This is a genomic window from Microvirga terricola (assembly GCF_011777495.1).
GTDB classification, from domain to species: domain Bacteria; phylum Pseudomonadota; class Alphaproteobacteria; order Rhizobiales; family Beijerinckiaceae; genus Microvirga; species Microvirga terricola.
In genome coordinates this window covers 788916-903659 of the sequence record NZ_JAATJS010000001.1, presented here as the reverse complement: position 1 = coordinate 903659, position 114744 = coordinate 788916, and the positions used below count along the sequence as shown (strand labels likewise).

The 114744-nt window shown below is 63.6% G+C and carries 102 protein-coding genes, 1 tRNA gene and 1 pseudogene (1 of these 104 cut by a window edge); 40 read left to right on the top strand and 64 right to left on the bottom strand.

Annotation, left to right across the window (positions count from 1 at the left end; genetic code table 11):
- A protein-coding gene (gene ugpB / locus HB375_RS04285) for a sn-glycerol-3-phosphate ABC transporter substrate-binding protein UgpB (protein ID WP_167671680.1) crosses the window boundary here: on the bottom strand, positions 1-1230 show its 5' portion. It extends 78 nt beyond the left edge of the window; the window shows 1230 of its 1308 coding nt (coding positions 1-1230); its start codon is at positions 1228-1230; its stop codon lies beyond the left edge, outside the window.
- A 141-nt stretch (positions 1231-1371) separates the two neighbouring features.
- Here ugpB and HB375_RS04280 point away from each other — a divergent pair, with 141 nt between their 5' ends.
- Positions 1372-1938, top strand: a complete 567-nt coding sequence (locus HB375_RS04280; RefSeq protein WP_167671679.1) for a hypothetical protein — start codon at positions 1372-1374, stop codon at positions 1936-1938.
- Here HB375_RS04280 and HB375_RS04275 read toward each other — a convergent pair.
- Positions 1935-3143 (bottom strand): NAD(P)/FAD-dependent oxidoreductase, encoded by a 1209-nt coding sequence (locus HB375_RS04275; protein ID WP_167671678.1) that lies wholly within the window; start codon positions 3141-3143, stop codon positions 1935-1937. The genes HB375_RS04280 and HB375_RS04275 overlap by 4 nt on opposite strands.
- Positions 3140-3568 (bottom strand): Lrp/AsnC family transcriptional regulator, encoded by a 429-nt coding sequence (locus HB375_RS04270; RefSeq protein ID WP_167671677.1) that lies wholly within the window; start codon positions 3566-3568, stop codon positions 3140-3142. Before HB375_RS04270 ends, HB375_RS04275 begins: the two co-directional genes overlap by 4 nt.
- A gap of 117 nt (positions 3569-3685) precedes the next feature.
- Here HB375_RS04270 and HB375_RS04265 point away from each other — a divergent pair, with 117 nt between their 5' ends.
- From HB375_RS04265 to HB375_RS04255, 3 genes are all read left to right on the top strand, one after another.
- Entirely contained in the window at positions 3686-4801 is a 1116-nt protein-coding gene (locus tag HB375_RS04265) for a saccharopine dehydrogenase family protein (RefSeq protein ID WP_167671676.1), read from the top strand.
- Between the two features lie 216 nt (positions 4802-5017).
- Entirely contained in the window at positions 5018-6565 is a 1548-nt protein-coding gene (gene amaB / locus HB375_RS04260) for an L-piperidine-6-carboxylate dehydrogenase (protein WP_167671675.1), read from the top strand.
- 79 nt (positions 6566-6644) lie between these two features.
- Positions 6645-8324: a thiamine pyrophosphate-binding protein gene (locus HB375_RS04255; protein ID WP_167671674.1), complete on the top strand. Its 1680-nt coding sequence runs from the start codon at positions 6645-6647 to the stop codon at positions 8322-8324.
- A 168-nt stretch (positions 8325-8492) separates the two neighbouring features.
- Here the strand turns inward: HB375_RS04255 and HB375_RS04250 are convergent.
- The 3 genes and pseudogenes from HB375_RS04250 to HB375_RS04240 form a co-directional block, all read right to left on the bottom strand.
- Positions 8493-9042 (bottom strand): annotated as a pseudogene (locus tag HB375_RS04250) (cysteine hydrolase family protein).
- Between the two features lie 7 nt (positions 9043-9049).
- Positions 9050-10021, bottom strand: a complete 972-nt coding sequence (gene tal / locus HB375_RS04245) for a transaldolase (RefSeq protein ID WP_167671673.1) — start codon at positions 10019-10021, stop codon at positions 9050-9052.
- Positions 10022-10113: 92 nt separating this feature from the next.
- Positions 10114-11004, bottom strand: a complete 891-nt coding sequence (locus HB375_RS04240; RefSeq protein WP_167671672.1) for a LysR family transcriptional regulator — start codon at positions 11002-11004, stop codon at positions 10114-10116.
- A 115-nt stretch (positions 11005-11119) separates the two neighbouring features.
- Between HB375_RS04240 and HB375_RS04235 the strand changes: the two genes are divergently transcribed.
- The 5 genes from HB375_RS04235 (at position 11120) to HB375_RS04215 (ending at position 17369) form a co-directional block, all read left to right on the top strand.
- Positions 11120-12616 carry a CoA-acylating methylmalonate-semialdehyde dehydrogenase gene (locus HB375_RS04235; RefSeq protein ID WP_167671671.1) on the top strand — a complete coding sequence of 499 codons (1497 nt, stop codon included), beginning with the start codon at positions 11120-11122 and terminating at the stop codon, positions 12614-12616.
- A gap of 100 nt (positions 12617-12716) precedes the next feature.
- Complete coding sequence (locus HB375_RS04230; RefSeq protein WP_167671670.1) at positions 12717-13868, top strand: isobutyryl-CoA dehydrogenase; 1152 nt, start codon at positions 12717-12719, stop codon at positions 13866-13868.
- A 52-nt stretch (positions 13869-13920) separates the two neighbouring features.
- Positions 13921-14805 carry a 3-hydroxyisobutyrate dehydrogenase gene (mmsB, locus tag HB375_RS04225; RefSeq protein ID WP_167671669.1) on the top strand — a complete coding sequence of 295 codons (885 nt, stop codon included), beginning with the start codon at positions 13921-13923 and terminating at the stop codon, positions 14803-14805.
- Positions 14806-14906: 101 nt separating this feature from the next.
- Positions 14907-16103 (top strand): peptide ABC transporter permease, encoded by a 1197-nt coding sequence (locus HB375_RS04220; protein ID WP_167671668.1) that lies wholly within the window; start codon positions 14907-14909, stop codon positions 16101-16103.
- A 96-nt stretch (positions 16104-16199) separates the two neighbouring features.
- The gene (locus HB375_RS04215) at positions 16200-17369 is read left to right on the top strand and encodes a M20 aminoacylase family protein (protein ID WP_167671667.1); all 1170 of its coding nucleotides are present in this window, start codon (positions 16200-16202) and stop codon (positions 17367-17369) included.
- Between the two features lie 68 nt (positions 17370-17437).
- Here the strand turns inward: HB375_RS04215 and HB375_RS04210 are convergent, their stop codons facing one another.
- Together HB375_RS04210 and ribA are read right to left on the bottom strand one after the other, a co-directional pair.
- On the bottom strand, positions 17438-19129 hold the full coding sequence (locus HB375_RS04210; RefSeq protein ID WP_167671666.1) for an L-lactate permease: 1692 nt from the start codon (positions 19127-19129) through the stop codon (positions 17438-17440).
- 136 nt (positions 19130-19265) lie between these two features.
- Positions 19266-20378, bottom strand: coding sequence for a GTP cyclohydrolase II RibA (gene ribA, locus HB375_RS04205; RefSeq protein WP_167671762.1), 1113 nt, complete (start codon positions 20376-20378; stop codon positions 19266-19268).
- An 80-nt stretch (positions 20379-20458) separates the two neighbouring features.
- Between ribA and HB375_RS04200 the strand changes: the two genes are divergently transcribed.
- The gene (locus HB375_RS04200) at positions 20459-21553 is read left to right on the top strand and encodes a hypothetical protein (RefSeq protein WP_246728314.1); all 1095 of its coding nucleotides are present in this window, start codon (positions 20459-20461) and stop codon (positions 21551-21553) included.
- Here HB375_RS04200 and HB375_RS04195 read toward each other — a convergent pair.
- From HB375_RS04195 to HB375_RS04185, 3 genes are all read right to left on the bottom strand, one after another.
- Entirely contained in the window at positions 21516-22475 is a 960-nt protein-coding gene (locus HB375_RS04195) for a DMT family transporter (RefSeq protein WP_246728313.1), read from the bottom strand. The two genes, HB375_RS04200 and HB375_RS04195, sit on opposite strands and share 38 nt — an antisense overlap.
- A gap of 95 nt (positions 22476-22570) precedes the next feature.
- A complete protein-coding gene (locus HB375_RS04190; RefSeq protein ID WP_167671665.1) occupies positions 22571-23032 on the bottom strand; it encodes a hypothetical protein in 462 nt (153 codons plus the stop codon).
- A 106-nt stretch (positions 23033-23138) separates the two neighbouring features.
- The gene (locus tag HB375_RS04185) at positions 23139-23321 is read right to left on the bottom strand and encodes a hypothetical protein (RefSeq protein ID WP_167671664.1); all 183 of its coding nucleotides are present in this window, start codon (positions 23319-23321) and stop codon (positions 23139-23141) included.
- A 208-nt stretch (positions 23322-23529) separates the two neighbouring features.
- Between HB375_RS04185 and HB375_RS04180 the strand changes: the two genes are divergently transcribed.
- A complete protein-coding gene (locus HB375_RS04180; RefSeq protein WP_167671663.1) occupies positions 23530-23829 on the top strand; it encodes a hypothetical protein in 300 nt (99 codons plus the stop codon).
- A gap of 140 nt (positions 23830-23969) precedes the next feature.
- Here the strand turns inward: HB375_RS04180 and HB375_RS04175 are convergent, their stop codons facing one another.
- Complete coding sequence (locus tag HB375_RS04175; protein ID WP_246728312.1) at positions 23970-24434, bottom strand: CAP domain-containing protein; 465 nt, start codon at positions 24432-24434, stop codon at positions 23970-23972.
- Positions 24435-24589: 155 nt separating this feature from the next.
- Here HB375_RS04175 and HB375_RS04170 point away from each other — a divergent pair, with 155 nt between their 5' ends.
- Entirely contained in the window at positions 24590-25861 is a 1272-nt protein-coding gene (locus HB375_RS04170) for a BaiN/RdsA family NAD(P)/FAD-dependent oxidoreductase (RefSeq protein ID WP_167671661.1), read from the top strand.
- On the top strand, positions 25858-27660 hold the full coding sequence (recQ, locus tag HB375_RS04165) for a DNA helicase RecQ (RefSeq protein ID WP_167671660.1): 1803 nt from the start codon (positions 25858-25860) through the stop codon (positions 27658-27660). Before HB375_RS04170 ends, recQ begins: the two co-directional genes overlap by 4 nt.
- A 59-nt stretch (positions 27661-27719) precedes the next feature.
- Here the strand turns inward: recQ and trxA are convergent, their stop codons facing one another.
- The 7 genes from trxA to ahcY all read right to left on the bottom strand — a co-directional run bounded on the left by trxA (position 27720) and on the right by ahcY (position 41587).
- Positions 27720-28040 (bottom strand): thioredoxin, encoded by a 321-nt coding sequence (trxA, locus tag HB375_RS04160; RefSeq protein WP_167671659.1) that lies wholly within the window; start codon positions 28038-28040, stop codon positions 27720-27722.
- Positions 28041-28151: 111 nt separating this feature from the next.
- Positions 28152-31583, bottom strand: coding sequence for a double-strand break repair helicase AddA (gene addA, locus HB375_RS04155; RefSeq protein ID WP_167671658.1), 3432 nt, complete (start codon positions 31581-31583; stop codon positions 28152-28154).
- The gene (gene addB, locus HB375_RS04150) at positions 31580-34720 is read right to left on the bottom strand and encodes a double-strand break repair protein AddB (RefSeq protein ID WP_167671657.1); all 3141 of its coding nucleotides are present in this window, start codon (positions 34718-34720) and stop codon (positions 31580-31582) included. The genes addA and addB overlap by 4 nt, the downstream gene beginning before the upstream one ends.
- A 2-nt stretch (positions 34721-34722) precedes the next feature.
- The gene (locus HB375_RS04145; protein WP_167671656.1) at positions 34723-35469 is read right to left on the bottom strand and encodes a nucleotidyltransferase family protein; all 747 of its coding nucleotides are present in this window, start codon (positions 35467-35469) and stop codon (positions 34723-34725) included.
- Positions 35470-35478: 9 nt separating this feature from the next.
- Positions 35479-37056 carry a tRNA (adenosine(37)-N6)-threonylcarbamoyltransferase complex ATPase subunit type 1 TsaE gene (tsaE, locus tag HB375_RS04140; protein WP_167671655.1) on the bottom strand — a complete coding sequence of 526 codons (1578 nt, stop codon included), beginning with the start codon at positions 37054-37056 and terminating at the stop codon, positions 35479-35481.
- Between the two features lie 8 nt (positions 37057-37064).
- Positions 37065-39653 carry a sensor histidine kinase gene (locus HB375_RS04135; protein WP_246728311.1) on the bottom strand — a complete coding sequence of 863 codons (2589 nt, stop codon included), beginning with the start codon at positions 39651-39653 and terminating at the stop codon, positions 37065-37067.
- Positions 39654-40186: 533 nt separating this feature from the next.
- Positions 40187-41587: an adenosylhomocysteinase gene (gene ahcY, locus HB375_RS04130; RefSeq protein WP_167671654.1), complete on the bottom strand. Its 1401-nt coding sequence runs from the start codon at positions 41585-41587 to the stop codon at positions 40187-40189.
- A gap of 161 nt (positions 41588-41748) precedes the next feature.
- Here ahcY and HB375_RS04125 point away from each other — a divergent pair, with 161 nt between their 5' ends.
- The gene (locus tag HB375_RS04125; RefSeq protein WP_167671653.1) at positions 41749-42348 is read left to right on the top strand and encodes a DUF4337 family protein; all 600 of its coding nucleotides are present in this window, start codon (positions 41749-41751) and stop codon (positions 42346-42348) included.
- 3 nt (positions 42349-42351) lie between these two features.
- Here the strand turns inward: HB375_RS04125 and HB375_RS04120 are convergent, their stop codons facing one another.
- The 5 genes from HB375_RS04120 to HB375_RS04100 form a co-directional block, all read right to left on the bottom strand.
- A complete protein-coding gene (locus tag HB375_RS04120; RefSeq protein ID WP_167671652.1) occupies positions 42352-42672 on the bottom strand; it encodes an HPr family phosphocarrier protein in 321 nt (106 codons plus the stop codon).
- 5 nt (positions 42673-42677) lie between these two features.
- Complete coding sequence (locus HB375_RS04115; protein ID WP_167671651.1) at positions 42678-43079, bottom strand: PTS sugar transporter subunit IIA; 402 nt, start codon at positions 43077-43079, stop codon at positions 42678-42680.
- A gap of 89 nt (positions 43080-43168) precedes the next feature.
- On the bottom strand, positions 43169-43624 hold the full coding sequence (locus HB375_RS04110; RefSeq protein WP_167671650.1) for a serine/threonine protein kinase: 456 nt from the start codon (positions 43622-43624) through the stop codon (positions 43169-43171).
- Positions 43611-45419, bottom strand: coding sequence for a sensor histidine kinase (locus HB375_RS04105; protein ID WP_167671649.1), 1809 nt, complete (start codon positions 45417-45419; stop codon positions 43611-43613). Before HB375_RS04105 ends, HB375_RS04110 begins: the two co-directional genes overlap by 14 nt.
- Before the next feature lie 23 nt (positions 45420-45442).
- Complete coding sequence (locus HB375_RS04100; protein ID WP_167671648.1) at positions 45443-46141, bottom strand: response regulator transcription factor; 699 nt, start codon at positions 46139-46141, stop codon at positions 45443-45445.
- A gap of 502 nt (positions 46142-46643) precedes the next feature.
- On the opposite strand from HB375_RS04100, the gene HB375_RS04095 reads away from it, so the two are divergent.
- Both HB375_RS04095 and HB375_RS04090 read left to right on the top strand, forming a co-directional pair.
- Positions 46644-48254, top strand: a complete 1611-nt coding sequence (locus HB375_RS04095) for a phosphoenolpyruvate carboxykinase (protein ID WP_167671647.1) — start codon at positions 46644-46646, stop codon at positions 48252-48254.
- Positions 48255-48319: 65 nt separating this feature from the next.
- Positions 48320-49414: an NAD(P)/FAD-dependent oxidoreductase gene (locus HB375_RS04090; RefSeq protein WP_167671646.1), complete on the top strand. Its 1095-nt coding sequence runs from the start codon at positions 48320-48322 to the stop codon at positions 49412-49414.
- Positions 49415-49451: 37 nt separating this feature from the next.
- On the opposite strand, the gene HB375_RS04085 is transcribed toward HB375_RS04090, so the two are convergent.
- Entirely contained in the window at positions 49452-50855 is a 1404-nt protein-coding gene (locus HB375_RS04085; RefSeq protein WP_167671645.1) for a sodium:proton antiporter, read from the bottom strand.
- 169 nt (positions 50856-51024) lie between these two features.
- Between HB375_RS04085 and HB375_RS04080 the strand changes: the two genes are divergently transcribed.
- Both HB375_RS04080 and HB375_RS04075 read left to right on the top strand, forming a co-directional pair.
- Positions 51025-51816: a class II glutamine amidotransferase gene (locus HB375_RS04080; RefSeq protein WP_167671644.1), complete on the top strand. Its 792-nt coding sequence runs from the start codon at positions 51025-51027 to the stop codon at positions 51814-51816.
- A gap of 377 nt (positions 51817-52193) precedes the next feature.
- Positions 52194-53162 carry a cytochrome b/b6 domain-containing protein gene (locus tag HB375_RS04075; RefSeq protein ID WP_167671643.1) on the top strand — a complete coding sequence of 323 codons (969 nt, stop codon included), beginning with the start codon at positions 52194-52196 and terminating at the stop codon, positions 53160-53162.
- A 69-nt stretch (positions 53163-53231) separates the two neighbouring features.
- Here HB375_RS04075 and HB375_RS04070 read toward each other — a convergent pair whose 3' ends face one another.
- From HB375_RS04070 to HB375_RS04060, 3 genes are all read right to left on the bottom strand, one after another.
- Positions 53232-56741, bottom strand: a complete 3510-nt coding sequence (locus HB375_RS04070; RefSeq protein WP_167671642.1) for an endonuclease/exonuclease/phosphatase family protein — start codon at positions 56739-56741, stop codon at positions 53232-53234.
- Between the two features lie 158 nt (positions 56742-56899).
- A complete protein-coding gene (locus tag HB375_RS04065) occupies positions 56900-57622 on the bottom strand; it encodes a glutathione S-transferase (protein WP_167671641.1) in 723 nt (240 codons plus the stop codon).
- A gap of 73 nt (positions 57623-57695) precedes the next feature.
- Positions 57696-58136: a MarR family winged helix-turn-helix transcriptional regulator gene (locus HB375_RS04060; RefSeq protein ID WP_167671640.1), complete on the bottom strand. Its 441-nt coding sequence runs from the start codon at positions 58134-58136 to the stop codon at positions 57696-57698.
- 185 nt (positions 58137-58321) lie between these two features.
- Here HB375_RS04060 and HB375_RS04055 point away from each other — a divergent pair, with 185 nt between their 5' ends.
- Together HB375_RS04055 and HB375_RS04050 are read left to right on the top strand one after the other, a co-directional pair.
- Entirely contained in the window at positions 58322-58681 is a 360-nt protein-coding gene (locus HB375_RS04055) for an antibiotic biosynthesis monooxygenase family protein (RefSeq protein WP_246728310.1), read from the top strand.
- Positions 58682-58693: 12 nt separating this feature from the next.
- A complete protein-coding gene (locus HB375_RS04050; protein WP_167671639.1) occupies positions 58694-59230 on the top strand; it encodes a cytochrome b in 537 nt (178 codons plus the stop codon).
- Positions 59231-59234: 4 nt separating this feature from the next.
- Here the strand turns inward: HB375_RS04050 and HB375_RS04045 are convergent, their stop codons facing one another.
- From HB375_RS04045 to HB375_RS04030, 4 genes are all read right to left on the bottom strand, one after another.
- A complete protein-coding gene (locus HB375_RS04045) occupies positions 59235-59717 on the bottom strand; it encodes a GNAT family N-acetyltransferase (RefSeq protein ID WP_167671638.1) in 483 nt (160 codons plus the stop codon).
- A gap of 50 nt (positions 59718-59767) precedes the next feature.
- Positions 59768-60049, bottom strand: a complete 282-nt coding sequence (locus HB375_RS04040) for a hypothetical protein (RefSeq protein WP_167671637.1) — start codon at positions 60047-60049, stop codon at positions 59768-59770.
- Positions 60050-60145: 96 nt separating this feature from the next.
- Positions 60146-63145, bottom strand: a complete 3000-nt coding sequence (gene polA, locus HB375_RS04035) for a DNA polymerase I (protein ID WP_205800025.1) — start codon at positions 63143-63145, stop codon at positions 60146-60148.
- A gap of 73 nt (positions 63146-63218) precedes the next feature.
- Positions 63219-64427, bottom strand: a complete 1209-nt coding sequence (locus HB375_RS04030) for an ROK family transcriptional regulator (RefSeq protein ID WP_167671635.1) — start codon at positions 64425-64427, stop codon at positions 63219-63221.
- Positions 64428-64649: 222 nt separating this feature from the next.
- On the opposite strand from HB375_RS04030, the gene xylF reads away from it, so the two are divergent.
- The 4 genes from xylF to HB375_RS04010 all read left to right on the top strand — a co-directional run bounded on the left by xylF (position 64650) and on the right by HB375_RS04010 (position 68824).
- A complete protein-coding gene (gene xylF, locus HB375_RS04025) occupies positions 64650-65696 on the top strand; it encodes a D-xylose ABC transporter substrate-binding protein (RefSeq protein ID WP_167671634.1) in 1047 nt (348 codons plus the stop codon).
- A gap of 175 nt (positions 65697-65871) precedes the next feature.
- Positions 65872-67170 carry a sugar ABC transporter permease gene (locus HB375_RS04020; protein ID WP_167671633.1) on the top strand — a complete coding sequence of 433 codons (1299 nt, stop codon included), beginning with the start codon at positions 65872-65874 and terminating at the stop codon, positions 67168-67170.
- An 11-nt stretch (positions 67171-67181) separates the two neighbouring features.
- On the top strand, positions 67182-67961 hold the full coding sequence (locus HB375_RS04015) for an ATP-binding cassette domain-containing protein (RefSeq protein WP_167671632.1): 780 nt from the start codon (positions 67182-67184) through the stop codon (positions 67959-67961).
- A 110-nt stretch (positions 67962-68071) separates the two neighbouring features.
- Positions 68072-68824 carry an SDR family NAD(P)-dependent oxidoreductase gene (locus tag HB375_RS04010; RefSeq protein WP_167671631.1) on the top strand — a complete coding sequence of 251 codons (753 nt, stop codon included), beginning with the start codon at positions 68072-68074 and terminating at the stop codon, positions 68822-68824.
- Positions 68825-68842: 18 nt separating this feature from the next.
- On the opposite strand, the gene HB375_RS04005 is transcribed toward HB375_RS04010, so the two are convergent.
- On the bottom strand, positions 68843-69358 hold the full coding sequence (locus HB375_RS04005) for a DUF2059 domain-containing protein (protein ID WP_167671630.1): 516 nt from the start codon (positions 69356-69358) through the stop codon (positions 68843-68845).
- 84 nt (positions 69359-69442) lie between these two features.
- The gene (locus HB375_RS04000; protein ID WP_246728309.1) at positions 69443-70762 is read right to left on the bottom strand and encodes an AmpG family muropeptide MFS transporter; all 1320 of its coding nucleotides are present in this window, start codon (positions 70760-70762) and stop codon (positions 69443-69445) included.
- 248 nt (positions 70763-71010) lie between these two features.
- Between HB375_RS04000 and HB375_RS03995 the strand changes: the two genes are divergently transcribed.
- Complete coding sequence (locus tag HB375_RS03995; RefSeq protein WP_167671629.1) at positions 71011-71613, top strand: NUDIX domain-containing protein; 603 nt, start codon at positions 71011-71013, stop codon at positions 71611-71613.
- Here HB375_RS03995 and HB375_RS03990 read toward each other — a convergent pair.
- Both HB375_RS03990 and HB375_RS03985 read right to left on the bottom strand, forming a co-directional pair.
- A complete protein-coding gene (locus HB375_RS03990; RefSeq protein WP_167671628.1) occupies positions 71593-72471 on the bottom strand; it encodes a DUF533 domain-containing protein in 879 nt (292 codons plus the stop codon). The two genes, HB375_RS03995 and HB375_RS03990, sit on opposite strands and share 21 nt — an antisense overlap.
- An 86-nt stretch (positions 72472-72557) precedes the next feature.
- Positions 72558-73091 (bottom strand): hypothetical protein, encoded by a 534-nt coding sequence (locus HB375_RS03985; protein WP_167671627.1) that lies wholly within the window; start codon positions 73089-73091, stop codon positions 72558-72560.
- Positions 73092-73339: 248 nt separating this feature from the next.
- Here HB375_RS03985 and HB375_RS03980 point away from each other — a divergent pair, with 248 nt between their 5' ends.
- Entirely contained in the window at positions 73340-73993 is a 654-nt protein-coding gene (locus HB375_RS03980) for an MBL fold metallo-hydrolase (protein WP_343232341.1), read from the top strand.
- Between the two features lie 16 nt (positions 73994-74009).
- On the opposite strand, the gene HB375_RS03975 is transcribed toward HB375_RS03980, so the two are convergent.
- From HB375_RS03975 to HB375_RS03960, 4 genes are all read right to left on the bottom strand, one after another.
- Positions 74010-75149, bottom strand: coding sequence for a Gfo/Idh/MocA family protein (locus HB375_RS03975; RefSeq protein ID WP_167671625.1), 1140 nt, complete (start codon positions 75147-75149; stop codon positions 74010-74012).
- Positions 75146-75931 (bottom strand): ATP-binding cassette domain-containing protein, encoded by a 786-nt coding sequence (locus tag HB375_RS03970; protein WP_167671624.1) that lies wholly within the window; start codon positions 75929-75931, stop codon positions 75146-75148. The genes HB375_RS03975 and HB375_RS03970 overlap by 4 nt, the downstream gene beginning before the upstream one ends.
- Positions 75931-77070, bottom strand: a complete 1140-nt coding sequence (locus HB375_RS03965; protein WP_167671623.1) for an ABC transporter permease — start codon at positions 77068-77070, stop codon at positions 75931-75933. The genes HB375_RS03970 and HB375_RS03965 overlap by 1 nt, the downstream gene beginning before the upstream one ends.
- A 67-nt stretch (positions 77071-77137) precedes the next feature.
- On the bottom strand, positions 77138-78070 hold the full coding sequence (locus HB375_RS03960; protein WP_167671622.1) for a sugar ABC transporter substrate-binding protein: 933 nt from the start codon (positions 78068-78070) through the stop codon (positions 77138-77140).
- Between the two features lie 275 nt (positions 78071-78345).
- Between HB375_RS03960 and HB375_RS03955 the strand changes: the two genes are divergently transcribed.
- Positions 78346-79170: a MurR/RpiR family transcriptional regulator gene (locus HB375_RS03955; RefSeq protein ID WP_246728308.1), complete on the top strand. Its 825-nt coding sequence runs from the start codon at positions 78346-78348 to the stop codon at positions 79168-79170.
- 77 nt (positions 79171-79247) lie between these two features.
- On the opposite strand, the gene iolG is transcribed toward HB375_RS03955, so the two are convergent.
- Positions 79248-80237, bottom strand: coding sequence for an inositol 2-dehydrogenase (iolG, locus tag HB375_RS03950; RefSeq protein ID WP_167671621.1), 990 nt, complete (start codon positions 80235-80237; stop codon positions 79248-79250).
- A 151-nt stretch (positions 80238-80388) separates the two neighbouring features.
- Here iolG and HB375_RS03945 point away from each other — a divergent pair, with 151 nt between their 5' ends.
- The 8 genes from HB375_RS03945 (at position 80389) to HB375_RS03910 (ending at position 89239) form a co-directional block, all read left to right on the top strand.
- Positions 80389-82302, top strand: coding sequence for a bifunctional 5-dehydro-2-deoxygluconokinase/5-dehydro-2-deoxyphosphogluconate aldolase (locus tag HB375_RS03945; protein WP_167671620.1), 1914 nt, complete (start codon positions 80389-80391; stop codon positions 82300-82302).
- 12 nt (positions 82303-82314) lie between these two features.
- On the top strand, positions 82315-83433 hold the full coding sequence (locus HB375_RS03940; RefSeq protein ID WP_167671619.1) for a hypothetical protein: 1119 nt from the start codon (positions 82315-82317) through the stop codon (positions 83431-83433).
- Entirely contained in the window at positions 83430-85277 is a 1848-nt protein-coding gene (iolD, locus tag HB375_RS03935) for a 3D-(3,5/4)-trihydroxycyclohexane-1,2-dione acylhydrolase (decyclizing) (protein ID WP_167671618.1), read from the top strand. The genes HB375_RS03940 and iolD overlap by 4 nt, the downstream gene beginning before the upstream one ends.
- Positions 85278-85306: 29 nt before the next feature.
- Positions 85307-86191, top strand: a complete 885-nt coding sequence (iolE, locus tag HB375_RS03930) for a myo-inosose-2 dehydratase (RefSeq protein ID WP_167671617.1) — start codon at positions 85307-85309, stop codon at positions 86189-86191.
- A gap of 14 nt (positions 86192-86205) precedes the next feature.
- Positions 86206-87003 (top strand): 5-deoxy-glucuronate isomerase, encoded by a 798-nt coding sequence (iolB, locus tag HB375_RS03925; protein ID WP_167671755.1) that lies wholly within the window; start codon positions 86206-86208, stop codon positions 87001-87003.
- A 61-nt stretch (positions 87004-87064) separates the two neighbouring features.
- The gene (trhO, locus tag HB375_RS03920) at positions 87065-87832 is read left to right on the top strand and encodes an oxygen-dependent tRNA uridine(34) hydroxylase TrhO (protein ID WP_167671616.1); all 768 of its coding nucleotides are present in this window, start codon (positions 87065-87067) and stop codon (positions 87830-87832) included.
- Positions 87825-88046 (top strand): SlyX family protein, encoded by a 222-nt coding sequence (locus HB375_RS03915; protein ID WP_167671615.1) that lies wholly within the window; start codon positions 87825-87827, stop codon positions 88044-88046. Before trhO ends, HB375_RS03915 begins: the two co-directional genes overlap by 8 nt.
- A 116-nt stretch (positions 88047-88162) precedes the next feature.
- The gene (locus HB375_RS03910) at positions 88163-89239 is read left to right on the top strand and encodes an AI-2E family transporter (protein WP_246728307.1); all 1077 of its coding nucleotides are present in this window, start codon (positions 88163-88165) and stop codon (positions 89237-89239) included.
- Between the two features lie 92 nt (positions 89240-89331).
- Here the strand turns inward: HB375_RS03910 and HB375_RS03905 are convergent, their stop codons facing one another.
- Both HB375_RS03905 and HB375_RS03900 read right to left on the bottom strand, forming a co-directional pair.
- Positions 89332-89784, bottom strand: a complete 453-nt coding sequence (locus HB375_RS03905) for a hypothetical protein (protein WP_167671614.1) — start codon at positions 89782-89784, stop codon at positions 89332-89334.
- A gap of 439 nt (positions 89785-90223) precedes the next feature.
- Positions 90224-90300, bottom strand: a tRNA-Arg gene (locus tag HB375_RS03900).
- Positions 90301-90710: 410 nt separating this feature from the next.
- On the opposite strand from HB375_RS03900, the gene HB375_RS18055 reads away from it, so the two are divergent.
- Positions 90711-91046 carry a septal ring lytic transglycosylase RlpA family protein gene (locus tag HB375_RS18055; protein ID WP_343232350.1) on the top strand — a complete coding sequence of 112 codons (336 nt, stop codon included), beginning with the start codon at positions 90711-90713 and terminating at the stop codon, positions 91044-91046.
- Between the two features lie 64 nt (positions 91047-91110).
- On the opposite strand, the gene minE is transcribed toward HB375_RS18055, so the two are convergent.
- The 4 genes from minE to HB375_RS03875 all read right to left on the bottom strand — a co-directional run bounded on the left by minE (position 91111) and on the right by HB375_RS03875 (position 93966).
- Positions 91111-91374: a cell division topological specificity factor MinE gene (minE, locus tag HB375_RS03890; RefSeq protein ID WP_167671612.1), complete on the bottom strand. Its 264-nt coding sequence runs from the start codon at positions 91372-91374 to the stop codon at positions 91111-91113.
- Positions 91371-92186 (bottom strand): septum site-determining protein MinD, encoded by an 816-nt coding sequence (minD, locus tag HB375_RS03885; RefSeq protein ID WP_167671611.1) that lies wholly within the window; start codon positions 92184-92186, stop codon positions 91371-91373. The genes minE and minD overlap by 4 nt, the downstream gene beginning before the upstream one ends.
- Positions 92187-92207: 21 nt before the next feature.
- Entirely contained in the window at positions 92208-92927 is a 720-nt protein-coding gene (gene minC / locus HB375_RS03880) for a septum site-determining protein MinC (RefSeq protein ID WP_167671753.1), read from the bottom strand.
- Positions 92928-93042: 115 nt separating this feature from the next.
- Complete coding sequence (locus HB375_RS03875) at positions 93043-93966, bottom strand: DMT family transporter (RefSeq protein WP_167671610.1); 924 nt, start codon at positions 93964-93966, stop codon at positions 93043-93045.
- Between the two features lie 182 nt (positions 93967-94148).
- Here HB375_RS03875 and HB375_RS03870 point away from each other — a divergent pair, with 182 nt between their 5' ends.
- From HB375_RS03870 to HB375_RS03860, 3 genes are all read left to right on the top strand, one after another.
- On the top strand, positions 94149-95360 hold the full coding sequence (locus HB375_RS03870; RefSeq protein WP_167671609.1) for an MFS transporter: 1212 nt from the start codon (positions 94149-94151) through the stop codon (positions 95358-95360).
- A 110-nt stretch (positions 95361-95470) separates the two neighbouring features.
- Complete coding sequence (locus tag HB375_RS03865) at positions 95471-96238, top strand: sulfite exporter TauE/SafE family protein (RefSeq protein WP_167671608.1); 768 nt, start codon at positions 95471-95473, stop codon at positions 96236-96238.
- A 113-nt stretch (positions 96239-96351) separates the two neighbouring features.
- The gene (locus tag HB375_RS03860) at positions 96352-96789 is read left to right on the top strand and encodes a hypothetical protein (protein ID WP_167671607.1); all 438 of its coding nucleotides are present in this window, start codon (positions 96352-96354) and stop codon (positions 96787-96789) included.
- 6 nt (positions 96790-96795) lie between these two features.
- Here HB375_RS03860 and HB375_RS03855 read toward each other — a convergent pair whose 3' ends face one another.
- The 5 genes from HB375_RS03855 to HB375_RS03835 all read right to left on the bottom strand — a co-directional run bounded on the left by HB375_RS03855 (position 96796) and on the right by HB375_RS03835 (position 101804).
- A complete protein-coding gene (locus HB375_RS03855) occupies positions 96796-97827 on the bottom strand; it encodes a cysteine synthase A (protein ID WP_167671606.1) in 1032 nt (343 codons plus the stop codon).
- 36 nt (positions 97828-97863) lie between these two features.
- The gene (locus tag HB375_RS03850) at positions 97864-99201 is read right to left on the bottom strand and encodes an aspartate aminotransferase family protein (RefSeq protein ID WP_425515154.1); all 1338 of its coding nucleotides are present in this window, start codon (positions 99199-99201) and stop codon (positions 97864-97866) included.
- Positions 99202-99205: 4 nt separating this feature from the next.
- Complete coding sequence (locus HB375_RS03845) at positions 99206-100297, bottom strand: phosphotransferase (protein ID WP_205800022.1); 1092 nt, start codon at positions 100295-100297, stop codon at positions 99206-99208.
- Between the two features lie 88 nt (positions 100298-100385).
- On the bottom strand, positions 100386-100694 hold the full coding sequence (locus HB375_RS03840; RefSeq protein WP_167671605.1) for a BA14K family protein: 309 nt from the start codon (positions 100692-100694) through the stop codon (positions 100386-100388).
- A gap of 204 nt (positions 100695-100898) precedes the next feature.
- Entirely contained in the window at positions 100899-101804 is a 906-nt protein-coding gene (locus HB375_RS03835; RefSeq protein ID WP_167671604.1) for a hydrogen peroxide-inducible genes activator, read from the bottom strand.
- A 99-nt stretch (positions 101805-101903) separates the two neighbouring features.
- Between HB375_RS03835 and HB375_RS03830 the strand changes: the two genes are divergently transcribed.
- The gene (locus tag HB375_RS03830; RefSeq protein WP_167671603.1) at positions 101904-103370 is read left to right on the top strand and encodes a catalase; all 1467 of its coding nucleotides are present in this window, start codon (positions 101904-101906) and stop codon (positions 103368-103370) included.
- Between the two features lie 87 nt (positions 103371-103457).
- Here HB375_RS03830 and HB375_RS03825 read toward each other — a convergent pair whose 3' ends face one another.
- The 12 genes from HB375_RS03825 to HB375_RS03770 form a co-directional block, all read right to left on the bottom strand.
- The gene (locus tag HB375_RS03825) at positions 103458-104783 is read right to left on the bottom strand and encodes a bifunctional folylpolyglutamate synthase/dihydrofolate synthase (RefSeq protein WP_167671602.1); all 1326 of its coding nucleotides are present in this window, start codon (positions 104781-104783) and stop codon (positions 103458-103460) included.
- Positions 104784-104799: 16 nt separating this feature from the next.
- The gene (gene accD, locus HB375_RS03820; RefSeq protein ID WP_167671601.1) at positions 104800-105660 is read right to left on the bottom strand and encodes an acetyl-CoA carboxylase, carboxyltransferase subunit beta; all 861 of its coding nucleotides are present in this window, start codon (positions 105658-105660) and stop codon (positions 104800-104802) included.
- 129 nt (positions 105661-105789) lie between these two features.
- Positions 105790-106629, bottom strand: coding sequence for a tryptophan synthase subunit alpha (gene trpA / locus HB375_RS03815; RefSeq protein ID WP_167671600.1), 840 nt, complete (start codon positions 106627-106629; stop codon positions 105790-105792).
- Complete coding sequence (locus HB375_RS03810; RefSeq protein ID WP_167671599.1) at positions 106629-106967, bottom strand: hypothetical protein; 339 nt, start codon at positions 106965-106967, stop codon at positions 106629-106631. The genes trpA and HB375_RS03810 overlap by 1 nt, the downstream gene beginning before the upstream one ends.
- Positions 106964-108118: a tryptophan synthase subunit beta gene (gene trpB / locus HB375_RS03805; protein WP_167671750.1), complete on the bottom strand. Its 1155-nt coding sequence runs from the start codon at positions 108116-108118 to the stop codon at positions 106964-106966. The genes HB375_RS03810 and trpB overlap by 4 nt, the downstream gene beginning before the upstream one ends.
- Positions 108119-108193: 75 nt before the next feature.
- Positions 108194-108856: a phosphoribosylanthranilate isomerase gene (locus HB375_RS03800; protein WP_167671598.1), complete on the bottom strand. Its 663-nt coding sequence runs from the start codon at positions 108854-108856 to the stop codon at positions 108194-108196.
- Positions 108857-108969: 113 nt separating this feature from the next.
- A complete protein-coding gene (lhpI, locus tag HB375_RS03795) occupies positions 108970-109917 on the bottom strand; it encodes a bifunctional Delta(1)-pyrroline-2-carboxylate/Delta(1)-piperideine-2-carboxylate reductase (RefSeq protein ID WP_167671597.1) in 948 nt (315 codons plus the stop codon).
- Positions 109918-109950: 33 nt separating this feature from the next.
- The gene (locus HB375_RS03790; protein ID WP_167671596.1) at positions 109951-110295 is read right to left on the bottom strand and encodes a lipopolysaccharide assembly protein LapA domain-containing protein; all 345 of its coding nucleotides are present in this window, start codon (positions 110293-110295) and stop codon (positions 109951-109953) included.
- Between the two features lie 85 nt (positions 110296-110380).
- On the bottom strand, positions 110381-110692 hold the full coding sequence (ihfB, locus tag HB375_RS03785; RefSeq protein ID WP_167671595.1) for an integration host factor subunit beta: 312 nt from the start codon (positions 110690-110692) through the stop codon (positions 110381-110383).
- A gap of 26 nt (positions 110693-110718) precedes the next feature.
- Positions 110719-111684: a signal peptide peptidase SppA gene (gene sppA / locus HB375_RS03780; RefSeq protein ID WP_167671594.1), complete on the bottom strand. Its 966-nt coding sequence runs from the start codon at positions 111682-111684 to the stop codon at positions 110719-110721.
- Between the two features lie 151 nt (positions 111685-111835).
- Positions 111836-113533 (bottom strand): 30S ribosomal protein S1, encoded by a 1698-nt coding sequence (gene rpsA / locus HB375_RS03775; protein ID WP_167671593.1) that lies wholly within the window; start codon positions 113531-113533, stop codon positions 111836-111838.
- Positions 113534-113815: 282 nt separating this feature from the next.
- Entirely contained in the window at positions 113816-114739 is a 924-nt protein-coding gene (locus tag HB375_RS03770) for a transcriptional regulator GcvA (RefSeq protein WP_167671592.1), read from the bottom strand.
- Between the last annotated feature and the right edge of the window lie 5 nt (positions 114740-114744).

Genomic DNA, 114744 nt, shown 5'->3' with positions numbered 1-114744 from the left:
CTTCAGACCGGCCAGAGCCGCTTCAAGCTCTTCCGACCACACGTCGCGCATCTGCACCATGTTGCCGAGGCGCAGACCGCGGGAGTTCTCGGTCGGCTCCTTGTTGGTGAGCTCGATCAGCGGGACCTGGTTGGCCGGGTTCTTCTCATAGAACCCGGACGCCTTGGTCTTCTCGTAAGCCGCCTTGGTGATCGGCAGGTAGCCGGATTCCTGATGCAGCTTGGCCTGGCGGTCGGTGTCCGACAGGAAGGTGAAGAACTTGGCGACGCCCTTGTACTCGTCAGCCGACTTGCCGCCCATGACCCACAGCGAAGCACCGCCGATGATCGAGTTCTGCGGCGCGCCGGCGATGTCCGGATAGTACGGCATCGGAGCAGCCGCCCAGTCGAACTTCGCATTGGCCTTCACGTTGCCGAGGAAGCCCGAGGAGTTCATGAAGATCGCGCATTCACCCGAGGTGAAGCGGCCTTCGCTCGCGCTGGCGCGGCCGGAATAGTCGTAGGTCTTGTCCTTCTGCAGCTCGACGAGCGTCTGCAGGTGCTTCACGTGCACGGGCGAGTTGAACTTCAGTTCGGTGTCGAACCCGTCGAGGCCGTTCGCCTTGGTCGCCAGCGGCAGGTTGTGCCAAGCCGAGAACTGCTCGAGCATGGCCCACGTCGTCCAGGCGGAGCTGAAACCGCAGGTCTCATGTCCGGCAGCCTTCAACTTCTTGGCGGCAGCGAACACTTCCGGCCAGGTCTTCGGAATCTCGGCGACGCCGGCCTTCTTCAGCTCATCCCGGTTGACCCACATGACCATCGAGGAGGAGTTGAAGGGGAAGGAGAGCATTTCGCCCTTCGCCGTCGAATAATAGCCAGTGATGGTCGGCAGATAGGCCTTGGGGTCGAAAGCCTGGCCCGTTTCGGCCATCATCTGGTAGACCGGCTTGACCGCGCCCTTGGCGCCCATCATGGTCGCGGTACCGACCTCGAACACCTGCAGAATGTGCGGCGCATTGTTGGCGCGGAAAGCGGCGATGCCGGCATTCAAGGTGTCGGCGTACTGGCCCTTGTAGCTGACGACGACCTTGTAATCCTTCTGCGAGGCATTGAACTCGTCGGCCAGACGGTTGATGACGTCGTTGTTGGCACCGGTCATGGCGTGCCACCACTGGATTTCCGTCTGGGCGAAAGCCGACGTGCTCGTCGCAAGGCCCAGGGCCAAAGCGGCGAGGAAGGGCTTGTTCATCATCTCAGTTCTCCCTTGTCATCCCATTGGGGGACGTTCTTGTCGTTCATCACCCCTGCGCGAAGGCCGGATGACACTTGCATGACAATAGCATGACAATCATAGCCGGCTTCAAAATGGAAGCCCCTTCATGAAGAAGGCTTAATGTCTGGGGATGGAACGGGCCGCCCGGCTCCCCGTTGGAATGACCTGACGCAAGGGGAGTATCGCACCATGTCGCGGATGGTTTTGGCTCTGCTCAAGGAGCGGGTGCGGGCTCGCCAGGCCCTGATGGAAACGGGCATCGCGCGGGACCGGATTCTCGGCGTCGGCACGCGAGAGGATCGGGAAATCTCAGCAATATCAGGCTTCCGCGAGCTCGCCATCGGCGACAACGTGCTCGCCGCTTTGCGCACCATGGACTTGCCCGAAACGGAGATTCAACGCTTCGGAGAGGGATTGCGGCAGGGTCTGACGGCCATCGGCGCGCGCATCGACCCGGGCAAGGCCTCGGAGGCCATCCGCGTACTCCAGATGTTCGATCCTGTGGATTTGGATCGCGAGAGCCGCGACTGGCTCGCCGCCGCGCGCGTTACGAAGCCCGCGCCAGACATCCCAACAGGAATCACTGGTGAAGGCCTTTTGAGGACGCCCGCCCTCCCCGGCATAAAATCCATCGTGGATTCTGCCGAGGAAGTCGAGACCAATCAAGGGGACTTTCGCGTGCGTTAGATGACGTTGCGTTCCAGCAGCGGACGGTTCGCCACGACGCGCTCGTAACCGAGTTCGGAGAGATCGAGCGTTCGGTAGCCGCCATTCACGATCAGTTCTGACAGGCCGCGCCCGACGGCGGGCGCCTGCTGCAGCCCGTGACCGGAGAAGCCGTTGCAGAGGTAAAAATTCTGCGCCTCGCCTGCCTGGCCGATGATGGCGTTATGATCGAGCAGACACATGTCGTAGGGCCCGGCCCAGGCACGGCCGGGCCTGATCGCTTCGAACGCCGGCACGCGATGTGCAAGCGACGGCCAAATGAATTCCTCGAAGAACGAGAAGTCGATTTCCTGCGAGGCGGGATCCTCGTCGAACCAGTCGGGATCGCCTTCAGCCTCCGGCGACGCGCCGCAGATGAAATTGCCCTCGCCTTCCGGACGCACATAAGCGCCAGAGGTGTCGATGAGCAGCGGGCAATTCTCCACCGGCCCCTTGCAGGAGAACGTGAAGACATAGCGGCGCTTGGCCTGGACCGGAATCTCGAGCCCGGCCATCGCGGCGAGCCCTCGCCCGCCCGATCCGGCACAATTGACGAGAGCGCCGCAGGCGATACGTGTACCGTCCTTCAGACGCACCGCGACGATCTTAGCTCCGTCCTTCTCGATCTCCGCCACCTCGCCCTTCACGTATTCCGCGCCGAGCGAACGCGCCTTCTTGCGGAAAGCTTGCAGCAGGCCCCATCCGTCGAACCAGCCTTCGCCCGAGCGGCCCCAGGTGCCGACCGCGAGATCCTCGACATTGAGCCAGGGGAAGCGCGCCTTGAGCGCTGCCGGATCCATAAGCAGGATGTCCGCGCCTTCAGTGGTTTGCAGCGCGTGGTTCTCGGCGAGAATCGACGCACCGGCCTCCGTTGCGCAATAGAGATAACCGCCCTCTTTCAGATCGATCTCCGGCCTTTCGCCATCGACCGCAAGATGCTCGCCGAGCTTGCGCAGAAACTGGATGCCGTGGAGCGAGATGCGGATGTTCACTGCGCTCGAATATTGCTGGCGGATCGACGCCGCCGACAGGGCCGAGGCGGAGAGCTGATAGGTCGGGTCCTTCTCGATGACGATGACCCGCCCCTTGAAACCGGAGTCGGCCAGCAGGTGGTAGGCGGTGGAGGAGCCCATGACGGCCCCGCCGACGATCACGACATCGGCGCTTGCGGAGGCGGTGGAGGTCATCGTTCGAACTTCGTTGAAAGAATGATGGAGGACTGCGTGCGCTCGACTCCTTCGAGCGCGCCGATCTTGTCGATGGCGGCGTCGAGGGAGGGAACGTCCTCTGCCTCTACCACCGCCAAGAGATCGAAAACACCGGCGACCGAATGAAGCGCGCGCAATTCCGGCATGCGTTGCAGCGCCGCAGCGACCCCGGCGGAGGCCTTGGGCGCGACGACAATGGTGACATGCGCGCGCACCATCCGCCGGCTGATCTCTTCCGCAAGCCGGGCCGTATAGCCCACGATGACCCCGCGCCGCTCCAGGCTCTCGACCCGCGCTTGCACGGTGGTGCGCGAGAGCTTCAGCCGCCGCGCGGCCTCGGCATGGCCGACGCGGGCGTTTTCGCGCAGGAGGGCGATCAGGGCACGATCCGTGGCATCAAGCATCACTATGACCAATCAGGATGGCATTATGCCGAAAGGTACTCGGCTTTCCGTCAGCCTGTCTATGGCATTCTGCAGAGATTTGCCTTTTTCTCCCGCCAGCATCCAGGGAGGCCTTTCATGCATTCAATTCTCGTCATCGGCGCCGGCAAAATCGGCTCCACCATCGCCGACATGCTCCACGAGACCGGCGACTATGCCGTCACCGTCGCCGATTCCTCCGCCGCGGCACTTTCCGCCGTCGCCAAGGACGGCGTCAAAACCATCCAGCTCGATTTCAACGACGCCGTCGCCCTCCAGACCGCCCTCAAGGGCCATTATGCCGTGCTGAGCGCCGCGCCCTATCACCTGACCGCCCATGTGGCGCAGGCCGCGCGCCTGACCGGCGTGAACTATTTCGACCTGACCGAGGACGTCGCCACCACCCGCATGGTGAAGGAGCTGTCCGAGGGCGCTTCGACCGCCTTCATCCCGCAATGCGGCCTGGCCCCCGGTTTTATCTCCATCGTCGCCCACGACATTGCCAGCCGCTTCGACAAGCTCGACACCGTGCGCCTGCGCGTCGGCGCGCTGCCGCAATATCCCTCGAACGCCCTGTCCTATAACCTCACCTGGAGCACGGACGGCGTCATCAACGAGTATATCGAGCGTTGCGAGGCTGTCGTCGACGGCAAACTGCGCGAAGTGCCGGCCATGGAAGAACTGGAAGAGTTCTCCCTCGACGGCACGCGCTATGAGGCGTTCAACACCTCGGGTGGCCTCGGCACCCTGTGTGAGACGCTCGAAGGCAAAGTCCGCAGCCTCAACTACAAGACCATCCGCTATCCGGGCCATTGCAGCCTGATGCGCGTTCTTCTGAACGACCTGCAGCTGCGCAACCGCCGCGAAGTCCTGAAGGACATTCTCGAACAGGCCGTTCCCGCCACCATGCAGGACATGGTCATCGTCTTCGTGACGGTCACCGGCGAGCGCGGCGGCCGCCACGTGCAGGAAACCTACGCCCGCAGCATCTACGGCCAGAAGGTCGCGGGCAAGCTGCGTACGGCGATCCAGGTCACCACCGCCGCCGGCATCTGCGCCATGCTCGACCTGCTCGTTCAGGGCAAGATCGCGCAGAAGGGCTTCCGCCGCCAGGAAGAAATCGACCTCGACACCTTCCTCGCCAACCGCTTCGGCCGCGTTTATGCGGGCGAGCGCCTGGACGGCGACAAGATCAAGCTCGGCGCTGCCGCCTAATACCCGGAGCCGGCTCCGTTGCTCGCGCGACGGAGCCGGTTCCCCTTAAATATTCCGAATCAGCATGACCCTATTCGCAAAAGCGTTTCTCGCTTTTCGGGTTCATGCATTACAAGACGGGGCGAATGAGGCCGCCGTCGCCGCACCTCCCGCTTTAAAGCGAGGGCGGCGGGCCGGATGAAAGGCCCCGAACGCGTTCCCTGTGGGAGAAACATGATGTCAGCCCAACACGCCGTGCAGACCGCCGACGCTTCCCTCGCCGCGGAAGCCCGCGCCCTCCTCAAGCGCCTCGGCGTTCCGGACAGCGCCTTCGCAACGAGCGGCCGCCCGGCCCTCTCGCCGATCACCGGCGAGGTCATCGTCCATGTCCGCGAGCACAGCCCGGAGGAAGCCAAGGCCGCGATCACCCGCGCGCATGAGGCCTTCAAGGCCTGGCGCAAGCTGCCCGCGCCGAAGCGCGGCGAGTTCGTGCGCCTTCTCGGCGAGGAACTCCGCGCCGCCAAGGACGACCTTGGCCGTCTCGTGACCATCGAAGCGGGCAAGGTCACCTCCGAGGGCCTCGGCGAAGTGCAGGAGATGATCGACATCTGCGATTTCGCGGTCGGCCTCTCGCGCCAGCTTTACGGCCTGACCATCGCTACCGAGCGCGCCGACCATCGTATGATGGAAACCTGGCACCCGGTCGGCGTGTGCGGCGTGATTTCGGCCTTCAACTTCCCCGTCGCCGTGTGGTCGTGGAACGCGGCGCTGGCGCTCGTCTGCGGCGACTCGGTGGTGTGGAAGCCTTCCGAGAAGATGCTTCTGACCGCGCTCGCGACCCACGCCATCGCCATGCGCGCCGCCAAGCGCTTCGGCGGCGTGCCGGACGGCGTGCTCGAACTCATTCTCGGCGGCCGTGAGATCGGCGAAATTCTCGTCGACGATCACCGCGTGCCGGTTCTCTCCGCCACCGGCTCCACCGCCATGGGCCGTCAGGTCGGCCCGAAGCTCGCGGCGCGTTTCGCCCGTGCGATCCTGGAACTCGGCGGCAACAACGCCGCCATCGTCACGCCCACCGCCGATCTCGATCTCGCGCTGCGCGGCATCGCGTTCGCGGCGATGGGCACGGCAGGTCAGCGCTGCACCACGCTGCGTCGCCTCTTCGTGCATGACAGCGTCTACGACAAGCTCGTGCCGCGCCTGAAGAAGGTCTATTCCAGCGTGAAGATCGGCGATCCGCGCGCTGAGGGCACGCTCGTCGGCCCGCTGATCGACAAGGCCGCATTCGACGGCATGGAGCGCGCACTCGATGAAGCCCGCGCGGCGGGCGGCACCGTGCATGGCGGTGGCCGTCACACCGACGGCGTTGCGGGCGGCTACTATGCCAAGCCTGCTCTCGTCGAAATGACGGAACAGACCGGCCCCGTGCTGCGCGAAACCTTCGCGCCGATCCTCTACGTGATGCGCTATTCGGACTTCGATAAGGTGGTCGAGGCGCACAATGCGGTCGGCGCGGGCCTGTCCTCGTCGATCTTCACCCTCGACATGCGCGAGGCCGAAACCTTCATCTCGGTGACGGGTTCGGATTGCGGCATCGCCAACGTCAATATCGGCCCCTCGGGCGCCGAGATCGGCGGTGCATTCGGCGGCGAGAAGGAAACCGGCGGCGGCCGCGAGGCGGGCTCGGATTCATGGAAGGCCTACATGCGCCGCGCCACCAACACCATCAACTACGGCAAGACGCTTCCGCTCGCCCAGGGCGTGAAGTTCGACGTGGACGCGTAACGCGTCGTCATCCCATTGCGGAGGGCGGCTTTCGCCCTCCGCTTCTCCTCTTCCGGTTTCCTCACATCGCGAGCCTTCCATGAAAGCGCCCTCCCGCACCGGCGGCCAGATCCTTGTCGATCAGCTCACCCTTCACGGTGTCGATCACATTTTCTGCGTGCCGGGGGAGAGCTATCTCGCTGCCCTCGACGCGCTGCATGACGCGTCGATCAACGTCACCGTCTGCCGCCAGGAAGGCGGCGCGGCGATGATGGCGGAGGCTTATGGCAAGCTCACCGGCCGCCCCGGCATCTGCTTCGTCACCCGCGGCCCCGGCGCAACCAACGCCTCGCCCGGCATCCACATCGCGAAGCAGGACTCGACGCCGATGATCCTGTTCGTCGGGCAGATCGAGCGCGGCATGCGCGAGCGCGAAGCGTTTCAGGAACTCGACTACCGCGCCGCCTTCGGCCCGCTCGCCAAATGGGCGACGGAAGTGGACGATCCGGCCCGCTTCCCCGAAATCGTCTCCCGCGCGTTCCATGTGGCCACGAGCGGCCGCCCCGGCCCGGTCGTCATCGCGCTGCCGGAAGACGTGCTGACCGAAATGGCCGAGGTCGCCGACGCGCCGCGCTACAAGGCGATCGAAACCTTCCCCGCGCAAACGCAGATCGCGGAACTGCAGACGCTGCTGCAAAACGCCGAGCGCCCCATGGTGCTGCTCGGCGGCAGCCGCTGGTCCGACGAGGCGGTGAAGGACTTCGCACGCTTCGCGGAGAGCTTCCAGCTTCCCGTTGCCTGCACCTTCCGCCGCCAAATGCTCTTTCCCGCCGATCACGGATCTTACGCGGGCGATCTCGGGCTCGGCGTGAATCCGAAGCTTCTGGCGCGCATCAAGGACGCAGATCTTCTTCTGCTGATCGGCGGGCGCCTGTCGGAAATTCCGAGCCAGGGCTACAGCCTCATCGACATTCCGGCGCCGAAGCAGAAGCTGGTGCATGTGCACCCCGATCCGAGCGAACTCGGCCGCGTGTACAGCCCGCATCTCGCCATCAACGCCTCGCCCATTCCGTTCGCGGCGGAGCTTGCGAAGCTGAAGCCTTCCGCGCCCATGCGCTGGGCCGAAAGCACGAAGACGGCGCATGCCGATTATCTCACCTGGAGCGACCCGACCAAGATCCGCCATGCAGGTTCATTGCAGATGGGCGAGGTCATGGCGTTCCTGCGCAAGCGGCTGCCCTCCGACACGATCTTCTGCAACGGCGCTGGCAACTTCGCGACGTGGATTCACCGCTTCTGGCCCTTCCGCCATTACGGCACGCAGCTTGCGCCGACCTCCGGCTCCATGGGCTACGGCGTTCCCGCCGCCGTCGGCGCCAAGCGCATCCGTCCGCAGAGCCATGTGGTGGTGTTTGCGGGCGACGGCGACTTCCTGATGAACGGTCAGGAATTCGCGACCGCCGTGCAGTACGATCTGCCGATCCTCGTCGTCCTCATCGACAACGGCATGTACGGCACCATCCGCATGCACCAGGAGCGCGAATATCCCGGCCGCGTTTCGGCGACGCTGCTGAAGAACCCGGATTTCGCGGCCTACGCAAAAGCCTTCGGCGGCTATGGCGAGCGCGTGGAGACCACGGAAGAATTTTTCCCGGCGCTCGACCGTGCGCTGACTTCCGGCAAGCCCGCGATCTTGCACTGCATCCTCGACCCGGAAGCCATCACGCCCGCGATGTCGCTGACGCAGATCCGCGAGAAGGCGATCAGCGAAGGGCGCTGATCGCAAGGGCGAACGACGCCGCCAAACACTAACGCAGCCTCATCCTGAAGAGGGTTGCAAGGCCCGTCTCGAAGGACGAGGCGTCTCCAGCGCACACTGGATCATCCTTCGAGACGCCGCTTTCGCGGCTCCTCAGGATGAGGGCGGTGTTGGTCTTAGGCCACAGCGTTAAACGAACACAACATCCTTCGCGGGCTTCACGGAAATCGCTGCGATCCCCGCATCGAAGCCGTCAAGAAGCGCGTTGTGATGCGCCACGATCTGCTCGGCAGTCAGCGCGCCGCTGTCGTCCGTTGTGTGTGCATCAGCCACGAGCGTCACGTCGTAGCCGAGGCTGACGGCGCGTCGGCAAGTGGTGTCAGTATTGCGTCATAAGGCCGACAACGATCAGATGCTTCGCTTCATGCCGCGCTAGGACGTCCTGAAGATTCGTATCGTGGAAGGAGTCGCACGCGGTCTTGCGCACGACGGCATCGTCATCGGCGCGATTGAGATCGCCACAAATTTCCCAGCCGGGCGTGCCCACCTCCAGCCGATGACCTGGTCGACCATCATGCTGCACGAAGATCACCGGCGCATTGGCGCGTCGCGCCTCATCAACCAACTGCGCGATGCGGGCCCGCGCGGCGTCGAACCGCTCAAGCACAGCCGGGCGACGTTCGCCCGGCTTGTTCAGAATGCCGACCTGAACGTCGATGATGACGAGAGCTTTCGTCATAGCGCGCTTACGCCGCCTTCGCCGTGTCGAGGTGCTTGGCGACGAGCGTGCGCAAGGAGCGCAGATCCTTCACGAAAGCGCGGATGCCCTCGGAAAGTTTTTCCGTCGCCATCGCGTCTTCGTTCAACGCGAAACGGAACGCCTTCTCGTCGAGGCGCGGCTGCGGCGCGATCTTTGCGACGCCGTCAGACGACAGCTTGCGCGGCAACTCGCCTTGCGCATTCGCCAATTCGTCGGTGAGCGCAGGCGAGATGGTGAGCCGGTCGCAGCCGGCGAGCGCTTCGATCTCAGCCGTATTGCGGAAGGACGCGCCCATCACCACTGTCTTGATGCCTTGCGCCTTGTACGAGGCGTAGATGTTGCGCACGGACAGAACACCGGGATCAGTCTCGCCGGTGTAGGGTCCGCCGCCCGCCTTCACATGCCAGTCGAGAATGCGGCCGACGAAGGGCGAGATGAGAAACACGCCCGCCTCCGCGCAAGCCTGAGCCTGCACTTGTGCGAACAGAAGCGTAAGGTTGCAGTCGATGCCTTCCTTCTGGAGCACTTCCGCGGCGCGGATGCCCTCCCAGGTCGAGGCGATCTTGATGAGAATGCGCTCGCGGCCGATGCCGTGTTCCTCATAGGCTTTGATGATGACGCGCGCTTTGTCGAGCGTCGCTTGCGTGTCGAAGGAGAGATCGGCATCGACCTCGGTCGAGACGCGGCCCGGCACGATGCGGGCGAGTTCAGTGCCGAAGGCCACCGCCAGCCGGTCGCAGATCGCGGCCACCACGCCCTCGCGCGAACCGCCCTGCTTGCGGCCCCAGGCCAGCGCTTCTTCCACGATGGCAGCATAGGCCGGGTTCTCGACGGCTTTAAGCAGCAGCGTCGGGTTCGTGGTGCAATCCTGAGGCTTCAGGCGGCGCACCGCATCGAGATCGCCCGTGTCGGCGACGACGACGGTCATGGCGCGCAATTGGTCGAGCTTGGAGGGCATCGAAAACTCCGTTCCTATGTGATGGAAAGAGCCTTAAACCGTCCGGTCCGGAAGGTGAAGAGGCGCAGAAGCGCACTCTTCTTGGCCCTCCGTCATGCGAAAAGGCCACGGTTGGCCTTCACCCGCTCCAGCATGAAGGCGTGCACCTCGGCGATGCGGTGCAGGTTACGCACCTCGGCGTGGGTCACGATCCAGTAGGTGCGCAGGAAGGAGATGTCCGGCAGGACCACGCTCAGCTCCGGATATTGCCGCGCCGCGTAATCGTGCAGGATGCCGATGCCGACGCCCGCCCGCACGGCCTCAAGCTGGGCCACGACGCTGGCGCATTCGTAGCGGCGGGGGCCGTACTTCTCGAGGCCGGAAAAGTATTCCAGCGCAGGGCTGTAGATGAGGTCGGTCACGTAGGTGACGAGGAGGCGGCCTAACAGGTCCTCGGGGCGCTCTGGCCGCCCATGCCGGTCGAGATAATCCTTCGAGGCATAGAGCCGCAGGCGGTAGTCGGTGAGCTTGCGCGAGACCAGGCGGCCCTCCGTCGGCTGCTCGACCGTGACCGCGATGTCGGCCTCTCGCTTCGAGAGCGAAAAGGTGCGCGGCAGGGCGACCAGCTGGATCGTCAGGTCTGGGTGGCGCTCGGCGAGCGCCCCAAGCTCGGCGGCGAGGAAGTAAGTGCCCAACCCATCCGGCGCGCCGACGCGGACGGTGCCGCTGACCGCCAGATCCGCGCCGCCGATGTCGCTGGCCACCGCGAGCGCCTGGCTCTCCATGCTCTCCGCCTTGGCAAGCAACCGCTCGCCCTGCTCGGTCAGGGTGTAGCCTTGCGGGCTGCGCTCAAAAAGCTTGGCCTTGAGAGACGTTTCGAGAGCCGAGATGCGGCGGGAAACCGTGGTATGGTCGGCTTCCAGGCGGCGCGCGGCCACCGTCAGCCGGCCCGCCCGGGCCACGGCGAGGAAGAAGCGGAGATCGTCCCAATCGAAAGCGCTCATATTGGCATTTTCGCACAATGAGGCTTCGATTCCACCCATAGTCGTGCGATTTTCACAATGATAGAAAAGAGGCGCTCAAAGCCCGTAAACCAAGTTTCCAGGAGAGGAAGACGCCATGCGCACTATCGGACATTTCATCGGCGGCAAGCACGTTGCCGGCAAGTCGGGCCGCACCACCGACGTCTTTCAGCCGATGACCGGCGAAGTCATTGCCAAGGTTGCGCTGGCCACCAAGGACGAGCTCCGCGAGGCGGTGGCGAACGCCAAGGCCGCCCAACCCGCCTGGGCCGCCACCAACCCGCAGCGCCGCGCCCGCGTGATGATGAAGTTCCTCGAACTCATCGCCAAGGAAACCGACTCGCTCGCCGAGCTTCTAGCCCGCGAGCACGGCAAGACCATCGTCGATGCCAAGGGCGACATTCAGCGCGGCGTCGAAGTGGCCGAGTTCTGCACCGGCATTCCGCACCTCATCAAGGGCGAGTTCACGGAAGGCGCTGGCCCCGGGATCGACATGTATTCGATCCGCCAGCCACTCGGCGTCGTTGCCGGCATCACGCCGTTCAACTTCCCGGCTATGATCCCGCTCTGGAAGCTGTCGCCGGCCATCGCCTGCGGCAACGCCTTCATCCTGAAGCCTTCGGAGCGCGCGCCGGGCGTGCCGATGCGTTTGGCCGAACTGATGATGGAAGCGGGTCTTCCCGCCGGCATCCTCAACGTCGTCAACGGCGATAAGGAATCGGTCGACGCGATCCTCGACGATGCCGACATCAAGGCCGTCGGCTTCGTCGGCTCCTCCGCGATTGCCGAATATGTCTATTCCCGCGCCACGGCTACGGGTAAGCGCGCGCAGTGCTTCGGCGGCGCGAAGAACCACATGATCATCATGCCCGACGCCGATCTCGATCAGGCGGCGGATGCACTCATCGGCGCGGGTTACGGCTCGGCGGGCGAGCGCTGCATGGCGATCTCGGTTGCAGTCCCCGTCGGCAAGTCCACCGCCGACGCACTGATGCACAAGCTGATCCCGCGTGTGGAAAGCCTCAAAGTCGGCCCGTCGACCGACCCGTCCGCCGATTTCGGCCCGCTCGTCACCAAGGCTCACCTCGACAAGGTGCGCGGCTATGTGGACCAGGGCGTGAAGGAAGGCGCGAAGCTCGTGGTCGATGGCCGTAACTTCAAGATGCAGGGCTACGAGAACGGCTTCTACATGGGCGGCTGCCTCTTCGACGAGGTGAAGACGAACATGACGATCTATAAGGAAGAGATCTTCGGCCCCGTCCTCTCGGTCGTGCGTGCCAAGGATTATGAAGATGCGCTGCGCCTGCCGACCGATCACGAATACGGCAACGGGGTCGCCATCTACACCCGCGACGGGGATGCTGCCCGCGATTTCGCCTCCCGCGTGAATGTCGGCATGGTCGGCATCAACGTGCCGATCCCGGTTCCGCTGGCCTATTACACCTTCGGCGGCTGGAAGCGCTCCGGCTTCGGCGACCTCAACCAGCACGGCCCCGATGCGATCCGCTTCTACACCAAGACCAAGACGATCACCTCCCGCTGGCCGTCGGGCATCAAGGAAGGCGCGGAATTCGCCATTCCGACGATGAAGTAAAATCAAAAAGTGAACGGTCGGGACTCGCTCCCGGCCGTTTCCGCCTCTAGATCCAAAGTCGGGTTGCCCGAAACGGCAGTGTCATGACGATCTAGGATCTATGAATCAGTTCTCCCTTAACGACGATCAAATCGCGGTCCGCGACATGGCTTTGGCCTTCGCGGCGGACAATCTCGCTCCTCACGCTCTCGAATGGGATGAGAAGAAGCACTTTCCCGTCGATGTGATGCGCAAGGCCGCCGCTCTCGGCATGGCGGCGATCTATACAAGCGAGGATGTGGGTGGGTCCGGCATGGGCCGCCTCGACGCGGCGCTGATCTTCGAGGCGCTTGCCACCGGCTGCCCGGCAATCTCGGCGTATCTCTCCATCCACAACATGGTCTCGTGGATGATCGACCGTTATGGCTCGCCGGAACAGCGCCAGCGTTTCCTGCCGACGCTTTGCACCATGGAAAAGATCGGCAGCTATTGCCTGACGGAGCCGGGCTCCGGCTCCGATGCAGCCGCATTGAAGACGCGTGCGGTGCGCGACGGCGATCATTACATCGTCAACGGCGTAAAGCAGTTCATTTCTGGCGCGGGCGTCTCGGACATCTATGTCACCATGGTCCGCACCGGCGAGGAGGGACCTGCCGGCATCTCGACGCTTGTCATCGAGAAGGACACGCCCGGCGTTTCCTTCGGCGCGAATGAGAAGAAGATGGGCTGGAATGCACAGCCGACCGCTGCGGTGATTTTTGAAGATGCGCGCGTGCCCGTCGCCAACCGTCTTGCCGACGAGGGCATGGGCTTCAAGATCGCCATGTCCGGCCTCGACGGCGGGCGTCTCAACATCGGTGCCTGTTCGCTCGGTGGCGCGCAGGCCGCGCTCGACAAGGCGCTCGCCTACACGGCCGAGCGAAAAGCCTTCGGCAAGCGCATCGCGGATTTTCAGGCACTGCAATTCCGCCTCGCCGACATGGCGACCGAGCTGGAAGCGGCGCGCACGCTGTTGTGGCGCGCGGCCTGCGCGCTCGATGCCAAAGCGCCAGATGCGACGAAGCTCTGTGCCATGGCGAAACGTTTTGCGACGGATACGGGATTTGCCGTGGCGAACGAGGCGCTGCAACTCCACGGCGGCTATGGCTATCTCGCCGATTACGGCGTCGAAAAGATCGTGCGGGACTTACGCGTGCATCAGATTCTGGAAGGCACCAACGAGGTCATGCGACTCATCGTGGCGCGCGATCTCGTGGGACGAGGGAACCGTTAGAACACACCGCCAATTCCCTCCCCCTCGGGAGAGAGACAATGCCGGAGGAAACATGACCACCATCGCCTTCATCGGTCTCGGCCACATGGGCGGCCCCATGGCTGCCAATCTCGTGAAGGCCGGGCATCATGTGATCGGTTTCGATCTTGTGAGCGCCTCCTGCGATCAGGCGAAGGCGGATGGCGCGATCATCGCCGCGTCGGCCAGCGCGGCGGTGAAGGAGGCGGAAGTCGTCATCACCATGCTGCCCGCAGGCAAGCATGTGCTCTCCGTGTGGTCCGACATCCTACCCCAAATGGGGCCCGGCACGTTGGTCATCGACTGTTCAACCATCGACGTGGAGAGCGCGCAAAAGGCCCATGCCACGGCCCGCGAACGGAACCTGCCCTCGCTCGATGCCCCCGTCTCCGGCGGCGTCGGCGGTGCGAAGGCGGCAACCCTCACCTTCATGGCGGGCGGTTCCAAGGAGGCCTTTTCCCGAGCCGAGCCGATCCTTGAAAAGATGGGCAAGCGCATCGTTTACTGCGGCGAGGCAGGTGCGGGGCAGGCGGCCAAGATCTGCAACAACATGATTCTGGGAATCTCGATGATCGGGGTCGCGGAGGCCTTCGTCCTCGCCGAAAAACTCGGGCTCTCCCATCAGGCGTTGTTCGATGTCGCTTCCACCGCCTCGGGCCAATGCTGGTCGCTGACCACCTATTGCCCGGTGCCGGGACCGGTGCCGACCTCGCCCGCCAATAACGGCTACAAGCCGGGATTTGCGGCGGCCCTGATGCTGAAGGACTTGAGGCTGGCGCAGGAAGCCGCGCTCGCCTCCGGCGCTTCCACGCCCCTCGGGACCGAGGCGGCGCAGCTCTATGCCCTGTTCGACGGCACCGGGCATGGGGGTGACGACTTCTCCGGCATCATCAACTTTTTGCGCGGGGACAAGGGCTAAGCGGGAATTCTTAAAAGCTGAGGTGTTGCAGGACACCTACAGCTTTTCCCGGTCCGGTCCACTACGCTCGTAGTTCTGTTTCACCAATCGTCGGCCTCTCTATGGTTCGCCCCTCCGCCCTTCCGTCAGACCCCTCCGCTGACGCTGCCGCCATACTGCGGCGGTTGGGCTTTGCCATCCTCTTCTTCGGCATTCCGGTGGCGGCGCTTTTCACTCGCCGCGCCTTGGTGGTTCTCGCTCCGCTGGCGATCATCCTCTTAGGTCTGGCAGCGGCCCTCGATGGCGGTGCGAAGCATGTCGGCGACAAGCTTGTCGCGGTCTTCGCCTCCACGGCGGGCGTGGCAGGCGCGGTCCTGCTCTTGTGGACGGGCCTGTCGCTGATCTGGACGCCATTCCGGCCTGAGGCGGCTGAGAGGCTCTCCAACCTCATCGGCATGGCCCTGCTGGCGCTCGGCGGGTACCTCGCGATCCCGGATCGGATGCGCTCCGCCAATCTCTACATTCTGCCCGTCGGCGTCGGCTTCGCCGCGCTCGCCGGCATGGTGGCTGCGTTCGGCGAGGATGGCGACAGCCAGAACCTGGAACGCGGCATGATCATGCTCGTCCTGATGCTCTGGCCTGCGGTGACCTGGCTTCATTCGCGCGGACGCAATCTCGAAGCACTGCTCCTGGCGGTGCTGGTGGCGCTTGGCACGCTGGTCACCACCGATGGGGTCGCCTTGCAAGGGTTGGCGGTCGGCGCCGTGATCTTTGCCGTAACGGCCGCGAGCCCCGGTTTCGGTGCGCGCCTCACCGCCTGGTCCATGGCCGCGCTGCTGCTGCTCGCGCCGGCCCTGCCGTTCCTCATCAAGCCGCTCGCTATCGGTTTCTTCGGGCCGTCTTCGCCGACAGTCGCGAGCCTCGATGCCTGGGCCTCCGTCATCCTCGATGAGCCGCTGCGGCTCATTACCGGGCATGGGCTGGAGACAGCTTTGCGCGGCCGCTTCTTCGGCCTCGTTCCGGCCGCCTCGCCTTACACCTTCCTGTTCGAGATCTGGTACGAACTCGGCCTGATCGGCGCTGCGGCGGGAGCCGTGGTGCTCTACTGCTCGGCGGTCGGAGCGGGCGGGCACCGGCCTGTGCTCGGCCCCGGCATCATGGCGGCCTTCGCCACGGCCTACGCGCTCGGCTGCTTCGGCATCGGCACAGCGCAGCTCTGGTGGTTCTCGGCCCTCATCGTGGTGGTGTTGGATTTCGTCGCCATCGAGCGCGGGCAGTTCCGCACCAAGCGCCCAAAGGCCATTCTGCGCCGCGCCTGATTCGCCCGCAGCCCTGCCATCCGCCTACGAGGATTGACGGCCCGCATCCGGCTCTGCTTGGGTAAGCGCCGCTTTTTCGTTCGTTCAGGGACTCCCATGCCGATCATCAACCGCGTTGCCGACCTCGCCGATGAAATCATCGCCTGGCGCCGGGATTTTCATGAAAATCCGGAACTGCTGTTCGACGTTCACCGCACCGCCGGAATCGTTGCCGAAAAACTCAAGGCCTTCGGCTGCGACGAGGTGGTGACCGGTATCGGCAAGACCGGCGTCGTCGGCGTGATCCGCGGCAAGGCCAACGGTTCGGGTAAGGTCATCGGCTTGCGCGCCGACATGGACGCGCTGCCCATCGAGGAAGCGACCGACGTCGCTTACAAGTCGAAGGTGCCGGGCAAGATGCATGCCTGCGGCCATGACGGGCATACCTCCATGCTGCTCGGCGCAGCGAAGTATCTCGCCGAGACGCGCAATTTCGACGGCACCGCCATCATGATCTTCCAGCCTGCGGAAGAAGGCGGTGGCGGCGGCGCTGAGATGGTCAAGGACGGCCTCATGGAGCGCTTCGGCATCCAGGAGGTCTATGGCATGCACAACATGCCGGGCATTCCTGTCGGCCAGTTCGCGATCCGCCCCGGCCCGATCGCCGCGGCAGCGGATCGTTTCACTCTCACCATCGAAGGCAAGGGCGGCCACGCGGCGCAGCCGCACCTCTCGATCGACCCGATCCTTGTGGCGAGCCACGTCATTACCGCGCTGCAATCGGTCGTCGCGCGCAGCGTCGATCCGCTGGAATCCGCCGTCGTGTCGGTGTGCACGGTGAAAGCGGGCGAAGCGTTCAACGTCATTCCGCATCACGCGACACTGCTCGGCACCGTGCGCTCGCTCACGCCGGAAGTGCGCGATCTCAGCGAAGAGCGCGTGCGCACGATCATCGAGAATATCTGCGCCGCCTTCGGCGCCAAGGCGACGCTCGAATACCATCGCGGCTATCCGGTCACCGTCAACGACGCGAAAAAGACAGAGTTCATGGCACAGATCGCGCGCAATATCGTGGGCGATGCCGCCGTTGATACCTCCGTTGCGCCGATGATGGGCGCGGAGGATTTCTCCTACATGCTGGAGCAACGCCCCGGCGCCTACATCTTCCTCGGCAATGGCGACACGGCGAGCTGCCACCACCCGGCCTATGACTTCAATGACAGCGCGACGCCTTATGGCGTGACGCTGTGGGCCAAGATCATCGAAACCGGCATGCCCACACGATAAGAAGACAGACGCAAAAACGCCGCCGGAATGATCCGACGGCGTTTTTGTTTCTCAGCATCGATGTTCGATCAGTGCACCACCATCGCCGTGAAGGGATGCACATAGGCTTGCAGCATCACGAGCCCGCCGACGAGCGAGGCCAGCGCAATCGAGTGCCAGAACACGAAGCGCAAAATGTCGCCCTCATGCCCAAACCAGTTGGTGGCGGTCGAGGCGACGACGATGGATTGCGCATCGATCATCTTGCCCATGACGCCGCCGGTGGAGTTCGACGCGCACATCAGGATTTCCGACAGCCCGAGCTGGCCCGCCGTGATCTTCTGCAGGCCGCCGAAGAGCACGTTCGATGCGGTGTCGGAGCCCGTCAGCGCCACGCCGAGCCAACCGAGCAGCGCGGCGAAGAACGGATAGAGCCAGCCCGTCTGTGCGAAGGCAAGGCCGAGCGTGGCATCGACGCCGGAATAGCGCGTGAGCGTGCCGATGGCGAGCATCGCCGCGATGGTGATGAGCGAGTAGCGCACGACCCACAGCGTTTCGCCATAGGCCCTGATGATCCGCAGCGGCGAATACCGCATCACCGCCGCCGCGACGATGGCGGCGGCAAGAATGCCGGTGCCCGTCATGGTCAAAATGTTGAAGCCGAAGATCGCCGCTTCCGGTGTGGGCTTGGCGACGACGGGCGGCACCTTCTGCACGAGGTTGTGCAGCCCCTCAAACGTCCATTTCGGGAAATAGAGCGGATTGACGAGATCCTTGAAGGTCTGCGTGCCCCAGACGAACACGAAGGCGCAGAGAATGATCCAGGGTAGCCAGGCCCTGAAGACTTCACCGGAAGTATATTGCGGACGCTCCCCGATGTCTGACGGCGTCGCCGCACTCAACGACGCCGGGCGCGGCGTGATGGGAGAGGGTTCGCCGCCACTGCGCAGTATCGGACTCGTCCAGAGGATGGCGGGATGCCAGATCTTCAGGAACAGCACGAGACAGCCCATCGACACGAGCGAGGCGACCACATCGACGAGCCAGGGCCCGTGGAAGTTCGACACGAGGAATTGCGGCACCGCGAACGCGACGCCACACACCAGAATGGCGGGCCAGATCTGCCACATGCCGCGAAAGCCCGCGAAGGCCCAGATGAGCCAGAACGGCACCAGCAGCGAGAAGAACGGCAATTGCCGCCCCGCCATGGCACCAAGCGCGATCGGGTCGAGCCCCGTCACCGCGCCAAGCGTAACAATGGGCGTGCCGAGTGCGCCATAGGCCACCGGCGCGGTGTTCGCGATGAGCGACAGGCCTGAAGCCGCAAGCGGCGAGAAGCCGAGGCCGATCAGGATCGCGCCCGTGACGGCCACCGGCGTGCCGAAACCTGCCGCGCCCTCGAAGAACGCGCCGAAGGCGAAGGCGACGAGAAGAAGTTGCAAGCGCCGGTCGGCCGTGATGCCCGCAATCGAATCCTGCAAAATCTTGAACGAGCCGTTCTCCACCGTCAGCCGGTAGAGAAAGATGACGTTGAGAATGATCCAGCCGATGGGAAAAAGCCCCGTCATCGCACCGAGCCCCGCCGCCTCGAGCGCCATGGTGCTTGGCATTCCGAAGGCGACAATGGTGACGGCGAGTGTCAGGGCGAGTGTCGCCACCGCCGCCAGATGCGCCTGCATCCGCACGAAGGCGATCAGACCGAGAAGGCAAACGATGGGAAGGGCGGCGATGATGGTCGAGAGCACGGCGCTCCCGAAAGGATTGTAGACCTGGCTCCACATGGGCGCTTTTCCTCAAAACCTGCCGGTTGAAGCCGGCATTCGTGATTGAGGCGGTCACGCCGAAGCGGGCATCCCGCCGCAGATTCACCTAGGTCCGCGGGGGATGAGGGCAAGATTGAACTTAAGACGGTGGGGGTCAGTCCTTGATCGACGAGGCCAGCAGGCCCTCGATGTCGATATAATGCCCGGCACGGTCGCGCTTGGAGGCGAGGTAGCTGACATTCTCCGCCGTCGGACGGCCGAGCACCCGGTGATCGGAAATCACATCGAGCCCGGCCTTGGTGAGCGCATCGATCTTCGCCGGGTTGTTGGTGAGGATGCGCACCGCCGTGACGCCGAGCTGCTTGAGCATTCCAGCAGCGTATTCGAAATGCCGTTGGTCGGCATCGAAGCCCAACACCTCGTCGGCGTCGTAGGTGTCATAGCCCTGCGCCTGGAGCTTATAGGCGCGGATCTTATTGGCGATGCCGTTTCCGCGTCCTTCCTGGTCGAGATAGAGCAGGATGCCGCCCTCGTTCTGCGCCATGAAGCGCACGGTCTCACGCAGCTGGTCGCCGCAATCGCATTTCAGGCTGCCGAACAGATCGCCGGTGAGGCACGCCGAGTGGAGGCGCACCGTGACGGGCTTCGCAAGATCGGGCGAGCCGACGATGATGGCGACCTGATCGCGCAGGCCCTCGCCGCCGCGAAACACCACGAACTCGCTCGTCGGCGCGCCTTCGAGCGGCACCGGCGCGCGGCTGACGATTTTCAGATCCGCCGCCTTGGCGCGGCGATAGTCGCGGATCGCCGCGGTGGGCACACGGGTGAGCGACGGATCGACCTCGATCCCGCCGCCCAGCGGCACCACGATGACGGCGGGCAGAACCAGTGAGAGGCGGGCGAGCTCCAGCGCATCCTCATCGAACGCGCCAACGGCGCGGACCGGCGCATCGATGCGCGAATCGACCTTGAGGGCCAGCGTCTCGATTCGCGCCCGATCGACGACGGGCAGGGCCACGACGCCCGCCACCTGCCGGTCGAGCCCGAGCCGGCGCAGGCGGGCGGGCGGCAGCACGAGATGGGCATGCCCCCCGGCAATGGCCTCGAGCTTGGCGCTCATCGCCTCGTCGAGATCCTCAATGCCGATCACGAGCGCGCTTTCCGCGCCCTGGTCGATCACGACCGGACGGGCGCTGCGAAATTCCATGATCGCCCGCTCGACCTGCGTGGTCGCGGGATCATCGGAGAGGCTGAGGACAACACGCATCATCGAACAAGCTTCGAACCAACTTCAGGCACCCTATCACAAGCCGCAAGCCGACCCTAACCTCACATGGGATGGCTGCCATGCTCAGACAACCGGGCCGGTTTACGAAGCTTGGCCCATGGGTCGTCATGTCGGCTCGACGGGACCGCGCGGGCGGGGTATTGCTGCGCCGCACCGGCCCCAAAAGGCTGGTTGTTTCATGGTTTACGATGGTCCGCATGTTCCTGCCCCGCATTGCCTTTCTCGGCTTTCTCGGCCTCGCCGCCTCGGCCCACGCCGCCACCCTCGACGGCTTGGCCGTCAACGTGACGAATACGAGCGAGCCCGTGCTGTGCGCGGAAAAGGACAACGTCGCCATCAACTTCGCCTCGCCTGAAGTGCGCAATTTCCGGATCGAGGCTGCGCATCCGGCCTATATCGGCAACCTGCGTCAGGATCGCTGGCAGCCGGACTGGACCGCCTGCGAGGACATCTCCGCCGAAACCTCGGAACGCGGCCCGCCACCGAAAAAGATCACGTTCTACGAGAGCGTGGACATGTGGCTCACCGGCTTCTCCTTCGCGAATTTCTGGCGCCCCAGCGACGTGACCATGCGAATCGGCGACAAGGTCGAGCGCAATCTCCACATGGTGCAGCTCTGGGTGCGCCGGAACGAGCGGGTGGAGGAGGTTCTCGTGCTCTACCCTGCCGACGGCTATTGGCGCATCCGTCCACTGCCGCCCGCGCATCTGGGCTGGAGCGCCTATGGCTCGTCCTTCCTCGTCGGCCCGGTGGAGATGGACAAGCGCCCGGTCGTGAACCTGAAGGACGTCGCCTTCGAACCCAAGACCATGACGTTCACGCTCACCTTCGCCAATGGCGGAAAGGCGACGGTGTCGATCAAGGATCTGACGGACGAGCGCTTCACCCTCGACGTCAACTTCGATCAACCGATCAAAGACCAGCCCTTCGCCGCGCTGCGTTCCATGTACGTGACCGAGTTCAACGCCGATGTCGCGCGCATCGCCGCGCGCGAGGAAAAAGCTCCGTCATGGCGCGAGGAGCCGATCATGAACTTCAAGGGCGCGAAGGCGACCGATGTGTGGATGGGCCGCCTCGTCCCCTCACGTCACAACACCAGCGCGCCGGATATGATGTTCAACCGTTTCCGCGCGGGGCCGGGTTCTTCGCACTGAAGAACCTGCTCACGGCAAGGACGAGACGGCCGTCGATGAGAATGAGCCCCGCCGCGATCAGCGCCATGCCGGCGATCTGACGCGGCTCCAGCGATTCCCCTAAGAGCATCACGCCAAAGAGAATCGCGCTAACGGGGATGAGGAAGGTGACGAGCCCCACATTCGTCGCGCCCGCCCGCGCCAGCAGGCGGAAGTAGAGAATGTAGGCGAAAGCCGTCGAGACGAGGGCGAGGCTGACGAGCGAAACAATCGCGCTCGTGCTCGGCACTGCGAGCGTCCACGGATGATCCACCATCAGCGAGAGCGGCAGGAGAAGCGCGCTCGAAGCCGTCACCTGCCCCGCCGCCGTCACCATCGGCTGAATGCCCATCGCCTTGAAGCGCCGTCCGAACACTGCGGCAAAGGCATAAGACAAGGCCGCTCCCAGCACCGCAAGCTGCGCAAAAACATCCGCGTTGAGCGCCTTCATCGCGGCGCCGCCGATCATGATCGCGACGCCGATGAAGCCGACGATGACGCCTGCCAACCGCCGCCCGGTGAGGCGCTCATCCGCCGTCAGGTAGTGGGCAACGATAACGGTGAAGAGCGGCGTCGTGGCGTTGAGAATCGAAGCGAGACCGCTCGCGATATGGCTCTGTCCCCAGACGATCAACGTGAAGGGAATCGCGTTGTTGAGAATGCCCATGCCAAGAAAGGCGAGCCAGACGCTGCGCGCCTTCGGCAGCGCCACGCTCATGCCGCGCAGCACGACCTGCAAGGCTAGCGCCGCCATGACAACGCGAAGGGCCACGATGGTTAGCGGCGGAAGTTCCCTGACGGCCACGCCGACGAACAGGAACGAACCGCCCCAGACGATGGACAGAAGGATCAGCAGCGCCCAGTCGGACGCGGCCATGGTTCTTTGAATCGAAGCTTGGGTCATCGATTGGTCCCGAATGGTCGAGACCAATCATGCGATGAGGCGGGCCGGTTTGCGACCCGTTTTCTGTGATGATCCAACTCGGATTCCATGATGAATCAGAACAGCTCGTACCATTCGCCCTGATGCTGGCAGATGCCCATGCTGCCCGTGCGCATCGAGCTGCCCTTCCAGGCGCGCATGACAATCCGGCAGCGATACTCGCTGGATTCGGACTCGACGGATTGGATGCTCACCGTGCCGGAGGCCCCGGTGGCGGGATTCTTCCACGATGCGGTTTGGCCGTCCGCGCCATCGGCGATGGAGAGGATCGCACGCGCCTCGGCCGGGCGGTCCGCATCCAGCACCGTGCGGTCAGAGGCGATCTGAGCTTGAGCATTTTGTAACACACCCTTCGTGTAGGCGGTCGCCGCCTGCCGCTCGGTAGCTCGAATTCCTTCCCAGACCGCCGCCTGACCGAGGTCGGCCGCGGCACTCGTAGCTCCTAGGCCGCCGCCCGCGGCACTGCCCGCCATGCCGCGCATGAGCGACGCCATGCTCTTGATCTGATTCCTCTGCATACGAGCGTTGTCCCGGTCCATGGCGCTTGCGGCATCATCTGCAAAACGGGGGCGCGCCGTCCTGCCGGCAGCCACATCGCGCAGGCGGGGCAGGAAGCGGCTGAGGTCAGGCCCCGATCCGGTATCGACATCCGCATTGTTCGCCGCCGAGGCGGCTGCGGCGATGGCCGGAGTGGCCAGCCGGACCGCCGTTCCCGACAGGCCGGTCGAGGGACGTGCCGATCGCGAGGGCCGTGCCTGTCGCGCCGCCGTCTCCTACGCAGGCCGCCAGCCCGAGAGAAATTGCCATTGCGCCGATGAGATGGAAGCCTTGGTCATGAAATGCCCCCGTCAGAGCTGCGTTATTTCATAGCACTGATGGCACTGCGGGAGGAGAAAAGACATAACATTCCGGCATCGGCGGAGCGGGACAAGAATCCGGAAAGGATTGGTTTACGACGTTTGCGGGTTCGTCGGGCAATTTACCTCCCGTTCACGGCGGCAGGGCAGGTTGAGGCATGACACATTCCCTCGACGCCGTGACAGCCATGGGCCCGCAAATGCATTCCGAACATGCGTTCACCGCGAACAATGGCCGCGAGCACGGCGCTTCGCTGAAGAAGCAAGGTTTTCGCGTCATCCCCTCGTCTGCACGGTCATCGCGGACCAACAGCTTCATCTTCGGCCGGTCCGATTCGCGCATCCGCCCCCTGCTCAATCAGGAGGAGCGCGACCGTCTGCATTGCTGGGCGATGATCGTGGCGCTGGCCTCCTCGGCCGCCGGAACGACCCTCTTGATCACGGCAGCCCTGCGCTAGAGCATTTTCCGACCTGACAGTATCAGATCGGATGCTCTATCTTATTGTTCTTGCCGCATTTTCTTCGCAGAACCGGTGTCCACTTCGTCGGAAAATGCGCTAACAAAAAAGCCCGGAGAATTCCGGGCTTTTCGCTTTTCTCACTGTCCGAGCACTAGCGCCCAGTAATGGTTGTAGGCCCCGTTGGCATCGGCGCGGGCGAGGCCAATTTTCCTCGCCTGGGGCATCAGCAGGTTGTCGTTGTGCGGGGGAGAATTCTTCCAGCGCACCACCGCCGCATCGACCGTGGAGGAGCCCGCCGTCAGGTTCTCGGCGGCATAGCCCATGATGCCGAATTCCTTCATGCGACCGTTGAAATCGCCGTGGCTCAGGGCGCCCGCGGCAGCGACCGTCCGCGCCTGATGCTCCGCCGCCTTGTTGAGGGTGTGATCGACCGTGACGGGGCTCAAACCCTTCGACACCCGGTAAGCCGAAATGATCTTGGCCGCGGCCCCCGCGTCGGTCGTCGAGATGGACAGAACCGTATATTTCCCCGTCAGCGACGGCTGGACCGCGCAGCCGACAAGCGCCAGCGCCACAAGAGCGCAGAAGGCAACAATCCGCATTGAAATCCCCTTACGGGCGGCGTTCGAGCGCCGCTCCCCTTGAAAAAGAGACCTTTGGGGGTCATGCATGACCCCCAATCCGAGGCCTTTGCATGCCATGCCCGAGGCCGAGGGTCCAGAATCCTCACCCAAGCTTAGCCGCGTCAGCTGATCGCATGTCCTTAGCCCCGTCATCCCCCCGCGTCGCCATTATCGGCGGCGGACCCGCCGGCCTGATCGCGGCGGAAGTTTTGGGGCAATCCGGGGTCGGCGTGACGGTCTATGACCAGATGCCCTCGGTCGGACGCAAATTCCTCATGGCCGGTCGCGGCGGCCTGAACCTGACGCATTCGGAAGATTTTTTGCGCTTCGTGTCCCGCTATGCGGAGGCAGCGCCGACCTTGCGCCCCTTCCTCGAGGCATTCCGCCCAGAGGACCTGCGCGGTTGGTGCGAAGGGCTCGGCCAAGAAACTTTCGTGGGGTCGAGCGGCCGGGTTTTTCCCAAAACCTTCAAGGCCTCGCCGCTCCTGCGCGCCTGGCTGCGGCGGCTGGAAACCCTCGGTGTCCGCTTCGCCCTGCGCCATCGCTGGCGGGGCTGGGACGCGCAAGGCCATCTGATTTTCACCGATTCGGCCGGGAAAGCCATCACCGATGCGCCCGACGCCACCATCCTTGCGCTCGGCGGGGCAAGCTGGCCGCGTCTGGGCTCGGACGCCGCCTGGGAGCCCTGGCTGAAAGAGCACGGCATCGCGGTGACACCGATGCGCCCCTCCAACATGGGCTTCACGCTTCCCTGGTCCCATGTGATGCGGGAACGCTTTCAGGGCGAGCCCTTGAAACGTATCGCGCTGACCTTCGAGGGCCGCACCATGCGCGGCGAGGCCATCGTGACGACAGATGGAATCGAAGGCGGCGCGATCTATGCCCTCTCAGCGCCCTTGCGCGAGGCGATTGCGGAAAAAGGCAGCGCCACCCTCCATATCGACCTGCGGCCCGACCTGTCCGTGGAAGCTTTGGCGCAAAAGCTCTCGGCCCCGCGAAAAGGCCAATCCGCCTCCACCTTCCTGCGCAGGGCGGTTTCCCTCTCCCCGGTCATGATCGCTCTGCTGCGCGAAGCCTCGCACACCCTGCCGAGCGAACCCGCCGCGCTGGCGCAGCTCATCAAGGCCGTGCCGCTGACGCTGACCGGCGTAAAGCCCCTGGACCGGGCGATCTCGACCGCAGGCGGGGTGGCGCTCACCGAAATCGACGATCATCTCATGCTGCGCCGCCTGCCCGGTGTGTTCGTGGCGGGCGAAATGCTCGATTGGGAGGCCCCGACTGGCGGTTATCTTCTCCAGGCGGCCTTCGCCACCGGCGTTGCTGCGGCAAAGGGCGTGTTGGAAACCTTGAAGATTCCAGCATCCGCATTGACCGGAACCGCCGGCTCGGCCACACCGCACCCGTGACCAACCCGCGCCAGATTCTCCACGATGTCTTCGGCTTCTCCTCGTTCCGCGAGGGGCAGGAGGAGATCGTGCGCGCCGTCCTCAACGGCGAGGACGTGCTCGCCATCATGCCGACGGGTGCTGGCAAGTCGATGTGTTATCAGCTGCCGACGCTGGCGCGGAACGGCCTCACCCTCGTCGTGTCGCCGCTCATCGCATTGATGCGCGATCAGGTGGCAGCGTTGCGCCATTTTGGCATCGAGGCGGGGAGCCTCAACTCCGCCAACGACGCGGAAGAAAACCGCCGCGTGGCGGATGCCGTGCGCGAAGGGCGGATGCGCCTGCTCTACGCCTCGCCCGAACGCCTCGCTAATACCGGAACGACGGAATGGCTCGCGCGCTCCGGCGTCAATCTTCTCGCCATCGACGAGGCGCATTGCGTCTCGCAATGGGGACATGATTTCAGGCCCGAATATGCGTTGCTCGGCGAAGTGCGCCGCCGCCTCGGCGGCGTGCAGACCATCGCGCTCACCGCCACCGCCGATGTGGCAACGCGCGGCGACATCGTCGCGCGCCTGTTCGAAACAGAGCCGCGCCTCTTCATCCACGGTTTCGACCGGCCGAATTTGCGCCTCGCCATGCAGGCGAAGGAAAACACCAAGCGCCAGCTCTTCACGTTTCTCGACAAACACCGGCACGAGAGCGGCATCGTCTATTGCTCGTCACGTAACGCGACGGAAAAGCTCGCTGACGGCTTGAGTCAGGCAGGTTATCGCGCGCTTCCCTACCACGCCGGGATGGCGCAACAGGACCGCGCCAAGAACCAGGACATCTTTTTGCAGGAAGACGGCATCGTGATGGTGGCGACCGTCGCCTTCGGCATGGGCATCGACAAGCCCGACGTGCGCTTCGTCGCTCACGCCGCTTTGCCGAAATCCATCGAGGCCTACTACCAAGAGATCGGCCGCGCGGGCCGCGACGGCGCACCTGCCGACACGCTCACCCTCTACGGCCTCGACGACATGCGCCTGCGGCGTTCGCAGATCGAGGACGGCGACGCATCGGAAGAGCAGAAGCGCGTCGAGCGCCAGCGCCTCAACGCGCTCGTCGCGCTCTGCGAAGCACCACGTTGCCGCCGCCAGACGCTGCTCGCCTATTTCGGCGAAACGGCGGAGCCGTGCGGCAATTGCGATCTGTGCATCGACGGCATCATGTCCTTCGACGGCACCATCGAGGCGCAAAAACTCCTCTCTGCCATCGTGCGCACTGGCGAGCGCTTCGGCACGGAACATCTCATCAGCATTATTGTCGGCGAAGACACGGAATCGATCCGCCGCTTCGGCCACGACAAGCTGAAAACCTTTGGCGTCGGCGCCGACCGCTCCAAGACCGAATGGCGTTCGCTCTTACGCCAGATCTACGCCGCCGGCCTCGTTTCGCTCGAACTCTCCGAATACGGCCGCTGGACCATCACCGATCAGGGCATCGCCGTGCTCAAAGGCCAGGAGCGAATCGAACTGCGCGCCGACGTGCTGATGAAGCCGCGCGAGCGCCGCCGCAGACGCTCCGCGCTGGAAGCGCAGTCCGTGGTGCCGGGCGATGACCCGCTGCTTATGGACCTCAAAGCGTTACGCACGAAGCTCGCGAAGGAGGAGGGTGTGCCGGCCTATGTCATCTTCTCCGACCGCAGCCTCATCGACATGGCCGCCAAGCGCCCGACCTCCCCTAACGCCTTCGGTGAAATCCACGGTGTCGGCCAGGCCAAGCTCGACCGCTACTCGGAGGCGTTTCTTGATGTGCTGAGAGCGCACGCGGCCTGACGATACGCACGAAAAAGGGGCCCATTGGGCCCCTTTAAACAGTCAAGCTGAAACAGCCTTTAGGCCGAAGCCTGGATCCACTTGGACAGGTCGCCCTTGGGCGCCGCGCCGACTTTCTGGGCCACAACCTTGCCACCCTTGAACATCATCAGCGCCGGAATCGAGCGAATGCCGAACTGCGAGGCGATCTGCGGGTTCTCGTCCACGTTCACCTTCGCGATCTTCACCTTGCCGGCCATCTCGTTGGAAATCTCTTCCAGAGCCGGGCCGATCATGCGGCAGGGACCGCACCATTCTGCCCAGAAATCGACCACGACGGGCTCGGAGGAATTCAGGACGTCCTGCGAGAAGCTCGCGTCAGTCACCTTCATGGTCGCCATCACATCACCTTTGTTGGCTTAAATTTTAGCGCGACCCACATCGCGAGCCGCATCTTGATGGGTGCAACTTAAGAACCGCTTGATGCGGAATCAAGCGAGGGTGGCTCCGCCTCACGCTGCTTTGATAAGCGTGAGCGCCGTTTCAAGCTCCGGTTCCAGCACCTCGTGGATCACCGGCCCGGAGGTCCAGACCAGAAAAGCGCGAACCTTTTTCCCGGGATAGATATCCTTGAGCAGCGCCCGATAGAGGGCAAGCTGGGCCACATAAGCCTTGGGTGGCGGCGCGCCGGGGCGGGGCGAGCGCGCGGTGGTCTTGAAATCCGCAACCAGCACTTCGTCATCCCGCACCGCCAGCCGGTCGATCTGACCGGAGACCATGACGGGGCCTTCCGCCGTCTCGATTCGTCCGGCAATGGGCGCTTCCGCGCGGGAGCCCTCACCGAAGAGCGCCGCCAGCGCCTCGTGGCTCAAGACGTTCAGCGCATTGGCGATGACCGCCTCCCGCAGATCCTCGCGCAGGCGTGGGGCACGGGCTGTCACATAGGCGCGCGCCATGGCCTCGCGCCGCGCGGGCGGCAGGCCGGGAAGGCGCTCGAGCAGCGCATGGACCAGCGTGCCGCGCAGCCGCGCATCGGGCGCATAAGGCCCGTCGCCGGGACGCGCCATGCGTTCCGCCGCCCCAAGGGCGCTGGAGGGCCGAATCGGTGGCAGCGGCTCGGGCTCTGGGCGAACGGGACGGGTGAGCCAATCGGGCAGCTCGAGCGAATCGGTGGCGACCTCATCGGCCTTGGCCGCAGGCCGAACGAGCGGCGTGCCGTCGCGCCAGAGCGCGATGGGGCCGTAAGGCGCCTCCTCCTCTTCCAGCCCGCCCGCCTTGTCCGCCAGCGCGACGCGAATCATTTCGCCCCAGGCCTCCGGCGGCGGCGCCTCCTTGCGGCTCGTCAGAAACGGCGCGATCACTAGACGGTCCTTGGCGCGGGTCATGGCGACGTAGAGCAGGCGGTTGTGCTCCTCCAGCGCCTTGGCGTGCAGCGCATCACGCGCCTGCCCCATCGCGCCCGAATCAGCGTTCTTGCCGGAAGACCAGACGGGGATGGTTTCGCCGTTGCGGGAGGCAAGCGGCAGAAGCGCCGGGTCGCGCCCCAAAACCTCGCTGCCGTCGATGAGGATGACGATGGGCGCTTCAAGCCCCTTGGCGCCGTGCACCGTCATCACCCGCACCTCGTTATTCACCGAATCGAGATCGCGCTTGATGGTGTGCTGTGCCGATTCGAACCGGTTGAGGAAGATGGTGAGCGAGGGCGTTTCCGCCATCTCGGACTGATGCGCGAAGGTGAGAAAGGCATCGATCGCATCGCCCGCCTCGCTCCCCAGCCGCGCCACGAGACGCAAACGTCCCTGCATGGGGCCGAGCAGCGTCGCGAAAAAGCCGAAGGGGCCGTGCGTGGTCGCAAGCGCACGCCATTGCTGCAACGCGTCGAGCCCGCGCTGTGCAGCCGCACCGCCCATCTCGGCGTGCTTTTCCAGCGCCGCGAGCAACGACTCGTTCTCGCCACGCGGAGCCGCGATGCGAATGAGGTCGTCATCCGTGAGGCCGACGAGCGGCGACTTCAGCGCAGTCGCAAGCGTCAGGTCATCCTCGGGAAGAAGTGCCGCGCGGCCCGCCGCCACGAGGTCGAGCACGGCGATGTGCTCGCCGATATTGAGCCGGTCCGCGCCCGCCACCGGCACGCCCGCTTCCTTCAACGCGCGGATCACCGCTTCGAACGCCGCGCCGCGCTTGCGCACCAGCACCAGCACGTCGCCCGCATTCCACAGACGGCCCGTCTCGTCGCCGCGCGTCGTCCAATGCTTCACCGCGCGCGCGATACGCCGCGCGACGACGACGGGCGGCGCCTGCTGCTCCGGCTCGTCGATGGGCAGAACCCAGGCTTCTGGCTCTTCCTCTTCGGCGGGCGTTTCGAGCGGCCACAATTCTACGACGCCGGGTGTGTTGGGGCGCGCGCTTTCATGCACGGTGCCTACTGCCTTGTCCTCGAAGGACAGGCCTTTGAAATGCCGCTCGACGGCAAAAGTCGCATCCACCGCCGACAACACGGCCTTCGTGGAGCGGAACGACACGGTGAGGCGCACATCCTCGAAGGCGAGTTCGGCTTCGTTCACCTTGCGCGCCCAGACCTGACGACTCGATTCGAATTCCTGCGGCGCCGCGCCTTGGAAGCCGTAGATCGACTGCTTCGGATCGCCCACCGCAAACAGCGTGCGCACGCGCCCACCCTTCGCGCCAAAACCTGCGGTGAAATCCTCCGTGATGCGACGCAGGATGTCCCATTGCTCGGGGTTCGTGTCCTGCGCCTCGTCGACGAGCACATGGTCGATGCCGCGATCGAGCTTATAGAGCACCCACGCCGCATCGCCGCGCGAGAGCAGGTGCAAGGTCTTGTCGATGAGATCCTGGAAGTCGAGCGCGCCGCGCCGCGCCTTTTCCGCATCGACGTGACGGCCGATCTCTTTCGCCAGCGTGAACAGCGCCGCCGTGCGCTCTACCGCGCGCGCGGCCTTTCGTTTGTCGATGAGCGCAGCCACGCGGCTCTGTTCATTCAGAAGCCGCTCCTTCAACAAAGGATCGACCGCCTTCGTGACGAACCGCGATTCGGCGCGTAAGCCCCCAGTGTCGGTGAAGAACAGCGACAGGTAGTGCTCCAGCTGCTCTTCGCGCGTCTCAGCCTCGGCCGCGGCGAGCAGGCAAGCAGCGCGGTCCTGATCGGTCTTCTTGTCGGTGCGAAGCTCTTGCGCAATGGCACGCCATTCCTCCGGCGGCAGGCCATCCTCAAGGATCGCGCGTTCGACCGCTTCGAGCGTCTCGCCGTGAGCGAGGTTCAGAACCTTGCGTAGCTTCGCGATGCCATCCGCATCGTGCAAAAAGTCCTTGCAGCGCAGAGCGGTGTTGAGCGCACCCACCAGCGCATCGCCCGCCGCTTCGACGCTCACGATGTCGAATGAAGCCTTCAGGTGCAGAGAACTGCCGTTCGTCGCCTCCAGTACCTTCTTGGTTGCGTCAGCCAGAATCTCGTTCATCTGGTTTTCGTCGAGCACCGTGAAGCTTGCGGGCACGTTGGCCTCGAAGGGCACGAGGTGCAAAAGCCGTTCACAGAAGGCGTGGATGGTATCTATCTTCAAGCCGCCCGGCGTCTCGACCGCGCGGGCGAAGAGCGTGCGCGCCAGCCGCACCTGTTCGGGCGAGGGGCGTTCGCCTTCGAGCTGCGTGAGTTCCGCAATCAGGCTCTCATCATCGAGCGTCACCCATTTGCCCAGGCGCTCGAACACGCGGATCGCCATGTTGGCGGCGGCGGCCTTGGTGAAAGTTAGACAGAGAATGCGTCCCGGCGGCGAGCCGGAGAGGAGCAAACGCACCACGCGGTCGGTCAACACCTTCGTCTTGCCCGCACCCGCATTGGCGGACACCCAGGCCGAGGCGCGCGGATTCGCAGCGCGACGTTGCGCTTCGCTGGTGTGGCGCGGAACGACGAGATCGTTGCTCATTCGCCGCCCTCCCCGCCATTGGCCAGCGACCATTCCTTGACACGGGCGAGATGGTCATAGTCCGAAAAGCGCCGCGCATACTTTGCGAAAGGCCGCGAGACGTAAGCCGACTCGCCCTTCGCGAAGCGCGCGATCATGCCCTCGAAGCGGCGGCGATGTTCTTCCACGATCTCGGCGACGCTGCGCGTCTCGTCGCGTCCCGGCTTGATTTCACGCGGCTTCATCGGATCGCGCCCGCCGGTCGTGTGGAGATAGAGAAGATCCGGCGCTTCTTTCGCCGTCGGCATGTCCTTGAACGCGCCCTTCATCAGCATCATCGCTTCCAGCGTGAGCTGCGGCGAGAAGCCGGCATAGACTTCCTTCACGCCCGGCGGCTGGCCGGTCTTGAAGTCGATGATGGTGAACCCGCCGTCGCGCCGCTGTTCGATCCGGTCGGCACGGGCGCGCAGGGTGAAGAACGATCCATCCGCAAGCGGGATCGCAAGCTTGCCGGAACGCTCGGCGAAAACCTCTGCGAGATCGGGACGTCGCCCCTCTTCCCACATGATGAAAGCCGTGGCGAGCCGCTGGAAACGCGGCCACCACTCCGCATAGAGTTCCGGAAACGCCTTTTTGGTTCCGGCGAATGCGTCTTCACCGCGCTTGATCAACTCATCAAGAGCGGCCGCGGGCATCACCCTCGGATGCGCCTGCCCAAAGCCGCCGAGCACGTCATGAATAATCGTGCCACGATCCGCAGCACTCGGTGCGACCGCAACCGCATCGAGCGCATCGAGCTTGAGAATATGCCGCGCGAAGATCGCATAAGGATCGCGCACGAGCGTTTCGATTTCTGTCACACTGAGGCTGCGCGGAAACAGCTTTGGATCGGGCTTCGGACGCGGGCGCGGCAGCGGCGGCGTGGGCGCAGGCGTATCGAGGTGGCGCGCGAGGCGGCGATAGCGGTCGCCCGCCTTCACCCTCTCCGCCCAGATCGCCTCGCCGGTAAAAGCCTTTAGCCGTTGCAAGAACCGCGAAGGAACCATGGGTGAACCGTCGCGCTTCTGCGCGCGAGTGATGACCACATCATGCGTGCCGAGCGCCTGCACGAAGTCGTGCGCGGTCTGGCCGATGCGTCGCTCCGGCGGCGCAAGGCCCACGCGGGCGCGCATGGGGCGGTTGAGGAACGCATCCGTCACCGTGCGCGGCGGCCATACACCTTCATCCAACCCGCCGAGCACGACGCGATCCACCGAGAGAAGGCGCGCTTCGAGCAGGCCCAGAATCTTGAGGCGGCGATGGGTGGAACGTGGCGAGGGGCTCAAGCTCCGCTGCTTGGTGAGCACGGTAAAGAAGGCGGGATAATCGCTGAACCCGCCCGCGATGCCCTCAACCTGCGACAGCATGAGATCATCGAACAGACCCGCCAGCGCCTCGCCCGATCCGTCATCGCCCGCGAGCATCTCGCCCTCAGGCAAAGTGCACAACATCTCGACCGTGCGGCAATGCTCTTCCGGCAGCGCCATGAGATCGGTCGTATCCTCGCGAAGGGCCAAGAATCCCAGAAACGCCGCATCCAACCGTTCCAGCAGCTCATCCGCCAAATCCCAATCGGCGGGGGTGAGGCGCTTTTGCGGGCGCGGCGCGCGGAAATCAGGCTCGGCGCGGCGGGTGGCGAGTGCCTCGCGCAATCCGCCGATGCCTTCAGCCGGAGCAGGACCACGCAGGACGCCGATTTCGAGAATGCTCGCCGCCCGCTCCACGGTAGCGCGCGGCCAACCGAGGCGCACGAGGGGATGGGCGAGAAGACCCAGGAGCCCCACAAGGTCCAGATTGTCCGCCGCCGCCTCGGCCACCAGGCGCGCGAGACGTCCGGCGGGCGTGTCAGCGAGCATCATGCCGGCGGAATCTTCCACGCCGACATCCCAGCGCGCGAGTTCCGCCGTCACGCGTGCGGCAAGCGTCCGATCAGGCGTGATCAAAGCGGCCGTGCGATCCGGGTGGCTCAATGTTTCGCGCAGCGCAACGGCGATGGAAAAGGCCTCTTCACGCTCGTCCACGGCATCGATCACGGTCAGGCTCGCACAACCTGCATCGCTCAAGGCGATCCGGTCCTCGGATGAGAGAAGCGACCAGCGATCCGTGGTCGCGGCCGGGCGCAAAGCCTCCGAGAGCAGACGCGCGCGCGCCTTGCCTGCATCGCTCGCTTCACCGAGCACGGAGACAGCAGAGCGCGTGACGCGCAGATGTCTGTCGAGTAGACGGCGCAGCACGGCCTGCGGGTGGCTGTGCACCGGGTCCATCTCATCATCGCCCGTTCCGGCGATGGTGGTCCAGCTGTCCTCGTCGAGATCGGTGTCGAGACCGGGCAACACCACCGCGCCGTTCGGTAGGCGCGCGATGGCGGCCATGAGGTTTGCGGTCGCGGGCACGGAGCCGGTTGAGCCCGCGACGATGAGCGGCTTCGTGGGTCGCTCACGCGTGATGCGCTTCGCCTCCGCTTCGAGCAGCGCTTGGCGCCGCTGCGCGGGATCACTCGCCTGCCGCTCCTGCAGAATCATCGGCCAGTTTTCGCTGGCGATCTGCACAAACTGGCGGGTGAGTTCGAAATATTGCGAATAATCCGCATCGACTGCGAGATTGAGCGCGTGCCAATCGATGCCTTCCGTCGTGAAGGCATCCATCAGCGTTTCGAGATCGCCCGCGAGATTGACGGCGTCCGCAGGCGACGCCGGCACCAAGAAAGGCACGCCGGGACCAAGCTGCAGCAGCGCGCGGTCCACCTGTTTCGACCAGAGCTGCACCAGCCGCGTGAAGATGAGGCGGCGCTCCAGCTCCGGAATCGGCGGCTTCAGAGACGCAGCCCCTTCGAGCGGCGTGCCTTCCAGGCCGGTCAACTCGAATTCGGCCTGATCCGTTTCCCCCAAGGGGACGATGCGCGGCAGGAGTTGCGCTCGCCCATCGCCGCGTTCTGCCAGCAGTGCGATCAGCGCACGCGCCGCGCGGCGAGTGGGGACATAGATGGTGATGTCGGCGAGTGCCGCGGGATCGTCCGGCAGCGGGCCGACGAGACGGCCGTCGATGAGCGCATCCACCAGCACCGGCAGAAATTCGCAGCCGGAGGGAATGGAAAAGACGCGCGCCTCGCGTGACGCCATGCTTACGCCCGCATCAGATCGGGTGCGCGGCTGCGCGCCAGACACTCTTCTGCTTCCACAATCGCGTGCGGTTCGCCGACGTGAAGCCATTGGCCATCGAGAGGCATTCCGAACAAGCGGCTTTTGGCAATCGCGCGGTCATAAAAAAAGTTCGCGGAGAACGGCCCTTCCGGCGTATCCGCCACGAGGTCCGGCTTCACGATGGCGACGCCCGCATAGACGAAGGGCGCGCTCACATCTGTTCCACGACGACGCAACCGCCCATCCGCATCGCGGTGAAAATCGCCGTTGCCCTCATAGCCGACGCTCGTTTCGCGCGGGGCGACGAGCATGAGAATGTCCATCCGCTCCGGGTCCCAGGCCGCAACGAGGCGGGCGAGGTTCGGCTCCTCGCCTTCGATCCAGATCGAATCCGAATTGAACGTGATGAAGGGCTTTTGGCCTAAAATCGGCAGCGCCATTTTCACCCCGCCGCCGGTTTCCAGAACCTCGGCGCGTTCGTCCGAAATCACGATGCGCGGCGCGGTGCGGTGGCGCAGATGCGCTTCGAGCATGTCAGCGAAATGGTGTACGTTTACCACCACCGTTTCCATGCCGATTTCATCCAACCGGTCGAGGGCGAAGTCGATCAGCGTTTTGCCTGCGACGCGGACCAGGGGCTTAGGCATGGTCGCGGTGATGGGTAGCATGCGCTTGCCCAATCCTGCGGCGAGAACGATGGCGGTTTTGGGCGGGGATGAATGGGGCACGGGATCGGCTCAAGGCGCAGGGGGCGGATCGTCCGCGTGGGGGATGAGGCGAGGCAGGTAGCTCTCGTACCAGACCTTGAGCTTCGCCAAGGCCGGGTGGGCGAGATTGCGGATGAGGTAGTTTTCTATCCGAGGCAGATGCTTGAGGTAATGCGGCTTGCCATCGCGCCGGTCGAGGCGGGCGAAGATGCCCAAAATCTTCGTGGAGCGCTGCGCGCCCATGATCGCATAGGCCCGGGCGAATGCCGCCACGTCGAAATCGGGCTCCACCGCCTTGCGCTCGCGGGCATAGAGGCCGATCAGCCTCAGTTCGAGTTCGGGCGGCACGGTCACGCGCGCATCCTGCAACAGGGAGGCGACGTCATAAGCCGGCGATCCCAGCACCGCATCCTGAAAATCGATGAGGCCGACGCGCTGGAGGCCTTCGCGTTCAGGCAGCCAGATCAGGTTGGGCGAGTGATAGTCGCGCAAAGTCCAGGTGGTGGGCCCTGCCAGAATTTCTCCCAGCGCCTCGGTCCAGAGATTGACGAACTCCGCCCGCGCGGAGCCGGAAAGCTGCGTGCCGATGATGTGCGGCACATACCAATCCGCCAAAAGCTCCACCTCGATCAGAAGCGCTTCGAGATCGTAAGGCGGGATGGCGTGGTCGACGCCATCGGCAACAGGCAGAACCTGCGGCAGCGTCGTGCCGTGGAGTTTCACCAGAACGCGGGTCGCTTCCGCATAGCGGTCCGGAATCGGGCCGTTGTCATCGACGACCGACTCGCTGCCGAGATCCTCGATCACCAGAAGTCCGACATCGAGATCCTCGCCGTAGATCTGCGGCGCGCTCAAACCCAGCGCGCGCAGGCCCTTATCCATGGCGACGAAGGCGTGCACCGTCTCGGCGAGCTTCGCGATGGTCGTATAAGGCTTGCCTCGACGCACCGCGGGCCCCACCGGGCGCGGCGGCGAAATCATCAGAAGCGCCGTCTCGCCATCGGGCTTCACGAGACGCTCGTAGGAGCGGATCACAGACGCGTCGCTCGGCATCGGCAGGCGGGCAGCATCCTGCCAGCCGCTGCGCATGACAAGGGTCTGGAATGCTTTGAGCCGCACGAGGCGGGACGCGAAGCCGCCCATGCCGGTGAGCGTCGCAATGCGTCCTCCGCCCGGCGTGATGTCGAGATGAATGTCGAGCCGCTCGATTTTGAGCGCATCGTCCGCGCGCTCCGGCCATTCGACGAGCGTGACGGCATTTTCCGTCATCTCCTCCCAGCCCAGCTCGGTCAACTCATATCCGCCGGAGAGGCGATAGAAATCCGCGTGCACAATGGTATAGCGCGCGCTCTCATAAACCTGCATCAGCGTGAAGGTCGGGCTCGGCACCTCGAGTTCGGCATCGCCCGCGAGCGCACGCACCAGCGCGCGCGCAAAAGTCGTCTTGCCCGCGCCGAGGCCGCCGGAGAGCGTCACGAGATCGCCGGGGCGCACCTCCTCCGCGATGACGTGCGCGAGATGCTCGGTCGCATCCTGATCGGGCAGCGTCACGATCCAGAAGGGTTGCAAATTGTGGTCCCCAGACACGGGGGTCGATCCATTCACCATCGTTGTTTCTATTCGGCGGCCAGCGGGGGCGCCGCATTGCGCGCGGAACGCCCGTCGAAGGGCGTTTCCTGCCTCTCATTAGGGAAAATACAGGTCACCGTGGTTCCTTGCCCCGGTGCGGATGACAGTTCGACACGCCCGCCATGCAGTTCCACGAAGGAGCGCACGATGGCAAGCCCTAAGCCCACGCCGCGATGACGCGTGCCGAGCGTGTGGCTCTCGAAACGCTCAAAGACACGCGCCTTGATCTCAGGCGGCATGCCGCGCCCCTGATCCTGCACGTCAAAGATCACCTCGCCGCCGATCTTTTGGGCACGGACGCGGATCGTCTGCCCCGGCGCAGAGAAGCCCACGGCGTTGGACAAGAGGTTGAACAGGACCTGCCGCACGCGCTTGCCGTCGGCGACGAAGGAGCCGATGTCGTCGGGCGCATCGATGGTGACGAGAAGCGCGGATTCCGCGAGCCGGTCTTCCAGCCCGCGCATGGCGGCCTCAATCGTAGAGCGGATATCGACGATCTCCGGCACCAGCTCCAGCGAGCCGGTGTCGATGGAAGCGAGATCGAGAATGTCGTTGAGCATCGCGAGCAGGGCTGCCGCCGAGCGCGTGATGTGATCGGTATATTCGCGCTGGCGCGGATTGAGCGCGCCCATGGATTCATCACCCAGAAGCTGCGTGAAGCCGATGACATTGGTGAGCGGCGAGCGCAGCTCATAAGAAACATGGTGCACGAAATCGTCGCGCAGGCGCGAGGCGCGCTCCAGTGCCTCGTTGCGCTCGGTGAGCGCACGTTCCACATTGACACTTGCGGTTACGTCGATGAAGGTCAGGAGCGTCGCACCATCGGGCAGCGGCTGCGCGGTGCAGTCGAGCGCCGTGCCGTCGTTCCGCTCCATGCGGCAGCTCAAACCCATGCGCATATCGGCCAAGCCCGCCACTGCGCCGCGAATGTCGATCCACGCCTCTTCCTGCGGCGCCAGCAGGCGGCCCGCCTTGATGATGGCATCGATATGCGGATGCTCGGCGACGAGATCCGCCGACAGGTTCCACATCTCCGCGAAGGCGCGGTTGTGCAGCTTGAGGCGTCCGTCCGAGCCGAACACGGCGACGCCTTCCTTCAACGTGTCGAGCGTTTCGCTCTGCACTTGCGTCAGCGCGTTGACCTGCGATTCCAGCTCGAAGCGCTCGCTGACGTCGTCGAACAGATACGTCACGCCGCCTTGCGGGTTGGGATTAATGACGACGCGGATTGTGCGGCGATCCGGCAGGTGCCACCAGGTCTCGCTCTGCTCGACCGAATGATAGCCGTTGAGAAAATCCGCTTTCCACGCGCGGAAATCCGCCTGCTCTGGCAGCTTACGCGCGGTGCGCAGGCGGTCGAGCACTTCGCTGTCCGTTGGGCGCGAGGCGAGAAACGCGGCATCGAGCCCCCACAGGCGCTGATAGGCGGCATTGCTGAAGATCAGATGCTGCGACCCGTCGAAGATCGCGACCGCCGTGGGCAATTGGTCGAGCGTGCGCACATGCGCGTTCATCTGCCGCTGCAGATCGGTTCTCACCGATTCCAGTTCCGACACATCGACCGCGATGCCCGCGCTACCGCCTGCGGTCGGGCGCTCGACCACGTCGAGCACGGAGCGCTGCCCCGCCGTGACCGCGGTGACGCGAGCGGAATAAGGCGCGCCGGTCGTGCGCTGGCGGGTGGATTCGTTGCGCGTGTGCTGGTCCAGCAATTCGAGCGAGCGGGCGATGGCGTCGTCGATATCGGTTGCCTCCACCGCGCGCAGATAGGACTGGTTCGCCCACACAAGCTTGTCCTGCGCATCGCGGATCCACAGCGGATAGGCGACGGAGTCGAGCAGCATGGTCATGGAGCGAAGGTCGCTGCGCGCAGCGGCGAGATCGGCGCGGGCGTTCAGAAGCTCGGCGCGGTCGCCGGTGACATCGCGCAGCCGCAAAATCGCACGGCCGCCGATGGTGCGGCCCTCCACTGCGATAAAGCGCTGATCGAGGCTGCGCGCTGTCAGCCGAAAAGCCTCGCCGCGCTGTTTGAGCTGTTCCAACGCGGTGTCGATGGCACCGGCATCGCCGGCCGCAAGCCATGCGCCGAAGGCCAGCGCGCGCTTCGCCGTCGCGCCTTCCGCAACGATGGAGGGATCGCCTTCGAAACGCGGCTCGCTGTCCCGGCCCTGCCAGCTCACCAGCAATTGCCGCTCGGACCCCATGAGAAGAGCGGCGAGATCGTCCGCACCGCGCAAGGCGCTGAGTTCCGCCCGCAGCGCGCGCTCGCGCCGCGCGGACTGGCGTTTCTGGCGCAGCAGCAGCAGTGCAGCCGCCGTCGAAAAGGCCACGAGCCCCATGGAGAGGCCGAAATAGGAGGCGTTGTGCAGGTCGAGATTGCGCAGCGCGGCGAGGATATCCTCGGCCCTTTCGCGCAGAACGGGCAGCGACGGAAGGGACGGAAGGGTGAAGTCGGCGGCCAGCGCCGGCCGGGAGGTGCCGGCCAGCAGGGCGAGGGTCAGAGGCGCGCGGACCTTGGCGAGAAGGTCTCCCGCCCGGCGCTTTCCGCCATCGTGACACTGCCTATGCGGGGCCATGCCGCGCTGTCCTTCCCAATCTCTCGCTGCCCTCAAAAACGAGAGCCAAAATCGTCGAGCCCAACCGGTCGCTCACGACGCGGCGAAAGGCCTTTACTCAACACATGAACGGAATGCCGGCACCGCTTTACAAACTCAATCGACCGGCCGAATCGCGTTCACCATAGACTAGCGAAGACTCCGCCAGGAAGAGGGTTAAGGTCTCGTTAAGCGTTGTCTGGAGAACCTGTGCACAAGGTGTTGATACACCTTGCATAAGATGTGGCTTGAACTGGTGGCGCGCGTGTTCCCTCCCGCGTTCGGGGAAGGTCAGGGTTGGGGGTGGTTCGACTGAGTGATGCGGCATTTTTCAGATAAGCCCTGAGCCCCGTCCGCGCCTTCTTGTTCCTCTCAGCACTCCGACTTGCACCCCCTAGCCCCTCCCGACAAGGGAAAAGGGGACGGGAGGCGTCGCGCCCATTCGCTCGCCACGCCCCAAAAGAAAAAGCCCGGCGAGTGCCGGGCTTTCTCGTGATGGCGCGTGAAGCAGTCAATCAGTAGCGGTAGTGATCCGGCTTGAACGGGCCCTTTTCGCCCACGCCGATATAGGACGCCTGATCGGGGCGGAGCTTGGTGAGCTTCACGCCGATCTTTTCGAGGTGCAGCGAAGCGACCTTCTCGTCGAGGTGCTTCGGCAGCGTGTAGACCTTCTTCTCGTACTTGCCGGCGTTGTTCCAGAGCTCGATCTGGGCGAGCGTCTGGTTGGTGAAGGAAGCCGACATCACGAAGGACGGGTGGCCCATCGCATTGCCGAGGTTCACGAGGCGGCCTTCCGAAAGCAGGATGATGCGGTGGCCGTCGGGGAAGGTGATCTCGTCCACCTGCGGCTTGATGTTGTTCCACTTGAGGTTCTTCAGGCCAGCGACCTGAATCTCGTTGTCGAAGTGGCCGATGTTGCAGACGATGGCCCGATCCTTCATGGCGCGCATGTGGTCGAGGGTGATGACGTCCTTGTTGCCAGTGGCCGTGACGAAGATGTCGGCGCGAGGCGCGGCATCTTCCATCGTGGTCACTTCATAGCCTTCCATCGCGGCTTGGAGCGCGCAGATCGGATCGACCTCCGACACCAGCACGCGGCAGCCGGCCTGGCGGAGCGAAGCGGCCGAGCCCTTGCCCACGTCGCCAAAGCCCGCGACCATGGCGACCTTACCCGCCATCATCACGTCCGTGCCGCGACGGATGCCGTCGACGAGCGATTCACGGCAGCCATAGAGGTTGTCGAACTTCGACTTCGTGACCGAGTCGTTCACGTTGATGGCGGGGAAGAGCAGCTTGCCTTCCTTGGCCATGATGTAGAGACGGTGCACGCCCGTGGTCGTTTCTTCCGACACGCCCTTGATGGACTTGGCGATCTCGGCGAACCAACCCTTCGGCTTTTCCTTCAGCAGGCGCTTGATGAGCGCGAAGAGGACTTCCTCTTCTTCCGCGGCGGGCTTGTCGAGGAACGCCACGTCGCCCTGCTCGGCGCGCAGGCCGAGGTGGACGAGCATGGTGGCGTCGCCGCCGTCGTCCAGGATCATGTTCGGCACGCCGCCGCCATGCCAGTCGAACAGCTTGGCGGTGTAGTCCCAGTACTCCACGAGCGTCTCGCCCTTATAGGCGAAGACCGGGATGCCGGCGGCGGCAATGGCGGCGGCCGCGTGGTCCTGGGTCGAATAGATGTTGCACGATACCCAGCGGATGTCCGCACCGAGATGCTTCAAGGTCTCGATCAGCACGGCGGTCTGGATGGTCATGTGGAGCGAACCGGCGATGCGCGCGCCCTTCAGGGGCTGCTTTGGGCCGTATTCCTCGCGCACGGCCATGAGGCCCGGCATCTCGGTTTCGGCAATCGAGATTTCCTTGCGGCCGAAATCGGCGAGCGAGATGTCTTTGACGATATAATCCTGAGCCATGATGGCCTCTCCGTGCACCCGTGGGGTTTCGATTGGTGCTGTCTCTAGCAGAGAGAGGTCCAGGAGGCAATCAAGATATAAAGATGTCTTTATATGTTTCGCCAACCTTGCCTAACGGCAAAGGTTGAGAGCAAAAAGCCGCATTCACGGGAGGGGCATTGATGTCCGATTTGGCCGAGCAGATTCAGGAATTACAGGAAAAAAGCGAGCGACAGGACCGCTTCAACGGAACAATAGCAATCCTTGTTGCTCTGTTTTCGGCCTTCCTGGCTTTCTCCAAGATCAAGGACGACAATGTCGTCCAAGCAATCCAGAAAGCTCAGATCGACCAGGCGGATTCGTGGAACCAGTATCAGGCCAAGCGGCAGCGCCAGTTTCTGCTCCAGATGGAGGTGCCGCGTATGCAGGCAATGCTGGCTGACGGTGCATTGAAGGACAGCCCCGAGAATCGGGCCCTTCTGGATAGCTGGAAAAAGGAAATCGACCGCTACAGTGGCGAATTGCAGGACCTGACGCGCCAAGCCGCTAATCTCCGGGCCTCGCTTGAGGTTTACAACGACCAGGATGACCTGTTCGATTTTTCCGATGCGTTCCTGACCCTATCCCTTGTGCTTCTGGCGCTCGCCGCTCTCACACGGGTCAAGCCGCTTCTGGCCGGAGCCGTTGCCGTTGGCATGACCGGCGTGGCCTATGGCATTTCGGGCTTTCTGGATTTCACCGCCTTCAAGCCGGCCTGGCTTGGAGCGCTGTTCGGCGCTTAAGGCTTACTCGTCCTCGCCGAACCTGTTCGCGAGCAGATCGCCGATGGCCTGGAGGCAGTTCGGTGCGTCCGGTCCTTTGGCGGTCACGGTAATGGTCGTGCCTTGAGCGGCGGCGAGCGTCAGGAGGCCCATGATGGAGCGTCCACCCACCGTTTCCCCGCAACGGGTCACGGTGACGTCGGATTCGAAGCGCTCGACCGTCTGGACGAACTTGGCCGAGGCGCGGGCATGCAGGCCACGGCGGTTGATAATGGGCAGTTCGCGGACCTCCGCCCCCTCGGGGACAGGTGCCGGGGGACAATCCTGATCGAGGGGCTGATCCATTCTTCTTACTTCCCGGACAGAACGCGCGAGGCGACGTTGATGTACTTTCGCCCGGCTTCCTGAGCGTGGAAGACGGCATCGGTGAGGGATTCCTCATCCCTGACACTGGCGAGCTTGATGAGCATGGGCAGATTGATGCCCGCCACGACCTCGACCGATCCGCCGTTCATGCACGACAGGGCGAGGTTCGAGGGGGTGCCCCCGAACATATCGGTGAGGACCACGACGCCCTGCCCCGAATTGACCCGGCACACGGCGTCCATGATGTCCTTGCGCCGCGTTTCCATGTCGTCGTCGGGGCCGATCGTGATCGTTTCAAGTTGCTCTTGAGGACCCACCACATGCTCAAGCGCGGCTTTGAACTCCGTCGCGAGCAGCCCGTGGGTAACGAGCACCATTCCTATCATAATGTTCCAGGTCCGATCGCTCCGAAGAGCGGAGCCGCTATTTTGTGCACCGCGAAGCTAAGCGCAAGAGCATTGAGAGGAAAACTTCATCACAGTGTCACGACCGTGTCGCAAACACCACTCAAGCGGCCCAGCACGAGGTCCGTTAAGACTGCACCTCTTCGGGACAAAATGCGAGGGAGAACGACGCCACACAAGATGATGGTGGCGTCTTCGGGACCGGGATAGCGCGACGAATCTTCGCACAGGTCGACCACCAGGCGGATCACGGCGGTCTCTTCGAACGGCAGCTTGACGATGCCCGTACCGCGCGCCTCGATGCAGCCGGCAAGCGGCGCAACCGCCGAGGCGAGAAGGCGTCCATGATGGGCGGCAAGCCGCGTGCGGTCATCACTGACCAAACGGCAGAAGCGCCCCTCGCGTCCGGCATGTAACAACATCTCGCGCGCGAGCGTCGATTTTCCCGTTCCCGATTCGCCGCGGATCAGAAGCCCGGCTTCGCCGACAACGACGCAAGTTGCGTGGACGGTTTCAGCCACGCTCACGGCCCGTCACCCTTTGCCCATCCGCCGCCGGCAGGCGGATGATGAAGCGCGCGCCGAGCCGCGTGGGTTCGCCATACTCGTCCGGGGGCCCAAGCCGGTTCTCCGCCCGGATCGTGCCGCGATGGGCCTCGATGATCTGGCGGGAGATGGACAGGCCGAGGCCGGAATTCTGGCCAAAGCCCTGGTCCGGCCGGTCGGTGTAGAAGCGCTCGAAGATCCGGTCGAGCGCATCGGGGTCGATGCCCGGACCGCTGTCCTCGACCAAAACCTCGATCTCCGCCTTGCGACGCCGCAACGTCACCCGCACCGGCTGATCGGGGGGCGAGAAGGAGCGGGCGTTGTCGATCAGGTTGTTGAACACCTGACCGAGACGGTTGTCGTGTCCGCGGATGATGAAGGCATCGCGCGTTTTCGCCTGCCGCTCGATGGCAAGCGCAATGAGTGAATCGTTGGACCGGCGGCGTTCATTGGCCATCGACACCACCGCTTCGAGCAAGCGGACCATGTCCACCGGTTCCGCATCGGCACGGGCTAGCTCCGCATCGAGGCGCGAGGCGTCGGAAATATCGCTGATCAGGCGGTCGAGGCGCTTCACGTCATGCTGGATGATCGACATCAGCCGCTTCTGCGAATCCTCGCTGCGGGCGAGCGGCAAGGTTTCGACCGCACTGCGCAGCGAGGTCAACGGGTTCTTCAACTCGTGCGCCACGTCCGCCGCGAAGCTCTCGATGGCGTCGATGCGGTTGTAGAGCGCTTTGGTCATGTCGCGCAGCACGCCGGAGAGGTGGCCGATCTCGTCCGAGCGGTTGGTGAAATCGGGGATCTCCTGGCGGGACTTGGTACCCCAGCGCACCCGCTCCGCCGCCTCCGCCAGCCGCCGCACCGGGCCTGCAATGGCGCCAGCCAGCAACAGCGAGAGGACGATCATCACTGCCGCCGCTACAAGGAACACCTGGAGAAGCGCAAAGCGCTCGGAGGCGATGATGGCGTCGATGTCGCCTTCTTGCGTGGAGAGGAGCAGCACGCCCTGCACGCTGCGGAAACGCTGGATCGGCACCGCAACGGAGACGATGGTTTCGCCGCGCGCATTCACGCGCACCACATTGGCCTGCTTGCCGGCATAGGCTTGCTGGACCTCCGGCAAGGTCTTGCCGTTCGCGGGGCCGGGCTCCTCCAGCACAACCCGATTCTTGCGGCGGAAGAGGCCGCGGATCGCATTCCAGCCGCGCTCCATATAGCTCGTATCCTCCTCCGCGACGGGCGGCGGCAGGTCGAGGCGCAGGATGTCGCCACGGGAATAGAACGTTCTGGAATCGAGAAGGAGCGAGCCCTCGCGGTCGAAGATTCGGGCGCGGGTGCGCGTCGGCGTTATAAGGCGCCGCAGCACGGGCGCGACGCGCTCAGGGTTGATGGAGAATTCGAGGGAGGATTGGTTGTCGTCGTTGAACCGCTCCGTCTCCCCCGCCTGCATCTGAAGCAGCTTGTCCGGATCGATGGTGATGGCGTTGGTGTCCACCGTCGCGGAACTCGCGACGGCGCCGGCGATAATCTCGCCCTGGATCAGGAGGCTCTGCACACGCGCGTCGATCAGGCCCTCGCGGAATTGGTTGAGATAGAGAAAGCCGACGAGAAGCGCGACGAGGCCGCCGAGATTGAGCACCACGATCCGACGCGTCAGGCTGGACGACAGGCGCAGCGAAACCGAGCGGCCGAAACGCTTCAACCGCGCCAGAAACCCACGCGGGGCGGCGTGCTCTTCGCCCTGCGGCTCGACATTGATGAAGTCAGCTTTCATGCCCTTCCCAAGGATGCCGGGCGTCAGCCTTCCTTGAACCGATAACCGACACCGTAGAGCGTCTCTATCATTTCGAAGTTGTCGTCGACAGCCTTGAACTTCTTGCGCAGGCGCTTGATGTGGCTGTCGATGGTGCGGTCGTCGACATAGACCTGATCGTCATAGGCCGCGTCCATGAGCGCGTTGCGGCTCTTCACCACGCCGGGGCGGGTGGCGAGCGCCTGGAGGATCAGGAATTCCGTAACAGTCAGCGTTACCGGCTCGCCCTTCCAGGTGCAGGCGTGGCGCTCCGGGTCCATCGTCAGCTGGCCGCGCTCGAGAGCCTTGGCGTCTGCCTCGCGCGGAGCGGTCTGGTCCTTCGGGGCGAACCGGCGCAGAACGGCCTTCACACGCTCGACCAGTAGGCGCTGCGAGAACGGTTTCCGAATGAAGTCATCCGCGCCCATTTTCAGGCCGAACAGCTCGTCGATCTCCTCGTCCTTGGAGGTTAGGAAGATCACCGGCAGGTCGGATTTTTGGCGCAGGCGGCGCAAAAGCTCCATGCCGTCCATGCGCGGCATCTTGATGTCGAAGATCGCAAGGTCCGGCGGGGCATGCTTCAGCCCATCGAGCGCGGAGGCGCCGTCGGTATAGGTCTGGATCCGGTACCCTTCCGCCTCAAGAGCGATGGAGACCGAGGTGAGGATGTTGCGATCGTCGTCGACGAGAGCGATCGTTGGCATGAACTCTTCCTTGCTTGGCATTTTCCGCAAAGGCGACTTCCTCGAGGGAAAATGCGGCCAATTTAGACTCTTCAGCTCTGTTTTGCTGCGATCGGCAGGCTTGGCCCGGCGATACGGCGGCTCAAAAGTGTGCCCAACTGCGCCTTTCTCATGGCCTAAATAAGGTTCGCAGATACGAAGTACCAGAGGGCCTGCCTTAATCACAGGCTTTTAAAGGCTTGCGGCACAACCGGGGATGAACGGGGGCGGCAGAAAATCGCTCCGAACGCTATTTTGTAGTCGAAGAATCTTAGCCGCGACCCCGAAAGAGGCCTAGCTTGATTTGAAATAGAATGCGATGGAACGACCTCAGTTGACGGTACCGTCGGCTGAACCAATTTCGTTCTCTGCTGGGCAGGGGACGACCGGTCGACCGACGTTGCCTGAACGGAACAGTAGCGGCCCTTCGTCGACGGCCTCTTGTTAAGGCCGGACGGCGACTGGCGATCAGGAGAAGTCTTTCGTGGACACTATCGGCGTCTTCAACAGCGCGCATGGCGCTGAGGCTTTCGGCCTTCGCAATCTCAAACGGGTTTTCTGGAATCTCGAGGCCCCCGCGCTCTACGAGCAGTCCCTGACCCGCAAGGAGACCCAGCTGGTCAAGGGTGGCGCGCTGCTCGCCGAGACCGGCGTGCACACCGGCCGCTCCCCTAAGGACAAGTTCGTGGTGCGCGATGCCACCACCGAAGACACGGTGTGGTGGGACAACAACGGCGCCATCACCCCCGGCCATTTCGACACGCTGCTGCAAGACTTCCTGGCCCATGCCGAGGGCAAGGAGCTGTTCGCACAGGACCTCTATGGCGGCGCGGACCCGGCCTACCGGGTCAAGGCGCGGGTTTTCACCGAATTCGCCTGGCACTCGCTCTTCATCCGCAACCTCCTGATCCGCCCGGACCTCGCCGAGCTGAAGAGCTATGTGCCGGATCTGACGATCATCGACCTGCCGACCTTCAAGGCCGATCCGGCCCGCCATGGCTGCCGCTCGGAAACGGTCATCGCCTGCGACTTCACCCGCAAGATCGTGCTGATCGGCGGTACGTCTTACGCCGGCGAGATGAAGAAGTCGGTCTTCACCTATCTCAACTTCGTGCTGCCCGCGCAGAACGTGATGCCGATGCACTGCTCGGCCAATGTGGGTCACGACAACGATGTGGCCGTATTCTTCGGCCTGTCCGGCACCGGCAAGACCACACTCTCCGCCGATCCCAACCGCATCCTGCTCGGCGACGACGAGCATGGCTGGGGGCCGAGCAGCGTGTTCAACTTCGAGGGCGGCTGCTACGCCAAGACCATCCGCCTGTCGCGCGAGGCCGAGCCTGAAATCTTCGCCACCACCGAGCGCTTCGGCACGGTGCTGGAGAACGTGGTGATCGACCCGATCACCCGCGTGCCGGATTTCGACGACGCGTCGAAGACGGAAAACACGCGTTGCGCCTATCCGCTCGACTTCATTCCCAACGCGAGCGCGACCGGCCGCGCGGGCGTACCGAAGAACATCGTCATGCTTACCTGCGATGCCTTCGGCGTTTTACCTCCCATCGCCAAGCTGACGCCTGCGGAAGCCATGTATCACTTCCTCTCCGGCTACACCGCGAAGGTGGCAGGCACGGAAAAGGGCGTGAAGGATCCGGAGGCGACCTTCTCCACCTGCTTCGGCGCGCCGTTCATGCCGCGTCATCCGTCGGTCTACGGCAACCTGCTGCGCGATCTCATCGCCAAGCACCATGTGGATTGCTGGCTGGTCAACACCGGCTGGACCGGCGGCAAGTACGGCATCGGCCGCCGCATGCCGATCCGCGTCACGCGCCGCCTGCTCACCGCAGCGCTCGACGGTTCGCTCTCCCGCGCCGATTTCCGCCGCGATCCCTATTTCGGCTTCGCGGTGCCGACCTCGGTGCCGGGCGTCGAGCCGCACATCCTTTATCCGGTCAAGACCTGGCAGGATAAGGCAGCCTTTGCCCAGACCGCGAAGCGCCTCGTCGACATGTTCAACGAGAACTTCAAGCGCTTCGAGGCGCATGTGGACGCCGACGTGCGCGCCGCAGCCCCGCAGACTCTGATTGCGGCCTGACGCGTTCTTTCGTTATCTTCGCAAACGGCGGCTCTCGGGCCGCCGTTTTGCTTTTGGGGTTTGAGATGGACGTTCTCGTCATCGGAGCAGGCGTCGTCGGGCTTGCCGTCGCGCGCGCATTGGCCTTGCGCGGCCACGCGGTCATCGTTGCGGAAGCGACGGGCGGTATTGGCAACGGCGTGTCCTCGCGCAACAGCGAGGTGATCCACGCGGGCATGTACTACCCGACCCAGTCGCTACGCGCCCATCACTGCGTCACCGGGCGGCGGATGCTTTATGCGTTCTGCGAGAGCCACGGCGTGCCGCACGCCAAATGCGGCAAGCTCATCCTGGCAACGAACGAGCGCGAACAGGCCAAGATCGAATCCATTTACACGCAGGGCCTCTCCAACTGCGTCGAGGGCTTGTCGTTATTGACGGAAGCGGCCGCGAACGCGCTCGAACCGAACCTTGTCTGCACCGCCGCGCTTCTGTCCTCCGAGACGGGCATCATCGACAGCCACGCCCTGATGCTGGCGCTCCAGGGCGATCTTGAGGCCGCAGGCGGCCTGATCGCCTTTCACGCGCCGGTCGAACGCATCGTGCAAGCGGGCACTGCGTGGGAAGCGCATGTGGGCGGCGCGGAGCCGACTGTGCTGCCCGTCGATGCCGTCATCAACGCGGCGGGCCTCGGCGCGCAAGTGGTGGCGCGCGCGACGGAGGGCTATGCCCAAGAGCGTGTGCCACGCCTTGTGCTCGCGAAGGGCAATTACTTCGGCTGTCTCGGCAAGCCCGCCTTCTCGCACCTCATTTATCCCGCGCCGGTCGACGGCGGCCTCGGCACACACCTCACCCTCGACCTCAACGGTCGCATGCGCTTCGGGCCGGACGTGGAATGGATCGAGCGCGAGGACTACACCGTCGATCCGCAGCGCGCGGAAAGCTTCTATGCCTCCATCCGCCGCTATTGGCCCGGCCTGCCGGATGGTGCGCTGACGCCGGACTATTGCGGCGTCCGCCCCAAGCTCACCGGCCCTGGCGAACCGGCGGCGGATTTTTGCATCGAAAGTCCGGCGGAGCACGGCCTTCCCGGCCTCGTCCACCTCTTCGGCATCGAGAGCCCCGGCCTCACATCGAGCCTGTCGATTGCGGAGGATGTGGCGGAGCGATTGGGTGCGTGAAGCCCTCCCCGCAAGGGGGAGGAAAGAAGGTCGCGTTCTACCTGAAGAACAACACCGTCGTGAGCACGAAGGTCGGAATCAGGATCGCGCAGGACCACAACAGATAACCGAAGAAGCTTGGCATCTTCACGCCGCCCTCGCGGGCGATGGCATAGACCATGAAGTTCGGCGCGTTGCCGATATAGGAGTTCGCGCCCATGAAGACCGCGCCCGCGGAAATGGCGGTGAGCGTCAGCGCGTCCTTGGTCATCAGGGCCTGCGGATCGCCGCCCGCCAGTTCGAAGAACACCAGATAGGTCGGTGCATTGTCGAGGAACGAGGACAGGCCGCCCGCGAGCCAGAAATAGGCGGCGTTGTTGGCGCTACCGTCGGGATGCGTCACCAGCGCCACGAGCGGTGCGAAGGCTCCGTTCGCCCCCGCTTTCAGGATCGCGAGCACCGGAATGATGGTGATGAAGATGCCCGCAAACAGCTTCGCCACTTCGACGATGGGGCCCCACGAAAAACCGTTGTCCGCGCGGCTCACCTTCGGTGTCAGCGCAAGCGAGATCAACGTGACGGCGATCATGATGAGATCGCGCAATGCATTGGCGACTTCGATTTCGGCGCCGAGCAAAGTGAACCGTCCGAGATCGACCATCGCGCTCATCAGGATCGCGCCGATGATGACGAGGATCAGCACGAAGTTGATGCCGCCCTGAATACGCACCGGATTGTCCGGCGTAGGATCAGGACTGAAATGACCTTCCTTCTTGTAGATCACACTGTCGATCACGAAGAACAGCGCCAGCAGCAGCCCGCTGACGAAAAGGGTCCCCGGCAGAAGGTGCCGCGTTGTCCAGAAGAAGTCGACGCCGCGCAGGAAGCCCAAGAACAGCGGCGGATCGCCGAGCGGCGTCAGCGAGCCGCCGATATTCGACACGAGGAAGATGAAGAACACGACCACGTGCACATTGTGCCGCCGGTCGTCATTGGCACGCAGCACCGGGCGGATCATCACCATCGACGCGCCTGTCGTGCCGATGAAGCTCGCGAGAACCGTGCCGATGGCGAGCAGCATCGTATTGGTCGCCGGCGAGCCATGGATGTTGCCGCGCACCAGAATGCCGCCCGCCACCGTGAAGAGGGCCAGCAGCAGCAGGATGAATGGGATGTATTCAAGGAACGCCGTGTGCGCGAGCGTGTGGAGGGCGGTCATCGCCCCCTCGCTCAACGCCATGGGGACGAGGACCAGCAGGCCCCATAGGGCCGCGATCTTGCCGAGGTGATGCTCCCAGACTTCCGGGGCGAGCAGGGGAAAGAGCGCGATGGACAAAAGAATGCCGGCGAAGGGCAGCGCCCAGACGAGGCCGAGCGAGCGTCCGTCAAGTTCCGCCGCGAAGGCTGCCTCGGGCAGGACCATCAGGGCGGCGGCAAGCGCCAGGCTCATCAGGCGTAGCATGGTCTCTCCCCCATAAGCCGGTTGCCCCGGCACGATTTGATGCCTCAGGTTTAGGGGATCGCCGGAATCGCCGCAACGCCCCAGCCATTAACCGGCTATTCAGCTTGATGGAAAGATAGTAACAAAAAGTCGCATGCGGGCGCACGAAGCGCTCTGGGATGAAGGACCGATGTGCCGCTTTCTTGCCTACCGGGGAGAGCCGATCTTCCTCGCCGATCTGGTCTGCGCGCCGACGCATTCGCTGGTCCATCAGTCGCTCCACGCGGTCGAGGCCAAGACGGAAACCAACGGCGACGGGTTCGGTATCGGCTGGTATGGCGATCGCAACGAGCCCGGCCTCTACCGGGAGATCCGGCCCGCCTGGTCCGACGAGAACCTGCGCAGCCTGTGCGATCAGGTCCGCTCGCGCCTGTTCTTCGCCCATGTGCGCGCTTCCACCGGCACGTCGACGACCCGCTCCAACTGCCACCCCTTCGCCCATGGGCGGCACCTCTTCATGCATAACGGGCAGATCGGCGGCTACGGGCGCATCAAGCGCCGCCTCGAGGCGCTGATCCCGGACGAGCTTTACGACACCCGCCTCGGCACCACGGATTCGGAGGCGATCTTCCTGCTGGCGCTTGCCAACGGCCTCAGCACGGAACCCGTGGCGGCCATGGCGCGCACCTTGAAGACGGTGTGCGGCCTCATGGGCGCGGCGGGAATCGACGAGCCGTTCCGGTTCACCGCGGCCTTCACCGACGGCGAAAACCTCTTTGCCTATCGCTGGTCCTGCGATGCCAAGCCGCCGACCCTCTATTACCGCGAGGAGCCCGGCGGTCTGCTCGTGGTCTCCGAACCCATCGACGACAAGGATCGCGGCTGGCGCGAGGTGCCCAAGGGCTGCGCCCTCATCGCCCGCGCAGGCGAGGCCGTGCACGTCGCGTGCCTGAACGAGGCCATCGGCCGTCTCGCGGCTTGATTCATCACTCCTAAGAGACCCAAGGCGCGCCGACCGCATAACCGGAGCAGAGACAGGCGCCGCCGCCGATACACGCTCTAGTAGCGCCGCGACTTCATCGCGACAATCGTTACGGGAAGCAATTCCAAGAAAACTATAGTATTTGTGATTGATACTTTATTTCATGTCGCAGTAAATTTAACTTTGCACTAAAGAAGATTAATTATTCGTTGCTTACAGATCGCCACAGTGCGAGGTTCATATGTGAACCAAGTGTCTGGGGGGTCACGATGGTCTTTGTTCATTCTGCCGCTGAGCTTGCGTCTAACGACACCCGCTCGATCCACACCTTATCTGCTCACGACGTCACCTCGCGGGCGCCACGGCGACGATCGTCTGTGACGGAAGGCCCTTCGGGCGAAGTCATCATGGTCAAGACCTGCGATGTTCCCCGCAGCGACGCCGATCTCTTCGAGGAGGACTGGGCGAGTTCACTAGAGCTGATGCGCCGACAGCCGGGCTTCGTGTCGGCGACGCTGCACAAGCCGATCGACAGCGGTGGCCCTTTCATCAGCTATGTGAACTACGTGGTCTGGCGGAATGCGAATGCCCTCGCGGGCGCCTGGCAAAAGGTGAGCGCGTTTGCAACGATCCTTGCCGCGGAGGATTTCCACGACGCCGTTGCGAAGGCCCGCGATGCCAGTGCACAGCATCTCTATGCCGCGACGCAGACAGCCCAGATGCTGCCGAGCCGTACGGAGCCACAGGGCACCGAACCGGCGCATCGGGATGTCCGCGGCCTGCAGAGCACGAAAGACCGCTACGGCCCCGTAGCGATAGCGCTCCATTGGATCAGTGCGTTTCTGATCCTGCTTGCGGTCCCGCTCGGTTTTGCCATTCAGAATGTAGGCGAGGAGTCGCGGGTAGCGATCTTTCTGGCCCACGCGACCATTGGTGTGACGGTCGGAATTCTCACGCTTATCCGCCTCGCATGGTGGACGCTGGCGGACCGCCGCCCTGGGCGGGCTCCGGACCAATCGCGGTTTATGCACGCACTCGTCGGGGGCGTGTACCTCTTCTTCTATTTCGCCTTGCTGTTCCTGGCGCTCGGCGGAATCTTCATCTCCATTGCGAAGATTCTGGGGCCGACGCTCGCGACCTCACTGCCGGGGATCGTGCCTTATCTCCATCTGCCCGTTCCGGTGCATAACCTCGTGGCGCGCCTCTTCGTCACCATGCTGATCCTGCACGTCGTCGCAGCCCTCTATCATCACTGGGTCAAGCGCGATGGAACCATGACCCGCATGTCACCGCCACAAAAGGACCATGCACCCGCATTCGCTGGAAGTGTCGCTGCCGCGACTTAGACTGAAGCAAAACGCCGAACGAAAAGGCCCCCGCTTACGCGAGGGCCTTCCCTTTTTGAGACCACCCAATCAGATGATCAGTAAGTCCGCGTAGGTCATCTTCAGGCCCTTGCTGATCGTGGCGAAGACCACGGCCTTGCCCGCGCTCGAGCCATCAGCGTCGTAGGATAGGGTGCCCTTCGTCGCGTCGTAGACGATGTAGTCGTCCTTGTCCTTCGCCTTGGCTCCGATGGTGAAGAAGTTCTTGTTCAGCGCGCCGGGCTTGGACAGCGTGCCCGCGCCGAGCTTCTTGAAGATCGCGTTGTCGAGGAGGATGGTGTCATCCTTCACGTTGAAGTCCACGATCTTGTCGATGTTGCTCGACGAGAGCTTGGTGTCGAACACGAACGAGTCCTTACCCGCGCCGCCGGTCAGCGTGTCGGCACCCAGACCGCCCGAGAGCGTGTTGTTGCCGGCATTGCTGATCAGCACGTTGGCGAGGCTGTCGCCGATCAGCTTGATCGCCGCGCCGTTATTGGCCGCCTGCAGCACCTCCACGCCCGTGCTGCCGCTGAGCGAGAAGCTGACCGTCGTGATGATGGTGTCGGTACCGGCCGCGTCGATCACCCGGTCGCCGGCATTGTCCACGAGGTACGTGTCGTTGCCCGCCCCACCCTTCATCAGATCCGCGCCGAGGCCGCCGTCGATGACATTGTCGAAAGCGTCGCCGCTCAGGATGTCGTTGAACGCAGAGCCGGTGAGGTTCTCGAGGGAGTCGTAGGTGTCGTCCGCCGCGTTGCCGGTGTTCTCGCCCGGAGCCGCGAGGTTGACCGTGACGCCCGTCGCCGCACTGACATAGGACGCGGTGTCGATGCCCGCACCGCCATAGAGGGCGTCGGCGCCCGCGCCACCATCGAGCGTGTCGTTGCCGTCATCGCCCTGCAAGTAGTCGTTGCCGCCATGACCCTGGATGAGGTCGTTACCCGCGCTGCCGATGAGCGCATTGCTCGCATCGTCGCCGACTAGGTGATCGTTCCCATCCGTGCCGCGGGCGATCTGGAACGGCAGCGCGCGGGCAACGAGCGGATCGTGATCGCTCGCATGCTGCTGCGCGTCGAATTCCGAGTTGACGCGAACGATGTCGAAGGCCTCGATCCTCGCCAGCATCGCCGCCGACACGTAGATGTGGTCGAGCGACTGCGAGTTACCGTTGTAGATGTAGTCCGTCCGGTCATTCGGATCGGCAATGAACTCATCGCCCAGCTCGAAGAGAACCTGCGCGCCAGCTGCTTCGCCGCTGAGGACCTTCAACGGATTGCTCCAGGTGAAGTCGTTCAGATCGCCGAGCACGGCGATATTGGCGTTGGGATCGGCGGCAAGAAGCTGATCCACATAGGCCTTGATGAGCTTCGTCTGTTCGATGCGCTGGAGCTCGCTGGCCAGCACCGGCGGCTGGTTGCTGCCGAAGATCGCGTCGTCACCCCCCTTCGAGTTCAGGTGGTTATTGATGAAGGTGTAGGTTTCGCCGTTGAAGGTGAATTGCGCGATCAGCGGCTTGCGGCTCGACTGGAAGGCATCGTTGACCAGCGGGTCGGGATCGACGATCCGCGCCAGCGATCCCGGCACGAGGTCCACCACGTCGTCGTTGTAGAGATAGGCCTGACGGATATTGCCGCCGGGCTGGCCGCCGTCCTTGTTGTTCTCCGGGTTCAGGTAGGCGAACTTGTAGCGCGGGCCGCCTGCCCCGACGATGGCGTCGACGAGGGTCTGCAGGGTCTTGTCCGCCGAGACGACGCCGTTATCGACCGAGCCGCTGTCGTCCTGGATCTCCTGCAGCGAGATCACGGCCGGCGCGCCCATGTTTTTGACGATGTGCTGCGCAACCTTGGCGAAGTGTCCGCTGTCGATGTCGGCATCGCCGTCATCGTCGTTGGGGTCGAGGTTTTCGACGTTGTAGGTGGCAAACGACAGGAAGAACGGGTTCGTCGCCGTGACCTTCGTCACTTCCGGCTGGAGCGTGGACTGCTGAGTCACGACCGGCGCGGTGCCGACCAGCACTTCGTAGTTCGAGAAGCCGTAGGAGAGAATGCCGGTCACTGCGCCGAGCTTCGCGCCCACATCGACCATCGGCATGCTGAGGCTGTCGCGGATGTTGTCGATCTGGATGCGCTCAGGGTTATAATCCGTGCCGACGCTCGCGAGGCCGCCGCGGCCGTTCAGGCTCGACGGGTCGTAAGCGCCATCGATGACGGTCCAGATCTCGCCATAGGCATTGGTTGCACCGACAACGCGCGTGGGCTCGATGGTGACGCGCATGCCTTCGAGGCTCTCGTAGAAGGCTGCTGCGGAAGTAACATCGCCGGTCGGCGGCATGAGGCCGTACGGGCCGATCACAACGGCATCAGGCAGCGCATTGCCCTTCGAGGTCACGTTGACGGCAGCGTCGGTGCCAAACTGCGTCAGGGTGAGATCGTTGCTGCCGGACGGCTTGTATTCCGCGACCTTGCCGGAGATCGTCACCGCGTCGCCCACTTCGACATTCGGCGTCCAGGTGGAGCCGCGGAACACGAAGATCGCGTCGGACGTCGTGGCGTCGCCGTCGCCGTTCACGTCCTGCACATAGAAGCCGCGCGTGGTGCCCGTCATCTGGATGGCGGTGATCACGCCCGTGGTCAGGACGTTCTGGCCGACATATTCGGAGGTGTGGCCCGTGCCCTGGATCTTATAGATCGCCAGCGGGTCGTCATTGAGGATCGTGCTGGTGGCAGCGGCCGTGGAAATCGACGTTCCGCCGCTCGCATTCGAGAGCGTGACGGAGAAAATCTCGTTCGGTTCAAAGACGGTGTCGGCGCCAACCGCGATCTCGATCACCTTCGTGGTTTCGCTGCCCGTGAATGTCAGCGTACCGCTGGTCAGGCCGGTGAAGTCGTCGGCCGTCGCATGGCCCGCACCACCGAGGCCGGTGAGGTTCCAATCCACGGTCACGTCGGCCGAGGGGTTGGCGCGCGTCACCGTGAAGGTGAAGATCGTTACGCCGTTGTTGCCTTCCACCTTGCTGACATTGTCCGCGACGATGGAGAGGCTTTGATCGTTCGAGGGCGTGATGAAGGTCTGGCCGGAATTGACCCCATCCCGCGTGGAGGTGCTGGTAAAGGTCGTCCAGGTGTTGAAGTCGCTGGAGCTGCTGCCCGTGCCCTGGCGCTGGATGGAGCCCATGGCCGCGCCCGTGGAACCGTCCTCGACAGCGACGATGTTCGTGCTGGTCATGCCGCTGGCGGCGCCGTTCGCCGCCGTGAACTGACCCTCGTAGCTGAGGAATTCCACGACCGTTCCGCTGGCGTTGACAAGGGCAAGACCGTCGGGCGCGCCGTTCTGAAGGCCGACCGCATTGACGCTGACGAAGCCGAAGCCGTTGCTCGTGTTTGTGATGACGCCGGACAGGGCAATGTCGGTGCCGTAGGTGTTGCCCGTGGTTCCGTCATAGAGCTGGATTTTCCACCCCGTCAGATCGGTGCCGGCAAGGCCGGCAATTTCGATGAATTCGTTAGCGTCTGCACCTGCGTTGTCATAGTGCAGCTCATTGATCCAGACATTCGCCATGGGTGGGGGCCTCGCGCGCGCTCGAAAGTTTAAGGAACCGGTTGGACTGGACAGGAGAGGGAGATGCTCGGTCCAGGATTTCGGCGAATACCCGCGCTCCACGACAGCTCCGTGAAGAGCGCGCGACAGTCAGACGACACTACACAGCTGTTGACAGACTATGCGTCCAATTCGGGATAATGGCGAAAGATGCCGTCCTCATTGAAAGGAATACGTCGTTCGCTCGCTAAATAAGCTTTGATGCGCCGCCTCTCGCTCACGGCATCATGTAGTGCAACGACGCGCGGCGTAGTCTTCAAGATGCGCTTCATCGCCTTCGGAAACGCATAGGACAATCCTTCGACGATTTGGAACAGGGAGAGATCCGCATAAGTTGTCGAGCGCCCGACGAGATGTTTGCCTCCTGCCGGATTGCGCGCGAGGATTGTTTCAAACCAATCCAAAAATTTCGGAATCCGGTGTTTTCGGAAATCCGCCGCGCGCTCAGCCGCCTCTTCTTTCTGGTCTTCGTAGTAGCGCTCGACCGACAAGGGATGATGCGTATCATGCGCCTCGGCCACAAGATCGGTGACGGTGAGTTGAATCTGGTGCGCCCACAGACACCCGGTTTCACTCTTTGGAACAAGACCGAGCTTTGGCCCGAGATAGAGAAGGATCTCCGCCGTCTGGCCGATGAGCACATTGCCATCGCGCAAGAACGGCGGCGCGAAGGGTGGGTGGGCGGCCTCCTCCATCACGCGCATCATGGCGCGGATCCCGAGTCCGTCCTTCGACGAGCCGCGCGCTACATCCACATAATCCGCGCCCGCGTCCTCCAGCGCCAGCCGCACGAATTCGCCGCGCCCCTGAATGCTTGGCCAGTAAAAGAGCTCGTAAGCCATGCGCGTCCCCATTGTTGCAGCAGGAAAACGCGCGAACCGTGCGGGAGGTCCCGCCATTCAGGGATGCGGTTTTCTAACGGCGTAGGTCCGCTTGTAACGCTCCGATCACCTGCCCGATGAGGTCCAGAAACATCGCTCGCTTGTCAGATGTGAGCGATTTGAGGGCAATGTCATTCACGATCTGCGCGGCTTTCGTGGCCGGAGCTTCGAGCGCGCGCGCCGTGCGGGTCAGATGGATGCGTTGCGAGCGGCCATCCTCCGGGTTTGGCTTGCGGAGAATGAGGCCGTCGCGCTCCATGCGCGTCAGTGTATTCGCGACGGTGGCCTGTTCCAAGTCGAGGCGGGCAACCAGGTCTTTCTGGGTCAACCCGTCTTCCCGCCAGAGTTCGAGCAGAATCGGAAATTGCCCTGTCGTCAGCCCGAGCGGCTGGATGCGCTCCCCAAGCGCGCTGGCGAACAGCCTTGCCATGTGATTGACGGCAAAGCCGGTCGATTGGTCCTTGTCGAAACTCATATGCAGTCGCTCATATCAACCCTATCAAACTGACCGCCGATACTACCTTGCATAGCATGCTATTCAATGTTACATAGCATGCTATATATTAATAGGAGTATCCCGTGCACCCAATCCGCATTGTCGCGTCAGCGTTCTTAGCAATGCTTGCCCAATCCGGTCCCGTTTTCGCAGATGAACTCGTCTTGTCGGACTCTGCCCGTAGCGACGGGACGAGCTTCGCCGAGCAGCTCAGCACGACGACGAGTGGACCCATCGCCCTGCTGAATACGTTCGTCGTGCCCCCAGGGCAGGAACAGGCCTTCGAGCAGGGTTGGACCCGTGCCGCGGAGGCGTTGCGGCGTCAACCGGGCTTCATCTCGACCCGACTGCACAAGCCGGTCGGCGCGTCCCGGCTTTGGGTGAACTATGCGGTGTGGGAAAGCACTACGGCCTTCGCCGCAGCGCTCGTCTCGCCGGAGTTCAGGGCTGCCGCGGCGAGCATGGCTTCCACTGGCTTTCGTCGCCTGTATCAAGCTGGGCCGGTTCTCGGCCCGACGCGCTGAGGGAGGATGCCTATGGCACTGAAAGGCTCGTTTGAACGCTACGGAGCTGTCGCAGTGGCGTCGCATTGGCTGAGTGCAGCGCTCATCCTCGCGTTGATCCCCCTCGGCTTTCTCATGCAGGACGCTACAGGTGAGACGAGGCTGATATTTTATCGAATACACGTTCTCGTCGGCGTCGTGGCCGGGATGCTCACCCTCTTCCGCCTCCTCTGGTGGGCTGCGTTCGATCACCGTCCCGCGCCGCTGGCCGCCTCGCGCGCACAGCACATGATCGCGCGGATCACCCATGTCGGGCTCTATGCCGTTCTCATCGCCCTCGTCGTCAGCGGCGTTGCGATGACGGCAAAGAGTAACCTAGGCGCCGGGTTGGTGTCCGGCGATGTCGCCTTGATATCGCCGTCGCCGATACGCGTGCCGCCCCGCCTGGCTCATGGTGTCGCGGCGCGGCTGCTGCTGGCCTTGCTGGTGCTGCATCTGGCGGGCGCGCTGTATCACCATTGGATGAAGCGAGACGAAACGTTGAGCAGAATGCTGCCCCGAACCCGCTAAGACCTTACAAGGGAGCAGCTGCGGCAAGGCGTTCCAGCGTCTCGCCCTCAAGCCGCAGGTGGCGATGCTCCAGATCGCGCATGCCGAGCGTCTCGTAGAACCGGATCGCGGGGCGCCCCTCTTCGACGAACAATTCGATCCGTTCCCAGCCGCGCGCCAGTGCAACCTTCGCGACCGCCGCCATGAGCGCCCGCGCCGCGCCGGAGCGGCGCTCATTCGGCACCACGTAAAGCGCATGCACGATGCCCATGGCCTTGCCGCGCCAGCCCGCATAACCGCGAAAGAAGGAGACGAAGCCGACGGGCGTCCCCGCACGCTCCGCAATGAAGGCCTCGAACAGCGGATCGTCGCCGAAGCCGCTCTCCCTGATCCGCTCCACCGAGGTCCAGGGCGTCTGGCCCGGCAGATGATCGTCGATCAGGCCTGCCGTGAGGGCGAACAGGGTATCAGCGTCGGAGGCACCTGCGGGGCGGATGGTGAGAGACATGGGAATGGGTCGATCTTCGCCTGGCTGACCGTCAACGCTTCTCTCGCCCCTCAATTCAAGGTTCCGGTTCCTTGTGACAACAGAGGGAGCAGCGCACCCTTGAGAGCCTCCATCTGCTGTTCGGTCTCGTCGCGGGTCCTGTTCGCATCCGGGTTGAGGAGCGCGCGCAGCCGGGCGTTCTCGGCAGCCAACCGGTCGTTCTCCGCCATGAGAATCGCCACCTTCTCCTCGGCGATCCGAGCCCTTGTCTGGGCGTCGTTCCGTTCCTGCTCACGAATCTGCACCCGGTCGCGCCAAAGGCGGGTCGCTACGGATTCCGTTTCATCATGCATGGCCGGCTCCTCGAGCGATCAGATCGATCTCTGCGTTTCGAGAAACTAGGCCCCCGGCCCTTAACGTATCGTTGCGGAATTGTTCTTGGGGTCACGCTAATGCGCCTCGTCCCAGTTCTGCGCGGCGCGCGCGTCGACGGAGAGCGGCACCTTCAGCGACACGGCGGGGAACGAGGCTTGCGTCATCACGCGGGTGATGACCGGCAGCGTCGCCTGAACCTCGTCGTCGGGGACCTCAAACACCAGTTCGTCGTGCACTTGCAACAGCATGCGCGCGGAGAGGCGCTCCGCCTTCAGCGCGCCCTCCATGCGGATCATGGCGCGGCGGATGATGTCGGCGGCCGAGCCCTGAATCGGCGCGTTGATGGCCTGACGCTCCACCGCCGCGCGTTCTGACGGATTGCCGGACTTGATCTGCGGATAGTGGCAGACGCGCCCGAAGATCGTCTTGACGTAGCCGTTCTCGCGGCACGACGCCTTGATGTTGTCCATGTAGGTGCGGATGCCGGGGAAACGCTCAAAGTACTGCTTGATGAAGGCAGCCGCATCCGCATTCGCGATGCCGAGGCGCTGCGCGAGGCCGAAGGCGGAGATGCCATAAATGATGCCGAAATTGATCGTCTTGGCCTGACGGCGCAGTTCCGGATTCATCTGGTCGAGCGGCACGCCGAACATGGCGGAAGCGGTGGCGGCGTGAATGTCCTGCCCCTTCGCAAAAGCGTCCTGCAACTGCGGGATGTCGGCGATATGCGCCAGGATGCGCAGCTCGATCTGGCTGTAGTCCGCCGAAATGATTTTGGAGCCCGCCGGCGCGATGAAGGCGCGGCGGATCTTGCGGCCCGCTTCCGTGCGGATCGGGATGTTCTGCAAATTCGGCTCGGAGGAGGAGAGCCGGCCCGTCGTCGTTGCCGCCAGCGAGAACGACGTATGTACCCGCTTAGTTTGCGGATGCATGTGCTGCTGGAGCGTGTCGGTATAGGTCGATTTCAGCTTCGCGAGCTGACGCCATTCGAGAATGCGCGCGGGCAGTTCGTGACCGGCCTGCGCCAATTCGTCGAGCAACGTCGCGGGCGTCGCCCACTGGCCGGAGGGCGTCTTCTTCGCGCCGGGCAGGCCCATCTTGCCGAAGAGAATGTCGCCGATCTGCTTCGGGCTGCCGAGTGTGAACTTTTCGCCCGCCATCTCATGGATCTCGTCCTCGATGCGGGCGAGCGACTGCGCGAAATCACCGGAGAGGCGGCTCAAAATCTGCCGGTCGACGGCGATGCCTTCCATCTCCATGCGCGCGATCACATCGACGAGCGGGCGCTCCAGCGTCTCATAGACCGTGGCGCGGCCCTCTGCGACGAGGCGCGGTTTCAGCACCTGCCACAGGCGCAAGGTGACATCGGCATCCTCCGCCGCGTAGGCCGCCGCTTTTGAAATCTCGATCTTGTCGAAGGACACTTGGTTCTTGCCCGTGCCCGCGACTTCGCCGAAGGGAATCGGCGAGTGGCCGAGATGGCGGCGCGAGAGTTCGTCCATGCCGTGCGAGCCCTTGCCCGCATCGAGCACGTAGGAAATCAGCATCGTGTCGTCGAAGGGGCGCATATCGATGTTGTGGCGCTTCAACACGACCCAGTCGTATTTCAGGTTCTGGCCGATCTTGAGAACGGACGGATCCTCCAGCAGCGGCTTGATGATGTCGAGCGCGTCCGTCATCGGCATCTGGCCCGGCACGAGGCCACCGCCGAAAAGGTCGGAATCGTTGCGGTGCTGAAGCGGAATGTAAGCGGCCTTTCCTGCTTCAACCGAAAGCGAGAAGCCCACAAGATCGGCGAGATTCGCGTCGAGATCGTTCGTCTCAGTGTCGACGGCCACGTGGCCTTGCGCGCGCGCCAGCGCCACCCACTCTTTCAGGCGCTCCGTGCTGGTCACGGTCTCATAGGCGTTGATGTCGAAGGCGAGCGAGGAGGCTTCCGTCGCGCGTTTGGTCGCAAGCTGCGCGGGCGTGCCGAGCGCGCCTGCAAGCGCGCCCACGACATGGGGCGCGGCTTCCGCACCGTCGGCAACGGCGGGAAGGCTTTCTTCCGGCGTCCCAAGCCGCTCCCACCGGATCGCCTCGCCTCCCGGCATCAGGCGCGGATCGGGTGTGACGGTCGTCGGATCGACGTCGTAAAGCTCCGCCACGCGGCGGGTGATCGTGTTGAACTCCATCGCTTTCAAGAAGCTCACCAGCCCCTTGCCGTCGATCTCCGGCATGCCGAGCGAATCGAGCGGCGCGGGCAGCGGCGCTTCGCAATCGAGCGTCACGAGCTTTTTGGAGAGGCGCGCGTTGTCGATGTTGGCAAGCAGCGTCTCGCGGCGCTTGGGTTGCTTGATCTCGCCTGCACGCGCCAGCAGCGTTTCGAGATCGCCATATTCCTTGATCAATTGAGCGGCGGTCTTCAGGCCGATGCCAGGCACGCCCGGCACGTTGTCGGAGGTGTCGCCCATCAGCGCCAGCACGTCGCCGATCTTTTCGGGCGGAATGCCCTCCCACTTCTCCATCACGGCGGATTCGTCGAGATTGCGCTCGGGCCGGTAGCCGGGCTTGCCCTTGATGCCGGATTCGAAATCGTAGAACGAGACCAGCGGCCCCACGAGCTGCATCAGGTCCTTATCGGAGGACACGATCAGCACCTGCGCGCCGCGGGCCTTCGCCTCCTGTGCGTAGGTGGCAATCAGATCGTCGGCCTCATAACGGAGCTGTTCGAGGGGCTCCATGCCGAGCGCGCGGATCGCCTCGCGCATGATCGGCATCTGCACCTTCAGGTCTTCCGGCGCATCGGGGCGGTGACCCTTGTAGTCCTCGTAAAGCTCCTTGCGGAACGAGCCTTCGGACTTGTCGAGCACGATGGCGAGATGCGTCGGCTTGAAGCCCGCTGCCCCCTCGCGGATGAACTGCAGGAGCTTGGTGACGAACAGGCGCACCGCGCCGGTCGGCATGCCGTCCGAGGTCCGGCTGTTGTACTTCGAGTCCTGGTTCATGGACTGGAAGTAGGACCGGAAGATGAAGGACGAGCCGTCGACGAGGAAAACGTGATCGCCGGCTTGGACGGGACGAGGAGCAGCCATGGGTCTCATGCGTAAAGAAATGACCGCACAGAGATAGTGTTTTCAGGCGCCGATGGCTATGGCCGGCTCAAGCTTATGCAGCCTTCAGCCGCGCCAGGTCGAGGTCGAGCTCGCGCAGCGCCTGCATCACGACACCCTCGGTGAGCAGATCCATGGAGGATTCGACCACGTGGATGGTGGTGAGTGCCCTGAGCTCCGGAATCGTCTGCGATTCGAGCGCGGCCTCGAAGGAGGGGCGCAAGAGGTCGATGGCGCGGGTGCCGGGGCCGCAGATCACGATATGGTCCGGCTCCAGCGTCTGGATCAGGATGCCGACTGCATCCCCCAACACTTCACCGGCCTCGCGGAAGAGGTTTTGCAGCGCGGGATCGCCCGCGCGGGCCTGGGCGACGATGGAATCCATGGCGTCTTCACCCGGAATCAGCGCCGTCGGCGCGGGCCGGTGGTCGATGAGCTGGGCATCGCGGTGCAGGGCGTAATCGGCGAGAAACGCCTCGATGCAGCCGCGCCCGCCGCAGCGGCATTGCGGGCCGCCCCGGCGCAGCCGCACATGGCCGAACTCGCTGCCGCCGAACCGCGCACCGCGATAAAGCTCGCCATTGATGAGAAAGCCCATGCCGACGCCGTCTCCCACCATCAGGCAGGCGGTGCGGCCAGTCCGCAGAGCCGGGTCGCGCTGGGCAATGGCGAAGGCCATCGCGCTGGCATCGTTTTCGATCAGCACCGGCAGGCCCAGACGCTCACTCAAGCCTGAGGCGAGCGGCAGATCGCGCGCACCGAGCACCGGGCTCCAGGCCACGATGCCGTCCTTCGTGTCCACATAGCCCTGGCAGGCAAGGCCGACGGCCTTCACGTCCGGCGCGCCGGTTTCGCGGGCGAACGCGGTGATGCTTTGGGCCAGCACGTCCATCAGCTCTTCCGCGCCGAGGGTGCGCAGAGGCCGCTCGATATGTCGGCTCGCCCGGTTGCGCCCGGCGCTGTCCACGAGGCGCAATTCGATGCGGTTGAAGCCGGTCCAGACGCCGATCACGGAACCGAGCGTCTCGGCAAAGAACAGGCGCACCTTGGGCCGCCCGCGAATCAGACCGGGCGTCGCATCGCCCGCCTCTTCCGTCACCAGCACGCCGTCATCGAGCAGGCTCGCGGTGAGATCCGAGACGGTGGCCGGGCTCATGCCGAGCTGTTGACCGATCTCGACCCGGGCCATGGGTCCCTCCCAGCGCAGGACGTCCAGAAGACGCCGACGGGCGGTTTCGCGGGGAGTGAGGGGGGCGATCAACATGTCGCCATATTTATTCAGAGCTCGAATAAAACAAGACCCAAAACATCGAACATCCAACCAAATGATGAGAGCTTCGCCGCTTGAAGGGACAATATTTCAGGATAATTATTTCCGTGCTCGAAAATAACGTGGCAGTGTGAGCCAAGGTTTTGCCCCCGCCGGGGTCCGATTGCTGCCACTCACAAGGGCCGCCTTTCAAGCGCGCCGCCCGAGGAGGAAGACATGTTGTCCAAGAAGCACGCTGTTATCAGCTTTGCCGCCCTCGCCCTTTCAGCGACCGCCGCCTTCGCCCAGTCCAAGGGGCCGGTCGTCGGCGTCAGCTGGTCGAATTTCCAGGAAGAGCGCTGGAAGACCGACGAAGCCGCCATCAAGGCTGCCGTCGAGAAGGCCGGCGGCACCTATGTGTCGGCGGATGCGCAATCCTCGCCCGCCAAGCAGCTCACCGATATCGAAAGTCTGATCGCCCGCGGCGCGAAGGCGCTGATCGTTCTGGCACAGGACGCGGATGCGGTCCGTCCCGCCGTCGAGAAGGCGGTGGCGGAAGGCATCCCGGTCGTCGGCTATGACCGCCTCATCGAAATCCCGCAGGTCTTTTACCTGACCTTCGACAACGTCGAGGTCGGCCGTCAGCAGGCGCGTGAGGTGTTGAAGTTGAAGCCTGAGGGTAACTACGTCTTCATCAAGGGCTCCGGCTCCGACCCGAACGCCAACTTCCTCTTCTCGGGTGCGATGGAAGTGCTCAAACCCGCCATCGACGCGGGCAAAATTAAGAACGTCGGCGAGGCCTATACGGATGGCTGGCTCCCCGCCAATGCGCAGCGGAACATGGAGCAGTTCCTGACCAAGAACAACAACAAGGTCGATGCGGTCGTCGCCGCCAATGACGGCACGGCGGGCGGCTCCATCGCGGCACTCGCCGCACAGGGCCTTGCGGGCTCGGTGCCGGTATCCGGCCAGGATGCCGACAAGGCGGCGCTGAATCGCGTGGCGCTCGGCACGCAGAGCGTGACCGTGTTCAAGGACGCGCGCGAACTCGGCCGCAACGCGGCGGAAATCGCGGTCGCTCTCGCCGCCGGCAAGAAGCTTGCCGACATTCCCGGCTCGACTGCCTGGAACCAGGGCTCGAAGAAGCAGAACATGACGGCGAAGTTCCTCACCCCCGTCGCGATCACGAAGGACAACCTCAACGTGGTCATCGATGCGGGCTGGGTCTCGAAGGACGTGGTCTGCCAGGGCGTGAAGGCGGGCTCGGTCAAGGCCTGCAATTAAGCTCTCCCTGTCATTCCGGGGCGGCCCTTTGGGCCGAGCCCGGAACCCATAGCCGCATCGGGCGAAAGCTCGTCGGACCGCCGCCGGTATGACCTCCCGCCTGCGGCGGTTTTGGGTTCCGGGCTCCGCTTCGCGGCCCCGGAATGACGAACTTCTTTCCTGTAATTTTGACGCCATGAACGCACCCGTTGTCACGACTGCTTCGCCGCCGGGCGTCACGTCCGGCTCTCTTCTTTCGAAGCTGGAGATCGACGTCCGCATGATCGGCATGCTGGCGGCGCTCGCGGTGATCTGGATCGGATTCGACATTCTCTCCGGCGGATTCTTCCTCACCCCGCGCAATCTCTGGAACTTGTCGGTGCAAACCGCCTCCATCGCGGTGATGTCGACCGGCATGGTGCTGATCATCGTCACCCGCAACATCGACCTGTCGGTCGGCGCGATCCTCGGCGTCGTGGGCATGATCATCGGCGTGGCGCAGGTGCAATGGCTGCCATCCTTTCTCGGCCTCGAACATTGGGCCACCGCGCCGCTCGCGATGCTGCTGGCGCTCGTCGTCGGCGGGGCCATCGGTCTGTTTCAGGGCTGGCTCATTGCCTATCTCGCCATTCCTTCTTTCATCGTCACCCTCGGCGGCCTTCTGGTGTGGCGCGGCGCGGCTTGGTGGGTCACCGCCGGACAGACCGTCGCGCCCATGGACATGCGCTTCAAGGCGCTGGGCGGCGGCGTTGAAGGCGCGCTCGGCGCGGTCACGACCTGGGCGCTCGCCATGCTGGCCTGTGGCGTGATCATGGTGGGCCTTGGTCTCGCGCGTCGCCGCCGCATCCGTTTCGGCTTTCCCGTGCGCCCGGTCTGGGCCGACGGCGTGATCGGCGCGATTGCTTGCGTCGCAGTTCTTGTTGCCGCTTTCATCGCCAATTCCTATCCGCTGCCTGTCGGCAGCGCGCGTCGCTGGGCGGAAGCCAACGGCATCGCGTGGCCCGAGGGCGGGCTTTTCGTACCGCACGGCATCGCGCTTCCCGTCGTCATCGCGATTGCGGTCGGCATCGTCATGACCTTCATCGCGCGCCGCCGCCGCTTCGGACGCTATGTCTTCGCCATCGGCGGCAATCCGGAAGCGGCCGAACTATCGGGCATCAACACGCGCTGGGCGCTGATGAAGGTGTTTGGCCTCATGGGCGTTTTGTGCGGCATCTCGGCCTGCATCTCCACCGCGCGCCTCAACGCCGCCACCAACGCGGCGGGCACGCTCGACGAACTCTATGTTATCGCCTCCGCCGTCATCGGCGGCACGTCGCTCGCCGGCGGCGTCGGCACGATTGCGGGCGCGATGCTCGGCGCGCTCGTCATGCAATCGCTGCAATCGGGCATGGTGCTGCTCGGCGTCGATACGCCCTTGCAGAACATCGTCGTCGGCGCGGTTCTCGTGCTCGCGGTCTGGGTCGACGGTCTCTACCGCCGCCGCATCAAGTAACGGAGGCACTCATGCAGCATCAACGCACCACGCCTCTTGTGGAGATGCGCGACATCTCCATCGCTTTCGGCGGCATCAAGGCGGTCGATGACGTTTCCGTCGATCTGCGTCCCGGCGAAGTGGTCGGGCTTCTCGGCCATAACGGCGCGGGCAAATCGACCCTCATCAAGATCCTCTCCGGCGCATACCGGCCGGACGCGGGCGCGATCTACGTCAACGGCGAGAAAGCCGACATCGCCTCACCCCGCGATGCCAAGCGCTACGGCATCGAGACGATCTATCAGACGCTCGCGCTCGCCGATAACATCGACGCCGCCGGCAACATCTTCCTGGGTCGCGAGATGCTGACGTCCTACGGCACGCTCGACGACGCGGCGATGGAATCGGAAACGCGAAAAGTCATGGCGCGCCTCAACCCGCATTTCCGCCGCTTCAAGGAGCCGGTGAAGGCGCTCTCCGGCGGCCAGCGGCAATCCGTGGCGATTGCCCGCGCCATCTATTTCAACGCGCGCGTTCTCATCATGGATGAACCCACCGCCGCCCTCGGTCCGGCGGAGACGCAACAGGTGGCTGACCTCGTGTTGCAGTTGAAAAAGGAAGGCATCGGCATCTTCCTCATCAGCCACGACATCCACGATGTTTTCGGCCTTGCGGATCGCGTCAGCGTAATGAAAAACGGCAAGCTCGTCGGCACCGCCGACGTGAAGGACGTGACGCAGAACGAGGTGCTCGGCATGATCATTTTGGGCAAGTGCCCGCCCGGCGCCATTCCGGGACCGGGCGCGAGCTGATAGGTTCCTCCTTTCACGGACGCGCGCCCTCTCCCCCTCTGCGGGGAGAGGGTTCCTAGCGCTCAATCCCGAACGCTCAATTACTGTTACGAATGACGAAACGAGTCACAATGACCCAGACAATCTACGGCTCCCTAAAAAACAAAACTGTTCTCATCACCGGCGGCGCCAGCGGCATCGGCGAGAGCATCGCGGAGGCGTTTCATGCGCAAGGGAGCCGTGTCGCCGTGCTCGACTACAATGCCGAAGCCGGGCAGGCGCTGGCAAAGCGCCTCGGCGAGCGGGTCCATTTCGAGCACAACGACGTGCGCGACATTCCCGCCCTTCAGGCCGCAATCCGGCGCGCGAGCGAGGCGCTCGGCCCCATCACCATTCTCATCAACAACGCTGCGCGGGATGACCGTCACACCATCGATCAGGTGACGCCCGAATATTGGCGCGAGCGGTTCGCCACCAATCTCGACCACCAATTCTTCGCCACGCAGGCCGCGCTGCCGGACATGGAAAAGGCGGGCGGCGGCTCAGTGATCAACATGGGCTCCACAAGCTATCTGGCGAGCGACGATTCGTTTGCGGCCTACAAAACCGCGAAATCCGCCGCGGTCGGCCTCACCCGCGCGCTCGCCCGCGAGCTGGGCGCGAAAAACATCCGCGTCAATTCCATCATACCGGGCTGGATCATGACCCAGCGCCAGATCGATCTCTGGCTCACGCCGGAAGGCGAGGCGGAACTGATGAAGCGCCAATGCGTCAAGCGCAAGCTCGTGCCGCAGGACATCGCAAAGGTCGCGCTTTTCTTGTCGTCGGACGACGCGAGCGCGATCACGGCGCAGAGCTATCTGGTGGACGGCGGGTGGGTTTAAGCGGTCTGGCGAAGACGTTCAGAGGCCCAATGCGCTACGGATCATGGGATCCGCCTTCAATCGCCCAGCGAGCCTTGGACCGAATTCGGAGGCTCCGAATTTCTGTGCCTCGGCCGCCATCGACTCACCCTCCGTTTTCACCTTCCGTGCACGATCGGATCCAAGGGAAGTCGAGTGGCCGACGGGAGTACGATAAAGATCATAGAGAGTAGATATCTCGTCGGCTGTGAACCGAGACTTGATTAAGTTGATAAAAAATTCAAGAATTTGCGGCTTCATCGCTTCGACTTCCTCTTTAACGATGACGCCAACGCGATCCGCGACTTCAGTAGTGATCTTCGGAGAGATTGTCTTGAGTTGCTCGATCATGGTCGGCAGAACGGTTTCAAACGCGTGATCGACCTGTTTGTCAAAGTTCGCCAACTCGAAAATCGCCCGAACCTTGTCGTCGGTACTCTGCGCCTGCGCGGAGCCCAGAAAGGTCGCGTTCAGCAGGAAAAGAACCGCAATGGCCTTTAAGATGAAGCGCATCATCTACCCCAGGTCGGCTGGTTCTCTTCCTAACACGGCTGACTTGAGCGATATAGAGTTTCGCTGTCGGCTATAAGTTCAACGATGCTAGGCGCGAGAGTCCGTGGCGAGAGCCGGCGCGGGAGCGACCGCCGCCTGAACCTTTTCCAACTCGCCCACCATCGTATCCCGCCGGATTACGAGGCAGAGGATCAGGAGCGGGATACCGATAGCCGCGGTGCCGGTGAAGAGCAGCGGGTAGCTATAAGCATCGACGACAAACCCCGATGCGCCGCCGATTAGTTTGCCGGGCAGCGCATAGAGCGAACTCAGGAGCGCATATTGCGCGGCCGCGAACCCCGGCGCGGTGAGGCCCGACATGTAGGCGATGAGCGCCGAGCCGGCGAAGCCGGAAGCGAAATTGTCGATGCTGATCGTCAGCATGAGAAGGTCAAGCCTCGCGCCTTCGATGGCGAGCCAGGAGAACATCAGGTTCGACGCGGCGGCGATGAAGGCGCCGATGAAGAGCGTCCACCACAACCCAAGACGCGTCAGCGCGAGACCACCAGCAAAGGCTCCGGCAATGCCGATCCACACGCCATAGAGCTTCGACACATTGGCGATGTCCGCCTTGGAAAATCCGAGGTCTATATAGAGCGAGTTCGCCATGACCCCGGAGACGAAATCGGGCAGGCGGAAGCAGGCGATGAGAAGGAAGATTGGAATCAGCATCATGCCCTTGCGCTGAAACAGATCAGCCAAGGGCTCGACGATGGCGGCGGCAAGGGGCACATGCTTGCGGGCCGGTCCGCCGTCGAGACGCGGAGCGAGCAACGTGCCGATCAGCCCCCCCCCCATCAGCGCCGCCATGCTGAGATAGGCGCTGCGCCAATTGACGAACTGAGCGATGTAAAGTGCGCCCGCACCTGAGCAGAGGATCGCGAAGCGATAGCCGAGCTGCAGCGCCGCGGCCATCATGCCCTGCCGCTCGGTCGCCGCGGCATCGATGCGAAACCCGTCGATGACCACGTCCTGCGTGGCGGAGGCAAACGCCACCAGAGCCGCCGAGCCGATGGTGAAGAACAGAGTCACCTGCGGGCTCGACATTGCGATGCCGACAAGGCCCAGGGCGGTGACGAGCTGCGACAAAGCCATCCACCCGCGCCGCCGCCCGAGGAGGCGTGAAAGTACCGGCGCGTCATAGCGATCGACCAGGGGAGCCCAGAGGAATTTCAGCGAATAAGCCAATGCCACCCAGCTCAGCATGCCGATTTCGGCATGCGAAATGCCCACCTCACGCAGCCATGCCGAGAGAGTGCCGAAGACCAGGAGAAACGGCAGGCCGGAGGAAAAGCCCAACGGCAGCATGAGCGCGACGCGCCCGTCGGTCAGGACATCCTTGAAAGAAAGGCGGCGGGCTTCGGCCATGGGCACCTGTCAACGCGTTGTTGCGGCTCAGCTTCCACCGCGCAAAAGATGGTTGCGTGCATACCATGCAGCCGCGGGAGGGACCAGCAGGAGGCCCCGCCACCTGGGGCGTCATGATGACCTGCCGGCGAGAAGCCTGATTTTCCTAACTGCAGGAATGATCGAACGAGGCACGCAGCCGAAAACCCGGTATCAAGAGGAATCCAACCCGGCATCCGTCCAACGCGACGGTTCGCCCAGGATGGAAGATGGCGGAGGAAAAAGTGGGGACTTATCGGATCACGCACGTGACGCCGCTCTATCGGGGTTGGCGCAATCTTCTTCTCCTGACCATCCGCCTCCCCGATGGACGGGAGATGACGCGCGAGGTCTTTGAGAACACCGAGGCCGCCGCCGTCCTGCCCTACGATCCCGTCAGGCGCACCGCGATCCTCGTCCGGCAATTCCGTGCGCCGGTCGCGCACAAGGGTTTTGAGGCTACGGTGCTGGAAGCGGTGGCCGGATTGCTCGACGGCACCGACCCCGAAACTTGCGTGCGCCGCGAGGCGATGGAGGAGGCCGGGATTCGTTTAAGCGCGCTCGAACCGGTCGGCACGTCCTGGTCCTCGCCCGGCGCGACGACGGAGCGCCTGCATCTCTTCCTCGCGCCTTATGCGCTCGCCGACCGCGTGGCGGAAGGCGGCGGGCTCGCGGACGAGCATGAGGACATCGAGGTCGTGGAAATCGGCCTCGACGATCTCGCCGGCATGGTGCGCGACAACGCCATCGAAGACCTCAAGACGTTGAGTCTCGCTCAGGCCCTGCTCATCCGCCACCCGGCCCTGTTCGGGTCAGTCGGTGACCACACCTGACGCGGCCGCGTCGATTTGTGCGACGACGCGCGGATCGAGCCCAAGCGCGCCAGACAGATGCGCGAGAAAGACGCGCTCCTCCACGGTGTTGGGTGTAATGACGCGCCGCGCAGCGGTATAGACCTGCACCGCGGCTTCCGGCGTCTTCACCGCTGCCGCGAGGTCGGCGACACTCGCCGGGCGGGCGAGTTCCGCTTCGATGATGTGCACGCCCTCGCCGTCGATGCCCGCCTGTTTGAGCGTGCCGAGAATACGCGCGCGCTCACCATCGTCGATGCGCCCGTCGGCAGCGGCAGCCGCTATCATCGCGCGCACGATCAGAAGAGCGATATCGCCAGCCTCATCGCTCGTCACGACGGGCGGCGGCAACGCTGCTTGCGGCGCGCTGGCTTCGCCTTCGATCAACGGCGCGCCGGATGCGCCCTTGTTCACGAAGCGGTTGAAGAGCGCGGTGCCCTTCGCCTTCGCAGAGGCGGTGAGCTTTTTCCCTGTCTCGGAATTCGCGACCACCTTGGTCAGGCCGACCACGACCGCGCTGACGGCGGCATTGCCTTGCGGGGTTTTGAGATATTCCTGCGCCTTCCCGATCAGAAGATCCGTCAGATCCGCCGGCGGTGGCGCCTTGGGTTTGGCGGGCTGCTCGCCGTCGCTCGCTTCCGAACCTGCGGGCGGCGACGGGCGATTGGCAATGCCGATGAGGTCGCTCAAAAGCGTTCCCGCGCCGAGCGGGTTGGCGGCCTTCTTGCCCTCATCGGAGGACGCGGGAGCGGGGGCCGGCGCTGCCGCCGGCGTCGTGGCCTGTCCCGCCGTCCCGGTCGGCGTTCCCAGAGCATCGAGAAGTTTTTTGGCGTCGAACACGGTTTGCCCCCCGGCGCGGTCTCACGCGATACGTTGACAATAATGGATCGGCTCAATGATGCGGCAAGACGCGCCGCTTCCGCTGGTTAGAAAATCGTCGAGAACACCATGGTGAGCAAGCTCCAGATCATCATGCCGCCCATGGCGTAATAGACCCACTTGGGCATCCCTGCCGCCGCACCGCCGCGCGACTGTCCGTCGATGGCGTTGGCGAGTTCGGTCTGCACCTGCTGGCCTTTGAGCATCAGCAGGGTCAGGCCCTGGATGGCCTCGGCCTGCGCGTTCAGAAGCGCTGCCACATGGGGCGTCTGGACCTGCTTGTCGACGGGCGCCTGGTTCAGGTGCTCGAGGGATTCGCCGATCTTGCCGATGGCGGAGCGCATCGCATCAAAGTTCTGGCTTTGCTCGGCCAGCAGCATGCGCGCCTGGATCAGGGGGTTCGGAGCATGTCTCTCGGCAGCCTTCGAGAGATGCTCCATCAACCCGTCCTGGCCCTTGGCGATGGCCGCACGCACGGCCTGCCCCGCCTCGGAGGCGAGCGCCGTCTGGGTTAGACCGACGGCCTTGCTGACAAGCTTGCCGGCGTCGGGCGTAAGAAGAGGCTCGCGGGATTTGTCCATGGTCGATGCTCTGAATGCGGCGTTGCCGAAAGGATTCGGTTGGGGAAGCCCGCCTCATACCGCGTTTGCGGCTGAAGGGCTACGTTCTATCATTCCGCAAACATATATTCCTCTGCGTCATCGTCCAGACCGTGCGCCGCAACACTTTTCGCGAAGGCCAATTTTCGATGCCCCGCCCCCACGTGGCGGGGCTTCAATCCGCCCGCCTCAGGCCTTATGTGGGGATTGAACCAATAAGGGATCTTTTCGTGCCCAATCTTCGCGCCGCCATCATTCCTGTGACGCCCTTCCAGCAGAACTGCACGCTGCTGTGGAGCGAGGAGACGAAAAAAGGCGTCGTGATCGATCCGGGCGGCGATCTCGACCATATCCGCCAGGCCATCGCCCAGAACGGCGTCACCGTGGAGCGGATCCTTCTCACCCACGGCCATATCGACCACGCCGCCGGCGCCGCCGACCTGAAAGAAGAGCTGGGCGTGCCGGTCGAGGGGCCGCACGAGGCCGACCGCTTCCTGCTCGACCGGCTCCCCGAAACGGGCCTGATGTACGGCATCGAGGGCGCGCGCGCCGTCACGCCGGATCGGTGGCTCAACGAGGGCGATACGGTCCAGGTCGGCGAAGTCGCGCTTGAGGTGCTGCACTGCCCCGGCCACTCGCCGGGCAGCGTCGTTTTCGTCTCCCCGTCGCAGCGCTTCGCCATCGTGGGCGACGTACTCTTTCAGGGCTCGGTCGGCCGCGTCGATCTTCCTGGCGGCGACGGCAAGACGCTGATGCGCTCGATCAAGGACAAGCTCCTGCCGCTTGGCGACGACATCGCCTTCATCTGCGGCCACGGCCCCATGAGCATGCTTGGCGAGGAACGCCGCACCAACCCGTTCCTTGTGGGCGAGGCGTTTGTTTAAGCGTCTGGGGCGTCGCTCACGCCGCCGCTGCGGTCGCGCTCGCTGCAATCTCGACCCAGCGTCCTTCGTGCGCGCTGCGCGCCATGGCATCAACGGTGCGTTCGATGCGGATGCCGTCCTCGAAATCGATCAGCGTCGTCGCCTCGCCGTTGATGCGGCCGATGAGGGCGCGGCATTCGATGATCTTCAGTTCGTTGAATCCGAGGCCATGACCGGGGGCGGGGATAAACTTGTCGTATGGCGGATGCAGCGGCGATGTGAGGATCGTGCGAAACCCTTGCGTCTCTTTCGCAAGATCCGTCGTGTAAAGCTGCACCTCGTTCATGCGCTCCTGGTCGTAAACGATGCTGCCCTTCGCGCCGAAAAGCTGCATGGCGATGCGCCCCTTGCGGCCCCAGGCGGAGCGATTGAGCGCGATGATGCCGGATGCGCCGTTCTCCAGTTCGATCAGCGTCGTTGCGATATCATAGGTCTCGACCGCGCGGCGACCACCGCCTTGCAGCGGGCGATCCGCATAAGGTTTGGCCATGTGACCGCAGACGCGGCGCACGCCACCGAACAGAGTCCAGATGAGACTGAGTGCGTGCACGCCGAAATCGTCGAGCGCGCCGTGGCCAGAGGTCGCCTCGCTCTTCCAATAAAAAAGGTCCTCCGGATTCGCCATGAAGTCCTCGTCCATCTCGAAACGGACGTGGTTCACTTCGCCGATGGTATCGTCCTTCAGGAGACGACGGATCAGACCGATCACCGGATTTTGGATGTAGTTATAGCCAAGCGCCGCGACCTTGTCGGAAGCACGCGCCGCCGCAAGCATGCGCTCCGCATCGGCCGGCTTCGTCGCCATGGGCTTTTCACACCACACATGCTTGCCCGCTTCCAGCGCCGCAATCGCCATATCGGGATGAAACGCATTTGGCGTGGTGATCGACACGACGTCCACCGCCGGATCGGTCACGAGCGAACGCCAATCGCCCGTCGCGCGGCCAAATCCCAATTCGCGCGCCTTGCGCTCCGCCAACTCTTGGGACGCCTCCGCCAGCACCGCGAGGTGCGGGCGAGCCATGTCGCCGAAGACCAGCGCGACCGCGTTCCATGCCAGCGCATGGCACTTGCCCATATAGCCGGTGCCGATGAGGCCGATGCCGAGTCTGGTCATACCATTCCGCCGAGTTCGCTTGAGAGGGCCTGCAGCTCCTTGCCGCCGGCCATGAGATTTTGCAATTCATCGATCGCAATGTCCGACTTGGCGTATGTGCCCAATGTCTTGCCGCGATTGAGAACGGTGAAGCGGTCACCCACCGCATAGGCGTGACGCACATTGTGCGTGATGAAGATGACGCCGAGCCCTTTGCTTCGCACTTGGTGGATGTATTTCAGCACCATCGATGTCTGCGCCACGCCGAGCGCGGAGGTGGGCTCGTCGAGGATCAGCACCTTGGCGCCAAAATAGACCGCACGGGCAATCGCCACGCATTGCCGCTCGCCGCCGGAGAGTGTCCCTACCGCCTGATGCGGATCGCGCACGTCGATGCCGATCTTGAGCATCTCCTCGCGGGTGACGGCGTCGCAATGGTCGAAGTCCACGTTGCGGAAAGGCCAGATACCTTTCACCGGTTCGCGGCCCATGAAGAAATTACGCGTCACCGACATAAGCGGGATCATCGCCAGATCCTGATAGACGGTAGCGATGCCCGCATCGAGCGCATCCCGCGGGCTCGTGAAGGTCATATGATGCCCATCGACCAGGACCTCGCCCGAGGTCGGTCTGTGAACGCCGGAGAGCGTCTTGATGAGCGTCGACTTTCCCGCACCGTTGTCGCCGAGCAGGCACATCACCTCCCCGCGTTGGACGGACAGCGACACGCCGGAAAGAGCGATCACCGATCCGAAATGTTTCACGAGATCGCGGAACTCGATGAGCGGAACATTCTTGTCCATCAGCGCTCTCCCGTCACCTTGCGGCGAATGAAGTTGTTGAAGAGAACCGCAAGCAGCAGCATCGCGCCCAAGAAGACCTGGAACCAGTCGGAATCGAAGCGCGTATAGGTCAACCCAATCGAGACCATGCCAAAGATGATCGCACCGAAGAACGCGCCGATGGCGGAGCCATAGCCGCCGGTGAGTAGGCAGCCCCCGATGACAGCGGCAATGATCGCCTCGAATTCCTTCTGGAAGCCGCGCCGTGAATCCGTCGAACCCGCATCGAGTACGGTGAGGATCGCAACCAAAGCTGCCGCGCAGGCGGTGAGCATAAAGAGTCCGGTCTTTACCCGGTCGACTGGCACGCCGGAATTGCGCGCCGCATTGGCATCCCCGCCAGAAGCAAAGATCCAGTTGCCCGCACGGGTGCGCAGCAGCACCCAGGTCGCGGCGATGGCGAAAAGAATGAACCAGACGATGGAGACCGGAACGCCCGTCACGGTCGGTGTGCCGTTCGGAAACTTGGCGATAATGTTTTGCGCTGCAAGCCACGAGAACAGGGCTTCCAGCGCATTGCCGGAAAACATCTCCCGCACCCATCCCTCGCCCGCATTGTCGCCAATGCCGCGCATCTGCGTCGAGCCGCCGGTCGCCCATTTGAGGCCAACCAGCGAGAGGCCGCGCAGGATGAAGAGAAAGGCGAGCGTCACGATGAATGACGGAAGCTTGGTGCGAATGACGAGCTGACCGTTCAAGCCGCCGAGCAGCGCCGCGACCACCAATGTCGCGGCAATCGCTATAAGCAGCGGCCAGCCGGTGAGTATCAAGAACGAGCCGAAGATGAGACCGGCGAAGGCAACCATGGAGCCAATGGAGAGATCGAACTCGCCGCCGATCATGAGAAGCGCTGCGGCAATCGCCAGGATGCCGAGCTGGGCTGCGGGCGAGAGAATGTTCATCATGCCCGCGAGCGTGAACATCGAGGGGTCCGCGGTGGCGATGAAGAAGATCGTGACAAGGACGAGGCCCGCAAGCGCGCCAAGCTCAGGGCGCCGCATAATCTTGGTGATGAAGGAGACCTCCTTCAGCCGCTCATCCTGGATCTTTTTGATCTCTTCGGCGGGCGTATGGCCCGTGACATGGCTAATGTCCGTCATGGGCATCTCCTTCAGACGAGAAAATGCGCGAGCCCGCGAAAGGTGATCGCGGGCTCGCGGGTCGGAATTAGCGGATGCCCTTGGCGGAGAGATCGACCACCTGGGCCGCCTTGTCCTTGGTGATCAGGTTGGGGCCGGACGGAACGTTGCCACCCGGGATCAGACCGTATTTGGCATTGAGCGCCAGAAACGCGACCGGCAGGTAGCCCTGGAGATATTGCTGCTGATCGACCGCGAAGGTGGCTTCTCCTGCCGCGATGCTCTTGAGGAAGTTCGCGGAGAGGTCGAAGGAGGCGACCTTGACGGCCCGGCCCACATCCTTGACGGCGGCCGCGGACGGTTCACCGGCAAGCGAAGCGCCGAGCGCCATGACGGTGTCGATGGAGGCATCGGCGGAGAGCGCCGCCTTGACCTTCGCGCGCACATCGGCCGGATCGTTGGAGACCGGAAGCACGGTCACCTTGCCGCCGAACCCTTCCGCAAAGCCCTTGCAGCGGAGGTCGAGGGAGACGTTGCCGACCTCGTGGTTGACGCAAAGCCCGACCTTGCCGCCCATCTCTTTGAGTTTCGCACCCGCAGCGCGGCCGGCATCGGCCTCGTCCTGACCGACATGGAGCAGCGCGCCCAACCCCTTCGAGACATCCGAACCCGAATTCATCGAGATGACCGGAATGCCGGCGGCCACCGCCTTCTTGATCGACGGTCCGAGCGCGGAGGCATCCGGAATCGAGACGATGAGCCCGGCGGGCTTCTGGTTGATGGCCGCGTCGATCAGCTGGCCCATGGCGACCATGTCGAAGGTTTCGGGCGCACGGTAATCGACCTGGACATTCATGTCCTTGCCCGCCGCCGTGACACCGTTCTTGACGACGGACCAGAACGGATCGTTGGCCTGGCCATGGCTGACGACGATGATGCGAGCGTCTTGCGCCGAGGCCGGGACGGCGGCGGCGAGGGTCAAGGCTGCCGCGGCAGCGAGACCGGTGATGAAAGACTTCATCTGTTTCCTCCCAAACGCCCCCGTTTGAGAACCGCGCCGGTGTCCGGTCGCGGGCGAGGCAGAAGGAGAAACAGGCGATCCCGGCATGGGACCACGATCGTGCGGCGTTTCCTCTGCCAATCCAGCTCGCCCCAAATGGAACGGAAGGACCTTTTGTTTATATCTTTAGAATATTTGTTCCATTTTTGAACATTCGGTGTCAAGCTCTCGTTTCTCAGCCTAAGGTAGGGCGTCCGAGAACGAGGAAAACGATGGAGGCTCGCGCAGAGGCAATCATGGACGCCGTCCCCGGAGATTACGAGGGCCTGAGAGCGCTTTTGATGACGCGTCGCGAGACGATGCCGAAGCGCCTCAAGCAGATTGCCGCATTCGCGTTGGAGCATCCGGAGGAGATGGCCTTTCAGACCGTTGCCGGAATCGCAGACCATGCCGGCGTGCAGCCTTCGACGCTCGTCCGCTTTGCAAAAAGTCTGGGCTATGACGGCTTCTCGCATCTGCAGCAGATCTTTCGCGATCGCTTGCGCGAACGCTTTCCCGATTACCGCGAGCGCCTGCGCTCCTTGCGCGACATCGAAGGGCATCACGTCCACGCGAACTCACTTCTTGAAGGGTTTGCGGATGCAGCCGCTATCTCGCTCAACCGTATGCGCGAGTCCGTGCGGCCGGAGGAACTGTCCCGCGCCATCGAGACGCTGGCCAAGGCCAACACCATCTATCTTCTTGGCGCGCGGCGTGTCTTTCCCATCGCGGCCTATTGCGCTTACGCGTTCGGCAAGCTCGGTGTGCGGGCGATCCTGATCGACCACATCGCGCAGCTCGGCCCCGAGCAACTGGCGACCGCCACCGAACACGATGCGGTTCTCGCCATCAGCTTCACCCCTTACGCGCCTGTCACCGCCGACCTCGCGACGGCAGCCGCGCGGCGCAACATTCCTGTTGTGGCGATCACGGATTCCGCCTTCTCACCGCTCGTGCCGAGCGCCGATGTGTGGCTTGAAGTGGCCGAAGCCGATTTCGGCGCATTCCGTTCTCTGTCGGCGTCCTTTGCGCTCGCCATGGCATTGGCCGTCGGCACAGCGGAGAAGCGCGCAGAGGGATAAGCGGTCCGCAGCAAAGCATCGCCGTAAACAAAAATGGCCGGGACGAGCCCGGCCATCGAAAGCGATATTTGCGCTGATTAGACTTTCACCGGCTTACCCGTCTGCGCGGACTCGGTCGCCGCGTCGGCGAGGCGCTGGGCCTTCAGGCCGTCCTGGCCGGTCGGCTCGAACTTACCGGTCGTCTTGATGCCCTCAATGAACGCGTCGAACTCCGACTTGTAGGCGTCGGCATAGCGCTGAAGGAAGAAGTCCTGCACCGGATCGGCGGCGATGCCGGAGCCGTTCGCCACTTCGACCGTGGTGCGGTGGACGTTGCCGGCCCGGATCATGCCTTTCGAGCCATGCACCTCGATGCGCTGGTCGTAGCCGTAAGTGGCGCGGCGGGAATTGGAGATCTGCACGATGCGGCCCTTGGCGGTCTTCAAGAGGACCGCCGCCGTGTCGACGTCACCGGCCTGGCCGATGGCGGGATCTACGAGGGAGGAGCCGACCGCATGCACTTCCACCGGCTCGTCGCCCAGCAGCAGGAAGCGCGCCATGTCGAGATCATGGATCATCATGTCCCGGAAGAGGCCGCCCGAGGTCAGGACATAGCTGACCGGCGGGGGATTCGGGTCGCGCGAGAGGATGGTGACGAGTTCGACCTCGCCGACCTCGCCGTCAGCCAGGCGCTTGCGGAGCGACGCGAAGTTGGGGTCGAAGCGGCGGTTGAAGCCGATCATCAGCGGCGTGCGGGCCTTCTCGACTACGCTGAGGCAGCCCACAATGCGCTCGCTCGACAGGTCGACCGGCTTCTCACAGAACACCGCCTTGCCGGCGCGCGCGCCGCGCTCGATCAGGTCAGCGTGGGTCGTGGTCGGCGTGCAGATGAGAATGGCGTCGACGTCGGAGCGTTCGACGATGCTGTCGAGTGACGCGACCTCGGCACCGGTTGCCGCCGCCAGCTCCTGTGCGGAGGGGGAGTGCGGATCGGCCACCGCCACAACGCGGGCGTCCTTATGATTGGCGGCGTTGCGCCCGTGAATGCGGCCGATGCGGCCAGCGCCCAAAACGGCAATCCTGATCATGTTTCCCCCGAGGTTATTTTGCCGGCTCGGCAAAATTTTGGAATTGATGTTCCAGCCCAAGATGGTAATAGAATAAACGTTCTATAGCTGCAAGGGCCGTGATAAGGCTTGAGGCCGGCCTCGTGACGGCTTCGCAGGCAGGAGGAATAGCATGACGCCGACCCTGGATGTGATCACCATCGGCCGCGCCTCGGTCGATTTGTACGGCCAGCAGGTCGGCGGACGTCTGGAGGACATGGCCTCCTTCTCCAAGGCCGTGGGCGGCTGCCCGGCCAACATTGCCATCGGCACCGCCCGGCTCGGGCTGAAATCCGGCCTCATCACACGCGTGGGCGACGAGGCCATGGGCCGCTTCATCCGCGAGCAGATGGAGCGCGAGGGGGTGGCGACGCAGGGGATCGTCACCGACAGGCAGCGCCTGACCGCGCTCGTGATTCTCGGTGTGCGGGACGAGCACTCCTTCCCGCTGATCTTCTATCGCGACAACTGCGCTGACATGGCGCTGACGGAAGACGACATCGACGAGGGCTTCATCGCCTCGTCCTCGGCAATCGTCGTGACCGGCACCCACTTTTCCCGCGAAAATACCGCCGCCGCGCAGAAAAAGGCGATCCGCATCGCCAAGGCCCATGGCCGCAAGGTGATCTTCGACGTCGATTACCGCCCGAACCTTTGGGGCCTGCTGGGCCACGGCGCGGGCGAATCCCGCTATGTCCGCTCCGATTCGGTGACGGAACACCTCAAGCCCATTTTGAGCCAGTGCGATCTCATCGTCGGTACAGAGGAGGAGCTCCACATCGCCGGCGGGTCGGAGGACACGCTCACCGCGATCCGCAACATCCGCGCGCATTCAACTGCCACCATCGTCTGCAAGCGCGGACCGATGGGTTGTGTGGTGTTCCCGGCCGAGATCCCCGATTCCCTCGACAAGGGCGTGAAGGGGCCGGGCTTCCCGGTCGAGGTTTATAACGTGCTCGGCGCGGGCGATGCCTTCCTTTCCGGCTTCCTGCGCGGCTGGCTGAGGGCTGAGAAGCTCGAAACCTGCTGCGCCTATGCCAATGCCAGCGGCGCTTTCGCGGTGTCGCGCCTCCTCTGCTCGCCCGAAATTCCGACCTTCCCGGAATTGCAGCACTTCCTGAAAGCCGGCAGCCGCCACAAGGCGCTGCGGTTCGACCAGGACATCAATCATATCCACTGGGCCACAACCCGTCGTCCGAGCCCCAACACGCTCATGGCCTTCGCCATCGACCATCGCATGCAGATGGAAGCGATGGCGAAGGAGGTCGGCGCCTCCATCGACCGCATTCCCGCCTTCAAGGTGCTCGCCGTCAAAGCGGCCGCGAAGGTCGCCAATGGCCGCGAAGGTTTTGGCATGCTCCTCGACGGCACCTATGGCCGCGAAGCGCTTTTCCGTGCCGCCGATCACCCGTTCTGGATCGGCCGTCCGGTGGAGCTGCCCGGTTCGCGCCCGCTCGACTTCGAGGGCGGCGGCAGCTTGGCGGGTAAGCTTCTGGAATGGCCCGTCGGCCACACCATCAAGTGCCTATGCTTCTACCACCCCGACGATGCGCCCGAAATGAAGGCGCACCAGGAACGGGAGTTGCTGCGCCTCTATGACGCCGCGCAGCGGGTCGGCCGCGAATTGCTCGTCGAAATCATCGCGGGCAAGAACGGGCCTTTGAAGACCGACACCGTCGCAATCGTCATGCAGCGCCTCTACGATCTCGGCATCAAGCCCGATTGGTGGAAACTCGAGCCGCAGAAGGATGTCGCCGCTTGGCACGCGGTGGGCGATGTGATCTCGAAGAACGACCCCTATTGTCGGGGCATCGTGCTCTTGGGTCTCGAAGCGCCGGAAGACGAGCTGGAGGCGGCCTTCGCCGCCGCTGCCAGCGAGAAGCAGGTCAAGGGCTTTGCGGTCGGCCGCACGATCTTCAACGATGCCGCGCGCCGTTGGCTGAAGGGCGAGATTTCGGACGAGGCCGCCATCGCGGACATGGCAGGCCGCTTCCAACGCCTCGTCGATTCATGGCAACGTGTGGCGGGGCGGTCGAAGGCCGCATAACGGGGGAACGCCATGTCGTTCACGGAAAACGACGTCAGAGAAGCCGGACGCGCGGTGGCGCTGCGCGAGGAACAGCTTGAAGGGTTGCTCACCGTGTTGCGCGCGCGCCGTGGGACAGCGCAGGGCACAGGCATTGCGCCGGCACCTACTCAACCTGTCCGCTTCGATCTCGTTCACCTGCTCTGGTACGCCGGGGCGCTCATCGTCATGGGCGCCATGGGCCTGTTCTCGACGCTTGCCTTCGAGCAGATGGGTGGAAAGGCGCTGACCCTGACCGCGCTGATCTACGCGGTGCTCTTCGTGATCGCCGGTCATTATCTCTGGTATCGCCGCTCCCTCGAGACGCCCGGCGGATTGATGATCGCGGTCGCCGTCGCGATGATTCCTCTCGCCGTCTACGGCCTCCAGGAGGCCTATGGTCTTTGGGATGACGCGGGCGCGCCGGGCCGCTATCGCGATTTCTATGTCTGGGTGAAGAGCAGCTGGTTGCCGATGGAAATCGCAACCGTCTTTGCCGGCCTCATTGCCCTTCGCTTCTATCCCTTTCCCTTCATCGTCGCGGTGATCGCAGTCGCATTGTGGTTCATGTCGATGGACCTGACGCCTTGGATCCTTCAGGGGCATGACCTGGGCTGGGCGGGATCGTGGAAGGCGCGGCGCATCGTTTCCATGATCTTCGGCCTGATCGTTCTCTGCGCCGCATGGTTCGTTGACCTCAAGCGCGATCAGAAGCGCGATTTCGCGTTCTGGCTTTACCTGAGCGGTCTCCTCGCATTCTGGGGCGCGCTGACAGCCTCCGATAGTTCAAACGAAGTTGCGAAGGCCATCTATTGCCTCATCAACGTGGCGCTCATTTTCCTCTCCGTCTTCCTGATGCGGCGGGCTTACGCGGTGTTCGGAACCATCGGCGTTTCGATCTATCTCGGCCATCTGGCGGACAAGGTGTTCAAGGACTCGCTCCTGTTTCCCTTCGCCCTGTCGCTGATCGGCATCGCCATCATCGCCACCGGCCTCTTCCTCCATAAGCACCGCGCCGTCCTGTCGGCGTGGATGACGAACTTGCTTCCGGTATCCCTCAAGAAACTGCGTCCGCCACATGCGGATGCCGCGACCCGCATGGAGCACGCATGAGCACCATCCGCCTTACCATGGCCCAGGCCGTCGCCCGGTTCCTGGCCGCGCAGAAGACCGAGATCGACGGCGAGATCCTGCCGCTTTTCGCCGGTATGTGGGCCATTTTCGGCCACGGCAACGTGGCGGGAATAGGCGAGGCGCTGCACGGCGTGCGTGACAAGCTGCCGACCTATCGCGCGCACAACGAACAGGGCATGGCGCATGCGGCGATTGCCTTCGCCAAGGCCTCGCGGCGGCGGCGCATGATGGCTTGCACTACGTCCATCGGCCCCGGCGCGACGAACATGGTGACGGCGGCGGCCGTCGCGCATGTGAACCGCTTACCCGTCCTGCTTCTGCCCGGCGATGTTTTCGCCAACCGCAAGCCCGATCCGGTGTTGCAGCAGATCGAGAGTTTCGCGGACGGCACGGTGTCGGCCAACGACTGCTTCCGCCCCGTCTCGCGCTATTTCGACCGCATCGCGCGCCCCGAGCAGATCATCCCCGCGCTTCAGCGCGCCATGACCTTGCTCACCGATCCCGCCGAATGCGGCCCGGTGACGCTCGCGCTCTGTCAGGATGCGCAGGCCGAAGCCTACGATTATCCCGAAAGCTTCTTTGCGGAGAAAATCTGGAAGCCGCGCCGCATCCGCCCCGATGCCGATGAACTGGCAAAAGCAGTCGAACTGATCCGCAACGCGAAAAAGCCCTTCATCGTGGCGGGCGGCGGCGTGCTCTATTCCGGCGCGGAAAAGGTTCTCTCCGCCTTTGCCGCGAAGCACGGCCTTGCCGTGGGCGAGACGCAAGCCGGCAAGTCGAGCCTTGCTCATGACGATCCGGCCTGCCTCGGCTCTATCGGCGTCACCGGCACGGGCGCGGCGAACGCACTTGCCGAAGAGGCAGATGTGGTGATTGCCGTCGGCACGCGCTTGCAGGATTTCACCACCGGCTCGTGGGCGCTGTTCAAGAACCCCAGCCGCCGCATCGTCGGCCTCAATGTGCAGACCTTCGACGCGACGAAGCACAACGCGCTGCCGCTCGTCGCCGACGCCAAGGTTGGTCTTGAGGAATTGAGCGCGGCGCTCCAGGGCTGGAAAGCGCCCGAGGCCTGGACCACAAAGGCACGCGATGAGAAGGCCTGCTGGTTCGCGGCCTCCGCGCGCTATACCGACGCCACCAATGACAAGCTTCCCTCTGACGCGCAGGTGATCGGCGCGGTGCAGCGCACCTCAGCGCCGACCGATGTGGTGGTCTGCGCCGCCGGCGGCCTGCCGGGCGAGTTGCACAAGCATTGGCAGGCCAGAACGGCGCTCGGCTACCACATGGAATACGGCTATTCCTGCATGGGCTACGAGATCGCGGGCGGCCTTGGCGTGAAGATGGCCGATCCGTCGCGCGAAGTGATCGTGATGGTGGGCGATGGCTCGTATCTCATGATGAATTCCGAGCTTGCTACCTCCGTGATGCTCGGCCACAAGCTCACCGTGGTTCTGCTCGACAATCGGGGTTACGGCTGCATCAACCGCCTGCAACGGGCGACGGGCTCGGAGAGCTTCAACAACCTGTTGCAGCACACGAACCACGTCACCCTGCCGGATGTCGACTTCGCCGCGCATGCAGCCGCGCTCGGCGCGCAGGCGGTGAAGGTGAAGGGCATCGCGGAATTGGAAGACGCGTTGAAGAAGGCGCGCGAGGCCACGCGCAGCACGGTTATCGTGATCGACACCGATCCGTTGATTTCCACTGACGCCGGCGGCCATTGGTGGGACGTGGCGGTGCCGGAAGTTTCAGCCCGCGCGGAAGTCAACACCGCGCGCAAGAAGTATGAGAATGCGCTTACCGCGCAGCGCGTGGGCGACTGATCAGGAACGAAAGAAGAGAGAGAAAAAACATGACGATCCGCATCGGGGCGAATCCTATCGGCTGGTCCAACGACGACATGCTCGAACTCGGCGGCGAGACGCCGCTCGAGGTCTGCCTGGCGGAAGCCAAGGAAGCTGGCTTCGAGGGCATGGAACTCGGCAACAAGTTCCCGCGCGAGCCGGAGGCTCTGAAGAAGGCGCTCGCGCCCTTCGGGATGGCTTGCGTCTCCGGCTGGTACTCCGCCGAGCTGTTGAAGCGTGATGCCGACACCGAGATGAAGCACCTGCGCGCGCATCTCGACCTGTTGAAGGCGATGGGCTCGAACGTGCTCGTGTTCGCGGAAACGTCGAACGCCATTCACGGCGACCGCTCGAAGCCACTGTCGCAGCGCCCGGTGATGAAGGCAGGCGACTGGGCCGAATACGGCCGCCGCGTCACGCAGGTGGCGGAAGCGACCCTGAAGGAGGGCGTGCGCCTCGTCTATCACCACCACATGGGCACCATCGTGGAATCGGAAGCCGACATCGATGCCTTCATGGCCTCGACCGGTGAAGCCGCGCATCTGCTGCTCGACACGGGCCACGCCACCTGGGGCGGCGCGAACCCGGCGGCGCTGGCGCGTCGCTACAAGAGCCGCATCAGCCACGTGCACACCAAGGACGTACGCAAGAGCGTGATGGAAAAGTCGAAGGCGGGCAACTGGAGCTTCCTCGATTCCGTCCTCGAGGGTGTCTACACGGTGCCGGGCGACGGCATGGTGGATTTCGTCTCGGTGTTCAAGGAACTGCCGGGCTATAGCGGCTGGGTCGTCATCGAGGCCGAGCAGGACCCCAAAAAGGCGCATCCACTCACCTATGCCAAGATGGGCTATGCCAACCTCACCCGCTTCCTGAAGGAAGCCGGCCTCCGCTAAGGGACAAAACGGTGATGTCGAACCTCCTGGTCAAACCCTCGAAGCCGGATGCGAATGGGCGCATCCATGCCGTCACGCCGGCCTCGGCCGAGTGGACTTATGTCGGCTTCGAGGTCTACCGGCTGAAAAGCGGGCAAAGCCTGAAACAGCAGACGGGCGACCGGGAGGCCTGCATCGTCATGCTCGCCGGCAAGGCGCATGTGGCGGCGGGGGGCAAAGATTTCGGCATCATCGGCGGCCGCGCCTCGCCGTTCGAGCCCGATCCGTGGTCGCTCTATGCGCCCGCCCGCTCCGAATGGGCGCTGAAGGCCGAGACCGATTGCGAGATCGGCGTCTGCACCGCGCCGGGCGAGGGCAAGCTGCCCGCACGCGTCATCCGCCCGGATCAGGTCGGCCAGGAAACCCGCGGCAAGGGCACCAATACCCGTCACGTCCGCAACATCCTGCCCGAGACGGAACCGGCAGAGAGCCTTCTGGTGGTCGAGGTCATCACGCCCCCGGGCCATTGGTCGAGCTATCCGCCCCACAAGCACGACCGCGACGCGCTGCCTAACGAGTCCCTACTCGAAGAAACCTACTACCACCGGCTCAACCCGCCTTCCGGCTACGCGCTGCAGCGGGTCTATACCGACGACCGCTCGCTCGACGAGACGCTCGCCGCCAGCGACGGCGACGTAGTGCTGGTGCCCAAGGGCTACCACCCCGTCGGCGCGCCGCACGGCTACGAACTTTACTATCTCAACGTCATGGCTGGCCCGAAGCGGATCTGGAAGTTCCACAACGATCCGGCGCATGAGTGGATGCTGAAATAAGCGACATCAATGACCGAACGGACGGGTTTTCCATCGCCCGTCCGACTGATAGACCACGGTCATGACATACAAAGTCGCCGCTCTCTATCAATTCGCATCATTGCCGGACTTCCGCGACCTGCAGGGGCCGCTGCGCGAGATCTGCTCGGCCCTGAGGATCAAGGGCACGCTTCTGCTTGCCGAAGAAGGCATCAACGGTACCGTCGCCGGAACAGGCGACGCCATCGATGCGCTGGTAGAGGAACTGCGTCATGGCAGCCTATTCGGAGGCCGTCTCGATAATCTCGAGCTTAAGTTCTCGACCGCCGTCGAGATGCCGTTTCAGCGCCTCAAGATCCGCCTGAAAAAAGAGATCGTCACCCTCGGCGACCCGCAGACCGATCCCACCAAAACGGTCGGCACTTATGTCGATGCGGCGGATTGGAACAAGCTGATCGAGGCGCCCAATCTGGTGCTGATTGACACGCGCAACGCCTTCGAGGTCGAGATGGGCACCTTCGTTGGCGCTATCGACCCCAAAACAACGCGCTTCAGCGAGTTCAAGGATTTCGTACGCCAGAAGCTCAACCCCCAAAAGCACAAGAAGGTCGCCATGTTCTGCACCGGCGGCATCCGTTGCGAGAAGGCGAGTTCCTACATGCTCTCGCAAGGTTTTGAGGAGGTTTTTCACCTTAAAGGCGGCATTCTGAAGTATCTGGAAGAGGTTCCGGAGACCGAGAGCCGCTGGCGCGGTGAGTGCTTCGTCTTCGATGAGCGGACGTCACTGAGCCACGGGCTCGTGGAGCGCGCCAATCTCTCAAGTCCGGGGGAGACCCGTTCCGATGACTGATACCGAAGCTCTCAGTGACCGCATTGACCAGCTGGAAATGCGTCTCACCCATCAGGAAGCAACCATCGACGATCTGAACAAGACCGTCACCGCCCAGTGGAAGCAGATCGACGCCCTGACCCGTCACTTGGCCATTCTTCGCGACCGCGTGAAAGAGGCCGAGGAGAACGCGGGCCTTCTTCCACACAAGGAGCCCCCGCCGCCGCATTACTAACCCAGGAGCGCTCGGTGGCGCGGCTTAAGGTTTAAGGCCATACCCCTTCCGATGATGGTATGATCGCCCGATCCCGCCGGGGCCTCCCGGCGCGTGGCTCGCATGGGATCGCAGCGATGAGGACGGAAGGCCTGTTTCCGGCGCCTTTGGACCCGATGCACAGCAAGCCGCCACCACGGCGAAGCATTTTGGCCGTGGTCTTCACCGTCATGGCCGTGGGGCTGAGCCTCGCGCTGATCTGGATGAACGCGGGGAGCGTGCTTCTGATCTTTGCCGGCGTGCTTGTCGCGTCCTTCCTCGATGCCTGCGCGCACGGGCTTGGCCTCATCCTCCGCGTGCGGCGTGTCTGGCGTCTGACCGCTGTCGGCCTGATCCTGGCAGTCGTGCTTGGCTTCGCTATCAGCCGCGGCATCGGTCAGATCCCGCAACAGGCGCGCTTCCTGATCACTGTCATGGATGCGCAGCTCGATGTGCTGCAGCACCGCCTCACCGCGTTCGGCATCGATCTGCTGGGCCCTGAAGGCGGGCGCGACTTCTCCCGCCTGCTGCCCGATCCGACTCAACTTTTCGGGCATGTGCAACTGGCGCTCGGCACGGCCTCGGGGCTTCTGGTCAACACCGTGGTGATCCTGTGCCTCGGCCTCTTCTTCGCGGCCGATCCGGCGGCTTATCGCGAAGGCATCATCCGCCTGGTCCCGCTCCCCGCGCGGGGGCGCGTGCGGCAGGTGATGAACGAGATGGGGCTCGTGCTACGCGGGTGGCTGCTCGGCCAGCTCGTGCGCGTGACGCTGGTGGTGCTTACCATGTGGCTTGCGCTCTATTGGGTGGGCCTCCCCGGCGCCTTCCTGCTCGCGCTTCAGGCCGGGCTGTCGAACTTCGTGCCCTATATCGGGCCGATCGTCGCCGGTATCCCTGTCGCGCTCGTGGCGATGCCGCTTGGCACATCGGTGCTCGTGTGGGCGATGGTGGTTTATTTCCTGATCCAGAACCTCGACGGCTACGTCATCGGCCCCCTCGTCCACCGCGAGGCGCTGCAACTGGCCCCAGCCTGGACTCTCGTCGCCATCATGATCTTCGGATCCCTCTTCGGCGTCATCGGTATGGCGCTGGCCACCCCGCTCGTCGCCATCGGACGGGTCGCGGTGCTGCGCTTCTATGTCGAGGATCGGTTGGGGGATTTTGGGAAAGAATGAAGAGGCGAAAACCAGCTTCTCCGCCGTGCAGGTGACGCTGAAGACTACGTGCAATGAGGGAGTTCGATCAGGTCCAAGCGTGCGTCGCTCTCCTATCGGGCTCGCTTCGCAAATATAAACTGCTCGATGCGCCACGCGTCAGCGCCTCTCGGACGGCGCTCAGCGCGCCAGGAAAAGGAATCGGGTTGGATGTCGTAGAAAATCCAACGCAGTTCGCCATGTTCGTCCGCATATTCCTGAACAATTTCATTATCTATTGGCTTGGCGATCATGTTGATCTGCCGGCGGTTCAGCGGACCGTGGAATGTGAACCGCCAAACGTCCTCGACAGGATCGTAGATCCGGACACATAGGCCGCACTCGGCAGTGGCTGCGCCGGCGAGAACCTCTGTTCGCGGCGGAACCTGCCATACGTCGATTACGGCGCGTCCCTCCAGAGCATAGCTGAATTCCCATTCCCCAATGGCAGTGCGTTCAGGCTGACCAAGTGGCAAATAACGAATCGATATATTCCACAGGCCAACGAATTGGCCATACGTTTTCATGGCCCCTGCGCGATCAAGTGCTGGCTCTCCGGACAGTAGGAGGGTTAATTCCGATGTCATTGGTTCGATCCAATCAGGATAATAGGACCTATTGCGGCTGGTTGAGTAACAGTTACTTGGGGGCTACGCGTGAGAATCGGACTGCTTCAGCTTTGGCCTTAAGCCTGAACCAGAATGACTGGATTATCAAATCAAGTGCGATCGAGTAGGCGCTTTTGAATTGTGCGTGCTGGTCGAGACTTTGGTGACAACCGCTGGTGAAGTGGCAGGATCGGATTTGCACATGTACGTCAATCCCGCTCCAGCGGCGATGGCGCGGATCATCTGCGGGGCGAGCACGAGCACGCTCAGACAGCGGCGGTCACTTCACGCGCAGAAGCGTATATCTAGCGACAAAAATCTCACACGTTGCGAGGGAGCGCCAATTTCTTTGGCAAGATGGCGCACCCGACACGATTCGAACGTGTGACCTTTGCCTTCGGAGGGCAACGCTCTATCCAGCTGAGCTACGGGTGCTTGAGGCGGTGAGCCTAGGCTCTTTCCCTACCTGATTGACGGTCGAAGGGCAACCTCGAAGGGCGGGAGGAAACCGCGAAAGGACCGGCGTGATCTCCCGGCTCGACCGTTCAGCGTGGCCGGAAGCGGCCATGACCCCGATTTGTTCCCGCCTGTTCCAACCTTTTCAGCTCACACATTGTCGCAGCCCGATATTGGCCAGTAGAGATGTGAAAATCCCTATAACTTGGCGGCATTTACGTCAGCATATCTGACAAGAAATTTGACCGCTGAGGCTATAGTTGAAGCTTGGCCTGTCTTATTCTCGCCCCATTAGGCTCGAGTTTGCACGCCCTTGCATAACAACAAGGGAATGCATTGTGGTTAAACGCAAAGTAATATTAGCACTTTCATGCCTATTCGTTTCTGCAATTGGCGCTACTTCGGCTTCTGCCGACACGTGGCTCAACTTTCGCGGCAGTACGCAAATTCAGGCCGGCCAGGCGTCCTGGTATGGACCCGGCTTTCAGGGCCGGCGCACAGCCAGCGGCGAGCGTTTCAACACCAATGATTTAACGGCGGCGCACCGCACGCTTCCCTTTGGAACGCGGGTTCTGGTCAAGAACAGGCAGACCGGCCAATCGGTCGTGGTGCGCATCAATGACCGCGGGCCTTATGTGCATGGCCGTGTCATCGACCTTTCCCGCGCTTCGGCGCAGGCGATCGGCATTTCAGGCACGGCACCTGTCGAGCTTTCTCGGCTCTGATCGGCTATCTGCCAAAAGCCCTCGCCAGACAGGCGAGGGCCATTCTCAAGTTTCGATTGAGCCGTCAGGCGCGAGCCATCGCGGGGGCCGGAATTTCAACCTCGATCTCGAGGGTCGAAAGATCCGCGCCGCGGTTCATGCGCACCTGAACGCGCTCCCGCTCCACGTCGACGTGGCGGCCGACGACGGCCAAAATTTCTTCGCGCAGCAGCGCGACGAGATCGGGCTTGCCGCTGACGATGCCGCGTTCATGCTGCAGCAGGATCTGCAAGCGTTCGCGCGCAACAGGCGCCGACGTGCGGCGGTTGAACATGTTCATGAAACTCATGCGGCTCTCCGTCCGAACAGTTTCCCAAGCAGGCCCTTCTTGTCGGAGGGAACCGTCATCTCGACGGCTTCGCCCTTCAACCGGCGGACTGCATCGAAATAGGCGCGGCCCGGCGCGCTGGCGGGATTGTTCAACGTCACCGGGCTGCCGACGTTGGATGCGCGCAGGACTTCTTCGCTTTCCGGAATGATGCCGAGAAGCGGGATGGAGAGAATTTCGAGAACGTCATCGACCTTCAGCATCTCGCCGCGCTCGGCGCGCATGGGGTCGTAGCGGGTGAGCAGCAGATGCTTCTCTACGCGTTCGCCCTTCTCCGCCTTCTCGGTCTTGGAATCGAGCAGGCCGATGATGCGGTCGGAGTCGCGCACGGAGGAGACTTCCGGATTGGTGACGACGACGGCCACATCCGCATGGCGCATCGCGAGCGTCGCGCCGCGCTCGATGCCGGCGGGGCTGTCGCAGATGATCCAGTCGAAGCGTTCTTTCAAGTCGTTGAGAACGCGCGCCACGCCATCTTCCGTCAGCGCGTCCTTGTCGCGCGTCTGCGAGGCGGGAAGCAGCGACAGGTTCTCGAGACGCTTGTCGCGGATGAGCGCCTGATTGATCTTCGCATCGCCCTGCACGACGTTGATGAGATCGAACACGACGCGCCGCTCGGCTCCCATCACGAGGTCGAGGTTGCGCAAGCCGACATCGAAGTCGATGACGACCACCTTCTCGCCACCTTGGGCGAGCGCGCCGCCCAGAGCCGCTGTCGACGTCGTCTTGCCGACGCCGCCCTTACCGGATGTTACGACCAGGACTTTCGCCATTGTCGTCTCTCTTTCTATTGTTCAATCCAATGTTGTCAGGATGATCGAATCGCCATCCAGGCAGACCTGGACCGGTTGACCATGAAATTTCGGACCGAGATCGTCGGCCGTCTTGTAGAGTCCGTCGATGGCGATCAACTCCGCCTCGAACTTGCGACAGAAGATGCGGGCGCGGCTTTGCCCGGTGCATCCGGCAATCGCCCTTCCCCGCAGCGTGCCGTAGATGTGAATCGAACCGCCCGCCACGACCTCGGCACCGGACGCAACAGATCCGAGAATGGTGACGTCACCCTCCGTGTGGAGGATGGACTGACCCGAGCGAACCGATCCTTCGATGAGAAGGGTCGTGGAGGCCGCGGGTTGGGGAGCTTGCGTCGCGGGCAGAGGGACGGCGTCGAGATCCGGCAGTTCGATATCTGCGACCGCACGCCCGCCATTGACGGCGGCGGGCATGTCAGCATCGAGAACTGCGGCAGCCGCCCCTTCGAGCCCGATGATGCGGATGTCGCGCATTTTGAGCGCGGCAAGGAAAAACTTCAGCTCTGACTTGGAAGGCTTGATGCCCGACACATCGGCAATGATCGGCCGCCCCGAGAAGAAGCCCGGCGAGCGCTGGATGACGTCGTCGAGGTCTTCAAGCCAGTCCCGCAGCGGCACCGTCGGCGCCAGCACGAGCGCCAGGAAGGATTTGCCACGGAAGCGAAGAGAGGGACGGGTGCGAACGGCGATGGTCACGGTCAGATTCCTGCTGTTCCGTGATTTCGACGTTTTATGGTTAATAGGCGGTTAAGACGGCCGCTCGCGTTAACATTTTTGTGGTGGAAGACCTGCGGCGAAATGGACCACAGGGGACATCTCACCCTTTGGCTCGGACCCGCTCCCGATAGGCCGTATAAAGCCCGCTCGCGGCGATGACGGCAGCGCCGATCACCGTCCACTGGTCAGGCAACGCGTTGAAGACGAAATAGCCCAAAATGGCCGCCCAAATGAGCTGGATGTAGGAGAAGGGCGCGATGGTTGACGCGTTAGCGTGGCGATAAGCCAGAATCACGAACCAGTGTCCGATGGTCGAGAAGATGCCGACGCAGACGCCGAGCCCGATCTCACCCCAGCTCGGCGTGACCCAGGAGAACGGCAGCAGCACGCTCAACAGCGCGAAGCCGACGAAAGCCGACCAGGCGAGTGTTGTGAGCGAATGATCGCGCCCGCTCATCTTGCGGGTGACGACCGCGGCTGCAGCCCAGCTTGTCGCCCCGCATAGCGGCAGGAGGGCCGCCACATTGAACGCGCCCGTCCCCGGGCGGATCACGATCAGCACGCCCAAAAGCCCGACCGCCGCCGCACTCCAGCGCCGCCAGCCCACCTTCTCGCCGAGAAAGACGATGGACAACGCCATGATGAGGATGGGCGAGATGAAGTAGATCGCGGTCGCATCCGCGACCTGGAGAAAGCGCAGGCCCGCCGTGAAGAGCAAAGCAGAGCCGACGGTGCCGAGACCGCGCAGCACCTGCAGCCAGGGATGCTGCGAGCGCAGAAGCGTGCCACTGCCATTCATCATCAGCAGGGGGATGACGAGCACCGAAAACGTCGCATAGCGGATCCATGCGATTTCTACAGCGGGCACGGCACCGGCGAGGCCTTTGGTGACGATATCCGAGCCTGAGAAGAAAACGGTCGAGATCAGCATCAGGACCGTTCCGCGCAGCTGCGACTGGACCGGTCTGGCATCCGCGACAGGCTGTTGTGTTGTCGACTTCTCGCGCGCGGCTTGGGTAATCATTGCATTCTCGAAAAATGAGGGCCGCGTCTCAAGGCCGGGCGGCAACCTGGGCTCAATGCTCCCATGAGCGGGTGTTCTCCCCCAAAGAGAAGCGCAAAAGCAACACGTGCTCCATGCACGCAGCGAATAGATTAACATCTCGTTTGCGATAGGGTCCCGCGCGGCCCCAGGGAATCTTTTTCATGGACAGAGGCAGCGAGACAACCGCAGAACGGCTCGAAGGCGGCACGCCCGCCTTCCGGCGCCTGAACCTGGCTCTTTTCGCAGCCGGGTTTGCGACCTTTGCGGTGCTCTACTGCGTGCAGCCTCTTCTTCCGATCTTTTCGGAAGAATTTCAGGTCAGCGCTGCCGTCAGCAGCCTGTCGCTCTCCCTCTCCACCGGCTTTCTCGCGGTCGCGATGCTGGTCGCGGGCTCGCTTTCGGACGTTCTGGGACGAAAGCCGATCATGGTGGCGGCGCTTTTGTCCTCGGCTTTGCTGACCATCCTGTCGGCGCTTGCGCCGACCTGGCCTATCCTTCTCACCACCCGCGTGATGATCGGCATCACGCTGAGCGGACTGCCCGCCGTCGGCATGGCCTATGTCAGCGAAGAGGTGGACCGGAAGTCCATTGGCCTTGCCATGGGGCTTTTCATCGGAGGCAACGCCATCGGCGGCATGTCGGGCCGGCTCATCACCGGCATTCTGACGGACCTCAGTTCATGGCGGGTTGCCGTCGGAGCCATCGGCGCGCTCGGGCTTGTCGCGGCGGTCATGGCGTGGCGCAGCCTTCCGCCCTCAGCGCATTTCCACCCGCGTCGCGCGGATCTGATGGATTTGCTGCGCTCTTTCGCGGCTCACCTGAGCGATCCCGGCTTGCGGGGTCTTTATGCGGAGGCGTTCCTGCTCATGGGAGCCTTCGTGACGCTCTACAACTATCTCGGCTATCGCCTGATGGCGTCGCCCTATCTTTTGAGCCACAGCGCCATCGGCGCCATCTTCGTCATCTATCTCGTGGGAACGGCAAGCTCGACCGTGGCGGGAAGCCTGGCCGATAGGTTCGGGCGACAGCATGTTCTCTGGGCAGTGATCGCCGTCATGCTTTTCGGCGTCGCGCTGTCTCTTCTCTCCTCACTCTTCGCCATTCTCGCAGGCATCGTCGCCGTCACGTTCGGCTTCTTCGGCGCCCATTCGGTTGCGAGCAGCTGGGTCGGAGTGCGCGCGCAGACGGCGAAGGCGCAGGCCTCCGCACTTTATCTGTTCTGCTATTATTGCGGCTCCAGCATCGTCGGCACGCTCGGCGGCGTCTTCTGGGCATCGTGGGGCTGGCCCGGCCTTGCGGGCCTTGTCAGCGCTTTGCTGATCGCAGCGCTCGCCGTCGCGTTTCGATTGCTGAGGATCGGCCCTTCTCTATGACGAGGCGACGCGCCTAGACATTTAGTCTATGCATGGCAAAAGCCTCCGCATGTTATCTCACGGACCACTCGCCCTGTTCGACAGATCACAACGATAAGCCTCACATCATCATGGATCTTTCCACCGCGGTCCTTCTCGCCGCATCAGGCCTTGCAGCCGGTCTCGTCAACGCCATAGCAGGTGGCGGCACCTTCTTCACCTTTTCCGCGCTCGTCGCCTCCGGCCTGCCGCCGGTCATCGCCAACGCGACCAGCGCCGTTGCAGTCACACCTGCCAATCTGTCGAGCGCCTGGGCCTACCGCCGCGAACTGGCGGACAATCTCCGGCGCTTCACCGCGCTCGGCATCGTCAGCCTGATCGGCGGCCTTTTGGGCGCCTACATTCTGACCGTGACGGACAACACCGCTTTCCGGCGGCTCGTGCCGTGGCTTCTCTTGTTCGCCACCGTGCTCTTCGCCGCAAGCCCGCGCATCGTGGCGCTGGCCCGCGCCATCGGCCGCGCCGAGGGCCACACGCCAACCACCCGCGCCTGGGCGGCGGGTCTCGCGTTTCAGTTTTGCGTATCCATTTACGGCGGATTCTTCGGTGCGGGAATGGGCATCGTGATGCTCGCGGCGCTCGCCATCACGGAAGGTGACGACTTTCACCTCATCAACTCTGCCAAGCACCTGTGCTCGACGCTGATTCAGCTTGTGGCGGTCGTCCTGTTCATCGCGGCCGGCCTCGTGAGCTGGCGCGAAATGGTCATCGTCGGCGCCGCATCTGTCATCGGCGGCTATCTCGGCGTCGTCTTCGGCCGCCGATTGTCGCCTGTCGCCATCCGCTGGGTCGTCATCGGCGTCGGCGCGGTCCTGACGATTTATTTCTTCGTCCGCTAACCAGCTGTTGGAGAGCGGCCCTCGCCTCGGATTTTTCCGATCCCCGCCCGATTCACGCCATAACCTTAACCATAGCTGTTCGGAGTGATTCCGACGCGTGGAGGGACGAGATCATGGCGGAAATGAACAACCTGACGGAACAGGACAACGTTCAATCGGTGAGCGCACTCGGGCTGCGCTGGGCCGCCTTGCGCGGCATGCTGACATCGCCGCTGATCATGGTGGAAGATCAGAAGAGCCTGCGTGAGGAGCTTTTGCGCGAGCTCGGAATCATTGAAAGGAATTTCGCCTCCGCGCCGTCACGCAACGTCGCGGAAATTTCCGCGAAGATCGATATCGCGAAATCGGCACTGCGGGACGGTCTGCAGGCCGGGCAATCCTGGTTGGTGGAACTTCTGGAAAGCATTCAGAACGACTTCCAGGCGGCTTTGCCCAAGACACAGAGCCCGCGCTCGCCCGTCAATCTTGCGCGGGCCTACCAGCCGATGAATGAGGCGGTCGCGCCAGAGAAAGACGACGAGGCGGAGGAGGAGATTTCCCCCGCCGCGTGAGGCGCCTTACACCAGCCCCGGATCGATTGTGCTCTTGCGCTCCAGCCACTCGGGCATCGGAAGGTTTTTGGTCCGCAGGAAATCGGGGTTGAAGAGCTTCGACTGATAACGCGTACCGTAGTCGCAGAGCACGGTCACGATGGTGTGGCCCGGCCCGAGATGCCTGCCCAAGCGGATCGCGCCAGCCACATTGATACCCGACGAGCCGCCGAGGCACAGGCCCTCGTGCTGCAGGAGATCGAAGATGATCGGCAGAGCCTCCTCGTCGGGGATCTGGAACGCGACGTCGATGGGCGCGCCTTCGATGTTCTTGGTAATGCGCCCCTGGCCGATGCCTTCTGTGATGGACGAGCCCGTCGCTTTCAGTTCACCGGTTGTGAAATAGCTGTAGAGCGCGGCGCCCATCGGGTCTGCGAGACCAATGGTGACTTTTGGATTGCGCTCCTTCAGCGCCAGCGCGACACCGGCCAACGTGCCGCCCGTACCGACGGCGCAGATAAACCCGTCGATCTTGCCTTCCGTCTGCTCCCAGATCTCAGGTCCCGTCGTTTCAATATGGCCCTGGCGGTTGGCGACGTTGTCGAATTGGTTGGCCCAGATCGCGCCGTTCGGTTCGGAGGCGGCCAGGCGCTCCGCCAGACGGCCTGAGACCTTCACGTAGTTGTTGGGATTTGCGTAAGGCACCGCCGGAACTTCGATCAGTTCCGCGCCGGCAAGACGCAGCATGTCCTTCTTCTCCTGGCTCTGCGTCTCCGGAACCACGATGATGGTGCGAAAGCCCATTGCATTGCCGACGAGCGCAAGGCCGATGCCGGTATTGCCCGCCGTTCCCTCGACGATGACTCCGCCCGGACGCAAGGTGCCGCGCTTGATCGCATCCTGCACGATGAAGAGCGCCGCGCGATCCTTCACCGATTGTCCCGGATTCATGAACTCGGCCTTGCCGAGAATGGTGCACCCCGTCAGCTTCGAGGCGTGGCGGAGCTTGATGAGGGGCGTGTTGCCGATGGCGGCAAGAATATCAGGCTTGAAGGTCATGGCGGGCACTCTGGGACTCGCAGGAGAATTCTTGGCTCAAGTGCAGCAGACCGCGAGAGCATCGTCCAGCGTTGAAACGAAGAGATCGGCATTCTCCTTCGAGAACACGAGCGGCGGGCGGATCTTCAGGATGTTGGCGTGCGGACCCGTGCCGCTGATGAGCACACCCCGTTCGCGCATGTCGTTGATGAGACGTGCGGTCTCCGTCGTCGCGGGCTCAAGGTTTTTCCGGTCGCGCACGAGCTCGACACCGATGAAGAGTCCTGCGCCGCGTACATCCCCGATGATGGCGTGTTTGTCCGAAAGACGCCCGATCTTTTCGCGCAAATACGCGCCGACCTTTTGGGTATGGTCCACCAGGCCCTCGCTCTCAATCACTTCGAGCACCGCCATGCCGACGGCGCAGGAGACCGGATTGCCACCGAAGGTGTTGAAGTAGCGCGAAGCGCGCCCGAAAGCCTTGAGAATTTCCGGCTTCGCAATCATCGCCGCCATGGGGTGACCATTCCCCATCGGCTTGCCGACGGTCACGAGATCCGGCACGAGGCCGTGACGCTCAAAGCCCCACATCTGTCCGCCGGTCCTGCCGAAGCCGGGTTGCACCTCATCCGCAATGAAGATGCCCCCCGCCGCGCGAATGACCTCGGCGGCCTTCGCAAAAAAGCCCGGCGGATCGGAGAAAACACCGTCGCTCGACAGGATCGTGTCAACGAGAAGCGCGGCGGGCTTGATGCCCTTTGCGCGCATATCATCAATTGCAGCGGCAACATCGCGCGCAAAAGCCTCCGCCACATCCTGCCCGACGCTACGATAGGAATCGGGCGCTGGAACGGTGCGCACATAACCGCCGCGCAACACGCCTGAGCCGAGGGACGGCGAGAGCTGTGAGACGGCATCGGTCACGCCGTGATAGGCCCAATCGGTGACGATGACGCCGGTGCCGCCGGTGTGCATCTTGGCCACTCGCAGCGCGAGATCGTTGGCCTCGCTGCCCGTGCACGTAAACATGACCTGGCCGAGTTCGCGCGGGAAGGTCGCGAGCAGCTTCTCCGCATAGTCGAGGATGGTCTCGTGCAGATAGCGGGTATGCGTGTTCAACACAGCCGCCTGACGCGACAGCGCGGCGACGACATGCGGGTGGCTGTGCCCGACGCAGGCGACGTTGTTGTAGGCGTCGAGATAGGGCCGCCCGGCGGCATCGTAGAGCCATGCCCCCTCACCGCGGACGAAGTGCAAGGGATTGGCGTAAAACAGGCGATAGGCCGGCCCCAGAAGTTTTTCGCGCCGGGCGATCAGATCGCGCTCATGATCCGCCAGAGCCGTGGATTGGCCGGGCACATAGGCGTTGACCATGCTTCCCGCATTCGTCGGCATTCGATCACTCCATGCTGCAGGCGCGACGCAAGGAGGCTTGGGCCTCGCTGCGGGACAACGCCGCCATTCGCTCCAACCCCGACCACGCCGCCGGGTTGTTGCGCAGAAGATAAGTTCGGTTCTCGGGATGCTGGCTGGCCCGCCAGCCGCTGATAGCGACGATCATGACGAGCCTCGTTGCGATCAGGTCGAACAACAGATCGACCTCGATACGCTCCAACGGCGAGGCCGCATGATAGGCCGCGATGAACTCGGTCGCCGCATCCAGCGGGCTTCCTTCCTCCGACAGCTGATACGCCGCCGCGACCGCAACATCACAGATGAGGGGTGCGTGGACGAGATCGCCAAAATCCAAAATCCCCGAGACACGATCATGATCGTCGGGCTGGACGAGCACATTATGCGGGTTGAGATCGTTGTGGATCACTTGAGCGCGCAGCTTCGGCAAGAGCGGCAAAGCGTTCCGCTCGAATGCGTCCAGAAATCGCGTGGCCAGCGTGCGTTTCTCGGAATCTTGGATATGTACGAGAAGCTCCCGCACACGACTTGCCTGCTTCAAGTCCCACAAGAGGTCGTGACTGGCTGCCGGATGAGAGAAGTCGCGGAGCGCCAATCCAAGCCGCGCAAGACCGCGTCCGAGGTCGCGCCGCTGCGCGGGCGTACGCCGTACTTTGTGAAGCGGCTCGCCCTGGGCATAAGTGACGACACGCACGACCCTTGTCGGCGCTTCGCCCGGAAAGGACAGGGACAGGTCGGGCTCGCCGTTGCGCGCGCGGACGACATGCTGGATCGGCAGCTCAGGATCGACGGCAGCGACATGCAGCAGGGCTTGCGTCTGCATGTTGCTGACAAGTCTGTCTTCCGCCGGATGGGTGATCTTCAGCACATATTCCCGGCCGTCGGCACAGCGCAGATGGAAATTTTGATCGCGCTCGCTGCTCAAGGGGTGTGCGGTCGCGTTCAATCCGTAGTGATGGCGCGCCAGGGCCTCGACCTCGGCAGCGGGGACGGCTCGCGCCGCACTCGTCGGCATTTCTCCGATGCCGGCTGGATGATCGGCGTCCATACTCGTTCGCCCCTGTGCGTCGCGGGACATTCGAGGCTCGGCCGATTCTTGAGGTCAAACAAAAACGGTGAGCCTGAAGGTCGTTCAGGCTCACCGATACCCATCATGCCGCGTTCGTTCAACGGCAAATATGCTGCTTGCCGTCGGCGCCCCAATAAGTATTCGACCTGGGGTCGTAGGAGCGATACTTGTGCGAGCAGTATGAGATCCAGGTTTGGCCGCGAGACGGCCCCGCTTGTACGGTGCCGGTCGACGCAGGCGCCGCTCCGCGGCGATAGCCGTAGGAGTAACCTTTAGGATTGGTGGGGCTGTAATACTGGCTCGGCGTTTGAGCGTTCGGCGGTATCTGCGCCTGAGCGACACCAGCGCCAATGACCAACGAGGCGGCGGCGCTCGCTACCAGGGCAGTCACGATCCCTCTACGCATGGCTGAGTTCCTTATCCGGATGAAGAGCAGTCCCGGCCTGTGCAATGCTTAGCATTGTCGGAAGCCTGGCAGCCGCGATTATTGATTTAAGTCAATACGCAGCCTTTCGGTGCCTGCGGCATTTTGACCTGCGGCGACGAAACATGGCTCAGCTTTCCGAATGTGGCCTCATCGGTGGCGGCTCGACAATGAGTCGCCGACGCCTCAGGACGAACTGCTACCTTCCTCGCGTCGTGCGACGATGAGCTTTCCAAGTGCCTCGAAATCGGCTCTGCGCACCGAGCTCCGCCGCCACACGAGGCCGATGGTGCGTCGTGGCGGATCGTTTGGAAACGCGATCAGCGCAACGCGGCGCCGATCCACTTCCGAGTCCGCGCACAGTTCGGGAAGAAGTGTGACGCCGTGGCCCGCTGCGACCATCTGCATGATCGTGGTGAGAGACGCGGCCCCCAGCGCCTTGCGCATCTGAACATTCGCGATGGAGCAGAATTGCAGCGCTTGATCGCGCAGGCAGTGTCCTTCTTCCAGAAGCAGCAGACGCTCGCGCTTGAGACGCGCCTGCGGATCGTCCGCCGGCCAGTCCCGTGCCGCCTTGGCCTGAACGGCGATCAGAAACCGGTCGTCGAACAAGGCTAAGGTTTCCAGCTGTGCATTCTGCACCGGCAGAGCCAGAAGAGCCGCATCGAGATCGCCCCGCACCAGTTCCTCGATCAGCGTGTCGGTCTGCGTCTCGCGGATCAGGAGTTCGAGGGACGGATAGGCTCTTTCCGCGTCCGCCAGGAGCGACGGCAGAAGGTAAGGGGCAACGGAAGGAATGATGCCGAGCCGCAGCGATCCCGTCAGCACGCCGTTTTGCTGGCGCGCGCACTCGGCCAACTCGCGAACATCGGCCAAAATGGCCTCAGCGCGCGCCGCGATTTCTTGACCCACGGCGGTCAGCGTCACCACGTTGCCGCGCCGTTCCACAAGCTCGATTCCGAGCTCCCGCTCCAATTCCTTGATCTGCATGGACAGGGCAGGCTGCGTGACCGCGCATTGGTCCGCAGCCATGCCGAAATGTCGGGTGCGGGAGAGCGTTTCGAAGTAGCGGAGCTGTCGGAGCGTGACCATTACGATCAGATTATCTGATCGCGGAGCATAAGCAATGCGATTGGACCTGATCGGCAGCAAAGGTCATCCTGCCCGAGCTAATATTTTTGGGAGAGGACGATGACCAAACGCCCCACGATGACCACCACGGCCGGCGCGCCGGTTCCGGACAATCAGAACAGTGTTTCAATTGGCCCGCGCGGCCCGCTTCTCCTGCAGGATTATCAGCTCGTCGAAAAGCTCGCGCACCAGAACCGCGAGCGGATTCCGGAGCGCGTCGTTCATGCGAAAGGCTCGGCGGCTTACGGCACGCTTACCATCACCAACGACATCTCGCGCTATTCCAAGGCGAAGGTTTTTTCCGAAATCGGCAAGGCAACCGAAGTCTTCCTGCGTTTCTCCACCGTTGCGGGCGAACGCGGCGCGGCGGATGCGGAGCGCGACGTGCGCGGCTTCGCGCTGAAGGTCTATACGGAAGATGGCAACTGGGACCTCGTGGGTAACAACACGCCGGTGTTCTTCGTGCGTGATCCGGTGAAGTTCCCCGATTTCATCCGCACGCAGAAGCGTCACCCTTCGACCAACCTGCGATCTGCGACGGCGATGTGGGATTTCTGGTCGCTGAGCCCGGAAAGCCTGCATCAGGTCACGATTCTCTTCTCGGATCGCGGCCTGCCGCAGGGCTATCGCTTCATGAACGGCTATGGCTCGCAAACCTATTCGTTCATCAACGAAAAGGGCGAGCGGCACTGGGTGAAGTTCCACTTCAAATCGATGCAGGGCATCAAGACCTGGACCAACCGCGAGGGTGAAACTGTCGTCGCGAAGGACCGCGAGAGCGCGCAGCGCGATCTCTATGAAGCGATCGAGAAAGGTGATTTCCCGCGCTGGAAATTCTGCGTGCAAATCATGCCGGAATCGGACGCAGGCAAGACGCCCTACAATCCGTTCGACATCACCAAGGTGTGGCCGCACGGCGATTATCCGCTGATCGAGGTCGGTATTCTGGAATTGAACCGCAACGCCGCGCATTATTTCGCGGAAGTGGAGCAATCCTCCTTCTCGCCCTCGAACATTGTGCCAGGCATCGGCTTCTCACCGGACAAGATGCTGCAGGGCCGCATCTTCGCTTATGCGGATGCGCATCGCTATCGCGTCGGCACGCATTACGAGGCGCTGCCCGTCAACCGCCCGCGCTGCCCGGTCCATCACTATCACGCCGATGGCGCAATGCTGTCCGACATTCCGACCCGGGGTGATGCCTATTACGAGCCGAACTCCTTCAATGGTCCGGTGCAGGAGGATCGCTTCGCCGAACCGCCGCTGGCAATCTCCGGCGATGCAGCGCGCTACGACCATCGCGTCGGCAACGACGACTACAAACAGCCCGGCAATCTCTTTCGCCTCATGACGGCGGAACAACAGGGCCGTCTGATGGACAACCTCGCCGAGGCGATGCAGGGCGTACCGGTGGAGATCGTGAAGCGCCAGATCGTCCACTTCTACCGCGCTGACAAGGCCTATGGCCTGGGCGTCGCGAAGCGCATGGGCGTCGAGGTGGAGGCGTTAAGCGAAGCAGCTGAATAGGACCCGGCAAAAGCGTTGAGAGTCCGCAATTGAAGTGGCCGGGTGAAAACCCGGCCATGACAGCGCAACCTTCGTCATTCGGGCCACCTATTGCGGCAACGTCCCGTTCGCCGCCAGTACCTCACCCGCGAGATAAAGCGAGCCGCAAATGAGCACGCGCGGCGGGTGCTCCCAGACGTAGTTGTGGAGCGAGGCGAGGGCCGATTCGACGCTGGGCTGGATCGAGGTGGTAAGGCCGACGCTATGCGCGATGGCCGCCACCTCCTCCGCCGGACGCGCCGCGATCTGGCCCGCGATGGGCACCGCGATCACCTCGCGCGCGAGGCCCAAAAAGTTTTTGAAGAAGGCTTCCGAATCCTTCGTGCCGAGCATCCCGGCGATGATGACGAGCGGCGCGTCGTTGCGCTCGCTCTGGTCCGCCATGGCGGCGGCGAGGACGCGGCCGCCATCGGGGTTGTGGCCGCCGTCGAGCCAGAGCTCGCAGCCTTCCGGTGCGATCTCCGGCAGACGGCCCTTGGTGAGGCGCTGCAGGCGGCCCGGCCATTCGGCGCGAGTCAAACCCTTCTCGAAGGCCGCAGTCTCGAACGTGTCGAACCCTGCCGCGCGTAACGCCGCAATCGCCGTGCCCGCATTGATGAACTGATGGCGGCCGATGAGCTTTGGCAGCGGCAGATCAAGCAGGCCTTTCTCGTCCTGATAGACGAGGCGCCCGCCTTCCTCATGCACCGAATAATCCTGGCCGCCGATGAGGATCGGCGTCGCGCCGACGCGCTCGGCCTCGTCGCGCAGGGCTTCATCCGCCTCGCGGTAATCCTGCAATGCGATGACGGCCGGGCAACCACGCTTGAAGATACCGGCCTTTTCGCGCGCGATGCCATTCAACGACGTGCCGAGAAACTCCGCATGATCCTGCCCAATGGACGTGACTACAGCGGCAGCGGGACGGTCGACGACGTTGGTCGTGTCGAACCGGCCGCCGAGACCTACTTCGAGCAGCAACACATCCGCCGGCTCCTCCGCGAACAGCAGAATCGCGGCAGCCGTGGTGATCTCGAACATGGTGATCTGCTGACCGGCATTCACTGCTTCGCAGCGGCGGAAGGCCTCAACCAGCCGCTCCTCGCTCACATACTGCCCGCCGCCGATGCGGCCGAGCCGGATGCGCTCGTGAAAGCGCACGAGATGCGGCGAAGTGTAAACGTGAACGCTGAGCCCGGCGCTTTCCAGAATTGCGCGCATGAAGGCAATGGTCGAGCCCTTGCCGTTGGTGCCCGCCACGTGGATCGTCGGCGGCAGGCGGCGTTCGGGATGACCGAGCTCAGCGAGCAAACGCTGGATGCGCCCGAGCGACAGGTCGATTGCCTTCGGGTGCAGGGCGAGAAAGCGCGCAATCAGCGCATCGGAGGAATCCATCGCCCCGCCCTCGACTTTAGGCCGCGACCGCCGGGGTCTTGGTGAGAAGGCGCGCGAGGCGGGCGACGGTGGCCTTCATGTCGTGACGGTGCACGACCATGTCCACCATGCCGTGATCCTTCAGGTATTCCGAACGCTGGAAGCCCTCGGGCAGCTTTTCGCGGATGGTCTGCTCGATCACGCGAGGACCGGCAAAGCCGATGAGTGCGCCGGGCTCGGCCAGATGCACGTCGCCGAGCATCGCGTAAGACGCGGTGACGCCGCCCGTGGTCGGGTTGGTGAGCACGACGATGTAGGGCAGTTTCGCCTCACGCAGGCGGCGTACGGCGACGGTGGTACGCGGCAGCTGCATCAGCGAGAGAATCCCCTCCTGCATGCGCGCGCCGCCGGATGCAGCGAAGAGCACGTAAGGTGTCTTCTTCTCGAGCGCGGTTTCAGCACCCTTCACGACCGCCTCGCCCGCGGCCATGCCGAGCGAACCGCCCATGAAGCCGAAATCCTGCACCGCGATGGTCATGGGCAGGTTTTCCACGCGGCCATAGCCGACTTTGAACGCATCCTGCTGGCCAGTCTTGGCGCGGGCGTCCTTGAGACGGTCGACATAGCGCTTCTCGTCACGGAACTTCAGCGGGTCGATGGCGGCTTCCGGCAGAGCCACATCGAGCCAGGTGCCGCCATCGAACATCAGGCCGAGGCGCTGGGTGGCGGAAATGCGCATGTGGTGGTTGGAGCCGGGAATGACCCACTGGTTCGCTTCCACATCCTTGTGAAAGACGACCTGTCCGGTTTCCGGGCATTTGATCCAGAGATTGTCCGGCGTCTCGCGCTTGAAGAGCGTCTTGATCTTCGGGCGGACGACTTCAGAAATCCAGTTCATGTCACTCTACCTTTCGTCATGGCCGTCCCCGGACTTGATCCGGGGATCAGACCGGCCATCCACGTCGTCCCACGCGGTTCAAGGCGTGGATGCCCGGATCAAGTCCGGGCATGATGTGTCAAAAATTCTTCAAGCCGCCGCCCGCTTCGACACGGACCGCACACCCTCACTCAAGTCCTTCACCAAGGTGGTGACGGCCTCGACCGTGCGCGAGGTGGCGCGCTCGTCGCTGTCGAGCGTGCCCTTCAGGGCGTTGATCAGCGCCGAGCCGACCACGACCCCGTCCGCGCCCTTGGCGATGGCCGCCGCGTGCGCGCCGTTCTTGACGCCGAAGCCGACCACGACGGGCAACGGCGTGTGCCGCTTGATGCGCTCCACCGCCGTGGAGACCTGACCGAAATCGGGGGTCGCCGCGCCGGTGATGCCGGTGATGGAAACGTAATAAACGAACCCGGCCGTGTTGGCGAGCACCGCCGGAAGCCGCTTGTCGTCCGTCGTCGGAGTGGCCAACCGGATGAAGGCGAGCCCCGCTTTCAGGGCCGGTAGGCACAGCTCGTCGTCTTCCTCCGGCGGCAGATCGACCACGATCAGGCCGTCGACGCCCGCTTCCTTGGCATCGGTGAGGAAGCGCTCCACGCCATAGACGTAGATGGGGTTGAAATAGCCCATGAGAATGATCGGCGTCTCACCATCCTCCTTGCGGAAGCGGCGCACCAGATCGAGGGTTTTCACCGTGTTCTGGCCGCCCTTCAGCGAGCGCAGGCCCGCCGCCTGGATCGCCGGGCCGTCCGCCATCGGATCGGTGAACGGCATGCCGAACTCGACGATGTCGGCGCCTGCCTTGGGCAGGCTCCGCATAATCTCGAACGAGGTTTCGAGGTCGGGATCGCCGGCCATGACATAAGTGACGAGCGCGGCGCGGCCTTCCGCGCGGCATTTTTCAAAACGGGCTTCGATGCGCGAGGTCATTACGGCTTGCCAACTTTGCAAATGGGGCGGTTGAACGGAGCGTCCAGCTTCTCGGGAGCTTCGTATTCCCCCTCGCCGGGCCGCGCGGTCAAGCGCGCAATGGTAAACTTCTTCACCAAGCGCTCGCCCTGGTGAAACTCGCAACTGATGTTGCGCACCTCGGCAGGCTTCTCGTTGGGGTTGAAGAACAGCAGAAAAACGGTCGACGTCCGGGCATTGGAGCTCTGAACGACCGTCTTGATGTTCATTCCGCGATATTCGACAGGCTTCAGCGAGGCGGCAAAACCCGCTTCTGCCATCAAAACACAGAAGCCAAGCGCAATCAGGACCGGTTTCAAATCTTCGCCCCCAGAATCTCCGCGATCTGCGGGATGTCCTTGTCGCCGCGGCCGCTGATGTTCACCACCATCAGGTGATCCTTCGGCTTCTTGGGCGCGAGTTCGATGACCTTGGCGATGGCGTGGCTCGATTCGAGCGCGGGCAGGATGCCCTCGAGCTTCGAGCAGAGCTGGAAGGCGTCCAGCGCCTCCTGGTCGGTGGCGGAAATGTAGTTCACCCGGCCCACATCGTGCAGCCAAGCGTGCTCCGGCCCAATGCCGGGATAGTCGAGGCCTGCCGAGATGGAATGGGCGTCCTGAATCTGGCCGTCAGAATCCATCAGAAGATAGGTGCGGTTGCCGTGCAGCACGCCGGGGCGGCCGCCGGTCAACGACGCCGCATGAAGCTTGTCGAGGCCGTGGCCTGCCGCTTCGACGCCGTAGATCTCGATGCCGCGATCGTCGAGGAAGGGATGGAACAGGCCAATCGCATTCGAGCCGCCACCGACGCAGGCGATGAGCGAGTCGGGCAGACGGCCTTCCGCCTGCATCATCTGCTCGCGGGTCTCGTTGCCGATGACGCATTGGAAATCGCGCACCATGGCTGGATAGGGATGCGGGCCCGCGACCGTGCCGATGCAGTAGAAGGTGGTCGAGACGTTGGTGACCCAGTCGCGCAAAGCCTCGTTCATGGCGTCCTTGAGCGTCTTGGTGCCGGATTGCACGGGCACCACCTCGGCGCCGAGCATCTTCATGCGGAAGACGTTGGGCTTTTGCCGCTCCACGTCCACCGCGCCCATATAGACGATGCACTCGAGGCCGAAGCGCGCGCAGAGCGTCGCCGTCGCAACACCGTGCTGGCCAGCGCCCGTTTCCGCGATGATGCGCTTCTTGCCCATGCGGCGGGCGAGTAGGATCTGACCGAGCACATTGTTCACTTTATGCGCGCCGGTGTGGTTCAGCTCTTCGCGCTTGAAGTAGACCTTGGCGCCGCCGAGATGCTCGGTCATCCGCTCGGCGAAATAGAGCGGGCTCGGGCGGCCAATGTAATGGGTCATGTAGGAGTCCATATCCGCCTTGAACGACGGATCGGTCTTGGCCTCCTCATAGGCCTTTTCCAACTCCAGAATGTTCGGCATCAGCGTTTCGGCGACGAAGCGTCCGCCGAACATGCCGAAGTGCCCGCGCTCGTCGGGGCCGGTGCGGTAGGAATTGGTTTGAGCCTTCGCTGACACGTTTTCTCGCCTTTACGATACCGGCGCAGCATATGCCGCCCGGGCAGCCTTGATGAAGGCCTCGATCTTGCCGGAATCCTTGACGCCGGGCGCCACCTCGACGCCCGACGACACGTCGACGGCGCGGGCTTTCGTCAGCCTGATCGCCTCCGCCACGTTGCCGGGGTTGAGCCCTCCTGACAACATGAAGGAGAGGCGGGGGTCAAGCCCGGTGAGAAGCCGCCAGTCGAAGGGAAGCCCGTTACCGCCGGGGAGCGCTTCCGGCGTCTTCGGCGGCTTGGCGTCCAACAAAAGGTGGTCGGCGATGGCCGAATAGGCATCGAGCGCCGCGAGATCCCCCGCTTCGGCGATGCCGATGGCCTTCATGACCGGTTTTTTGAACGTTGAGCGGATGGCGGCGACGCGCTCCGGCGTCTCGTGGCCATGCAGTTGCAGCAGGTCAGGGTCCAGCGCCGTGACCGCCTCGGCTATTGCCGCATCCTCCGCATCGACCAGCAGCACGACCCGCCCCGCCCGGCCCTTCGCCAGGGCCGAGAGCCGTTGGCCGAGCGAGAGGTCCACATGGCGCGGGCTTTTGGCGAAACGCACGAAGCCGACCCAATCGGCCCCCGCCTGAAGCGCGGCCTCAAGGGTTTCAGGCGTCGAGAGCCCGCAGATTTTGACGGCGTGGTCCATACCCAACCCTTAGAGCAAATTGCTTTTTGACAACATCAAAAACCAATTTTCTCTAACTCTTTGTTGTCGCATGAGTTTTGCGAAAACCGGCACCCACTTTTTCGCATCATGCTCTACGCCCCCAGCGGCAGCGAACGCCAGACCAGCATCGCCGCAGCCAGATCCTCCAGCGCCGTGCCGACGGACTTGAACAGGGTGATGGCGTCATCATTGCGCGTCACCGGGTTGCGGCAAAGGTCGAACAGGGTGCCCTTCACGTGGCTGCGGGCAATCGCGCCGCTCTTCAACGACAGCGCCACGTCCCCGCCCTCGCTCAACGCCGCGTCGGTATCGACATAGACCTCGGCGCGCTGCACCGCCACGTCGTCGGATTCGCGCATGGCAAGATTGAACGCGCCGACAAGGTCGAGATGCGCGCCGGGTTTAAGCCACGCGCCCTTGACGATGGGATCATTGGAGAGCGTCGCGCAGGAGACGATGTCGGCTTGGCGTACCGCTCCTTCGAGATCGGTCACGGCGGTGACGGGCAAACCTTCCGTGCGCAGGGCTGCCGCCACACTCTCGGCCCGCTCGGGGCGATGATTCCAGAGCGCGATTTCGGACAAGTCACGCTGGCTCGCATGGGCGCGGATGAGGAAGGGAGCGAGCGCGCCTGCGCCGACCATCACCATGCGGTGTGCATCTTTTCGCGCCAAAGCCCGCCCCGCCAGCGCCGAGGCTGCTGCCGTGCGCCAGACCGTGAGGCGCGTACCGTCGAGCCCGGCCAGCGGCGCGCCGGTCGCGCCATCCATCAAAAGATAGGTGCCGAGCACGCTCGGCAGATTTTTCGCGCCATTATCCGGAAAGACCGTGACGATCTTCACGCCCAAAAAGCCATTCGCCGCGGCGGAGCCGGTCCAGGCTGGCATCAGCAGCAGGGTGCCGTGGGCTCCAGAGCGCTCGATCTCGTGATGGTGGCGCACCGGCGTCACGACGTCGCCGCGAAACGCCTCCGCCAGCGCGTCGATCAGGGCGGGAAAGGTGAGGACCCGATCGATCTCGGCGGAGGTGATGACGCGCATGGTGCTCTGTAACGGTTTTGAGATTTTGAACGGCTAGAAAGTCGGCGGCTGCGACGGTGGCAGGGAGGACGGCAGCATTGGCGTCTGCGCGCGCAGGTGCCCCGCTTCGTCCTGCAGGCGCGACACCTCGCGCTTGTATTGGCGGCGCGCGCGGCGGTGCTTGCCTTGCGCGATCCAAGTCGCCGTGCCGCCGATCAGAACGCCGACGGCGACGGCGGCGAAGATCACCAGGAACAGCGGCACCTGCGCTGCGAATTCCGGCGCTTCCTGCGAGAACGGATCGAGCGAGAGCGTCACGGGGCTGCGGTTCGCGACCGCGAGCAGCACGACGAGAATCGCGATGGGGAGAAGAACGAGCGCCTTGAGAAAGCGGATCACGAGCGCCTCTTTTCGGTTTGCGGCGTGTCTTTCGGGCTGGCTCCTCGCCTCTCAGGCGACGCGTCGGAGCCTGCCCTGCTTGCTTTTAGCGTGCGGCAGCAGCCTTCAGCGGCTTGGGCGAATCGTTGAGGCGCTGGCGCATTTCCTTGCCGGTCTTGAAGACGGGCACGACCTTTTCGGAGATGGAAACGGCCTCGCCAGTGCGCGGATTGCGGCCGGTGCGGGCATCCCGCTTCTTCACCGAGAACGCGCCGAAGCCGCGCAGTTCCACCCGGTCACCCCGTGCGAGAGCGTCGGCGATGGTGTCGAGAATCGCATTCACGATGTTCTCGACATCGCGCTGATACAAATGCGGATTTTGCTCAGCGATCTTGAGCACCAGTTCTGATTTGATCATGTAACGGTTATCTGTTTGACGCTGCTTTATTTTTCCGAAGGGTGCCAGACGACCAACAGACCGTCAAGTTGTGCTTGGTCCGCAACCGCCGAGGTGCGACGTAACGCTTCGGCAACCCCCGTCAGGCCGACGAGGTCGGCCCCCGAGGCCGCAACCGCCAGGAGGGGAATCTCCCGGCTGCCGCTCGGCCGCCAGTCCTGAACCGGCAGGTTCTTGCGCACGCCCTTTTCCCGCTCCAGCCAGGCAATGGCATCCCGCTCGGTGCCGAGGGAATCGACGAGCTTCAGCGGCACGCCCTGGCGGCCGCTGAAGACCTGGCCGGTGGAAGCGGCGGCGAGCTCGGCATCGGTCAGATGCCGCCGCTCGCGCACGAGCCCCTTGAACCAGCCGAAGGTGTCGTTGACCACCTCCTGCAGGGCCGCGCGGGCCTCCGGGCTCGTAGGATTGAAGCCGCTCGGCTCCGCCTTGAGCGGCGAGGATTTCACCGCCTCGACCTTCACACCCCAATTGGTGAGGAGCTGGGACACGTCGGGATATTGGAACAGCACGCCGATGGAGCCGACGATCGCCGTCTCACGGGCGACGATGTGATCGCTGGCGATGGCGGTGATATAGCCGCCCGAGGCCGCCGTGCCCTCGACAAAGGTCACGACCGGCTTCTTGTCCGCCAAGCGGCGGATGTTGCGAAAAAGCTCTTCCGACCCCGTGGTGGTGCCGCCGGGGCTGTTGACCGAGATCACCACCCCCGCGACGTTCGGCGCGCGCCCAACCCGGTCCATGAGATTGGCGAGGCGCTGGCTCGAGGTGATGAACCCGTTGATGGAAATGCGCGCCACATGCTCCTGCCCGGGCACGAGGCCCGACCGGTTGGCGCCCAGATAACCGAGCGCAACGATGGCGGCGATCAGCCCCAGAAGGCCGGTAACCCGCCAGAAGGTGAGCTTGCGGCGCAACCGGCGGCGATCGGCAATGACTTCAGCATCAACGGACATGTGCTTCTCACGTAGGCTAAGCTTTTGATGTGACACAGTATTGTGGAGGCATGTGGGCGGCAAGACACCCGGCCAACAAAAAACCCGCGCGAGAGGCTCGCGCGGGTTCTGATCGATGGAGACCCCGGACGAAAATCCGGGGATCGCCTGATTACTTCTTGTCCTTGGCCTTGAGAGCCGCGCCGAGAATGTCGCCGAGCGACGCGCCCGAATCGGCCGAGCCGTACTGCGCCATGGCTTCCTTCTCCTCAGCGACCTCGAGGGCCTTGACGGAGACGGTGACGCGGCGGGCCTTGCGGTCGAACTGCGTGACGCGGGCATCGAGCTTCTCGCCGGCGGCGAAACGCTCAGGGCGTTGGTCGGCACGGTCGCGAGCCAGTTCAGCGCGCTTGATGAAGGTGGTCAGATCGGTATCGACGATCTTCACCTCCAGGCCGCCGTCCTTCACCTCGAGCACTTCGCAGGTGACGATCTGGCCCTTCTTGAGCTCGCCGGCTTCCGCGAAGGGGTCGCCCGCGAGCTGCTTGATGCCGAGCGAGATGCGCTCCTTCTCGACGTCCACGTCGAGAACCTGGGCGCGCACGATATCGCCCTTCTTGAAGTCGTCGATGACCTGCTCGCCCGGACGATTCCAGTCGAGATCCGAGAGGTGGACCATGCCGTCGACGTCGTTCTCGAGACCGATGAACAGACCGAACTCGGTCTTGTTCTTGACCTCGCCCTCGACTTCCGAACCGACCGGGTGCTTCTCGGCGAAGGCTTCCCACGGGTTCTGCAGGGTCTGCTTGAGACCGAGCGAGATGCGGCGCTTGACCTGATCGACTTCGAGAATGACGACCTCAACCTCCTGCGAGGTGGAGATGATCTTGCCCGGATGGACGTTCTTCTTCGTCCAGGACATCTCGGAGACGTGGATGAGGCCTTCGATGCCCGGCTCGAGCTCAACGAACGCACCGTAATCGGTGATGTTCGTGACGCGGCCCTTGAGCTTGGCGTTGACCGGGTAACGGGCGGCAATGCCCTCCCACGGATCGGCCAGAAGCTGCTTGATGCCGAGCGAGATGCGGTGCGTCTCGTGGTTGATCTTGATGATCTTGACCTTGACCGTCTGGCCGATGGTTACGACCTCGGACGGATGGTTCACGCGGCGCCATGCCATGTCGGTGACGTGCAGCAGGCCGTCGATGCCGCCGAGATCAACGAACGCACCGTACTCGGTGATGTTCTTGACCACGCCGTCGATGACCTGACCCTCTTCGAGGTTGGCCACGAGTTCGGAGCGCTGCTCGGCGCGGCTCTCTTCGAGAACCGTGCGGCGCGACACCACGATGTTGCCGCGGCGGCGATCCATCTTGAGGATCTGGAACGGCTGAGCCACGCCCATGAGCGGGGTGACGTCGCGGACGGGGCGGATGTCGACCTGCGAGCGCGGCAGGAACGCCACGGCGCCGTCGAGATCGACGGTGTAGCCGCCCTTGACCTGGTTGAAGATGACGCCGTTGACGCGCTCTTGTGCTTCGAAGGCCTTCTCGAGCTTGACCCACGACTCTTCGCGGCGAGCCTTGTCGCGCGAGATGACGGCTTCGCCCAGCGCGTTCTCGATGCGCTCGACGTAGACTTCGACCTCATCGCCGACCTTCAGTTCGCGGTCGCGGTTGGGGCCGGTGAATTCCTTGAGGGCGACGCGACCTTCGGTCTTGGCGCCGATGTCGATGACCGCGACGTCTTTCTCGATCGCGACCACCTTGCCCTTGACGACCGAACCTTCGCTGATTTCGTTCGTGCGGAAGGACTCTTCGAGCAGCGCCGCGAAATCTTCACGGCTCGGCTGTTGCATAGCTACGGACATATGATCTCCTGAATGGCCCAGATTGAAGGGGCCCGCCGGCGGTTCGTGTTACGGGGCGCTCCCGCCCGCCGCTGCCAGGGACGCCCCTCGAGGGCCAAGTCCAAGGCATACCGCTTTCAAGAAGCGGGCCGGCGTATCGCCAGCGGACAGAAAACGCATTTATCGTCAAGACGTTAGCGGAACACCTCGGAGGCGCGTCTCGCGCACCTTCGAACACGGCACCCGTCAATGTCTGTCGGATGGGCGTCGCTTTAGCCCAAATGGCGTGGGATCACAAGGCTTTCAAGGATTTGCTTGGCGAGCCGCTGCGGCTTCGTCGAGAAGCCAGGCCCTGAAGGCCGCGATGTCGGCCCGATCCGCCGCCAACTCGGGACAGACCACGTAGTACTGGTATTTGCCTCTCACCTCTTGCGGGAAGGGCCGCACGAGCCGGCCCGCCTCCAGGTAATCGCCGATCAGCACGTTGGTGGCCAATGCCACGCCCTGGCCAGAAGCCGCTGCCTGGAGGGCAAGAAAGGTATGCGAGAAGCGCGGGCCATGAGTGGCATCCACCCCCGTCACGCCGACAGCAGCGAGCCAACGCTCCCAGGTGATGTATTCGGGGATGTAATCCGCAATCTCCTGCAGGAGGGTGTGGTGGCGCAGATCTGCCGGCTCGCGCAAAGGGCGCCACTGATCCTTGAGCAGATCCGCACTACAGACCGGAAAGAAGGTTTCTTCAGAGAGCAGGTCCGCGCGCAGGCCCGGATAGACGCCCCGCCCGGAGCGGATCGCCACATCCACATCATCGCGCCTGAAATCGACCAGATCCGTGGAGACGGACACGCGGATCTCCATGTCGGGATGCCGCCGGCGCAAGGAGCCGAGGCGAGGGATGAGCCAGCCCATCGCAAAGCTCGGAACGGTGCTCACCGTCAGCGCCTGGGACTTTTCCGGACGCAATGCCCGGGCCGTCGCTTCATGCAGGACGTTGAGCGCCTCGGTGGCGGAGGCCGCATAGCGCTCGCCCAGGGGCGTGAGCGCAACCCCTTTGCTGGGGAGCCGCGTGAACAGGGAGTGACCCAACCAGGCTTCGAGCGCCTTCACCTGCTGGCCGACGGCGCTGGCCGTGACGGCGATTTCATCGCCCGCCCTCTCGAAGTTCAGGTGGCGGGCTGCGGCCTCGAAGGCGCGCAGGGCATTGAGCGGCGGAAGGCGACGGGACATGAGAA

Coding starts and splice junctions, on each gene's coding strand:
- HB375_RS04020 (WP_167671633.1), top strand. CDS start 65,872: ATGAACGCACCCGTTGTCACGACTGCTTCGCCGCCGGGCGTCACGTCC.
- HB375_RS03905 (WP_167671614.1), bottom strand. CDS start 89,784: ATGAAAACGTATGGCCAATTCGTTGGCCTGTGGAATATATCGATTCGT.
- trxA (WP_167671659.1), bottom strand. CDS start 28,040: ATGGCGACCATGAAGGTGACTGACGCGAGCTTCTCGCAGGACGTCCTG.
- HB375_RS03870 (WP_167671609.1), top strand. CDS start 94,149: ATGGACAGAGGCAGCGAGACAACCGCAGAACGGCTCGAAGGCGGCACG.
- HB375_RS04175 (WP_246728312.1), bottom strand. CDS start 24,434: ATGCGGATTGTTGCCTTCTGCGCTCTTGTGGCGCTGGCGCTTGTCGGC.
- HB375_RS04015 (WP_167671632.1), top strand. CDS start 67,182: ATGCAGCATCAACGCACCACGCCTCTTGTGGAGATGCGCGACATCTCC.
- HB375_RS04070 (WP_167671642.1), bottom strand. CDS start 56,741: ATGGCGAATGTCTGGATCAATGAGCTGCACTATGACAACGCAGGTGCA.
- HB375_RS04215 (WP_167671667.1), top strand. CDS start 16,200: ATGCCGATCATCAACCGCGTTGCCGACCTCGCCGATGAAATCATCGCC.
- HB375_RS04190 (WP_167671665.1), bottom strand. CDS start 23,032: ATGCAGAGGAATCAGATCAAGAGCATGGCGTCGCTCATGCGCGGCATG.
- iolD (WP_167671618.1), top strand. CDS start 83,430: ATGAGCACCATCCGCCTTACCATGGCCCAGGCCGTCGCCCGGTTCCTG.
- HB375_RS04060 (WP_167671640.1), bottom strand. CDS start 58,136: ATGAGTTTCGACAAGGACCAATCGACCGGCTTTGCCGTCAATCACATG.
- HB375_RS04180 (WP_167671663.1), top strand. CDS start 23,530: ATGACACATTCCCTCGACGCCGTGACAGCCATGGGCCCGCAAATGCAT.
- HB375_RS04010 (WP_167671631.1), top strand. CDS start 68,072: ATGACCCAGACAATCTACGGCTCCCTAAAAAACAAAACTGTTCTCATC.
- iolE (WP_167671617.1), top strand. CDS start 85,307: ATGACGATCCGCATCGGGGCGAATCCTATCGGCTGGTCCAACGACGAC.
- HB375_RS04255 (WP_167671674.1), top strand. CDS start 6,645: ATGAAAGCGCCCTCCCGCACCGGCGGCCAGATCCTTGTCGATCAGCTC.
- ribA (WP_167671762.1), bottom strand. CDS start 20,378: ATGCGTGTTGTCCTCAGCCTCTCCGATGATCCCGCGACCACGCAGGTC.
- HB375_RS03955 (WP_246728308.1), top strand. CDS start 78,346: ATGGACGCCGTCCCCGGAGATTACGAGGGCCTGAGAGCGCTTTTGATG.
- addA (WP_167671658.1), bottom strand. CDS start 31,583: ATGAGCAACGATCTCGTCGTTCCGCGCCACACCAGCGAAGCGCAACGT.
- HB375_RS03800 (WP_167671598.1), bottom strand. CDS start 108,856: ATGGACCACGCCGTCAAAATCTGCGGGCTCTCGACGCCTGAAACCCTT.
- HB375_RS04105 (WP_167671649.1), bottom strand. CDS start 45,419: ATGAAAGCTGACTTCATCAATGTCGAGCCGCAGGGCGAAGAGCACGCC.
- HB375_RS04000 (WP_246728309.1), bottom strand. CDS start 70,762: ATGGCCGAAGCCCGCCGCCTTTCTTTCAAGGATGTCCTGACCGACGGG.
- HB375_RS03970 (WP_167671624.1), bottom strand. CDS start 75,931: ATGGACAAGAATGTTCCGCTCATCGAGTTCCGCGATCTCGTGAAACAT.
- HB375_RS04235 (WP_167671671.1), top strand. CDS start 11,120: ATGCGCACTATCGGACATTTCATCGGCGGCAAGCACGTTGCCGGCAAG.
- HB375_RS03840 (WP_167671605.1), bottom strand. CDS start 100,694: ATGCGTAGAGGGATCGTGACTGCCCTGGTAGCGAGCGCCGCCGCCTCG.
- HB375_RS04100 (WP_167671648.1), bottom strand. CDS start 46,141: ATGCCAACGATCGCTCTCGTCGACGACGATCGCAACATCCTCACCTCG.
- HB375_RS04120 (WP_167671652.1), bottom strand. CDS start 42,672: ATGGATCAGCCCCTCGATCAGGATTGTCCCCCGGCACCTGTCCCCGAG.
- HB375_RS03835 (WP_167671604.1), bottom strand. CDS start 101,804: ATGGTCACGCTCCGACAGCTCCGCTACTTCGAAACGCTCTCCCGCACC.
- amaB (WP_167671675.1), top strand. CDS start 5,018: ATGTCAGCCCAACACGCCGTGCAGACCGCCGACGCTTCCCTCGCCGCG.
- HB375_RS04005 (WP_167671630.1), bottom strand. CDS start 69,358: ATGATGCGCTTCATCTTAAAGGCCATTGCGGTTCTTTTCCTGCTGAAC.
- HB375_RS04200 (WP_246728314.1), top strand. CDS start 20,459: ATGCTCAGACAACCGGGCCGGTTTACGAAGCTTGGCCCATGGGTCGTC.
- HB375_RS04040 (WP_167671637.1), bottom strand. CDS start 60,049: ATGCATGATGAAACGGAATCCGTAGCGACCCGCCTTTGGCGCGACCGG.
- minD (WP_167671611.1), bottom strand. CDS start 92,186: ATGGCGAAAGTCCTGGTCGTAACATCCGGTAAGGGCGGCGTCGGCAAG.
- HB375_RS04220 (WP_167671668.1), top strand. CDS start 14,907: ATGGTTCGCCCCTCCGCCCTTCCGTCAGACCCCTCCGCTGACGCTGCC.
- HB375_RS04115 (WP_167671651.1), bottom strand. CDS start 43,079: ATGATAGGAATGGTGCTCGTTACCCACGGGCTGCTCGCGACGGAGTTC.
- HB375_RS04170 (WP_167671661.1), top strand. CDS start 24,590: ATGTCCTTAGCCCCGTCATCCCCCCGCGTCGCCATTATCGGCGGCGGA.
- HB375_RS04270 (WP_167671677.1), bottom strand. CDS start 3,568: ATGCTTGATGCCACGGATCGTGCCCTGATCGCCCTCCTGCGCGAAAAC.
- HB375_RS04240 (WP_167671672.1), bottom strand. CDS start 11,004: ATGAGCGCTTTCGATTGGGACGATCTCCGCTTCTTCCTCGCCGTGGCC.
- tsaE (WP_167671655.1), bottom strand. CDS start 37,056: ATGGTGAATGGATCGACCCCCGTGTCTGGGGACCACAATTTGCAACCC.
- HB375_RS03830 (WP_167671603.1), top strand. CDS start 101,904: ATGACCAAACGCCCCACGATGACCACCACGGCCGGCGCGCCGGTTCCG.
- addB (WP_167671657.1), bottom strand. CDS start 34,720: ATGGCGTCACGCGAGGCGCGCGTCTTTTCCATTCCCTCCGGCTGCGAA.
- polA (WP_205800025.1), bottom strand. CDS start 63,145: ATGGCTGCTCCTCGTCCCGTCCAAGCCGGCGATCACGTTTTCCTCGTC.
- HB375_RS03975 (WP_167671625.1), bottom strand. CDS start 75,149: ATGACCAGACTCGGCATCGGCCTCATCGGCACCGGCTATATGGGCAAG.
- HB375_RS03860 (WP_167671607.1), top strand. CDS start 96,352: ATGGCGGAAATGAACAACCTGACGGAACAGGACAACGTTCAATCGGTG.
- lhpI (WP_167671597.1), bottom strand. CDS start 109,917: ATGCGCGTCATCACCTCCGCCGAGATCGATCGGGTCCTCACCTTTCCC.
- accD (WP_167671601.1), bottom strand. CDS start 105,660: ATGAACTGGATTTCTGAAGTCGTCCGCCCGAAGATCAAGACGCTCTTC.
- HB375_RS03875 (WP_167671610.1), bottom strand. CDS start 93,966: ATGATTACCCAAGCCGCGCGCGAGAAGTCGACAACACAACAGCCTGTC.
- HB375_RS03865 (WP_167671608.1), top strand. CDS start 95,471: ATGGATCTTTCCACCGCGGTCCTTCTCGCCGCATCAGGCCTTGCAGCC.
- HB375_RS03855 (WP_167671606.1), bottom strand. CDS start 97,827: ATGACCTTCAAGCCTGATATTCTTGCCGCCATCGGCAACACGCCCCTC.
- HB375_RS04230 (WP_167671670.1), top strand. CDS start 12,717: ATGAATCAGTTCTCCCTTAACGACGATCAAATCGCGGTCCGCGACATG.
- HB375_RS04135 (WP_246728311.1), bottom strand. CDS start 39,653: ATGGCCCCGCATAGGCAGTGTCACGATGGCGGAAAGCGCCGGGCGGGA.
- HB375_RS04210 (WP_167671666.1), bottom strand. CDS start 19,129: ATGTGGAGCCAGGTCTACAATCCTTTCGGGAGCGCCGTGCTCTCGACC.
- mmsB (WP_167671669.1), top strand. CDS start 13,921: ATGACCACCATCGCCTTCATCGGTCTCGGCCACATGGGCGGCCCCATG.
- HB375_RS04065 (WP_167671641.1), bottom strand. CDS start 57,622: ATGGCTTACGAGCTCTTTTACTGGCCAAGCATTCAGGGGCGCGGCGAA.
- HB375_RS04030 (WP_167671635.1), bottom strand. CDS start 64,427: ATGTTGATCGCCCCCCTCACTCCCCGCGAAACCGCCCGTCGGCGTCTT.
- trpA (WP_167671600.1), bottom strand. CDS start 106,629: ATGACCTCGCGCATCGAAGCCCGTTTTGAAAAATGCCGCGCGGAAGGC.
- HB375_RS03770 (WP_167671592.1), bottom strand. CDS start 114,739: ATGTCCCGTCGCCTTCCGCCGCTCAATGCCCTGCGCGCCTTCGAGGCC.
- trpB (WP_167671750.1), bottom strand. CDS start 108,118: ATGTTCGGCGGACGCTTCGTCGCCGAAACGCTGATGCCGAACATTCTG.
- HB375_RS03945 (WP_167671620.1), top strand. CDS start 80,389: ATGACGCCGACCCTGGATGTGATCACCATCGGCCGCGCCTCGGTCGAT.
- HB375_RS04275 (WP_167671678.1), bottom strand. CDS start 3,143: ATGACCTCCACCGCCTCCGCAAGCGCCGATGTCGTGATCGTCGGCGGG.
- HB375_RS03915 (WP_167671615.1), top strand. CDS start 87,825: ATGACTGATACCGAAGCTCTCAGTGACCGCATTGACCAGCTGGAAATG.
- ahcY (WP_167671654.1), bottom strand. CDS start 41,587: ATGGCTCAGGATTATATCGTCAAAGACATCTCGCTCGCCGATTTCGGC.
- sppA (WP_167671594.1), bottom strand. CDS start 111,684: ATGTCCGTTGATGCTGAAGTCATTGCCGATCGCCGCCGGTTGCGCCGC.
- iolG (WP_167671621.1), bottom strand. CDS start 80,237: ATGATCAGGATTGCCGTTTTGGGCGCTGGCCGCATCGGCCGCATTCAC.
- HB375_RS04125 (WP_167671653.1), top strand. CDS start 41,749: ATGTCCGATTTGGCCGAGCAGATTCAGGAATTACAGGAAAAAAGCGAG.
- HB375_RS04265 (WP_167671676.1), top strand. CDS start 3,686: ATGCATTCAATTCTCGTCATCGGCGCCGGCAAAATCGGCTCCACCATC.
- iolB (WP_167671755.1), top strand. CDS start 86,206: ATGTCGAACCTCCTGGTCAAACCCTCGAAGCCGGATGCGAATGGGCGC.
- xylF (WP_167671634.1), top strand. CDS start 64,650: ATGTTGTCCAAGAAGCACGCTGTTATCAGCTTTGCCGCCCTCGCCCTT.
- HB375_RS03965 (WP_167671623.1), bottom strand. CDS start 77,070: ATGACGGACATTAGCCATGTCACGGGCCATACGCCCGCCGAAGAGATC.
- minE (WP_167671612.1), bottom strand. CDS start 91,374: ATGAGTTTCATGAACATGTTCAACCGCCGCACGTCGGCGCCTGTTGCG.
- HB375_RS03985 (WP_167671627.1), bottom strand. CDS start 73,091: ATGGACAAATCCCGCGAGCCTCTTCTTACGCCCGACGCCGGCAAGCTT.
- HB375_RS03995 (WP_167671629.1), top strand. CDS start 71,011: ATGGCGGAGGAAAAAGTGGGGACTTATCGGATCACGCACGTGACGCCG.
- HB375_RS04280 (WP_167671679.1), top strand. CDS start 1,372: ATGTCTGGGGATGGAACGGGCCGCCCGGCTCCCCGTTGGAATGACCTG.
- HB375_RS04045 (WP_167671638.1), bottom strand. CDS start 59,717: ATGTCTCTCACCATCCGCCCCGCAGGTGCCTCCGACGCTGATACCCTG.
- HB375_RS04080 (WP_167671644.1), top strand. CDS start 51,025: ATGTGCCGCTTTCTTGCCTACCGGGGAGAGCCGATCTTCCTCGCCGAT.
- HB375_RS03910 (WP_246728307.1), top strand. CDS start 88,163: ATGAGGACGGAAGGCCTGTTTCCGGCGCCTTTGGACCCGATGCACAGC.
- HB375_RS04185 (WP_167671664.1), bottom strand. CDS start 23,321: ATGGCAATTTCTCTCGGGCTGGCGGCCTGCGTAGGAGACGGCGGCGCG.
- HB375_RS03825 (WP_167671602.1), bottom strand. CDS start 104,783: ATGGATTCCTCCGATGCGCTGATTGCGCGCTTTCTCGCCCTGCACCCG.
- HB375_RS03845 (WP_205800022.1), bottom strand. CDS start 100,297: ATGTCCCGCGACGCACAGGGGCGAACGAGTATGGACGCCGATCATCCA.
- rpsA (WP_167671593.1), bottom strand. CDS start 113,533: ATGTCCGTAGCTATGCAACAGCCGAGCCGTGAAGATTTCGCGGCGCTG.
- HB375_RS04195 (WP_246728313.1), bottom strand. CDS start 22,475: ATGACCCAAGCTTCGATTCAAAGAACCATGGCCGCGTCCGACTGGGCG.
- HB375_RS03960 (WP_167671622.1), bottom strand. CDS start 78,070: ATGAAGTCTTTCATCACCGGTCTCGCTGCCGCGGCAGCCTTGACCCTC.
- HB375_RS04050 (WP_167671639.1), top strand. CDS start 58,694: ATGGCACTGAAAGGCTCGTTTGAACGCTACGGAGCTGTCGCAGTGGCG.
- HB375_RS04090 (WP_167671646.1), top strand. CDS start 48,320: ATGGACGTTCTCGTCATCGGAGCAGGCGTCGTCGGGCTTGCCGTCGCG.
- trhO (WP_167671616.1), top strand. CDS start 87,065: ATGACATACAAAGTCGCCGCTCTCTATCAATTCGCATCATTGCCGGAC.
- HB375_RS03940 (WP_167671619.1), top strand. CDS start 82,315: ATGTCGTTCACGGAAAACGACGTCAGAGAAGCCGGACGCGCGGTGGCG.
- ihfB (WP_167671595.1), bottom strand. CDS start 110,692: ATGATCAAATCAGAACTGGTGCTCAAGATCGCTGAGCAAAATCCGCAT.
- HB375_RS03850 (WP_425515154.1), bottom strand. CDS start 99,201: ATGCCGACGAATGCGGGAAGCATGGTCAACGCCTATGTGCCCGGCCAA.
- tal (WP_167671673.1), bottom strand. CDS start 10,021: ATGCCCTCCAAGCTCGACCAATTGCGCGCCATGACCGTCGTCGTCGCC.
- HB375_RS04085 (WP_167671645.1), bottom strand. CDS start 50,855: ATGCTACGCCTGATGAGCCTGGCGCTTGCCGCCGCCCTGATGGTCCTG.